Below are 110,787 nucleotides of genomic sequence, written 5' to 3' on the forward strand. Positions count from 1 at the left end.
CGTCCTACTGCGGTCGATCCGCACTCCCGACACAGCCCCGCAAACCACGCAAAGTGACCTCATTGAAGCCGCTTGACTTCCATAGGAGCATCCGGGTGGCCCCCGGCCCCACCGGCCTGCGGATCACCCGGGCGCTGGCCCGCCGCTTCGACGGCCGCTCGGAGACCTCGCTCGACCCGGACCTGCGGGTCTTCGTCTCCGACCTCGTCCGCCCGTACGGCCTGCCGCTGCGAGAGGACCTGCTGAGCGCGGGCGTCGGCCACTCCTACGAGGAACTGGCCGCGGGCCCGCTGCGCGAGGCGCTCGCCGAGGACGAGCCGGCGGACCTGCTGATCCTGGCCTTCGACACCCCGGACGTCCGGCCCGGAGCACCGTCCTCGCTGGCGCTCAGCCGGTCCGTGCCGGGCTGCCCGCTCGCCTTCGCGGTCTGCGACCAGGGCGGCGCGGCGGCCTTCACCGCGCTGCGGCTGGCCGCCGGCCACCAGCGCACCGGCACCTGCCGCCGGGCCGTGGTGGTGCTCGCCGAGCAGAGCGCGCTGCACTACGAACCGCCCGGGCCGGTGCCGTTGCCGGAGCGGCACGCGGTGGTGGTGCTGGTCTGCGAGGAGGCTCCGGGCGAGGGCCTGGTCGTCCGGCAGACCCGGGGTGCGGCCGCGCCGGCGGAGACGGTCCGGGCCGAGGCCGAGCGACTGGGCCCAGGGGCGGCGCTGCTGCTCGGCCCCGGCTTCGGTGGCCCGGACGGCCTTGAGGGCTTCGGCGGTTCCAGCGGTTCCGGCTTCGGCGGCTCCGGCAGCTCCGGTGGTTCCGGCGGCTTCGGCGCGGAGGGGCCCCCGTCGGCCCAGCCGTTCACCGGGCTGTGGGCGGAGCTCGCCGAGCAGCTGCCGCGGTGGCGGGCGCAGGGCCGGCCCGCCCTGCTGGCCGGGTACGACCGGCGGCTCGATGTGCTCAGCACGCTGGTCCTGCCGTGACGACGATCGACCTCTGGCTGATCGACACGCGTCAATCAGCAGCTTTGGCAGCGGAGTTGGGGGAGTTGCTCGACCCGGACGAACGGGCCCGGGCGGCGCGGATGGGCCCGGGACCGGGCGACCGCTTCACCGTGGCGCGCGGAGCCGTCCGGCAGCTGGTCGCCGCCCGACTCGGCGCGCGCCCGGCCGAACTGGTCTGGCGGTACGGGCCGCACGGCAAGCCCGAGCCCGCCGAGGCCGGTGGGCTGCGGGTCAGCTGGTCGGCCTCGGGGGCCGTCGCGGTGCTGGCCCTCGCCGAGGGTCGGGCGGTCGGCGTCGACGTCGAACGGCTCCACCATCCGCGTACGGCCGAGCGGATGGCCGCGCGCTGGTTCCCGTTCGAGGAGGCGCGGTTCGTCGCCGAGCCCGTCGAACCGGCCGAGCGGGCGGCGCGGTTCACCACGCTGTGGTGCCGCCGTGAGGCCTGCGTCAAGGCGTACGGCGGGCGGCTCGTGCAGTCCTTCGGCGTGCCCGTGGCCGGGCCTTCGCCGGTGCCGGTGGCCGACCCGGGCGGGCTCGGCACCGGGCCGTCCGTGCTCTGCGACGTTCCCGTCGCGGAGCCGTTCCGGGCTGCCGTCGCGGCTCTCGGGGAATCGCCTGTCCAGGTCAACTGTCGTGAGTGGAAGGGTAATTGACGTGACACCGTACGGCCGTCCAGGACGCGATCCGGCGTCACCCGGCGCGACACCGGGCGGCGCGACACCGGCCGCCAGGCGGGTCACCGTCCGGTACGCCGCCGAGAGCGGCGGATCCGGCCCGCTCACCCGCGGCCAGGACAACATGATCCGCTGCATCCGGGCCGGCTCCCCCGAGTCGATCAACAAGGACTCCGTCTGGCCCGTGCCCGACGGCACCTCGGTCCCCTCCGGGCTGGTCGCCCTGCGCCTGCTGGTCGAGCGGCACGAGTCGTTGCGGACCTCCTTTCCGGCGGGCCCGGGTCCGGACGGCTTCCCGGACCGCCAGGTTGTGCATCCGAGTGGCCGGTTCACCGTCTCCGTGGTCGAGGCCGGCGGCCGCTCCGAGGCCGAACTGGACGTGCTGGCCCTTGAGTCGGGACGGTCCGACGTCACCGTCCCGGTGGACCTCGAACGGGCGCCGAGGGCTCGGTTCACCCTGATCGCCGCGGGTGAGCGGCTGCTACGGCTGGTCGCCGTGGTCTGCCACGCCGGCGCCGACGGCGCCGCCGTCGTGGTGCTGACGCAGGACTGGTACGCCCTCGCCGCCGGGCAGGAGCTGCCGCCGGTCACCGCGTCGACCCCGCGGCAGATCGCCGTCGCGGAGCAGAGCGTCCAGGGCCGTCGCAGGTCCGCGGCCGCCCTGCGGCACTGGGCCCGGATCCTGACCGCGGGCCCGGTGGGCGTCTTCGCGGACCAGCGGATCAGTGGCCCGCCCCGCGACCACGGCGCCCTGCTGGTCCGCTCGCGCACCGCCGCCGACCACCTCGCCGCGGTCTGCCGGCGCACCAGCGCCAGCCCGTCGGTCGTCCTGCTCGCCGTCTTCGCCGCGCTGGTCGCGCACCGAGCCGGCCGCTCCGAGGTGGTGCTCTCGGCGCTGTCCGCCAACCGTCAACGCGCCGCCCTGATCGACCACGTGGGCACCCTCGCGCAGGACGCGCTGATCCTGCTCGACACCGGTGCGGCCGACCTCGACCAGCTGATCGGCCGCGCCAAGTCCGCCTCGCTGAGGGCCTACTGGCACAGCACCCTGAACGCCGAGGAGGTCTGGCGGCTGGTGGACGACGCGGCCCACCTGCGCGGAGCCCGGTTCGCCCGCCAGGTGGTCGTGAACGACCTGAGCCTCACCATCCCGCCCGCCGTCGCCGACACCCGGCCGCCCCCGCCCGCCGACCCCGAGCTCACCGTGCTGCCCGCCCCGCCGCTGCCGGTCCGGCTGATGTTCACCATCCTGCGGATCGCCGGCAGTCTGGACTTCGCCCTGGTCAGCTGCCGCCAGGTGCTCGATCCCGAGGAGGCCGAGGGCTTCGCGAGGGCGCTGCCGGCCCTGCTCGCGGCCGCCGCCGAGGGCCCGGTCCTGCTCGCCGACCTGCCCGCCGCCCTCGGCTCGCCGGGGGCCGACCGCGGCGGCGACTGGCGGCTGGTCGACGGCTCCTGGATCGATCTCGCGGCCGTCCGTGAGCTCCTGCACGCCGCGCTCGGGGAGCACCGACTGTCCTTCGGCGAAGGTCGGTTGGTGGCCGAGATGACCGCCGCCGACCCGTCGTTCGGCCCGGCCGAGGCCCACCGCGCCGTGGTCGCCGCCCTGGCCGGCCGGGACACCGCGATGGCGCCGCACCACTACGTCGTCCGGCACACCACCCCGGTGGGGGAGCGGACGCGGGCGGGGAGCGGGCGCGACCCGGCGGTGGCCGCCAGGCTCTCCGCGCTCACCTGAAGGGATGATCACGGCAGCCCGTGGGCTGCTCACCCCCACGGGGCGTCGTGATCATCCACCGCCCCCCACGGAAGGTCCTCCCAGGAGCACGCGGAGGTCGCCCCCGAGGTGAGACCCCACGGGTTCGGCACCTCCTCCTCGTCGCCGTCCTGCACCGGCAGCCGGTCGATCACCGCGACCAGCGCCGGCGGCAGCTGCGGCGCCAGCCCCCGGTGCACCCGGGAGAGGATGTCCCGCCGCACGTCGTCCGGCAGCAGCGGCCGGTTCATCCGCAACACCCGCGGCCCGGGCGGTCGTTCGGCCGTCGCCAGCTGGTCCGACCAGGCCCGCCAATAGTCGGCGTCGTCGGTCTCGCCGAGCATCAGGTGGTGCAGGTGCAGGCAGTACGCGGCCGTCCCGCTGCCCGAGCCGGCCGCGAAGCGCCACCAGAACTCGGCGCCCTCCTCCTTGCCGGTGGCGTACAGCAGCGCGCCGAACACCTCGGCCCCCTCCGGCTCGATCCGGCGCGCGTTCACCAGCAGGTCGAGGCCGCGCGAGGCGTCCGGCGCGCCCAGCACCAGGGCCACCACCAGGCCGAGTTCGAAGGCGGCCTGCTCGTGCTCCGACGGCAGGTGGGCGGGCGCGGCCGTGAGCCGGGCCCGGCGTACGGCGGCGATCCGCTCCGCATGGGCGCGTTCGGGCCGCGGGACGCGGAACACCGGGCGCACGCCGTCGGCCGGATCCGCGCCGGCCGGATCCGCGCCGGCCGGGGCCGCCTCCTCGGGTCCGGTCGTCACAGTTCGCCGCCACCGTCCGGGAGTTCGCCCACCCCGAGCCGGCGGGCCAGCCGCTCCCGGGCATGCCGGAGGTTGGAGTGCACGGTCGCCACCGGCCGCCCCAGGTACGCCGCGATCACCTTGACGTGCAGGCCGAGCAGGTACCGCAGGATCACCACGTCCCGCTGCCGGTCCGGCAGTTCGAGGATCGCCGCGTACAGCCGCACCTCGTCCGCCTCGCTGCTCAGCAGCCCCTTCGCGACCTGCTTGAAGGCGCCGATCACCGCGGCGAAGGTGACCGCCTCCACCTCGACCGGCTCCTCGACGGCCACCCAGTCCGAGACGTGCCGGTTGGCCAACCGCCAGGCGTACGCGGCCGGTTCCTCGAACCGCAGCACCTGCGGCCAGCAGCGGGCCAGGTCGGACTTCACCGCCGCGACCACCAGTGCCGCGTCGGCCCGGTTGCCTATGCGGGTCATGGCGAGGGCGCGCCAGGCCGGTTCGTGCGTCTCGCAGAAGGCCACGTACGGGAGGCCCAGGCGGAGTTCGGCCTCGGAGCGGGTTGCGGTGTCGGCGGTGGCCGTCGGTTCCGGCTCGGACCCGTGGAGGTACGACACGGCCGTTCCGCCGCCGTGCCCGTGCTCCGGGGCACTCCTGTCGATCGTCATCGAGCCTGCTTTCCGTGGCCGTCGGCTGTTCGCCGGGGCCACCCGAGGGTCGGGTTGTCTGCGCCCATCCTCATTCCATCAGGCTCGTCACTCCAGGCTGCAATCCGAATACAGATTGTCATCTCATGGGAGTCGGTGGTTGGTTGAAACGCTCGAAGACGTCCGAAACCGGACGGTCCGCGCCTATCGTGGGCGGCGGGGACCGGTCGGAAGCGGAAACGGAAGACAAGCCGGAGGGAGACCGCGATGGGCCTCTACGACGGGGTGGACCTGCGGCTCAACGTCCCGCACTCGGCCCGGATGTACGACTACTTCCTCGGCGGGTTCACCAACTTCGCCGCCGACCGCGAGGCCGCCGGCCACGCCCTCGCCGTCGCGCCCTGGCTACGCGCCGCCGCCCGCGTCAACCGGGCCTTCATGCAGCGCTCGACCCGAGCGCTCGCCGAGGCCGGCTTCGACCAGTTCCTCGACATCGGGACCGGCATCCCGACCTCGCCCAACCTGCACGAGGTCGCCCAGGGCGTCCGGCCCGACGCCCGGGTGGTCTACGCCGACAACGACCCGATCGTGCTCTCGCACGCCCAGGCCCTGCTCGCCGGCACCCCCGAGGGGCGCACCGCCTACGTCGAGGCCGATGCCACCGACCCGGCGCGGCTGCTCGCCGCCCCCGGCCTGCGGGAGACCCTCGACCTGTCCCGCCCGGTGGCGCTCTCCCTGAACGCCCTGCTCCACTTCGTCCCCGACGGCCACGGCGCGTACGGGCTGGTCGAGCACCTCAAGTCCGCCCTCGCCCCCGGCAGCGCCCTGGTGGTGACCCACGTCAGCCCGGAGTTCGCGCCCGCGGACATCGCCACGCTGACCAGGATCTACGAGGCCGCCGGCACCGCGGCCCAGGCCCGCGTCCGGTCGGAGATCGCCCGCTTCTTCGACGGCTGGACCCTCCTCGAGCCGGGGCTCGTGCCCGTCGCCGAGTGGCGGCCGGCGCCCGGCGAGGTTCCCGGTGCCGCCGAGGAGGTCTCGCTGTACGCGGGGGTCGCCGTCCGACCGTGAAATCCCCTGCGAATTCGTGTTGCTGACGAACCATCGACACCCGAACCGCGTCCCCCTCCCGAGAAGGCGGCTCACGCCGCGCCATTCGATCGGAGGAGGAGCATGCACCCGCAGCCTTCGCAGAACCGTCACAGCCGCCGCGCCGTCCTCGGCCTCGGCCTGGGAGCGGCCGTCGCCGTCGCCGCGAGCGGCGGACCGGCCCTCGCGGCCACGGGGACCGGCCCGGCCGCCGACCGCGCCGCCGATCCAGGACTCCACCGGGCCCTCGCCGCCCTCGAACAGGAGCACTCCGGCCGCCTCGGCGTCTACGGCCGCAACCTGGTCACCGGCCGGACCGTCCGCTTCCGCGCGGACGAGCTGTTCCCGATCTGCTCGGTCTTCAAGACCGTCGCCGTCGCCGCCGTGCTGCGGGACCTCGACCGCGACGGCGAGTTCCTCGCCAAGCGGATCCGGTACACCGCCGCCGACCTCGTGCGGTCCGACGGCGGGTTCATCACGAGCAAGGACGAGAACCTGGCGAACGGCATGACCGTCGCCGAGCTGTGCGCCGCCGCCATCGAGTACAGCGACAACACCGCGGCCAACCTGCTGCTGCGCGAACTCGGCGGACCGACCGCGGTCACCGACTTCGCCCGCTCGATCGGCGACCGGGTCACCCGTCTGGACCGCTGGGAGCCGGAACTCAACAGCGCCGAGCCCGACCGCCGCACCGACATCACCACCCCGCAGGCCATCGCCGCCACCTACGGCCGGCTCGCGCTCGGCGACGCCCTGCCGCCGGCCAAGCGGGAGCAGATCACCGCCTGGCTGCTGGGCAACACCACCAGCGTTCGCCGCTTCCGCGCGGGCCTCCCCGCGGACTGGGCCCTCGGCGACAAGACCGGCACCGGCAAGCACGGCACCACCAACGACGTCGGCATCGCCTGGACCCCGGCGGGCGCCCCCGTCCTGCTCGCGGTGCTCACCACCAAGCCCGCGGACCAGGAGGCGCCGATGGACGAGCCGCTGGTCGCCCGGGCGGCCACGCTGCTCGCGGGGGCGCTCGGCTGACCGGGCGTCCCCCGCGGCCCGCCCCGGCGGCTGGAACAGTCGCCCCCGTCACGCCTCCCATCCGGTTCACGCGGCGTACGGGGCTCATACCGCCGATGCCCGTCACCCCGTTCGTCCCACCCGTGCGGCCCCGTCCCGCCGGGCCCAGACTGGTGAGGGACGATGCTGGCCCGCGAGGCGGGGAGAGGCATGCTGCTAGGGCTCACCACCGCGCTGGTCGCGACCGTCTGCTTCGGCTTCGGGGCGGTCTTCCAGGCGCGCGGGGCGCGGTCCGCCCCGCGCGCCGACCGGGTGCGGGCGGGCCTGCTGTCCGCGCTGGTGCGGTCCTGGCAGTTCATCCTCGGCACACTGCTGGACATCGTCGGCTTCGTGCTGAGCATCGTCGCCCTGCGCACCCTGCCGCTCTTCCTCGTCCAGGCCGTCACCAACTCCGGTCTGGCCGTCACCGCCGTGGCCGCCGTCTGGCTGCTCGGCGCGCGGCTGCGCCGGAGTGACATCGCGGCCATCGTCGCCGTGGTCGTCGGCCTGACCCTGCTGGCGCTCGGCTCCGGCCGGGAGGGCCGCGACCACGCCGCGCCCGCCTTCCACTGGGCGCTGCTCGCCACAACCGCCGTCATGGTGCTCGCCACCCTGGTCCTGGTGCGCCGGCAGGGCAACGCGGCCGCGGCCGGCCTGGGGCTGCTCGCCGGGGTCGGCTTCGGGGTGACCAGCCTGGCGGTGCGGGTCCTGGACGTCTCCGGTCCGCTCGCCGTCCTCACCGACCCGGCCGCCTACGCCCTCGTCGTCGGCGGCCTCGGCGGCTACCTCGCCTACGCCCTGGCGCTGCAGCGCGGCACCGTGACGGCCGCGACCGCCGCCGGGACGGTCACCGAGACCTTCGGGCCGGCACTGGTCGGGGTGACGGCGCTCGGCGACGCCGCGCGCCCCGGGTTCGAATGGTGCGCGCTGACGGGCTTCGCGGTGGCGGTGGGCGGCACCATCGTGCTCTCCCGCTTCGGCGAGCTGGAGGGCGAGTCCGCCGAGCTGTCCGCCCGGCACCGGGGGCCGAGCCCGCCGTCCCGCCCCGGTAGCCCGGACGGCTCCGCCATGCGAAGGTGACTTGCCGGACAAAACGGACGGCGACACGGCCAGAGAGCGGCAGGTGCCCGATGGCGGAGGAGCCCCACTCCCGACCCCGGCGGTCGGTTCCGAAGGGTCACACGGACCCGACGGACCCGACCGGCCGCCCCGTCGCGCTGATCACCGGAGCCTCCTCCGGCATCGGCCGCGCCACCGCCACCCGCCTGGCCGACACCGGCTGGCACACCCTGCTCTCCGGCACCGACCGCCCCCGGCTCGACGAACTCGCCGAGCGCACCGGCGGCCGCGCCCTGCCCGAGGACCTGAGCAAACCGGACGGCCCGGCCCGCCTCGCCGAGGCCGCCCTGGCCGAGACCGGCCGGGTGGACGCCCTGATCGCGAGCGCCGGCCTGGGCTGGCGCGGCCCGTACGCCCAGACGCCCTCCGACACCCTGGACCGGATGATCGAGGTCAACCTCGCCGCCCCGCTGCGCCTGGTCCGCCTGCTGCTGCCCGGGATGCTGGAGCGCCGCCACGGCCGGATCGTGCTGATCGGCTCGATGGCCGGCCAGGTCGGCGTGCGCGACGAGTCGGGGTACGCCGCCACCAAGGGCGGGCTGACGATGTTCGCGGAGAGCCTCTGGTACGAGCTGCGCGGCACCGGGGTGGGGGTGCGCCTGGTCCTGCCCGGGGCGGTCGACACCCCGTTCTTCGACCGGCGCGGCACCCCCTACCAGCGCGAGCGGCCCCGCCCGGTCCCGGCGGAGCGGGTCGCGGACGTCGTGGTCGCGACCATCACCACCGAGCGGGACCGGCTCTACGTCCCGCACTGGCTCGGCTTCCCGGCCCGCGTCCACGGCGTGGCCCCGGGCGTGTTCCGCCGGATGGCCTCGCGCTTCGGGTGAGCGCCGCCGCCGGGCACCGCCCGGCCACCGTCGCCGCCACGGCCCTCGCCGCCGCCGCCGGGATCGAGTTCCTGCACCTGGCCCCGGCCGCCGTGCGCCTGCCGCCGCTGCGCCGCACCCTCGCCCGCCGCACCGCCGGCCACGGCACCGCGCCCGGCCACGTGGCCCTGACCTTCGACGACGGGCCCGACCCGCGCAGCACCCCGTACGTCCTCGACGCGCTGGACGCACTCGGCGCCCGCGCCACCTTCTTCCTGCTCGGCGCGATGCTGGAGCGCGCCCCCGCGCTCGGCCGCGAACTGGTGCTGCGCGGCCACGAGGTGGCCGTCCACGGCTGGTACCACCGGCAGCAGTGGTACCCGGCCCCCGCCCGTGACCTGCGCGAACTGCGCCGCGCCACCGAGGCCGTGACCGAACTCTGCGGCGCCCGTCCGCTCTGGTACCGCCCGCCGTACGGGGTCCTGACCGCCGGTCCGGCCCTCGCCGCACGCCGGCTCGGCCTGCGCAGCGTGCTGTGGACGGCCTGGGGTCGCGACTGGACGGCGCGGGCCACCGGCGAGTCCGTCCACGCGACCGCCCGCCCCGGCCTCACCACCGGCGCCACCCTCCTGCTGCACGACTCCGACTGCACCTCCGCCCCCGACTCCTGGCGCGCCACCCTCGCCGCCCTCCCCCTGATCGCCGCCCACTGCCGCACCCACCACCTCACCCTCGGCCCCCTCCGCGACCACCTCGTCCCGCCCCCGGGCGGGGGCCGCCGGCGGTGACGGGCGGGTCACCGGCTCGGGCGGCGGCGGCGCGCACCGGACCCGCGGCTACCCCAGCCCGACCCGCCGCAGCGCCGCCCCGAACCCCGCCTGCCAGGCCGCCGGGGTCGCGCCGGCGGACGGCGCGGGCTCGGGGCGGCGGAGGGCGGCGAGGGCGTTGCGGACCACCTCGGCGGGGTGGGCGGTGGCGACGTCGGCGTGGCCGAGTTCCAGCTCGTGCTGGAGGTTGTCGCGTCCGTGCCCCTGCACCACGTCGAGGAGCAGCAGCCGCCGGCCCAGTGCCCTGGCCTCGCTGCAGGTGTCGCCGGAACTGGTGACCACCAGGTCGGCGGCGGCCATCAGGGCGGGGACGCGGTCGGTGTAGCCGAAGGGGTGCAGCCGGGGCTCCCGGCGCGCGGCGGCCCGCAGCCGGCGCTCCAGTTCCGGGTTGCGCCCGGCCACCGCGAGCACGTGCGGCCCGGCGGCGGCCAGCGAGGCGGCGGTGCGGGCGAGCGGGCCGAGCCCCCAGGAACCGGACATCAGCAGCACGCACGCGGCGCCCGCCGGCACGCCCAACTCGGCACGCGCCGCGGCCCGTTCCGGCGGCCGGTAGAACGGCTGCCGCAGCGGCGCCGGGACGACCGCGATGTCGGCGTCCGGCCGGTACCGCCGCACCGCGCACGCGGCGACCTCCGAGGTGACCAGGAACAGGTCCGTCCCCTCCTGCACCCAGAGCCGGTGCGGCGTCACGTCGGTGCAGAACACGAAGTGCCGGAACTCCCGCTCCGGGGCCTGCCGCAGCAGCCGGTTGACGGCCGAGGTCGCGGTGGCGAACACCGAGACCACCAGCTGCGGCCGCTGCGCCGCGATCAGCTCCCGCAGCGCAGGGACCAGCCGGGTCCGGGCCGCCGCGTCGGCGAGCAGGGCGAGCCGGGCGCCGGGCCGCAACGCCGAGAAGTGGAAGGCGTCGTACACCCCGGGCAGGTCGAGCAGCCGGCGGAACACGGCCTCCCCGGCCGCGCCCGAGCGCTGCCCGAGCAGCGCCATGGCGTCGACGGTGCGGGTGGTCCAGCCGCGGTCCCGCAGGGTGTCCGCGCAGGCCTGCGCCATCACGTCGTGGCCCTGCCCGAGCGAGCCGGAGACCAGCAGGGCGTGCGGCATCGGGCGGCCCCGTCAGGCGCCGGCGGCCGAGCCGACGGCGGCCCGGTACCAGTCCGCGTACCGCCGCACCCCGTCGGTGAAGTTGGTGTGCGGCGACCAGCCCAGCAGCCGCTTGGCCTGCGCCGAGGAGATCCGCCGCCCCGCGTAGTCGGCCTTGCGCCCGTCGATGTGCTCGATGCTGACGGGCCCCAGCAGGCCGTCCACGGTGTCGGCGATGTCCCGCACCGAGACGGCCGTCGAGCCCTCCAGCGCGAAGGTCTGGTCCTCGGCGGCGGGGGACAGGGCCCGGACGTGGGCGTCGGCGAGGTCCTCGACGTAGACGAAGTTGCGGCTCTGCCGGCCGTCCCCGGCGATGGTGATCGGCCGCCCGGCCAGCGCGGCCTGGACGAACCGGGCGACGACCAGCTCGTCCCGCATCCGGGGGCCGTACGGGATGCCGTAGCGCAGGATGGTGAAGTGCTGCCCGTAGAGCTCCCGGTAGCTGTGCACCAGCATCTCGGCGGCCAGCTTGGTGGCCACGTACAGATGGCCGCTGTGCTCCAGCTCGATCGGCACGTGTTCGTCCAACTCCTGCTCCCCGCCGTCGAGTTGCCCGTCGGTGAGGGCGGCGCCGTAGACCCAGACGGTGCTCGCCAGCACGATCCGGCTCAGGCCGCCGCGCCGGGCGGCCTCCAGGACGGCCTCGGTGCCGTCGATGTTGGTCCGCACCGCGCGGACCGGGTCGGCGGACACCTGCTCGACGTCGGCCATGGCGGCCAGGTGGTAGACCACCTCGCTGCCGGCCAGGGCCGCGGTGAGGGCCTCGAGGTCGAGGACGTCGAGCCGGGCGTGCTCGGCGTCCGGGTTGAGGTACTTGTCGGTGGTGTCCACCGCGAGGACCTCGTGGCCAGCCGCGATCAGGTGGTCCACGACGTGTGAGCCGATGAACCCGCAGCCCCCGGTGACGGCTATCCGCACGATCTTGCTCCCTTCGCTCCGGCTATCCGGCCAGTCGCCGGTACACCGCGGAGACGGCGTCGACCACCTGCTCCGTCTCGTCCTCGGTCATGTCGGAGTGCACCGGCAGGCAGACCTGCCGGGCGCAGACGTCCTCGGCCACCGGCAGCGGCCCGCGCCGGTACGGGGCGAGCACCGGCTGGAGGTGCAGCGGCAGGTCGTAGACCTCGCCGGACAGCCGCACCCCGTGCTCCTCGGCCAGCGCCCGCTTGAACTCCGCGCGGTCCACCCCCGACGGCAGCAGCGCCACGTACTTGTAGTAGTTGCCGCGGCAGCCGGGCGGTTCGAGCACCGGGTCGAGGCCGTCCAGCCCGGCCAGCGCGGCGTCGTAGCGGCGGGCGACGGCCCGGCGGGTCTCGATGAACTCCTTCAGCCGGCGCAGGTGCACCGTACCGATCGCGGCGTGCGGCTCGCTCATCCGCCAGGAGTAGCCGAGCTCCACGTGGTGGTTGGTGGTGAAGGACCCCTTCCCCTGGTCCCGGTGGATCCGGGCCGAGTCCCGCAGCTCCGGCGACTCGGTGAGGATCATCCCGCCCTCGCCGCTGGTGGTGACCTTGGTCGGGTAGAAGGAGAAGGCCCCGGCCAGGCCGAAGGTGCCGGCGGCGCGGCCGTCGAAGCTGCTGCCGTGGGCGTGCGCGGCGTCCTCGACCAGCGGGATGCCGCGCCGGTCGCAGAGCGCGCGCACGGCGTGGACCTGCGGGCCGACCAGTCCGCCGATGTGCACCAGGACGACGGCGGCGCTCTCCGGGGTGAGCGCCGCCTCCAGGGTCTCGGGGGAGAGCGCGAGGGTGGCCGGGTCGACGTCGGCGAAGACCGGACGGCCGCCCGCGTGCACCACCGCGCCGGCGGTCGCGTAGAAAGTGACGGCGGGGACGACCACGTCGCGGCCCCGGACGTCGATGGCGCGCAGGATCACCTCCAGCGCCGCCGTGCCGCTGCTCACCGCGACGGCGTGCGAGGCGCCGTGCTCGGCGGCGAAGGCCTGTTCGAAGCGCTCGGTCCACGGCCCGAGGGTGAGCGCGCCGGTGGTGAGCATCTCGGTCACCGCTTCGGCGACCGCCGCGCGGTCGCTCTCGTCGAACACGATGCGGGCGGCTGGAACGCCCATGGGGCACCTCCGGCGGCGGGCTGCGAAAGCAGCACCGATCGGGTCGGATCCTCCCGAACCGCATGTCAGCGGACGGGTCAGGCACATCACGCTACTTCGCCCACCGGTCCGCGGCCCGCCGTCGCGGCCCGCACGGGTAACCGAATCTGCTTCCGCCGCAGGTCCGGACGCTGCTTCCGGTGCGGGGCGTGCGCTCCTCCGTGCGGGGGAGGGCACTACTGCGTCCGCAGTACGCAAACGGCCTGCGCAGGGACGACGACGGAGCAGGGGTCGGCGATCAAGGATTGGTCATGCTTCGGCGGACCGCGTCCACCAGGACATCCCGGCCGGCCGCGGCACGTCCCGTTCCCGAGAACCGCATCCGAAGGAGTCCGCTCTCCCGTGGCCACGTTCCTCTACCGTCTGGGCCGATGGACCTTCGTCCGGCGCCGCCTGGTGACCTTCCTGTGGGTCGCCGTGCTGGCCGCCGTCGGGGTCCTGGCGGCCAAGGCGCCCGCCGCACCCGACGACGGCTTCGCGATGCCCGGCACGGAAGCGCAGAAGGCCTTCGACCTGATGAACGAGCGCTTCCCCGGCGGGCACGCCGACGGGGCATCGGCGCGCCTGGTGTTCGTCGCCCCCTCCGGCCAGAAGATCACCGCCGCACCCAACCAGCAGGTGGTCGAGCGGACGGTCGACGAGGTCGCCCACTCCGAGCAGGTCACCGGTGCGGTGAACCCGTTCAGGATGCAGGGCGCCGTCTCCTCGGACGGCACCACCGCGTACGCCACGGTCACCTACTCCGCCAAGGCGGGTGAGGTGTCCAAGGGCGCCACCGATGCCCTGGAGCAGGCCGCCCAGCACGGCCGGGACGCCGGGCTCAAGGTCGAGATCGGCGGCAACGCGCTGATGGCCAAGCCCGAGGCGGGCGGCAGCAGCGAGGCGATCGGCATGGCGCTGTCCGCCGTCGTCCTGGTGATCACCTTCGGCTCACTGCTCGCGGCCGGCCTGCCGCTGCTCACCGCCGTCATCGGCGTCGGCCTCGGCATGGCGTTGATCACGGCGCTCGGCAGCACGCTGGGGCTCTCCACCACCACCGGCACGCTCGCCATGATGCTCGGCCTCGCGGTCGGCATCGACTACGCGGTGTTCATCGTCTCCCGCTACCGCGCCGAGCTCTCCGAGGGCCGCACGCCCCAGGAGGCGGCGGGCCGGGCCGTCGGCACCGCCGGGTCCGCGGTGGTCTTCGCCGGCCTCACCGTGGTGATCGCGCTCGCCGGCCTCTCCGTGGTCGGCATCCCGATCCTGGCCAAGATGGGCATGGCCGCGGCCGGCACGGTCGTCATAGCCGTGCTGGTCGCCCTCACCCTGGTCCCCGCGCTGCTCGGCTTCCTCGGCCGCAAGGTGCTGCCCCGCAAGGCCCGCAAGGTCCGCAAGGCCCGTATGGACCAGGGCGAGGCCTCGGGCGCGAAGGAGAACGGCGGTGCCCGCTGGGCCCGCTTCATCCTGCGCCGCCCGCTCGCGGTGCTGCTCGGCGGTGTGATCGGCCTCGGCGTGCTCGCCGCCCCCGCGCTCGACCTCAGGCTCGGCCTGCCGGGCGACGAGTCCAAGCCCACCTCCACCACCCAGCGCCGCGCCTACGACCTGCTCTCCGAGGGCTTCGGCCCCGGGTTCAACGGCCCGCTGACGGTCATGGTGGACGCCAAGGGCGTCGCCGACCCGAAGGCCGCCGCGGCCGAGGTCGCCAAGAAGGTCTCCGGTCTGCCCGGGGTCGTCGCGGTGACGCCGCCGATGTTCAACCCGGCCGGTGACACGGCCCTGCTCAACGCCGTCCCGGCGACCGGCCCGAGCGAGGCCGAGACCAAGGACATCGTGCACGCCATCCGTGACGACGCGGCCGGCCTCAAGTCGGCCACCGGGGCGACGGTCCTGGTCAGCGGCACCACGGCGATGAACATCGACGTCTCGCAGAAGATGTCCGACGCGCTGGTGCCCTACCTCGCCGTGGTCGTCGGCCTGGCCGTCATCCTGCTGATGGTGGTCTTCCGCTCCGTCCTCGTCCCGCTGAAGGCGGCCCTGGGCTTCCTGCTCTCCGTGGTCGCCGCGCTCGGCGCCGTGGTCGCGGTCTTCCAGTGGGGCTGGCTGGCCGACCTGATCGGCGTGGAGCAGACCGGCCCGGTGATGAGCATGATGCCGATCTTCATGATCGGTGTGGTCTTCGGCCTCGCCATGGACTACGAGGTGTTCCTGGTCACCCGGATCCGCGAGGGCTTCGTCCACGGTGAGGAGCCCGGCGAGGCCATCGTCACCGGCTTCCGGCACAACGCCCGGGTGGTCACCGCCGCCGCGTTCATCATGATCGCCGTCTTCGCCGGCTTCATCGGGATGAGCGAGCCGATGATCAAGATGATGGGCCTGGGCCTCGCCGCGGCCGTCGCCTTCGACGCCTTCATCGTCCGGATGACCGTCGTCCCGGCCGTCCTCGCCCTGCTCGGCCGCCGCGCCTGGTGGCTGCCGCGCTGGCTCGACCGGCTGATACCGGACGTGGACGTCGAGGGCAGCAAGCTGGAGACCGCCGCCCCCGAGCCGACCCAGGCCCGGGAGTCGGTCACCGTCTAGGCCGGTACCGTCCGGGCCTGGCCCGGCAGCACCGAGGCCAGGTCCGGGCACCACCCCGGGCCTGGCCTCGGTGGCGACCGTCCGGTCCGCCGCCGACCGGCTCGGACACCGGTTCGAACTCCAACCGTTACCGTTGCTGTCGGGGGCCACCGCCCGTGCGGAGGCCCCCTGCCCGGCCCGCCGCCCCCACCGCGGCCGGCGCGGCGCGAACTGGCGTGGCCCGGCGAGGGTGCGGCCAGGGCACCCCGACCCGGAGACCACGACCATGAGCGACACCTGGCAGCGCCTGCGCCGCGACCACCTCCGGCTGCTCGACTTCGCCGGCGGCCTGGCCCTGATCGCGGTCACCGCCCTCGGCGCCACCATCGACCAGACCGGCGGCCGCTTCACCGGGCTCGATCCGGTCATCGGCTCCGTCGCCCTGATCTCGGCCGCCGCCGTGTTCGTCCATCGCCGCCACCCGCGCGCGGTGGTTGCCGTCACGCTCCTCTGCACCGTGGTGCTCACCTTCACCAGCCCCCGGCTCAGCCCGGCCCTCGCCACCCCGCTGCTGGCCGCGCTCTACTTCCTCGCCGTCCGCACCGACCGAGCCACCGCCCTGCGCGCTTCGATCATCACCGCCGTGCTGCTCACCGGGATCTCCCTGCTGTTCGGCTCAGGTGGCCCGCTCGGCGAACGGATCAGCGTCCTGGCCTGGGCCCTGCTGCCCGGCGCCCTCGGCGACTCCATCCGCAACCGCCGCGCGCACCTCGCGGCCATCGAGGAGCGCGCCGAACGCGCCGAGCGGACCCGCGAGGAGGAGGCCCGGCGGCGGGTCGCCGACGAGCGCATCAGGATCGCCCGCGACCTGCACGACGTCGTCGCCCACCACATCGCCCTCGCCAACGCCCAGGCCGGCATCGCCGTCCACCTCATGGACAGCCACCCCGTCCAGGCCCGCGAGGTGCTCAGCCACATCACCGACGCCACCGGCTCGGCCCTCCAGGAACTGCGCGCCACCGTCGGCCTGCTGCGCCGCGCCGAGGAGCCCGCCCCGCTCGAGCCCACCCCCGGCCTCGACCGGCTGCCCGAGCTGATCACCACCTTCGAGCGGGCCGGACTGCCGGTGCGGCTCACCGTCGAGGGCGAGGCCCGCCCGCTGTCGCCCGGCGTCGACCTCACCGCCTTCCGGATCGTCCAGGAGTCGCTGACCAACGTGGCCAAGCACGCCCACGGCGCCGACGCCGAGATCACCCTCGCCTACAGCGGCAGCCGGGTCTCGGTCAGCGTCGCCAACGGACGCCCGACCGCCACCGGCCGCCCCCGCGCCGTGTCCCCGCCCCGGCAGGCCCCCAGTGGGAGCGGCTTCGGGCTGATCGGCATGCGCGAGCGGGCCGGCGCGGTCGGCGGGCGGCTCAGCGCCGACCGGCGGCCCGGCGGGGGCTTCCTGGTCACCGCCGAACTGCCGCTGCGCACCGGCGCCCGCGACGACGGCCCCGAGACCGCGGGCGCCTTCACCGCAGAGGACGTCGCCCGGGCCGCCCGGGCCGCACGCACCGTCCGTAGCGACCATCCGACGACCGAGCACCGGACGACCGAGCACCGGACGACCGAGCACCCGACACCAGCCGTAGGACAGGAGCGCGCCGCCCGAGCGGACGGCGCCGTTCGAGAGGACAGGGACCACGCATGACCATCCGGGTACTGCTCGCCGACGACCAGGCCCTGCTGCGCGGTGCCTTCCGCCTGCTGATCGACGCGGAGGAGGACATGGAGGTGGTCGGCGAGGCCGCCGACGGCCGGGAGGCCGTCGCGCTCGCCCGGGCCACCAAGCCCGACCTCGTGCTGATGGACATCCGGATGCCCGGCGTCGACGGCCTCGGCGCCACCGCCGAGATCTGCGGCGACGAGGAGCTGTCCGACACCCGGGTGCTCATCCTCACCACCTTCGAGATCGACGATTACGTGGCCCAGGCGCTGCGCGCGGGCGCCGGCGGCTTCCTCGGCAAGGGCGCCGACCCCAAGGAACTGCTCGCCGCGATCCGCACCGTGGCGGCGGGCGAGGCGCTGCTCTCGCCCGCCGCCACCCGGGCGGTGATCGACCAGTTCCTGGCCCAGCCGGAGCCGGCGTCCGGAACCCCGACCAGTGAGCGGCTCGCCGTCCTCACCGCCCGCGAGCGCGAGGTGATGTCGATGGCCGCCACCGGCCTCACCAACGAGGAGATCGCCGAGCGGATGTTCGTCAGCCCCTTCACCGTCCGCACCCATGTCCACCGGGCGATGAACAAGCTCGACGCCCGCGACCGCGCCCAGCTCGTCGCCATCGCCTACCAGACCGGCCTGGTCCCGCCCGGCCGCCCGGCCTGAGCCGCCTGAGCCGCCGGAGCCGGGCCTGAGCCGTTGGGGGACCGGGTCAGAGCGCGACCGGCTCAGCCCGCGATCGGGCCCGGTCGCGCCTCGGCCCGCTCCGCGCCCGGGCGCGGAGCCCGGACGCGGGGGAGACCGAAGGCGGACATCTCCTTCTCCTCGTAGGAGAGGAAGCCCAGCGAGCGGTAGAAGGCGTGGTTCCGCACGCCCTCCGGGGTGGACTCGTGGTCGGTCGAGAGCAGGAAGAACCGGCAGTGGGCGTAGCGGTCCATCAGGTGCTCCATCAGTGCGCGCCCCACGCCCTTCCGGTGGTGGCGCGGGTGCACCAGCACGTCCTGGACGTAGCAGACCGCCTCGTCGTCCGAGACGGTGCGGGCCAGCCCGAGCAGTTCCCCGGACTCGTCGCGCGCGGTCACGACCAGATGGGAGTTGGCCAGGCCGCGCATCAGCTTGTCGACGTCGCCGGTGTAGCCTTCCCACCCCACCGCGTCGTACAGCTCGAACATCTCGTCGCGGTCGAACTCCACCTCGCGGGCGATGATCACATTGCCTCCCCGATCATGCGGCCCTTCCGGAGCCGCCGTTCCTGACGTGCTCGAACCGCCATCCTTCATCGGGCGCCCCGCTCCGCTCAAGGTGGTCTGGACCGCTACGACCACAGCGCTTGCGGGTCACCCCGCCGTACCCGCCGTACCCGCCGTACCCGCCATACCCGCCGTACCCGCCGACACGGTCGGCGCCGGGCCCGTGGGCCCGTCGTGCGCCCCCGCCACTCCCGGCGGAGGATGGGGGGATCCGGGCCGTGGAAGAGCCGGAGGCGGGAGGTCGGGCCATGGTCATCGCAATGGCGGACATCCGGGAGTGGCGCGGCCACGCCGTGGTCGACGAGAAGAGCCGCCGCATCGGTTCGCTGGAGTCGGTCTACGTGGAGACGGCCAGCGACGAACCGTTCTTCGCGACCGTCGCGGTCGGGTTCGCCGGCCGTCGCCGCCTGGTGTTCGTCCCGCTGGAGGGGGCGGTGGCCGGACCGGACTACCTCCGGGTGGCGTACCCGCGCAACGTCGTCAAGCAGGCTCCGGCGATCGGCACCGACGACGTGCTGCCCGCCGAGGACGAGCCCGCCGTGTTCGCGCACTACGAGCTTCCGTACGCGACCGGCGCCGGCGGGGAGCGCCGCCTGGCCCGCCGCTGACCCGACCCGCCCCGCCCTCGCCCCGCCCCGCTCTCGCCCCGCCCGCCCTCGCCCCGCCCGCCCTCGCCCCGCCCGCCCCCGCCCCGCTCCACCACCGCTCCCCTCCCCTCTCCTCCCGGGAGCCCCCGGGGCGGGCACGGTTTCCGCCATCCGGGAATGAATACCCCGCCGGGTACACTTGTCCATCGACAGTCGATGTGAAAGGCGGCCCCGACATGCAGGTGGACGAGGAGGCGGTCGGCGCGGTCCTGAACCGGCTGCGCCGGGCGCAGGGCCAGTTGGCCGGAGTGATCGCGATGATCGAGGCGGGCCGGGACTGCAAGGACGTGGTCACCCAGCTCGCCGCCGTCTCGCGCGCGCTCGACCGGGCCGGGTTCAAGATCGTCGCAAGCGGCATGCGCCAGTGCATGGCCGCCGCCGACGAGGACGCCCCGCCGATGAGCGAGGCCGAGCTGGAGAAGCTCTTCCTCGCCCTGGCCTGACCGGCGGCGCACGCCCGGGGAGCACGGAACGGCGGGGGCTGTGGTGGACCGGTCCACCACAGCCCCCGCCGCATGCCCGCGCCGCATGCCCGCGCCGCATGCCCGCGGAGGCGCCCGCGGGCGCGCCCACCGAAGTTCCCGGTCCGCCCGACACTCCGTCACGCGTCGTTCACGCGCCGGTCGCCGGCCTTCGGGTGAATGAGGGCGCCCGCAGTTGTACAGCCAACTGCGGCGCTCCCCTCTCCCAGCCTCCGTGACCAGCCGTACCCGGCCCCGGCGCACCGTCCCCCGGCGGGCCCCGGCCCCGGGCGGCGGACAGGACAACCGTGGCCGCAGGCAGCGCCCTGACGCTCAGCTCCTCCAGCAACCCCACCGAAGGCGACCGGCTCACCTTCCACTGGACCACCGACGCCCCCGACGCCAAGAACTGGGTCGGCATCTACGACGGCGGCCGCCAGCCCGGCAACGGCGGCTCGCTGCTGTGGAAGTACACCCCGGGCACCGCGGGCGACGTCCAGCTCGACACCTCCGCGCTGACCGGCGGCCCGTACACCGCCTACCTGCTCGCCAAGGACGGCTACGGCATCCTCGCCCGGACCGAGCCGTTCGCCTTCCGCCCCAAGCCCGCCGTCGTGCGCCCGCACGCCGCCGTCGACTCCTTCACTGCCACGCCGGTCGCCCCGGGCGCGGCCGTGACGGTCCGGCTCGGCGGCCTCTGGTCCCGCCCGGCCGGAAACCCGGCCGGCTCCGCCACCTTCCGCAAGGTCGCCGGCCCGGCCTGGGCCTCCGTCAGCGCCGACGGCCTCCTCACCGGAACCGCCCCCGCCACCCCCGGCAAGGCCCCCGAGCCGGTGGTCGTGGGTGTCAAGGACAGCACGGGCTCCACCGACACCGTCACCGTCCTCGTCCCGGTGGTCGACCCGGCCGTCGCACCGCGCCTCAAGGCCGCGAGCTGGAACCTGCACGACGCGGGCGCCGCCCACACCGACGCGCTGGAGAAGCAGCTGCGCGTGGTCCTCGCCCAGGGCCTGGACGTGCTCGCCCTCCAGGAGACCGCGGGGGAGCGGGCCGGGACCCTGGCCGACGCCCTCGGCTGGCACGCCTACCAGAGCCCGGGCAGCATCGGCATCCTCAGCCGCCACCCGCTCGGCGACGTCACCCCGCCGACCGCCGAACTGCCCGCCGCCGCGGTCACCCTGCGGCTGCCCGGCGGCCGCGGCGTCCGCTTCTGGGCCGCCCACCTCGACGAGGCGGGCTACGGCCCGTACGCCGTCCAGGACGGCCGGACCGCCGCCGAGGTGCTGGCCGCCGAGAAGGGCTCGCTGCGGCTGAAGCAGGCCGAGGCGCTGGCCGCCGCCGTGCGCGCGGACATCGCCCGGCGCATCCCGGTGGTGCTGGCCGGCGCGCTCTCCTCGCCCTCGCACCGGGACTGGACGGCCGCCACCGCCGCCGCCCACCAGGGGATCGGCGCGCTCGCCTGGCCGGTCACGGTGGCCCTCCAGGGTGCGGGCCTGACCGACGCCTTCCGCGAGGAGTGCCCCGACCCGGTCAAGGCCCCGGGCAACACCTGGTCGCCCACCCGCAAGCGGCGCGGCGACCGCCCCGAGCCGCAGGACCGGACCGACTACGTCCAGTGCGCGGGCCCGCTGAAGCTGGTCGAGGCGCACACCCTGGTCGCCGACTGGCCGCAGCCCGAGCCCGGTGCCGCCGCCAACGAGTGGCCCTCCGACACCGCCGCCGCGGTCGCCACCTTCCAGCTCTGAGCTCCCAGGCTCCCCGACTCCCAGCTCCGAGAGGCCAGTTCGTCATGCCCGAGCTCTCCCGCCGCACCTTCGTCGGCGCCACCGCGGCCGCCGGCGCCACCGCCCTGACCGGCCTGACGGCCACCCAGGCCGCCGCCGCCCCGGCGCCCTCGCCCGCCACCGGTGCCAAGCCGGCCGTCCCGCTCACCGGCACCATCAAGGACGTCAGGCACGTCGTCGTCCTGATGCAGGAGAACCGTTCCTTCGACCACTACTTCGGCACCCTGGCCGGCGTGCGCGGCTTCGGCGACAAGCAGGCGCTGCAGTTCCCGGACGGCACCGACGTCTTCCGCCAGCCCGACAGCCGGCGCAGCGACGGCGGCGTGATGCTGCCGTACCGGATGGACACCGCCAAGTACAACGCTCAGAACGCCGGCGGCCTCCCGCACGACTGGGCCACCGGCCACCAGGCCGTCAACAACGGCGCCATGAACAAGTGGATCGCCGCCAAGGGCGAGCGCACCATGGGCTACTTCACCCGGGACGACATCCCCTACCAGTACGCCCTGGCCGACGCGTTCACCGTCTGCGACGCCTACTTCACCTCGCTGGCCGGCCCGACCGACCCCAACCGCCTCTACCTGTGGACCGGCACCGCCGGCCCCGGCCGCGACGGCACCACGGGGCCGTGGATCGACAACACCCCGGTCACCGACAACCCCGTCGCCGACTGGACCACCTACGCCGAGCGCCTGGAGGCGGCCGGCGTCAGCTGGCGCGTCTACCACAACCCCAGCAAGGACGACCGCACCGGCGACTACGACGACAACGCGCTCTCCTACTTCAAGCAGTTCCACAACTTCCCGCACGACGACCCGCGTTACGTCAACGCGATGACGAAGTTCGACCCCGCCGACTTCGACCGCCACTGCAAGGACGGCACCCTGCCGACCGTCTCCTGGCTGGTCGCGCCCTACCTGTTCTCCGAGCACCCGGAGGCCGGCCCGGCCTACGGCGCGCACTGGGTCGACCAGGCCCTGCAGTCGCTGACGTCCAACCCGGAGGTCTGGCGGCACACCGTCTTCCTGGTGATGTACGACGAGAACGACGGCTACTTCGACCACATGGTCCCGCCCACCCCCGAGCCCGGCACCCCCGAGGAGTTCACCCAGGGACGGGCCATCGGCCTCGGCAACCGGGTGCCGCTCTGGGTGGTCTCGCCCTGGTCGCGCGGCGGCTGGGTCAACTCCCAGGTCTTCGACCACACGTCCGTGCTGCGCTTCATGGAGCTGGTCACCGGGGTGGCCGAGCCCAACATCTCGGCCTGGCGCCGGGCCGTCTGCGGAGACCTCACCAGCTGCTTCGACTTCGCCGCCCCGGAGCACTCGATCCCGGCACTGCCCGACACCAAGGCGCTGATGGCCAGGGCCGACGCGGGCACCAAGCTGCCCGGCGTCGCGCTGCCGGCGGTCGGCGCCCAGGCGATGCCCGTCCAGGAACGCGGCGAACGCCCGCACCGCCCGCTGCCGTACCAGCCGTGGGCCGACGTCGAGGTGGACCGGAGGACCGGCAAGGCCACCTGCACGATGAGCAACGACGGCTCGGTGGCGTTCCCGTACACCGTCTACCCGAACATCCTGCTCCCCTTCGCCGGCACCCCGTACACCGTCGCCCCCGGCGCCACCGCCCGGTACGTCTGGGACGCCGCCGCCACGGGCGGCCGCTACGACTTCACCGTGCACGGCCCGGACGGCTTCGTCCGCCGCTTCGCCGGCACCGTGGTGCGCGACGGTCAGGACGGCCAGAACGACATCGGCGTGCCGATCGTCACCGCCGACCTGCGCGGCAACCGCAAGCTCACCCTGCAGGTGGCCAACGACGGAATGACCGACGTGGCCTTCACCGCCGCGCCCAACGACTTCGCGGGCACCGCGCAGACCGTCTGGGTCAAGCCCGGCAAGCAGGTCAACCTGGCCTGGCCGCTGGACAAGCAGGGCCGCTACGACGTCGTCGTGACCGCCCACACCGGTCAGCGCTTCGTCCAGCGCTACGCGGGCTGGGTGCACTGACGCGAGGCCGGCCGGGGGCGCCGATCCGGTGACCCCCGGCCGTGGCTCGGCCGCCGTACCGGACCCCGCCGTTACCGTCGGGCGCATGCAGAGAATCACCACCGTCCTCTGGTTCGACGACCGGGCCGAAGAGGCCGCCGCCTTCTACACCTCCCTGTTCCCGAACTCCCGGATCACCAGGACCACCCGCTACGGCGAGGCCGGCCCCCGCCCGGCCGGCTCGGTGATGACCGTCGAGTTCGAACTCGCCGGCCGCGAGTACACGGCCCTCAACGGGGGCCCCGAGTTCCACTTCACCGAGGCGATCTCGCTCCAGGTGGAGTGCGAGGACCAGCAGGAGGTCGACGCGCTCTGGGCGGCACTCACCGCCGACGGCGGTCAGCCGGGCCCGTGCGGCTGGCTCAAGGACCGCTACGGCCTCTCCTGGCAGATCACCCCCCGGGTGCTGCTCGACCTGGTCGCGGGCGAGGACCGGGCCAAGGCGGACCGAGTCTTCGCGGCCATGCTGCGGATGCAGAAGATCGAGATCCAGCCGCTGCTCGCCGCGGCCGAGGGGTGAGGCCGTGACCGCCCTCAGCCACCGCGGCATCACCTACCTGCGGGCCACCCCCGAGCGGGTCTGGCACGCGCTCACCAACGCCGACGAGTCCGGCCTCTACTGGGGCCACCGCAACGTCTCCACCTGGCTGCTCGGCGCGCCCTGGGAGCACCAGCGGACCGACGGCTCCGGCATCGCCGACGTCATCGGCACCGTCGAGGCGGTCGACCGCCCGCACCGGCTGGTCACCACCTGGGCCGGGCCGCAGGAGGACCGGGCCGGCTGGCCGTCCCGGGTCACCTTCGAGATCCAGGGCTGGCAGGACCTCACCCGGCTCACCGTCATCCACGAGGACCTCGCCGACGAGGCCGCGCGGGCCGACGCCGAACAGGGCTGGTCGGCGGTGCTCGCCAACCTCAAGACCTACCTGGAGACCGGCCACCCGCTGCCGCAGCAGCCCTGGCTGATGCCCTGACCGCGGCGCTCCGGGGACCGGCGCCGGGCGGGACACCCCGGGGAACGGTACCGGGCCCGCCGGCCCGGACCCGGCGCCGGGCGGACAGCCCGGCAACGGTGCCCGGCCTACGCCGCCGGGCGCTGCGCCTTGACGGAGGACCGCCCGCCGCGGGCCCGCTCGCCCCGCAGCAGGCGGCGCAGCGTGGCGTAGCGGGAGAACCGCTCCCGGTTCGCCACCGAGGCCCGGTCCAGTTCCTCCATCAGCCGCCGGCCGCGGTGCTCCAGGTCCATCTCGTCCAGGATGCGGTCCACCTCGGCCAGTATCGAACCGTGCAGCTGCCAGGCCTCCGGGTGCTCCCGGACCTTGCGCAGCAGCACCTGGGCGACGTTCTCCCGGCAGGTCCACGCGGCCGCCAGCTCGGAGGTCAGCCGCTCCTCCGCCTCCTCGGCGTTGCGGCTCACCTGAGTGGTCACCAGCACCGCGTAGCTCACCATCGCGCCGCCCACGTGCGCCAGCAGTTCCTCGAGCCCCACCGCGACGTCCGGCGGGAAGAGCCGTTCATCGGGGCCGCGCCGCTTGGCCAGGTCGGTCAGCGAGCGGGCCAGCACCCGGATCACGACGACGCAGATCTCCAGCGTGTCCAGCCCGGTGCGCAGCACCAGCCGGGACAGCAGCCCCTCGCTGATCCGCGGGTTGAACCGAAGGCTGTCCTCGGCCTGGCGCAACGCCGCGTCCACGTCGGCGATCGCCTGGTCCAGCCTGCGTGCCTCGTGCAGCCGCTCGGCGGCCCTGGCCACCGGGGTGGGGCGGCCCAGCTCCTCGGAGATGTCCAGCAGCAGCTGGCGGGCCCGACGGGCGAGGTCCTCGATCGACTCCCCGGCGCTGTCCACCCAGACCGGTGGCGCGAACAGCAGGTTGAACAGCAGGCCGACGGCGGCGCCGATGAGCGTCTCCAGCACCCGGTCCCAGGCCTGCGAGGCCAGCTTGGTCACGCCCAGGATCAGCATCGCGCTGATCGCGACCTCCTGGACGAACTCCTCGACCCGGACGAACCGGCCGACGACCAGCGAGGCCAGGATGATCAGCCCGAGGCTCCACCAGGAGAGCCCGACCACGGCGCTGAAGCCGATCGCGATCAGTACCCCGACCACCACCGAGTTGACCCGGCGGATGCTGGTCTTGAGCGTCGAGTAGACGGTGACCTGGACGACCAGCAGCGCGGTCAGCGGCGCCGTCAGCGGGGCGGGCTCGCTGCTCAGCCGCGTCGCCACCGCGTAGGAGATGGTGGCCGCGACGGTGGCCCGGATGCTCTGGACCACGAAGGGTTCTCGGGCGCTGCGGCGGACCAGGTCCTTGAGGGTCTCCGGGAGAAGGGCCATGTCGCCCTTCTTTCCCCGAAGCCGCCGTTCACACCGCGCCCGGGACCTTCCGGCACCCGTACGCCCGCATCGGGCCGGGCCCGTGCGCCGCCGCTGTCCGCTAGTCGTCGCGGTTGAAGCGCAGCTTCCAGGGCGCCAGCGCGGACTCGACCTGCACGCCCATGCTCATCTTCGAGGCGCCCTCGATCCGCTCCTCGAAGCGGATCGGCACCTCGCGGATGGTCATGCCCTGCTTGACGACCCGGTAGTTCATCTCGACCTGGAACGAGTAGCCGTTGCTCTGCACGGTCGGCAGGTCGATGGCGCGCAGGGTGTCGGCCCGCCAGGCCTTGAAGCCGGCCGTGGCGTCCCGGACGCCGAGGCTGAGGATCGCGTTGACGTAGAAGTTCGCCCAGGCGGAGAGCGCCTTGCGGTGCCAGGGCCACTCCTCGGCGGTGGAGCCGCCGGGGACGTAGCGCGAGCCCAGCACCACGGCGGTGCCGTCGGTGAGCAGCGTCTCGACCATCGCGGGTATCGCGGAGGCCGGGTGGGAGAGGTCGGCGTCCATCTGCACCACCACGTCGGCGCCGTCGTCCAGCGCCTTGGCCATGCCGGCCAGGTAGGCGCGGCCGAGGCCGTCCTTCTCGGTGCGGTGCAGCACGCTCACGGTGCCGCCGGAGTCCGCGGCGAGCTTGTCGGCGATCTCACCGGTGCCGTCGGGGGAGTTGTCGTCGACCACCAGCAGGTGCAGGTTGGGCACCGGGAGCTCCGCGAGCAGGCCCGCGAGGACCGGGAGGTTCTCCCGCTCGTTGTACGTGGGGACGACCACAACGACCTTGGGGGAGGCCTCGACCATGTTCTGTTTCCCTCGTGCCTGCTCCGGATGGGACCGTGCGAGTGTACCGGGGGTGTCGGGCGCCGCCGGCCCCGGCTCGGGGGCGGGCATCCGCACCGCCGCTCACGGCCGGCCGGGCCGGGTCCGCTACGCCGTGCCGTAGACGGTCGCGAGGTTGTCCTGGGCGGGGTGGGTCCGGCCGGCCGGTCCGGCCGCGAAGGCGCGCAGGACGTTCTCGGTGACCTGGCGGACCAGGTCCCCGGCGTGCGAGTCGATGCCGTGGTCGGCCTTGCCGCCGCCGGGGCCACGGGCCTCCAGCGCCTCGACCCAGCGCATCGTTCCGGTGGCGAACACCCCGGCGCCGCTCGGCACGGTGTGGTAGGCGGTGTCGGAGTGGGAGTGGCGGCCGTCGCAGACCACGGGGGAGTGGGCGATCACCTCGATCGGCCGCGGGGTGGGGAAGCCGGTGTCCACCCGGTCGTACTCCACCCCGACCAGGTGCGGGAACGACGCGCCCGCCGCGACGCCCGTCCCCTCGAAGGCCCAGTGCCCGGGCGAGGTGACCACGTACGGGGCGTCCACCGGGTAGCCGTCGTAGATGACGCCGAGCATCGAGCTCTCCGGGTCGGCGCCCGGGCCGACCCGGAAGTCGGTGGTCGCCGGGGCGCCCGACCGGTGGCCCGGATCCTGCGCCCAGGCGTCCTTGTAGCAGACCACCGTGCGGTCGGGGCCGAGCTCGGTCGGCTCGAAGCGGATCCGGCGGAAGCAGCAGTTGGCGCCGAGGATCGCCAGGTTGGTCCCGGCGTCCCGGGCCGCGACCACGTTGGCCCGCTGCTCGGGCGACCAGTACTCGTCGTGGCCCAGGGACAGGACGGCGCTCGCCCCGGTCAACAGGCCGGGCTCGCGGGCCACGTCGATGCCGGTGGTGTACGCGAGCGGCAGGCCGAGCCGCTCGGCGAGGGCGACCAGCGGCGCCTCGTAGACCAGGAACAGCCCGGCACCGTGGTCGTAGTCGTACGGCCGGTCGAAGACGACCTGCAGCGAGCGGCCGGCCAGGCCGCCGGTCGGGCCGTTGTAGAGGCTGTAGCCGCCCCACTCGTTGTAGGCCTGCCAGGTCGCCGGGGCGCTCATGATCACGGTCCGGCCGGCGGTGCTCGCCGAGCGGACGGTGAGCGGGACGTAGCGCCGGCCGGAGCCGTCCTCGGCGTCCAGGCGCAGCAGGTAGGCGCCCTCGGGCCAGCCGGCGGTGTCCACCGCGAGGGTGCGCTGCCAGCCGGTCAGCACGGTGCGGGTCGCCGGGTCCACGTGCGGCGCGGCCTGCTTGCCGCCGGGCACGTGCTCGCGGCGCCAGACCAGCCGGGCGCGGGCGCCGTCGTACCAGCCCATCCGGTACGCGGAGACGGTGAAGGCGGCGGCGGGGGTGGAGACGTGCAGGCCGAAGGACTCCCCGGGCAGGACGCTGACCCGGTCGGCGAAGCCCTCGATGGCGCCGTCCTGGCCGGGGTCGGTGATCTCCCAGTCGGGGTTGCCGGGCAGGGAGCGCTCGCTCGTCGGGCCGGTGTGCCCGTCGGCGACAGGGCCGCCGGTGGCGGTGGCGGTGGCGGGGGCGCCGGGGGTCGGGGCGCCGGACGCCGAGGCGGCTGCCGGCGTGGAGGGGCGCGGGTCGGTGGCGGGGTCCGGGCGGCGGGGGCCGCAGGAGGTGACGGCGGCCGCCATCAGGCCCAGGCCCAGAATCCTCCGCCGGCTCGGCTCCACCACCGCGACCTCCCTGTGTCCCTCGTCCGTGTTCCGTGCCCGTGCCCGTGGCTGCCTCGGCCGGGCGTGTCGGGCGCGCGGACATCCTCGCGCGTTTCACGAGGCCTGTGCAGGCCGCCGCGCCGGACCACGGGTGCCGCGAGGGGGCCGCCCCGTGGTGGGCGGGGCCCGGGGCGGCCCGCCACCGGGGGCCGTACGGGCGCACCCGGGTGTGTCGGCCCGCGCGCTTGCCCGGCCCCGGCGATCACGTCCCCTAGCCTGACCAGGCCCGCCGTCCGGCGGCCGCAGGGGGCCCGGAGCCGCGCGCCCGGCCGAGTCGTGGACAGGGGTGCACGTGGTGTCGTCGGGGTCGGCCGAGCACGGGGCGGTGCCTTCATCCCGGGGTGTGCGGTTCCGGGCCTGGCTGCTGGAAGGCCTGTCCGACATGGCCAAACAGCACCCCGGCCCGCACGCCGAGCCGCAGCAGGAGAAGGGCCAGCGCTGGTGGCGGGTCATGTGCCTGACCGGCCTGGACTACTTCTCCACCCTGGGCTACCAGCCGGGCATCGCCGCGCTCGCGGCCGGGCTGGTCTCGCCGCTGGCCACCATCGTGCTGGTGATCGTCACCCTGCTCGGCGCACTGCCGGTCTACCGGAGGGTCGCCCAGGAGAGCCCGCACGGCCAGGGGTCGATCGCGATGCTGGAGCGGCTGCTGTCGTTCTGGCAGGGCAAGCTCTTCGTGCTGACCCTGCTGGGCTTCGCGTCCACCGACTTCATGATCACCATCACCCTGTCCGCCGCCGACGCCAGCGCCCACCTGGTGGAGAACCCGCACCTGCAAAGCGCCCTGACCGGCAAGCAGGTATCGCTGACCATGATCATGATCGCCCTGCTCGGCGCGGTCTTCCTCAAGGGGTTCAGCGAGGCGATCGGCCTGGCCGTGGTGCTGGTCGCGGTGTACCTCTCGCTCAACGTCGTGGTGGTGGCGAACGGGCTGTGGCACGTGCTCAGCGCCCCGCACCTGTTCAGCGACTGGACGGACGCGCTGACCGCGGAACACGGCAACGCCATCGCGATGATCGGCGTCGCCCTGATCGTCTTCCCGAAACTGGCGCTCGGCCTGTCCGGATTCGAGACCGGCGTCGCCGTGATGCCGCACATCGAGGGAGACCCGGACGACACCGAGGAGAAGCCCACCGGCCGGATCCGCGGCGCCCGCAAGCTGCTGACCACCGCCGCCGCGATCATGAGCGTGTTCCTGATCACCACCAGCTTCATCACCACGCTGCTCATCCCCGAGGACCAGTTCAAGACCGGCGGCCAGGCCAACGGGCGGGCGCTCGCCTACCTCGCCCACGAGTACCTGGGCAGCACCTTCGGCAGCGTCTACGACCTCTCCACGATCGCCATCCTCTGGTTCGCCGGGGCCTCCGCGATGGCCGGGTTGCTCAACCTGATGCCGCGCTACCTGCCGCGCTACGGCATGGCCCCGCACTGGGCCCGCGCGGTGCGGCCGACCGTCATCGTGCTCACCCTGATCGCCTTCCTGGTCACCTGGATCTTCGACGCCAACGTGGACGCCCAGGGCGGCGCCTACGCCACCGGCGTGCTGGTGCTGATCAGCTCCGCGGCCATCGCCGTCACCATCGCCGCCCACAAGGCCGGGCAGCGCCGCTGGCGGGCCGGCTTCGGAGTGATCTCGGGGGTCTTCCTCTACACCACGGCGGTGAACATCGCCGAGCGGCCGGACGGCGTCAAGATCGGCGCCTGCTTCATCGCGGGCATCATGCTGGTCTCCTTCCTGTCCCGGCTGAAGCGCGCCTTCGAACTGCGCGTCACCGACGTGGTGCTGGACGAGGTCGCGGAGCGGTTCGTCCGGGACTACACCCACCGCCCGCTGCGGCTGATCGCCAACGAGCCGAACAGCCGGGACCTCGCCGAGTACCGTGACAAGATCCACCAGATCCGGCGGGACAACGACATCCCGGCCGAGGACGACCTGGTCTTCGTCGAGGTCACCGTGCTCGACCCGTCCGACTTCGAGGCCGAGCTGACCGTGCGCGGCGAGGTGCTGCACGACCGCTACCGGGTGCTGTCGCTGGAGAGCTCCAGCGTGCCCAACGCGCTGGCCGCCCTGCTGCTGCGGGTGCGCGACCTCACCGGGCAGCAGCCGCACATCTACTTCGAGTGGACCGAGGGCAACCCCTTCGCCCAGTTCCTGCGGTTCTTCCTCTTCGGACAGGGCGAGATCGCCCCCGTCACCCGCGAGGTGCTGCGCGAGGCCGAACCGGACCGGGCCCGCCGCCCGGCCGTGCACGTGGGCTGAGCGGGCCCGGGAACGCCTGCGGGCTGGGCCGTGCCGGCCGCGCACGTGCGCCGGCCGGGCCCTGCCGGGCATGTGGGCTGGTCGGCCCTGCCGGGCATGTGGGCCGGGCCGACCCGGTCGGTCAGCGGCTCGGGTGCGACTTGCTCCAGGCCGGGGCGACGACGGCGATCAGGGCGACGGCGAAGGCGAGTTGCAGGATGTGGCGGATCCAGTCGATGCCCGAGGTGTGGCGGACGCCGATCCAGCCGGAGACGGCGTTGCCGAGCCAGGCCCCGGCCGCGCCGAGCAGCATGGTCAGCCACCAGGGGATCGACTGCGGTCCCCGCAGAATGAGCTTGGCGATCACGCCCAGCACGAAGCCGATGAGCAGGATCCACAGGAGCTGGAACATCGCAGTCCACCTTCCGGGCGCTCCCCGGGCCGACAAAGCCGGGTGCGCCGAATCGCCGATGACGCGGTTCGTCCCATGATCACCCGGATCGGGCGAACGGGCACCTCGGCGGGACACCGCGCAGGTCAGCGGCATGTCGCGGGCCGCCACCGGCGGGGATGGGCGAGAACGAGCCGCAGGCGGGGCCGGAAAGTCGCTGTCCGTCGTCCCGGCCGTACGGATAGGAATGGGCGGGACGCGGACGGGCCGCGTCACCGAAAGGAGCCGACCCTCGTGACTCGCCTTCGCTCCGCCGTCCTGGCCCTGGGCTGTACCGCCGCCGCGCTGACGCTGACCGCGGGGACGGCCCAGGCCGCGCCCGGCGACACCAGCACCACCTGCTCCTCCTCGCTGACGCCGGGCGGCTTCGTGGACGTCCAGTGGTGGAACAGCGCCGGCTGCGGCTCCGGCTTCACCCCGAACACCAAGAAGATCATGCAGCTCACCGGCTACCCGGTCGGCACCGTGGTCAACGCCTGCGCCTCCACCTGGCCGCCGGCCGGCTGGACGATCGTGAGCACCTTCTACGGCTCCGGCTGCAACTACTCCGCGGTGCCGAGCCTGGAGAAGAACTCCTGGCAGCTCAAGCGCGTCTCCTGACGGAAACGCCCGACCTTTGCCGATCCGACGGCGGCCGGGGCCTCAGTGGTCCCGGACCGCCGCGACGGTCTCGCGGACGCCCGGATGCGGGTCGTCCGCCAGCCCGTCCAGCAGTTCGGCGACACCCGGGGTCGACCAGCGGCAGACGGCCCAGACCAGGTCCCCCCGCACCGCCGGGTCCGGGTGGGCGGCCAGCGGGGCCAGGCGCTCCAGCGGGCCGCGCCGGCGCAGCCCGAACCAGTGCAGCACCGAGCGCAGTTCGGCCGGATCTCCCGGAACGCCGGCCGCCGCGATCCGCGCGAGCAGTACGGAGACGGGCGGCGGCGGACCGTCCAGCGGGTGCGGATGGCGCTCGCGCAGCCGGCGGGCGCCGTACTCGCCGTAGACGCGGCAGCCGAAACAGGTGCACGGCCGGGTGCCGTGGGCGCCCGGGAGGTAGCGCCAGCCGGTGACCTGCGGTACGGCGCGGACCCGGTGCACCTCGCGGGCCCCCGCCGCGCGCGGCAGGAACACCTCCCAGCCGCGCGGGTCGGCCAGCGTGCCGATCCGCCGGACCGCCTCGGCGGCCCGCAGCTGTCGTTGAGTGCCCCGGTCGCGGTCTCGGTAGTGCCCGGCCAGGACCTCCTGGTCGTCGTCCAGCCTGAGGTGCACCGCGACGAGCGCGCCCTTGGGGTGGAACCGGGCCAGTTCGCGCAGCCACTGGTGGGTCAGCGTGTACGAGGGCAGCACGGGGAAGCAGTACACCCCGCGCGCGCCGCCCTGGCCGTGGCTGTCGGCGCGGATCCCGGCGCGGCGGATGCGCGGCGCGTTGGCCGCGGCGGTCAGGTGCACGAACATCGCCATGGGGCGCGATGGTAGCGAGTGAACGGGCGGCGCTCCGAACGGTTTTCGGGGAGGAGTGGGGCGGGAGCGGCCGGACAGCGGCGAGGACGGGGCGGGCGCGGGTTGGCTCGGCTCGGCGGGTCAGCCTGTGTTCGCGCGGGGCTCGGCTCGGGGCTCGGTCCGGCGCTCGATCAGGGCGGCCAGGCCGTCCAGGATGCGTTCCAGGCCGAACTCCAGTGCCTGGTCGCGGCCCTCCGGGTCGGCCATGGCGGCGGCGACGGCCGGGAAGCGGTCGGCGTTCTCCCGGACCACGGTGCCGAGGGCAGCGAGGAGTTCGGCCTCGGGGGTGCCGGCCGGGCCGGCGGCGCGGGACTGCGCGGTGATCCCGCGCACGTGCCCGGTGAGCAGGACGGCGGCGTCCATCCGTTCGGGGCCGGTCAGCCCGTGGCCGTCAAGCGCCGCCACCGCCCGCTCCAGCCAGGCGAGTTCCCTCGGGCCGAGCGCCCGGGCTCCGACGGTGGCGTCCAGCAGCCACGGGTGCCGGGCGAAGGCCTCGGCCAAGTGGTGGGCCCAGGCGGTGAGTTGTTCCCGCCAACCGGCTCCGGTCGGTGCGTCCGGAGGTGCGCCGACGGCTGACTCGACCATCAGGGCGATCAGTTCGGCCTTGCCGGGGACGTACCGGTAGAGCGACATCTTGGTGAAGTCGAGCAGCCCGGCCACCTTCTGCATGGAGACCGCGTCGAGCCCCTCCGCGTCGGCGACCTCGACCCCGGCCGCGGCGATCCGCTCCAGACTGAGGGCCGGCTTCGGCCCCCGGGTGGGCCTGGCCGGAGGGCCCCAGAGCAACCGCACGGTGTCGCTCACCGACTCGACCATCATCCGCTCCCGTCCTGGGCCCCTGCTGGACGTGCCCCCGGACTTCCGGTCGGGTGTCCGTCCATGCCACGACCTGGGGGGTTGTCCATCCGATGCAACTGTGTCTACCGTACACAGCAATGAACAGTGTCCGCCAGACACAGTTTCTCGTTCCTCGGACGGAGTGGTTTCCATGAGCACCAGGGTCCTGATCTCGGGCGCGAGCATCGCCGGTCCCGCGCTGGCCCACTGGCTGGGCCGGTACGGCTTCGAGGTGACCGTGGTCGAGCTGGCGCCCGCCCTGCGCGACGGCGGCCAGGACGTCGACTTTCGCGGCCCCACCCACCTCACCGTGCTCGAGCGGATGGGCGTCCTGGAGGAGCTGCGCGCGCTCGGCACCGGCGGCAGCCCGATGACCTTCGTGGGCCCCGACGGGCGCGGACTGCTGCACCTGCCCGCCGAGTTCGCCGGCGGCGACCTGGAGGTCCCGCGCGGCGAGCTGGCCCAGTTGCTCCACCGGCACAGCAGCGCCCGCGCCGAGTACCTCTTCGGCGACTCGATCACGGCGCTGGAGGAGACCCCGAGCGGGGTCCGGGTCGCCTTCCGGCACGCGGCGCCGCGCGAGTTCGACCTGGTGATCGGCGCCGACGGCCTGCACTCCAACGTCCGCCGGCTCGCCTTCGGCCCGGAGCGGCACTACGTCCGCCACCTCGGCTACTACGCGGCCACCTGGCAGCTGCCCAACGAGCACGGGCTGCCGGTCGGCGCGGTCGGCCTCAACGTCCCCGGCCGGCTGATGTCCGTCGGCGCGGCCCACCGCGACCCGGCCCGGGCCGGTGCGTTCTGCCTCTTCGCCTCGCCCGAACTGCGCTACGACCGCCATGACCCGGCGCGGCAGAAGGCGCTGGTCCGGGCCGCCTTCGCGGGCCTCGGCTGGCGGGTCCCGCAGCTGCTGGAGAGTCTGGACGCCGCCCCCGAGCTGTACTTCGACTCGATCAGCCGCGCCGACGTGCCCGCCTGGTCGACCGGCCGGATCGCCCTGATCGGCGACGCCGCCTGCGGTGCGACCATCGGCGGCATGGGTACCGGGACGGCGGTGGTCGCCGCGTACGTCCTGGCGGGCGAGCTGGCCCGGGCCGACGGCGACCACCGCGGCGCCTTCGCGCGGTACGAGCGGCTGCTGCGCGGCTACGCGCGGGGCTGCCAGAAGGGCGGGGACCGGACCGGGCCGTTCCTCGCGCCGCGGACGGCCACCGGGCTGCGGCTGCGCAACGCGCTGCTCAACCGGCGCTGGGCGCTGGAGCGGATGCTGGAGCTGGGCAAGCAGGTCAGCAGTGTCGAACTGCCGGACTACGAAGGGGAGTCGGCCCGGCGGCCGTTGGCCACGGACTGAACGGGGACGGGGTCCCGGGTGCGGACGGGGCCCCCGGGGCGGACGGGCCCCCTGGGGTGGACGGGCTGCGGACGGGCCTCAGGGGGTGGGCTGATGCGGGTGCCGTCGTCGAGCAGTGCCTCGACCTGGACGGCGGCCCGGGCGGGGCGTTCGACGGCCAGGGTGCGGTCCGGCGTGGAGCGGTCGGCGGACCAGTTCGGGCCCTTGACGGCGAGCCGGGTGACCCGGCGGCTCCCCGCCGCGAGCAGGAACTCCGATCCGCGCGGGGAACGCCACCAGGCCCAGGAGACGGTGTCCCGGTCGAAGCGGCTGCACGTCCGGCCCGATCCGCCGTCGCTGCGCTGCGGGCGGCCGGAGCCCGGCAGCACGACGGCGGTGGCCGCGCTGCCCGCGCCGTCCCAGCGGTCGGCGCGCAGGCAGACCCAGGAGGTCGAACCGGCGTTCTGCGGCAGTGGTTGTACGGCGAAGGACCAGAGGTCCAGTCGCCTGACACCCGGTGTGCCGTCGGGGGCGGCGCAGCCGGCCCGGGCCCAGGCCCGCAGCGCGTCCTGGGCGGTGGCCTCGCGCGGTTCGAGGTCGGCCTGGGTGTGGTCGGCCTGGGTGTGGTCGGCCTGGGTGTGGTCGGCCGGGGTGCGGTCCGGCGGCGGGGCGTAGGTGAGGTGGGTGGGGATCAGGCCGCCCAGGTCGGTCAGCAGGAAGGCGTGCCGGTCGGCGACCACGGGGGAGGAGTGCAGTTCGAGCAGGGTGGCGCCCCGGCAGTCGGCGGGGCCGCCGGCCGGGGTCGGGGCGGTGAGGCCGTCCGGGTGGTCCAGCGGGCGCGCGGGGGTGTCGGGTTGGTCGATCCGGCGGGTCTCGGCCGAGTCCACCCAGGGCGCCAGCAGGTAGCGGACGGTGGCGCCCTGGCGGTGCAGGACCACCGCGCCCGACGTGGTGAGATCCGCGTCGTCGGCCCGGGCGAGGTCCAACCCGGCGTCCTGACCGTCCCGGCCGTCGGTGCAGCGGGCGATCCGCCCGCCGTCGTGGAACACCGCCACGCCGGTGCCGTCCACCGTCCCGGCGAACAGCAGGTGCACGGGGGCGGTGGGCGGGGCCGGGTCCGTACCCGGTTCGGCGTGGGTCCGGGCACCGGGCCGGGACCAGGCGGCCAGGGCCCGGCCGAGCAGCGCGCCGTCCGTGCTCCGCTCGCCGCGGGCGGGCCAGACGGGTGAAGTCGACCCGGGTGGCGTGCTGCCAGGCGTCGGGGGCAACCCGGACCAGGTAGGAGGGGTCGGTGTCGGATCCCGGGAGCGGCACCGTCGCCGGGCGGCCGGGCACCGCGGGGAGGGAGCCACCCAGGACGCCCGCCGTGGTGGTGAGACCGAGCACACCGACCGCGAGCACGGCCGTCAGCGTACGGCGACGGCGCAGCAGGTCGGCGGGCTGCACCCGGACGGCGCACGGGTCGAAGGCCGGCGGCAGCGGGTCCGAGCCGGAGGGGACCTGCCCGGCCACGGCCACCGCCGGGTGCACCGCTCCGGCCTGCCGCAGCACCTCGGTGGTCCGTTCCGGGCTCAGCCCCTCGACCGTCCGCAGGGCGAAGGCCGCCCTGGCCGGGGCGGAGAGCGCGGCGAGCGCGTGGTCGAGTTCCGCGCGAGGAGGCGGGCAGCCGGGTGCGACCGGAGCGCGGTGTGCAGCACCCGCGGGCGCAGCGTGGCGTAGACGGCGTCGTCGTCCGGGGCGTCGGAGGGTTCGGGAGCTCCGGTGACGGGCGCTTCGTGTCGGGCGCTTCGGCGACGGGTGGCCGGGGAGACCGGGCCCAGCGGGTGGGCAGGGCGCGCTGGACGGCGGCGTGGGCGGCGAGCCCCCGGGTGTGCCGGTCGCGGTCGGCGGGCAGCGCCAGGTACGCGCGCCGGACCAGCCGCCGGTAGTGGCGCACCAGCGAGGCCTCCGCCAGGGCCACCGGGCGCGCCGAGACGCCCCGGCGCAGCATGGCCGCGCTCACCGTCCGTCCTGCCAGGGAACCCTCCCGGGGGCCGTGGTGCTGTCGTGGTGGACGGTCCAATGAGTCGATCATGTGATGGTTGCGCCGCCCGGGGAGATCGGCGGTCATATGACGGGTGTGCGGCTGGCCCCTGAGGCAGGGACGTCCGGCGCTTGCCGGCGGCCCTCCCGCCGACGAGCAGCGGTGGATGCTCCGCCGACCCAGTCGGCGTGGGTTCCCGGGCCGTCGACCCGCTCGTCGACCGGCTCGCGGCGGACCGCGACGTCTCGCTCGCGGAGGTCGCGGAGGTCGGGGAGGTCGGGGGGACCACCTCGCCCGGGCTGTACGGCCGGGGCTCCCGGGGATCCGGCACGATCACGCCCGTGCGACCTCCGGTGTCGGGACGGACCAGGGGAGGAGACGTGGTCCCTCCACGGCCCGAACGCCGTCGTCCCGTTCCCGGTCGGCCGCCGGCTCGGCCGGTGGCCGGCGGCACCGGGAAGCCGGGCGGCGGCCCCGGGGTGGCCGTTACCCAGGCCCCGGACGGGTCGCCCCCACGGCCGGCGGCGAGATCGCTGCGGCCTTCCTGCGAGCTCGTACGGTCGGGCCCGCCACCTCGGGCGCGGGACGAAGAGTGGACGGGCACCGACGGGGCAGAGTGGACGGGCACCGACGGGTACGGCCGGGCGCCGCGGAACACGTACGGCCGGAACGGCTGGTTCCGCGGCTCCGCTACGGCCTCCGGCCGGCGCCCTCTCCGCCTGCGGGGCGACCGTCCGCCTCTGCCCCCTGTCGGGAACGTGTTCGCGGGCCGAGGCCCAAGGTCCCACCCGTTCGGCCCCTTGGCCCCTGGCGATCGCGGCCGCCACGAGCGATGCTGCCGGTACCGGCCGGGACGATCCGCGCCCGGTCGGACCAGCATCGTTGACGAGGTGAACCGGCGTGCGGCATGCCACCGTCGAATTCGTGATGACCAGCCCCGTGGTCCTGGTCTCGCCCGAGACCGGATTCCGGGAGATCGTGGCGCTGCTGAGTGAGTACGACATCACCGGCGTACCGGTGGTGGACCCGGAGGGGCGGCCGCTCGGCGTGGTCTCGGAGGCCGACCTGCTGCGCACCCTTGCCGCGCAGGAGGACCCGGCCAGCCTGCTACCCGCGCCCGAGTCGGCCCAGGCGGGCCCGGACGGTGAGGTGACCGCGGCCGACCTGATGACGGCGCAGCCGGTCTGCACCACGCCTGACACCAGCGTGGTCGCGGCGGCCCGGATGATGAGCCGGCACGGCCTCAAGCGGCTGCCGGTGCTGGACGAGGAGGGCAGGGTCATCGGCATGGTCAGCCGCGGCGACCTGCTGCGGGTGTTCCTGCGCGAGGACGCGGTGATCCGGCGGGAGATCGTCGAGGAGGTGCTGGGCCGGATCGAGGGGGTCAGCCCGGCGGAGATCGGGGTGGAGGTCAACCAGGGGCGGGTGGTGCTCAGCGGGACCGTGCCCGAACCCCACCTGGTGCCGATCGTGCTCAACCTGTGCCGCTCGGTGGACGGGGTGGTCTCGGTGACCGACCGGCTCGGGGCCGGAGGTGCGGCGCCGGTCGGCTGACCGGCCGCGCCACCCCCGAATCGCACGTTCGTCCCGGGCCCGGACTATCCGCTTCGCATACTGCGGAGGGTATCGGGGAACTCACCCTGTGTGCCCGGCGTGCGGACTGCCGGGACGCCGGAGCTTCGGGGAGGCGGCCGTGACAGTCGTGTTCGACGCGGACTTCACTTCGACCAGCCAGTGGACCGCCGGGCGCAGTAGCGCCTATCCCCGGATGGGGCCGACCAACAGAAGCGACCACAAGCTCGACTACCTCAGCCGCGACTACTGCCCCGACGGGGTGTTCAAGGCGGTCAGGCGGCACAGTGGTGGGCTGTGGAGCTGCAGCCTGCTGACTACCGAGGGCAGCCCGGAGGGCTTCCAGCTCCGCGCTGGGGACGTGCTGTCGGCGAGCGTGACGCTGCCCGTCGAGCTGGGCGCCTGGCCGGCGATCTGGACCTGGCGGGACGGTGGCAACGAGGTGGACGTCTTCGAGTACCACCCCGACAACCCCGACCTGCTGGAGATCTCCAACCACGTGCGGGGCGGCTTCCGTTACTGGCACGGCGCGAGCGCCGGGATCGGGCCGGGGGCGACCTTCGACCTGCGGGTCGTGCTCGGCGCGAACTCGGTGGACTGGTACGTGGCGGACGAGCTCGTCTACGCGGACCTGCACGGGGTCGGGTCGACCTGGCACGCATACCTGATCGTCAACATGTCGGTGGCGGACGGGACTTACCACGACCGGCCGCCGTACGGCGGGCCGGACCGGCTGAGCTGGGTGTGCCACGGCCTCCAGGTCGAGCGCTGAGCGTGCGGCGGGGTGCGCGGCCCGGCGGGTGTGCAGGGCGTGGCGCGGGTGCCTACGGTTCGCGGGGTGCGAAGGAGGCGGTGATCGGGCCCCGGGGGGCGTACCCGCCGAGTGGGTCGAGCGGGGTGAGCAGGTTGTGCGGGTCGCGTGGGCCGCGCGGGCCGGAGCGCTGGAACCAGACCGCCCGGCGGTGCGGGCCGATGTGGGCGGGGTCGGTCACGTACAGGTCGTCGCGCGGGGCGCGCTCGTTGCCCGGGGCGAGCGCCGCGTCCACGGCGCGGTCGGCGATCGAGTTCAGCAGCGCGGTGGCGGTGGTCTCGGCGGCGGTCGGCGCGATGGCCAGGGCGGTGAGCTCGGCCCAGAGTTCGGTGGTGACGTAGCCGATCGGTGAGTGACCGAGCGCGGGGTGGGGACGCGGGTCCGGATGGTGCCGCAGCACCCCGGCGGCGACGAGCTGCTCGGGGGAGCGGTCGTCGTCGGGTGCGTGGCCGACCGTGAGCGGTCGTATGGCGGACATGGGCGGCGGGTGGTGGGTCACGAGCGGCACGCTACCCGGGGCGGTCGCCGGGCCGGGCACCGGACCGTCGTCCCGGACTTCCCTTACGCCGCTTTCACCGCCGACGGGCGCACGATGGTGGTAGGCGCTGCTCACCTCGGCGGGCCCCGGCGGGGCCGGAGGAGGAGGTCCTGATGAGGTACTGGCACGGACACGACCACGTCGGTGGCCTGGGCGTGGGGCTGATGGTGTTCGGGATGCTGCTGATCCTGGTGATCCTCGTGCTCCTCGCGGTGGCCCTGTTCCGTTACGTGTCGCACACGCGGCAGCCGATCCCGCCCGGACGAGCGGCTCCGGGTGCCGGTGAGCCGGGGGCGGGCGGAGCGCAGGGCTGGGGCCAGGTGGGGCAGGGGGGGCAGGGTGGCCAGGGGCCGGGTCCGGAACAGCTGCTCGCGGAGCGGTTCGCGCGGGGCGAGATCGACGCGGAGGAGTACCGGCACCGCCTGGATACGTTGCGCTCGGCAAACGGGCCGGGCGGGGAGTGATCCCGGGGGCGGATCGGGAGGCGGGCCTCGGTGGGTGCACCTGGGGGGTGGACCTGGGGCGGGCCTCGGGGATACGGGCCGGGCCCGCCACACTCGCGTGTGGCGGGCCTCGTCCGTCGGCGGGGCGCCTGGGGTGTCCGACCGGTTACTCGACGACCAGCTCGACCGGGACGTTGCCCCGGGTGGCGCGGGAGTAGGGGCAGACCTCGTGCGCCTGCTTGACCAGCAGCTCGCCGGTCTCGCCCGCGAGGGACTCGGGCAGTTCGACGCGCAGGACGACGGCGAGGGCGAAGCCGGCCTCGTCCTTGCCGATGGACACCTCGGCGGTCACCGAGACCTCGCTGGTGTCCACCCGGGCCTGCCGGCCGACCAGGCCGAGGGCGCTGGCGAAGCAGGCGGCGTAGCCGGCGGCGAAGAGCTGCTCCGGGTTGGTGCCCTGGCCGCTGCCACCGAGCGCGGGCGGCATGGCCAGCGTGAGGTCCAGCTGGCCGTCGGAGCTGACGGCACGACCCTCCCGGCCGTTGGCGGTGGCGGCTGCGGTGTAGAGCGCGTCCATGGTGGCTTCCCTTCAGGTCCTGGGTGTTCCTGCGGTCGGTCGTCCGGGCGGTTGCGGGCCCGGACCGCTTCGCGGCGGCCGTTCGGTCGTCGCTGCGTTGCAACAAGTAGAGCACGCAATTTAATTGCGCACAACTCAATTGCGCGATGGCGATCGGTACCATGGGTCCATGACCACCAATCCCGGCCTGGCGGACGAGGAGCTGCTCCGCCTCGACCAGCAGATCTGCTTCTCGCTCAACGCGGCCTCCCGCGCCTTCGGCGGCGTGTACCGGGTGCTGCTGCGGGACCTCGGACTCACCTATCCGCAGTACCTGGTCATGCTGGTGCTGTGGGAGGAGGGGGAACTGCCCGTCAAGCGGATCGGCGAGCGGCTGCGGCTGGACTCCGGGACGCTCTCGCCGCTGCTCAAGCGCCTGGAGGCGGCCGGGCTGGTGCGCCGCGAGCGGAGCCCCGAGGATGAGCGGTCGGTCACCGTCCGCCTGACCTCCGAGGGGTCGGTGCTGCGCGAGCGGGCCGGGCAGGTCCCGCGCCGACTGCTCGCGGCGACCGGGCTGCCGCTCGAGGACCTGGCGGCGCTGCGCGGGTTGCTGGACCGGGTGACCGCCGCGCTGGACGCCGCCGAGGTCGAGCCGGCGCCGTAGGGGCGTGTCGGCTGGAGCCGAGGGGTGTCGGGGTGGGGTGGCGCTGGGGTGGCCCTGGGGGGCTTGTCAAGCCATCCTTCCGCGACCCTGTGATCTGGGTCACGTTTCGGATGTGTCCGCTGGGTCCGTGAGGGTGAAGCGGCAGGTCAGCGGCGCTGTCCGAATGTGAACGGAATCTTTCGGCAATTGTCCGCCCGATCCGGTCAACACCGCGGAGCTCCCGGACGGTTACACCACGAGCCCCAAGGGGCCGTCGGCGTGCCACCAGGTGGGCCGGCCAGCTGACCGACGAAAGGGGGGCCGCACGTGAGCACTCCCGGGCCGGGCGAGGAGCGGGGCCTGCGAGCCGACCCGCTCGGCGACCTGCCGAACGACTTCGAGGCCTTCTTCACCCGAGAGAACTCCGGGTACCTCCGCTACGCCCAGCAGCGCCTGCGGCACCGTGAGGACGCCCAGGACGCCGTCCAGAACGCGGGCACCACGCTCTACAAGAACTGGCGCCGGGCCCTGGCCAGCCCCGATCCGCAGGCCTTCGCCTTCAAGATCGTCAAGGACGCCGTGGTGGACGTGCTGCGTGAACGCCGCCGCGCCGAACGCAAGCGGCTGCGGGTGATCGCCCAGCGCCGTCCCGACACCAGCCAGGACGAGCTGAACGAGCTCGCCGAGCTGGACGCGCTGGACTGGGCGATGGAGGAACTCGCGCGGGCCGCCCCGGTTCAGGCCGACGTCGTCCGGCTGCGTCAGGCGGGACTGTCGTACCCCGACATCGGGTGCTCCCTCGGCATCGCGCACACCACCGCCCGCACCTACTACAGCCTCGGGCGGCGCCACCTGGAGTACCTGCTGGAGCACCCGGACGACGGTGGGGCGCGGACATGAGGGTCGCGGACCTGCTGCACGCGCACGCCGTCGATCTGGAGCGGGAGTTCGACGACCACGATCCGGTGGCCTTCACCCGCCGGCTGGCCGAGCGGCTCGCCGCCGTCCGGCGACCCGTCCCGGCGGTGCGCGAACGCCCAGACCGGCCGCCCGCCGGCGCCCGGCCCCCGCACGCTCCGGCGGCGGGGCCCAGCCCGGGCGCGTCCGTGGCGGCGGGCTCCGGGACCGGCGCCGGGGCGGGGGTGGGGGTCAGCCCCGGGGTGCGGTCGGGCTCCGGGGCGCGCTCGGGCTCCGGCCCGGCGGCGGTTCCGGGACAGCTCAGGTGGGCCGGGGGACGGGCGGAGCTGCGGCGGGACCTGCGGCACCTGTGTGCGGGGGTGGCGGGCGCGGTGGAGCCGGGGGAACTGGCCCTGGACCTCGAACTCGCGGAGAAGACCGCCTTCCGGACCCTCGGTTGCCTGCTGTACGGCATGGGCCGCACGGCGGACGGCGTTTTCTGGTGGCGGATAGCCGCCCAGTACGGGGACCAGCTGGCCGTGCACTGCCTGGCCGTGCACTACACCGCCGAGGGCGAGCGGCGCGACGCGGCCCGCTGGGCCGCCCAGGCCCAGGACCTGAGCGCCCCGGGCCGGTTGCCGGAGCTGGCGCCCGACGTCCGGCCGGGCGGGGCGGCGGAGCTGGCACGGCTGCTGGCTGAGCGCTACGACGGCGAGATCCTGCTGACGGTGCGGGAGGCCGTGGCGGCGCGACCGAGGGCGTACCCCGGGCGGCTGGGGGTCCGGGCGGTGCGGGGGCGGGGGGTGGTCCGGATCAGGTGACGGGTGCGGGGCGGGGGTGAGGGTGGGGGTGGGTGTGGGGGCAGGGACGGGCGCGGCCGGTCGGGGTTCAGGCGAGCCCGGAGACGGCGGCGCCCAGGTACTCGGCGCCGAGCAGCAGCGGAACGGCGGTCATGATCGCCGCGTTGTGCGTGGCCGTCCAGGCCCGCCACTCGCCGAGGGTGTGCCGTGCGTGGTCGTCTCCCAGGAGGTGGACCACGAGCGGCAGCAGGGTCCCCAGCGAGCCGAGGAGCACCATCAGGGTGGCGGCCACCGCCTTCCCGCCGATACCGATGCCGATACCGGTACTGGCGCCGACCCCGACCCCGACCCCGGCGCCGGTCGGCGCGGCGGCGATGGAGGCGGCCCCGCCGACGGCCGGGATCAGGGTCTTGGGGTGGGCGACGATCAGGACCACCGCGAGACCGGCGGACCGGGCGGCGGTCAGCCGGTCGATCGAGAGCAGCCAGGCCGGTGGCGCGGTGACCCGGCCGGGGCGGGGCCGTTCGCGCCACTGCCGGACGGCCAGCAGGAGGAGCGCGGTGCCGAGGCCGAGCTTCAGCCAGGAGGACCAGGTCGGCGTAGTGCGGGCCGAATCCAGTGCGGTGCCCGCCGCGACGACGACGGCCACCACGGAGGCCAGGCCGAGCAGCCAGCCGGCCGTGAAGGCGATCCCGTTGGCCCGTCCGTGCGGTGAGGCGAGGATCAGGAGGACGGCGATCAGCGGCAGCGGGCTGAGCGCGACTGCCACCGCGGAGGCCAGCATCGGGCCGATCGCCTCACCCATCTCCCGACCCGCCTTCCCGTCACCGGGCACCGTCCGCCATTCAGCTACCGTCGGGCGGTCGGCGCACGGCCGGTGCCGCCGTTCGGGTGAGGCCGGGCGCGGAGAGCGGGCGGAGACGGGCGCGGAGTCACGGGTGGGGAGTCACGGGTGGGGCCGGGGCGGGCCGAGAGCGGCGGAGGGCCGCCGCACCGCTGGGGTGCGACGGCCCTCCGCGAGCGCGGAGCGCGTCAGTCGTTGCCGGACTCGATCGCCGCGTGGTCGAGCGCGGTGGGGTCCTCCTCGTCACCGGTGCCGGCCGCGATGGGAGCCGCACCACCCGGGGCGAGCTCGCCGATCAGGCCGCTCCACGGCGCCAGCTGGCCGTGCACCGCGTACTGCTCCAGCTTGCTGCGCGAGTCGGCGATGTCGAGGTTGCGCATGGTCAGCTGGCCGATGCGGTCGTCCGGGACGAACGCGGCGTCGACGCTGCGCTCCATCGACAGCTTCTCGGGGTGGTAGCTGAAGTTGGGGCCCTGGGTGTCGATGACCGAGTAGTCCTGGCCGCGCCGCAGCCGCAGGGTGACGCTGCCGGTGACCGGGTGGCCGATCCAGCGCTGGATGCTGTCCCGGAGCATCAGCGACTGCGGGTCGAACCAGCGGCCCTCGTACAGCAGCCGCCCGAGCCGCCGGCCCTGGGTGTGGTACGTGGCGATGGTGTCCTCGTTGTGGATGGCGTTGAGCAGCCGCTCGTAGGCGATGTGCAGCAGCGCCATGCCGGGGGCCTCGTAGATGCCGCGGCTCTTGGCCTCGATGATGCGGTTCTCGATCTGGTCCGACATGCCCAGACCGTGCCGGCCACCGATGGTGTTGGCCTCGTGGACCAGGTCGACGGCGCTGGCGAACTCCTGGCCGTTGATCCGGACCGGGCGGCCGAACTCGAACTCGATGGTGACGTCCTCGGTCTGGATCTCGACCGCCGGGTCCCAGAAGGCCACGCCCATGATCGGGCTGACGATCTCCAGGGAGGCGTCCAGGTACTCCAGCCGCTTGGCCTCGTGGGTGGCGCCCCAGATGTTGGCGTCGGTCGAGTAGGCCTTCTCGGCGGAGTCCCGGTACGGGAGGTCCCGCTCGGCGAGCCACTCGGACATCTCCTTGCGGCCGCCGAGCTGGTCGACGAACGCCTGGTCCAGCCACGGCTTGTAGATCCGCAGGTTGGGGTTGGCGAGCAGGCCGTAGCGGTAGAACCGCTCGATGTCGTTGCCCTTGTAGGTGGAGCCGTCGCCCCAGATGGAGACGCCGTCCTCCTGCATGGCGCGCACCAGCAGCGTGCCGGTCACGGCGCGGCCGAGCGGGGTGGTGTTGAAGTACGTCTGCCCGGCAGAACGGATGTGGAAGGCGCCGCAGGCGAGAGCGGCCAGGCCCTCCTCGACCAGCGCGGCCCGGCAGTCGACCAGCCGGGCCTGCTCGGCGCCGTACGCGCGGCCCCGGGCCGGGACGTCGGCGAGGTTCGGCTCGTCGTACTGGCCGATGTCGGCCGTGTAGGCGTAGGGGAGGGCACCGTGTTCGCGCATCCACGCGACGGCGACGGAGGTGTCCAACCCACCGGAGAATGCGATGCCGATCCGTTCACCGACCGGCAGCTTGCTCAAGACCTTCGACATGGATGCACCCTCTGACCCGCGAGGAGCGGGCCCCTGATCTAGCGATGTGTGACGGGATTCGGCGTAATCGATCCGATGCCCGAACTCTGGCATAGATTTGCAGAGTAATGCAAGGGCATACGGAGTCCCGGGTGGCGACGGTGGCTCGCCGGGCCGTCGTGTGTGGGCCTGGCGTCCGGCCAACTCCGTTGGGCAGTCCGGTGGTTGGGGCGGATCAGGGGGCCCGGGTGGGCCGCCGGGTGCGCAGCCAGGCGGTACGGGAGGCGAGTACGCCCAGCCCGAGGGCGACCAGGTGGCCGGCGTCGGCCAGCTGCTGGTCCAACGCCCAGGCGGTGGCCAGGGCCAGTGCGAGCGCCGGGAGGCCGTAGCGGCGCAGCGGGCGCGGGCCGAGGGCGAGCAGACAGGTGCCGGTGGCGACCAGGCCGTAGCTGATCCCCACGTCGCGGGCGTGGGAGAGCGCACCGGGGATGTGGGCGGTCACCATCACCCACATGGCGCCCTCGGTGAGCAGGGTGGCGCCGAGGTGTCCGAAGACGAAGACCGCTCCGGCCCGGGCCGGACCCCAGCGCCACTCGGCCAGGCCCAGGACGGCGGCGACCGCCGCGATGCCCGCCCAGGCCGGGACGCCGTCGACCACCAGGCCGCTGGTGAACAGGGTCCACCACTTGCCCAACTCCAGGTGATGGACATTGCTGCTGTTGTGCCGGACGAACCGGGCCCGCTCGGCATGGCCCTGGCTCGCCAGCCAGGCTGCCGTCACGGTGAGCAGCAGGACGTACGCCGCGGTGAGCCGCAGCCGGGCGGCGGATCCCAGGGCGGAGAACCTCGGGGAGGAGGCTCCCGGGACGGAGGCGCTTGGGGCGGCGGTTTTTGGGGCGGAGGCTTTCGGGGCCCGGCGCCGGGAAGCATCGGGGCCGGTCGGTGTCCTCGTCGAGAGGCGATCGCTCATCGTGCCTGGTGCCCTTGTTCGGCGGTTCCCGGTGCGGGCTCGCCCGGTGCGCGGCCGGGAAGCCCGTGGCCGGACGGTCCGAGCGCCAGCGTACGCGAGCGGCCGGAAGGCGGAGGGGGGCGGAGGCGGGCGGCGTGCGGCCCGGGGCCGGGAACCCTGTGCGGTCGCGCATGGGCCTCGGCCTCGGTGGCGGCGGTGGCGGGTGGCGGCGGAGCCGGGCGGGGGCGAGGGTGAGGGGAGCAGCGTCGAGGAGGCGTCGATGGCCGGTAGCACCGCCGGGGGCTCCGAAGCGCACCGGCGGCCCTGGTGGGCGCGGGCAGGCCGGGCGGTGTGGGCCTACGTCCGGCGCGCGCCGGGCACCTACATCTGGCTGGCGATCCTGCTCGTCACCACGCAGGTGATCCGGCACGTCGATCCGGCGACCGCGGACCGTATCCTGCATCGGCGCTCGACCAACCTCCACCACCTCCAGGCCTCGCCGGTGCGCGTCCTGGTGACCAGCGCCCTGTGGATCGCGGGCGGCGGCTGGCCGTTCTACTTCCTGCTGTACAACCTCTTCCACGTGCCGGCCGAACGGTGGCTCGGCACCCTGCGCTGGATCTCCGTGGCGGCCCTCGCTCACGTCGGCGCCACCTACCTCAGTGAGGGCGTGCTCGGCTGGGCGATCCGCCGCAGGCTGGCCCCGCCGAGGGCCGTCTACACCCTGGACTACGGCGTCAGCTACGCGCTGGCCGGAGTGGTCGCGGTACTCGCCTACCTGATCGTGCCGCCCTGGCGGTACCTGTACGCGGCAGGGGTGCTGGTCGTCTACGGACTGGGTGTGCAGCAGAGCCGGGACTACACCAGCATCGGCCACTTCAGCGCGGCGCTGATCGGATTCGCCTGCTATCCGCTGACCCGGGACCGCCCGGGATCCTTCGACCCGGTCGCCTCGACCCGGGCGCTCTGGCGGCGGGTGCGCGGGCGGGCGGTGACCGGCCGCTCGTGACAGCGGAGGCCGCCCGGCCCGCCGCCGCCCGGCCCGCCGCCTGGCCCGCTCCGCACGAGCGGGCCGGGCAGCGGCGTCGCACCCGACCGAGGGGCGCGGGGCGGCTACGGGCCGACTCGCTGGGATACGCAGAGGATGTTGCCCTCGCTGTCCTTGAACCAGGCCGCGCGCATGCCCTCGCCCTCGGCGACGCCGTTGACGGTCTGCAGGCCGGGGAAGTCGTACTCCTCGAAGGTGATGCCGCGGTCGCGGAGGCCGGTCATCTCGCCGTCGAGGTCGGCGACCTTGAAGCTGGCGAGGGTGTGGGCGGCCTGACCACCGCTGGGGGTGCGGTAGACGGTGAACCGGGTGCCGCCGCAGTCGCAGACGAACTCCTCCTCACCCTCCTCGGACAGCTTGAGGCCGAGGGTGTCGGTGTAGAAGGCCTTGGCGCGGGCGAGATCGCTGGCGGGGATGACTGCTTGTAGCGGAGCGTCTCCAAGCATGGTGTTTCGCCTCCTCCCTGTCACCAGGCTAGGGACGCGCGGGCCGTGCCGCCCGGTGAGCGCAGGACCGCGTCGGGCTGTGGGCGGGCGTTTGCCGGGAGTCATGCGGGGGCCAGCCTCCAGAGCGAGGTGACCTCGGCGGCACGGGCGGCGCGCAGGAGCGGGTCGGCCCGATCGGGGGCGGTGGCCCGGGGGTGGCGGGGGACGGTGTCGAGGCGCCCGGTGATGCGTAGCCCGGCCTCGGAGACGGCGCCGAGCAGGTCGGCACGGGAGCGCAGTCCGAGGTGTTCGGCGAGGTCGGAGAGGACGAGCCAGCCCTCGCCGCCGGGCAGTAGACGGGCGGCCAGGCCGTCGAGGAAGCCACGGAGCATGCGGCCGTCCCGGTCGAAGACGCCCTCGTCGAGGCTGGAGCTCGGGCGGCCGGGCAGCCACGGGGGATTGCACACGATCAGGGCGGCCCGGTCGTGGCCGGGAGGGTAGAGACCGGTGCCGGCGATCTTGATGCGGTCGGCGAGCCCGAGGCGGCGGGCGTTGTCGCGGGCGCAGGCGAGGGCGCGTGGATTGGCGTCGGTGACCACGACCTCGCGCAGTCCGCGCCGGGCCAGGAGCGCGGCGAGCACCCCCGTGCCGGTGCCGAGGTCCTGGGCGGCGACCGTGAGGTCGGTACGGGCGGCCGGTGGCAGCGGCGCCCGGGCGACGAGGTCGACGTACTCGCCGCGGACGGGGGAGAAGACCCCGTAGTGCGGGTGGATACGGGCGCCGAGGGCCGGAATCTCGACGCCCCTGGTGCGCCACTGGTGTGCGCCGATCACACCGAGGAGCTCGCGAAGGGACACGATTCTGTTGTCAAGGAACGGTCCGTACGCCGCCAGGCAGGCCTCGCGGACGTCGGGCGCCCGGTGGAGCCGGACGCGGTGGTCCGCGCCGAGCGGCACCAGCAGCGTGCCGAGGACACGCGCGAGGCGGGCGCGTTCCCGACGGTGCTGCCGAAAGGCCTCGGTCGGGGAGTCGGGGGCGGATCGGGGTCGGCGCCGCTCGGCGCGGCGGCGCATGGCATGCAGGAGGCGCAGTGCGCCGGGGTAGTCGCCCTGCCAGAGCAGGGCGGTGCCCTCGCACGCCAGGCTGTAGGCGGCCCCGGCGGACAGGGTGTCGTCGGCGGCGATCAGGCGGCGCGGCGGGGGCGTTCCGTTCGCGCTGTGCCAGGGTGCGGGCAGGGCGGAAGAGGTGGGCAGGGTGACGATGTCGGGCCGGTGGGTGTCGGACACCGGGGCTCCTCGTGGTCGATCGTGCAGGGGACACGAAGAGCACTTCGACGAGGAGGTGAGCAGCGGGCGCGTCGGGCGGCGGCGACGCCGGGCGCGGGGCGTCAGGCCGGGTGCGGCTCACGCGTCGAAGCGCGAGCCGGGGTGTCACCGAGCACGAGGCCCGGCACGACGGCGGGCCGTATACCACTGATCATCTGCGGGCCTCCTTTCCGAATGTCCGAACCAGCTGGTCCTGTGCGGATGTTCGTACGCTTTCACACAGAGTGGTTGGATCGCAACCGATTTATCACCGGCCCGACGGCCAGTCGTGCGGCACACGCTCCAGCACGCCCGCGCCGAACAGTTCGTACAGCGGCAGGGTCTCCAGATGGACGTAGCCGATGTGGCAGTCGCAGACCGGCAGGGGGCAGGCGCGCGGCCGCAGTCGGGCGCGGTAGCTGCCGTCGTAGAGGTTGCCGAGGACGTCCCGGACGAAGTGGCAGCGGCGCACGGTGCCGTCGCCGTCCACCGACAGCACGGACTCCCCGGTGCGGCACGGCAGCCCGGCGCTGGGGTGGGCGTGCCGGCTGTAGCCGAAGTGCGGGTCCACGGCGGCCCACTGCGCGGCCTCGGCGTCGGTGTAGGTGAGGCCCTCGGCGGCGTTGACCCACAGGTAGACGCCGTCGGGGAGCTCGGCGCGCAGCCGACGGGCCTCGGCGAGGTGCTCGGGTTGGCCGACCACGCCGACGCTGTAGCGCACGCCGAGTGCGTCCAGCTCGCGGCACTTGGCGAGGAAGCGCTCACGGGTGACCTGGCCGGGGTGGAAGGTGACCCAGAGGGCGAGGGTGTCGAGGTCCGCCTCGGCGAGCCAGCCCGTGCGGCAGCTGAGGTTGGTCTGGATCGCGACCCGACGGACGTGCGGCAGCCGGCTCAGCTCGACCAGCGCGCGGCGGTACCAGGACCGCACCAGCCCCTCGCCCCAGGGGGTGAACAGCAGCGAGAGGGTGTCGCCGGTGCCCGCGCGCCCGGCGGCCCAGCCGGTGAAACGCTCCAACGCGGCCCGGTCGGCCCGAAGTTGCTCGGGGCTGTCGCGCCGCTTGGCGAACGGGCAGTACGGGCAGTCGTAGTCGCAGGAGGCGAGCGGACCGCGGTAGAGCAGCGTGAGGCTCCGCGCGCCGTCCTCCGGCAACGAAGGGGCGGAGGGCATGCCGAGGAAGGTCATTTCGCCTCGTACCCCGCCATCCGGGCCCGGACCTCGGGCGAGAACAGCATCGGCCCGACGGCGTCCGAGTGTGCCAGCCCCTCCGGGCTGAGCCGCAGGTACGCCGGATCACCCTCGGCGAGCCAGCCGCGTTCGGCGAACCCGGCCAGCTCCGCCGGGAAGCCCTCGGCCGGTGAACCGCCGAACCGGGCGCGGTAGTCCGCCAACGCCATGCCCTCGGCCTGGAGCAGCGACTGCACCAGGTGCCGCCGGCGGGGCTCCTCGCCGCCCATCCAGTGGCCCACCTCGGCCCGGTGGAAGTCCTCGGTGGCGACGTAGTCGTCGATGATGCCGCGCACCGCGGTGGCGTTCACCGCGTAGTCGAAGGAGTAGTGCAGCCGCGAGGTGTAGGAGCGGGCGCCGCAGCCCAACCCGACCATGCCGTCGGTCTGGCAGGCGTACTCGCTCGCCCCGGCCTGCGGGGAGGCGGCGCGGCGGAACATCCGCATCGACACCTGCTGGTAGCCGTGGGCGAGCAGGTGGTCACGGCCGGCCCGGTAGAGCGCGAGCCGGCGCGCGTCCCAGGCGGCCTGGCTCTCCTGCTCGCTGCGCCGGGCCAGGCCGGTCAGCGGGCGGACGTACAGCGGGTAGAGGTACAGCTCCTCGGGCTGCCAGGCGAGCGCCGTGTCCAGCGAGCGGAGCCAGCTCGCCTCGGTCTGGCCGTCGATGCCGTAGATGAGGTCGATGTTGAGCACCGGGAAGCCGGCCGCGCGGATCCGGCCGAGGGCGGCTTCCACCTCGGCCCGCTTCTGCGGGCGGACCGCGGAGCGCGCCTCGGCGTCGTCGAAGGACTGCACGCCCAGGCTCAGCCGGGTGGTGCCCCGGGCGGCCAGCACCTCCAGCCGGTCGGCGGTCGCGGTGGCGGGCGAGGCCTCCACCGAGAGCGGTACCGCCCTCAGGTCGGCGCCCATCCGCTGCTCGGCTATGTCGCACAGCCGCTCCAGCTCACCGGCCGTCAGATAGGTGGGGGTACCGCCGCCGAACGCGGCCAGCGCGAACCGGGCCCCGTCGTCCAGCGCCGAGCGCACCGCCGTGGCCTGGCGCTCCAGGGCGTCCAGGTACGCAGTGGTCAGGCCCTCGGGGCTGCCGATCCGGGTGAACAGGTTGCAGAAGCCGCAACGGACCTCGCAGAACGGTATGTGGAGGTAGAGCGAGAGCGCGTGCTGCGCCTCGCCGGCCCACAGCTCGCGCAGCGGGGGGCGCCCGGGCAGCGGGCGGTAGGCCGTCTTGTGCGGGTACGCGTAGACGTACGACTGGTACGGCGAGTCCGGGCGCGGGGGTGCGGTGGTCATGCGCGCTCCTCGGCGGTCGCGGTGGGGTGCGCCGCCCGGGCGGGGAGGGTGAAGTGCGCGTACGGGACCGTCCAGACCACCTCGTGGCCGATCCGGTGCCCGGTGTAGCCGTCCTCGCCGTAGGCGGTGCCGTGGTCGGAGCAGACCATCGCGAAACAGGGGCGGCGGGCGCTCATCGCGGCGAACAGGCGGCCGATGTGCGCGTCCACGTACTCCAGGGCGGCGGCGTGGCTGGCCCGGGAGTCCCCGTGCTCGCGAGTGGCGCCGGGCAGGTGGAACCAGTTCGGCTGGTGCAGCGCCGAGACGTTCAGGAAGAGGAACAACGGCTGGTCGGCGGGCTGTTCGGCGGCGACCCGCTCGGCCCGGGCGACCTGCTCCTCGAAGGACGTCGGCGACGCCACGCCCAACTCAGGCGCCCAGTGGCTCTCCTGGAAGAGACCGGGCAGCACCGAGCCCAGCGGGCCCTGCTTGTTGAAGAACCCGACGCCGCCGATGCACACCGTGCGGTACCCGGAAGCGGCCAGGGCCGTCGGCAGATCAGGGGCGTCGAACACCCAGGTGCGCGGGGCGGTGCTCTCCGAGCCGGCGAAGCGGGCGGCGAACAGGCGCGGGTGCGGGCCGTCGGGGGAGGCCGGTGTCGGCAGGAAGCCGGCCAGGATCGCCTGGTGGGAGGCGTAGGTGAAGCTGCCCGGCGCGTGCCGGCGCTCCCAGCGGCCGCCGGGGAGGACGGCGGTGAGGTTCGGGATGCGGCCGGCGGCGGCCAGCTCCTCGGCGACGTCGAAGCGGAGCGTGTCGAGGGTGACGAGCAGCAGGTCGTGGGTGCCCACGACGGCGTTCATGTCGGGAGCGGGAGCGGGAGCGGGAGCGGGAGTCGGGACGGGGGCGGTGTTCTGGTGGTTCATCGAGCGGGTTCCGTGATCTGGTGGTCCGTCGCCGCGGGGGACGACGGGGAGGGGGGTGGTGAGTGCGGCCAGTTGGGCGCCGTAGGTGTCCAGGCCCTCGGCGGGGCCCCCGGGCAGGCCGGTGAGGTTGGGGAGCAGGTCGCCGAAGGCGTTCACCTCGCCGATCAGGGCGCGTCGCCAGCCGGCCGTCGGCAGGACGTCGACACCGACCATCGGTGAGCCGGGGAAGCAGGCCGCCGCGCGTTCGGCCGTCTCCAGCAGGGCCGGCCAGGCCGGCCCCGCCGTCTCCCGGACCTGCTCGATGCTGCCGCGGGCCCCGCCGAGGTGCAGGTTGGTCATCGGCCGGGTGCTGGTGCGCACCACGGCGTGGGTGGCCCGGCCGGCGACCACCACGACCCGCAGGTCCGCGGAGCGGCCGGACTGCGAGGCCTTCGGGATCCACTGCTCGACGTGCAGCCCGTCCGGTGCCAGGGCGTCGACGATCGCGGCGACCTCCCGCTCGTCGCGGTAGCGGCGCACCCGCAGCGAGTTGTGCAGCCGGCCGTCGGCCAGCTCCACCGAGGTGGTGGCCTGCAGCTGCCCGCGCGGCCCGAACTCCAGGGCCATCACCCCGGAGGCGGAGGAGCCGTGCGCGGGCTTGACGAAGACCCGGCGCAGGCCGGCCTCGGCGAGGCGCTCGCGCAGGTGCTCCCAGCCGGTGACCTCGCCGCCGAGCGCCCTGGGCACAGGTACACCGGCCGCGGCGAGCAGGGCGTGCGCCCGGCGCTTGTCGAACATCACGGCGATCTCCTCCGGATCGCCGAGCAGCCGTACGCCGGGCCGGGCGGCCAGCCCGCGCAGCGCGTCCATGACGCCCTCGTACCAGGCGGCCGTGCCCTCGACCCTGGTCGGCGCGTAGCCGGAGCCGAGCGCCGGGCCGCGCAGCAGCCGGTCGACCTCCGGCTCCTCGCCGGGCGACTCGACGCGCAGCAGACCGCCCTCGGGCAGCCGGTACCGGCCGCGCAGCACGTCCAGCCAGGGCAGGACGGCGGGCTCGGGCAGCCCGGCGGCCCGGGCTGCGGCCGCGAACAGCGTCACCCGTCGGTGCCCCGGGTTGCCGAGGACGGTCAGCCGCATGGTCATCGCCTCCGCACCCGCCTACTCGGCGACCGAGACGTAGCGGTCGTCCTCGTCGTCCATCTCGTCGCCCTCGGCCTCGCTGAGGTCGATCTCGACCCCGGGCAGGGCCTCACGCAGGCGCTCCTGCAGCGCGTCGCTCAGGTAGTGGTGGTGCAGGTCGAGGGCGCGCAGGTGGGTGAGCGGCTGGCCCTCCAGCAGAGCGGTGGCGCCCTCGTCGGAGAGCACGCCCATGGAGAGGTCGAGCGATTCCAGCCGGGCGACCACCGGGGCGTGCGCCACCGCGGCGGCGATCTCGTCCTGGAACTCGCTGTTGGCCAGCCCGAGGTGGCGCAGCTTCGGCAGCCGGGTGCCGTCCAGGAACGGCGCCAGGTCGTCCGGCGTCGTGTCGCCGCCGTACTCGTCCACACCGAGCCAGAGGTCCAGGCGCTCCAGCGCGGGCAGTTCGGAGCCGGCCACCGCGCGCACCACGGTGGCAGGAAGGCCACCGGACTCGAAGCGCAGGCTGGTCAGCCGGTCGTGCCGGACCGGCTCCAGGGCGAGGTCCATGCCGCCGCGCACGGCCAGCGACCTCAGCCCGGGGAAGGCGTTCAGCAGCGGGGTGACGTCGTCCATCTCGAGCCAGGAGATCTCGCACTCGTCGTACGTCACCTCGCCGAGGAACAGTGCCTCAAGCGCGGGCAGGCGCCGCGCGTCGGCGATGACGGCCTCGACCGCGGGGCCCACGGAGGTGTAGCCGTCCTGCCACCAGGCGCCGATCACCACGGCGCGCACACCGGCCGGGTCGACCTTCTCCAGGAAGGACCGCCAGAGGTGGGCGAAGTCCTGCTTGGAACCGTATTCGAGGGACAGCCGCCAGGCGACGGCGCCGGCGGCGGGCCTCGGCCGGGCGTCGTCGGGCGTGAACTCGTGGATCGGCAGCTCGTGGAAGCGTTCGATGTGGCGGGAGACGGCCATGTCGGATCCTGGTGGGTCGAGTGGTCGGACGGATGGTCGGGTGCGTGCGGGGGAGGTCGGCTGGTGCGTGCGGGAGGTGACGGCTACTCGGCCACGGCCACGTAACGCCACCGGTCGTCGGGCTTGCCGGCCTCGGAGAGGTCGAGCTCGACCCCGGGCAGGGCCTGGCGCAGACGCTCCTGCAGCGCGTCGCTCAGGTAGTGGTGGTGCAGGTCGAGGGCGCGCAGGTGGGTGAGCGGCTGGCCCTCCAGCAGGGCGGTGGCGCCCTGGTCCGTCAGCACGCCCATGGAGAGGTCGAGCGACTCCAGCCGGGCGACGACGGGCGCGTGCGCCACCGCGGCCGCGATGTCGTCCTGGAACTCGCTGTTCTGGAGGCCGAGGTGGCGCAGCGCCGGGAAGCGGGTGCCGTCCAGGAACGGCGCGAGGTCGTCCATCGTCGCGTCGCCGCCGTAGCTGTCCACGCCCAGCCAGAGTTCCAGCCGCTCCAGGGCCGGGAAGTCGCAGCCGGCCACCGCGCGCACGACCGAGCCCGGCAGGCCGCCGGCCTCGAAGCGCAGCGCCTTGAGCGCCTCGAGCCGCAGCGGCTCCAGGGCCAGCCCGCCCTTGCCGTCCCAGTCCTGCGAGGCGCCGCGCACCACCAGCTCGGCCAGCCGCGGGAAGGCCGTCAGCAGCGGTGTGATGTCGCACTGCTGGATCCAGGAGATCTCGCACTCCTCGGAGGTGATGTCGCCGACGAACAGCGCGCGCAGGGCGGGCAGCCGGCCGGCGGCGGCGACGATCGCCTCCATCGGCTCCCGGAAGCTGTCCGGCTCGTCCTGCGACCACTGGCCGATCACCACCGCGGTGACCCGCTCGGTGTCGACGGCGGCGAGGAACTGCTCCCAGCGCTCGACGAACGTCGCGTCGGACTCGTAGTCGAGCCTGATCCGCCAGGCGGCCGAGGCCGCGTCCGGCAGCCGGACGGCGCCGGAGCCGCCCTTCTCCTCGGCCTCCGCCAAGGCCTCCACGAAGTCGAAGACGGGGAGACCGTGGAACCGTTCGATGTGGTCGTTGACAGTCATGCACTGCTCCTCGGGGATCTGGGCCGAACAACTGTCTACCAGCCGGGACTGACAATCCGGCGGCCGGGTCACCGCCCGGCCGCGTTGTCAGACCCTTGCCCTATGTTCGGGTCCTGGCTCCGGAGAGTGACCGCGGCGGACGCGGCGGAGCCATGGGTTCCGGCGTCCGCCGGAGTCCGGCCGTACGGCGAGGGAGGACTGATGTACCGCCAGGGCGATGTGCTGATCGTGCCGGTCGAGGAGGGCGCGGTGCCGCCGCGGGTGGCCGAGCTGGCCGTGCGGGCCCGGGACGCCCGGGGCCGGATGGTGCTCGCGCTCGGCGAGGTCACCGGGCACGCCCACGCCGTGGTCGGCCCCGGCGCGCTGCGCCGCGAGAGCGGGCCGTTCGGCGCGAGCTGGCTGCACCTGCCCGAGGGCGGCCGGGTGGTGCACGAGGAGCACGCGGCGATACCGCTGCCCAGGGGCTGGTACCGGGTGGTCCGCCAGCGCGAGTACGTGCCGGGCGCCGTGCGGGTGGTCGCGGACTGACGACCGCTCCGCCCGCCGTACGGGGGTCGGCGGGCGGGTGAGCGGGCGGGGCGGAGCGCGCGGCCGGGGCCGCGGCACGGAACGGGAACGGACGGCCGGGCGGGGAGCCCGGCCGGGAACGGAGCAGGGATGGACACGGTGATCCACGACGAGGTCCACGGCGGCGCCGCGCAGGCGCTGTCCGGGCCGGCCGAGGTGACGGCCCGCTGGCGGGCGGCCGCGGCGGCCACCGGGGCGGGCGATCGGGCGGCGGCCGAGCGCGCCGTCCGGGCCGCCTACCGCGCGGCCGGGTTGCCCGAGCCCGCGGCGGTCCGCTGGTTCGGCTCGCCGCTCGCCGCGACGGAGGCGGCGCTGGAGCTGCGGGCCGCCGGCGCGCAGAGCGTGCGCGAGGCCGTGCGCACCCGGCCCTGGGAGGAGGCCCGGCGGCGCGCCGTCGAGCAGGTCGGCACCGCCGGGTGGGCGGGCCACTGGGCGCTCACCGGCGGCGAGCTCGGCCCGGTCACCACCCCGCTCGCCGACCGGCTGCGCAACGCCGTGCTCGACCGGCTCGCCCCCGAGGCCGACCGGGAGGCCGACGCAGCCGTGGCCGAGGAGGCCCGGGCCCGTCGCACCACCGTCCGGCTCGCCCTGCTGGACGCCGTGCGGGGCCAGCACGACGCGCCGTGGTTCGCCGCCTTCGAAGCCGCCGGGGCGGGCGCCGACGCCGTCGCCCCGCTCGCCGATCTGGCCCGGCGGGCCGGCTGGTGGTGGCCGTACCGGGACGTGGCACTGATCAGCGAGCGGCCCACCGCCCTGCACCGCGACGAGGCCGGCCGGCTCGACCGCGCGGACGGGCCGGCCCTGGAGTACGCCGACGGCTTCGCCCTGCACGCCTGGCGCGGCATGCCCGTCCCGCCGGAGTTCCTGGCCGGTCTGGCAGGGGTGACGGTCGAACGGATCCGCACCGAGGAGAACGCCGAGCTGCGCCGCGTCCTGCTGGAGCACTACGGCTACGAGCGCTACCTGGCCGACTCCGGCGCCGAGCCCGTCCACCGGGACGAGACCGGTGTGCTCTGGCGGATCGTCCTGCCCGACGACGAGCCGGTGGTGATGGTCGAGGTGGTCAACTCCACCCCCGAGCCGGACGGCACCCACCGCACCTACTGGCTGCGCGTCCCCCCGAGCACCCGCACCGCGCGCGCCGGGGTCGCCTGGACCTTCGGCATACCCGAGAGCGCCTACCACCCGCAGCGCGAGACCTGAGCGAGGGTGCCCCCCGGCATCCGGAGCAGGCCCCTGAGCTGCGCGTGTTGACCCTTACCCCACGTCAGGCCGCACGGTGGGGAGGCAGCAGAACGCACGGATGATCGGAGGGACGCATGAGCTGGTCGGTGGGCCAGGTCTCCGGCTTCGCCGGGGTCACGATCCGGACCCTGCACTACTACGACCGGTCCGGGCTGCTCTCGCCCAGTGAGCGCAGCCCGGCCGGCTACCGGCTCTACAGCGGCGCGGACCTCGCCAGGCTCCAGCAGATCCTCTTCTACCGGGAACTCGGCTTCCCGCTCGACGAGATCGCCGACATCCTGGCGGACCCGCAGGCCAACGCGCTCGACCACCTGCTGGCGAGACGCCAGGCCCTCACCGAGCAGATCGGCCGCCTGCAGAAGCTGGTCGACGTCGCCGAGCGGGCCATCGAGGTCCAGCGCACCGGGGTCGAACTGACGCCCCAGGAGCGCTTCGAGGTCTTCGGGGACGTGGTCTTCGACCTCAGCTACGCGGCCGACGCCCACCTCAAGTGGGGCGAGCGGGACAGCCACCAGGAGGCCCTGGCCCGCGCCGCCACCCACTCCAAGGAGGACTGGCAGCAGCTGATGGCGGAGGCCGCCGAATGGCGCGGCCGGCTCCTGGACGCCTTCGACGAGGGGCTGCCGGTCGACCACCGGACGGTGCTGGACCTCGCCGAGCAGCACCGGCAGCACATCACCCGGTGGTTCACGCCCTGCCCGCCTGAGATGCACTGCCGGATCGCCGACGACTACGAGGCGGACGCCCGCGCCTTCGCCCTCGTCGTCCCACCGGCCGAACAACGCCCCGGCCTGGCCGGTTACCTCCGGGCGGCGATCGGCGCCAACGCCGAACGGCGCGGCAGCGGCCACCAGGAGGCGGCCCGATGAGGATCCTCGTCATGGCCGCCGGATCGTACGGCGACGTCGCCCCCTACACCGGTCTCGGGGCGCACCTGCGCGGCGCGGGGCACGAGGTCGCGCTCGCGGCGCCCGAAACCTTCCGTGAGCTGGTGGCCGGCAGCGGCCTCGAATTCCGCCCGCTCCCGGTCGATCCGCGTGGGGCGGGCACCGAGTCGCGCGGCGGGCGCTCCGAACTCCTCGCGCGGGCCGCCGCGTTCATCGGGCAGCTGGGAGGAGCGCTCGCGGACGCCGCCGCGCCGGGCGCCGATCTGCTCCTGCTCGCCACCACCACCGCGCCACTGGGCTGGCACCTCGCGGAGGCGATGGGTGTCCCCAGTCTGGGGGTCTACCTCCAACCCACGCTGCCGACCAGGGAATTCCCGCCGGTCGTCGGGGGCGGCCGCTCGCTGGGCAGTTGGGGCAACCGGGCGGCGGGGGCGCTCGGCCAGCGGGTCGTCGACCGCCTGCACACCGAGGCCGCACGCGGTCTGCGGTCACGGCTGGGCCTCCCGGTCCTGTCCCAGACCGCGCGCCGACGAGCCGTCGAGCGGGCGAACTGGCCGGTGCTGCACGGCTTCAGCCCGACCGTCGTACCGCGCCCGGCCGACTGGCGGGACGGGTCGCGGGTGGTCGGCAACTGGTGGCCGCACGTGGCGGAGGACTACCACCTCCCGGCCGAGGTCGAGGACTTCCTGCGGGCCGGGCCGCCGCCGGTGTTCATCGGCTTCGGCAGCATGGCGGCGGGGCAGGGGGAGCGGCTGAGCACACTCGCGGTGGAGGCCCTGCGGCGTGCGGGAGCCCGGGGCGTGGTGCAGGCCGGCTGGGCCGGGATCTCCGGGCAGGGCGACGACGTGCTGACGGTCGGCGAACTGCCGCACGCCCTGCTGTTCCCGCACATGGCGGCCGTGGTGCACCACGCGGGTGCGGGTACGGCGGCCGCGACACTGCGCGCGGGTGTGCCGAGCGTCCCCGTCCCGGTGACGGCGGACCAGCCGTTCTGGGCCGGCCGGCTCACCCGGCTCGGGGCCGCCACCCCTCCGATCCGGTTCGCCGACCTGACCGCCGACCGGCTGGCGGAGGCCATCCGCCGGGCCGTCGAGGAGCAGCGGCTGCGGGAGCGAGCGCAGGAGGCGGCGCGCGCGATGGCGAAGGAAGACGGTGCGGGCCGGGTCGCGGAGGCGGTGGTGGCCTTGGGCCGGTAGCGGAGACGCGGGGCGGCGAAGCTCGGGCCGATCGGGCCCGCGGGCCGTGCCGGGCGGCGTACACGAGGAGGAACGCGAGCGGCGGCGCGGCGAATCACCGGCCGGCTGAGGTTCATGGCCGCCGGGGCGGCATCGACGGGGAGGAGGTACGCGAAGGTCAGTCGGGAGCGGGCTGCGAGCAGGCCGGCCGCGCCCCGGACGGCGGCGAGCAGGCCGGCCGCGCCCCGGACGGCGGTGAGCACCGGGACGCCACGACGGAACCATGGGGTGGGTCCGTCAGACCACGAAGGCGGCCTCCGGCCCTCTCGGCCGACTCCTCGCTCACGAAACTCCTTGAGCTTCGGACGGAACGCGGAGGAACAGGATCGCGTCCTTTTCTCCGTATCTACAGTTCCGCGAATCGGGATCAATCTGGCAGAGTGTCGCCCGCACGTCGAGAAACTGGTACGAGGAAAGTTGAAACGGCGCCTCGACGGTCACTTTGATGGAGCCGGTTGCGTCGGGTTTGAGCGGCCCGCTCGCGATGATCTCACACGGGTCGTCCTTGTATGTGCAAACGTGTCCGATGAGGCAAGTGTCGACCCGAACGGAATTCCTGCATCTTGCGGCAAGATCCATGGTGCGGGGAACTCCGCGAACCAGGATCCCCACTTGCTCTTCATCCCTGAGCTTGGAGGCGCCGAGTGTGATCGACACGAATGACAATGAGCCGGCCTGCTTGATGACGGCGGAGAACTGCGGATGTGTGGAGTCTACTTGGCTGCGCGCCTCCACTCGCCCTGCCGCGAATGCCGCAAGAGACAGCAGAACCACGGAGCACAGCAGGAGAATGGACGTGAGGGACACTTCCGGTTCGCCGAGGCCCTTGGTTTTCCAGAGCTTTCGCGCGACCAGGACCGAGGTTGTGACGATGACGATCAGGCCGCCTGCGGCAATTCCCGCCAACTCTTTGCTGGTTTCCGACGACACCCCGGGGATGCTGATCGTGGAAATCACTGCAGCGGCCAGGGCGACCAGGCACGCCAGGGTGACCGGGGCCCAGTAGGAGGGAATGCGCCTGGTGTTCGGAATGAAGATGCTGGCCGCTGCGGCGGCCAGGGCCCCGGCCAGAAGGGCCGCTACGACGGCTGCCTCGTGCGGCTCGTTGCGCAGCACTGACGAGAGTTCGGAGCTCTGCAAGCCCAGGACGTTCAGCAGGGCAGCGAAGGCGGCGAGAAGGAACCCCAGCCCGTTCTTTACCTTCGCAAGAGTCGAGTCCTCTTGGCCCGGCGGAGTGGGGTCGCCCCCAAGCGCTGCCACGTGTTCATTCCTCTGGTTCAAATTCCATCCGCGCGCGCGTGACGGCCGGCGGAAACTCGAATCCTTGAACAAGGCATCACATACCACCCAGGCGCTCGGGATCTGCCGGGAGAGGCCTGAACTCACCCGGTTGCCCTCTCCGGCCGCTGTCCTCGTGGCCTGGGCGGTCGGTCGCTTCGCTTCCTGTTCGGCACCGCTCCGGATCAAGGCGAGCACCTTCGGGTCCGCGCCCGTGGGACCCGATCGGTTCCCGCGAAGGAGGAGCGCATGGCCACCGGCACGGTGAAGTCAATGGGGGAACTCCTCCTCGATGATCGCAGGCCCGTTCGGGCGGATGATCCGGCCGGAGATCCCGGTGGGGCTGATGCGCATCCAGGTGTCACGGGTGCCGCCTGCCCAGGGGCCGGGGTCGGCGTGCTGCCGGAGCCGGAGTGCGACCTCTTCGTCGGAGAGGACCGAGGCGGTGCCGTTCACGAGGACGCTCCAGCCGGTGGCGAACACCTCGTCCAACCGGTCGACCTCGAAGGCGACTTCGCTGCCCGCGGCCCGGGCGAGGGTGCCGTGCGCCTCGGTGCGGTAGAGGATGGTGGTGTCCAGTACCTGGTAGTTGACGGGTAGCGCCACCAGGCCGCTCGGTGCCATCAGGATCACCCGGCCGACGCCGCGGGGGCTGAGCCTGCTCCAGCAGCCCGCCGGGTCCAGTTCCTCGGTCCGTACCCGGGTGTTGGCGGGGGCCCGGCCGGACGGCACGTCGCGCCCGCCGCCTAGCAGGTCGTTGACGGTGGTGTCGAGCGCGTCGGCGAGCCTGGTGAGGGTGGTGACGCCGACCGGGACGGAGTGCGTCTCCAGGTACGCGACGAATCCGGCGTCCAGGCCGCCGCGTTCGGCCACCGACTCGCGGGTGAGCCCGAGTTGGGTACGGCGGTGGGTGACCCGCCGGCCGAGGTCACCGGGGTCGACCGGGCGCGATCGCGCCTGGTCGTCGTTCGTGGTCTTCATGACGACCTCCTTGATCAGGCCGGGGTGACGTTCGGCACGATCACCAGCGGGACGGTGCAGCGGTGCACCAGGGCGCGGCCGGTGGAGCCGAACAGCAGGCTGCGGAAGCCGCCGAGACCCCGGCTGCCGATCACCAGACAGTGGGAGCGGGTCGCGACAGTGGCCAGCAGGGGCGCGGGGGAACCGGTGAGCACCTCGTGCCGCACCCGGATGTCCGGGAACTTCTCCCGCCATCCGGCCAGCGCTTCGGACAGGTCCACCAGGGACTCCTCGATCACATCGGGCCGCCCCGCCTCGGTCGGGCGTCGGACCTCCACCGCCAGCACGTCGGTGCCGGCCATCGCGGCTTCTTCGAAAGCCAGGCCGACCGCGGCATGGGAGGCCGGGGATCCGTCCACCCCGACCATGACCGGCCCGGGAGCGGAGACGCCCTCGGCGGGTTCGGGGACGAGCGTGAGAGGGCAGTTCAGGTGGCCGGCCTGCGAGGCTCCCTTGGAGCCGATCGGAAGCGCCGAGCGTGGCTCGCTCAACCGGCGGACGCCGAGCACGAGTTGCGCGGCCTCGTCGGCCGCGTCGCGCAGGACGCGCACGGGTTGGCCCTCGGCCAGCTCCGAGGTGAGCTCCAGCCCGGGGTGTCGTTCGCCGGCCAGCAGCCGGGCGGTGTCCAGCACCGCCTCCCCGGCGGCCCGCACGCCGATCGCCCAAGGGTGGCCCGCTTCATCGGCGGCCCCGCCGGTCGGCCACTTCTGCGCGTGCAGCAGCCGCAGCGGCAGGTGGCGCCCCGCCGCCTCGTCCGACGCCCAGCGCACGGCCCACCGGCTCGCCTCGGAGCGGTCGACGCCCACGATCACGGGGCGGCGCGTTTCGAAGCCGTTCATCGCAGACTCCTTCGTGGGCCCCGGCCGACGTCGTCACCGGCCCTGTGCGGAGCCCCGACCATCCTCATCATCGGCCGCCGCCGACCGGCGGGGAAGGGCCGGTCGGGCCAGAGCCGCAGGTCGGCGGCCCCCGACGGCCCCAAGCGGTGCGACCGGCTTCGCGGTGGGTAACCGCGCGGTCAGCGACCGCGGCCGTGGCCCTGCTGCGCCGCTGCCCAGCGCCGTCGTACCGCGTCCTCGTGCTCGGCCTGTTCCAGGGCCTGGTCCACGGCCGCCAGCTCGGAGCACAACCGGGGGATCCAGCGCTGCCGCAGGGCGCGGACCCGCCGGGCGGTGCGCCCGGCCTCCGCTGCCATGAGTCGCGTCGCGGTACGGGCCGAGGCGAGGGCGGCGGCCGCGCGGACGGCCTCCCGGTAGGCGGCTTCGGCGCGCACAAGCGCGGTGTTGGCCGGCACCGGCTCCCGGTCGCTCCGCACGGCGTCGGTGCAGGAGACGCCCGAAGGGTGCCGCACCCCCATGGACACGGTCCATTCGACCGTGACGTCGGCCCGGCCGGCCGGCGCCGCTGTGGCCAGGGCGCGCTCGCCGTTCAGCAGCACTCCGCGCAGCAGCCAGGTCTCGGCCTCGGCCAGCCGCTCCTGCCAGGCCCGTTCGGCGTCCTGCTCCTGTCCGTGCAGCAGTGCGTGCCGCTTCCGGAGGATCCGCAGTTTGCGGTCCAGCAGCTCGGCGCCGCGCAGGGCGACGTCCAGGCTGTGCCGCAGGCGCAGTCGGGCGGCCCGACCGGTGGGGGCGCGGCGCCGTGCGGTCATCGCGCACCGCGAGCGTCGAGCAGCTCGGTGGGCAACATGGCCAGTTGGCTGCGTGGCAGGGTGAGCAGGACCTCCCATGCCCGGTCCAGGGCGTCCTCCAACGGCAGGTTCCGGTCGGGGCGTTGGGCGAGGAAGCGGTGCGGGAAGGCGCCGTCGAGTTCCAGATAGCGCTGGTCGGTGGGGCTGAGGGCGGAGCGGCCGATCAGGTCGGCGAGTTCGCCGACCTGCCGGGCGCGGGCGAGTGCGGCCAGCAGTTGCGCGGCGACGTCGAGGTGGTCGGGCCGGGTGCGGCCCGGTCCGGCGCCCCTGCGCATCAGCCGGGAGAGCGAGGAGAGCACGTCCACCGGAGGGTAGACGCCGCGCGCGTGCACCTCGTGGCTGAGGACGATCTGGCCCTCGGTGATGTAGCCGGTGAGGTCCGGCACCGGATGGGTGATGTCCCCGGCGGGCATGGTCAGCACCGGCAGTACCGTGACCGAACCGGGCCGGCCCTGGATCCGGCCGCAGCGCTCGTACAGCGAGGCCAGGTCGCTGTACAGGTAGCCGGGGTAGGCCCGCCGGGCGGGGATCTCGCCGCGCGCGGCGGACACCTCGCGGAGGGCTTCGGCGTACGCGGTCATGTCGGTCATCACCACCAGGACGTGCCGCCCACCCTCGAAGGCGAGGTGCTCCGCGACCGTGAGCGCGATCCGAGGGGTGAGCAGCCGCTCGATCACCGGGTCGTCGGCGGTGTTGAGCAGCAGCACCAGTTCACCGGCCCCGGATCGTTCGGCGAGGGCGTTCCGGACGAAGGCGGCGTCGGCGTGGGTGAGGCCGATTCCGGCGAAGACCACGCTGAACGACTCGCCGCCGCTGGTGGACTGGGCGGCGATCTGGACGGCCAGTTCGAGGTGCGGCAGGCCGGCTGCCGAGAACACCGGCAGTTTCTGCCCGCGCACCAGGGTGGTGAGCACGTCGACGGCGCCGATCCCGGTCAGCACCGGCTCGGCCGGAGGCTCACGCCGCCGCGGGTTGATCGGTGCTCCGCCGACCGGGGCGGTGGTCGCCCCGAACACGGGCGGGCCGCCGTCGACGGGCTCACCGCGCCCGTTGCAGACCCGCCCCAGCCAGCCCGTGCCGACCGGGACACGCAGCGGGCTCCCCGTGAAGGCCGCCCGGGTGGTGGCCGGGTCCATGCCGGCGGTGTCCTCCAGCACCTGCACCACGGCGAGGTCCCGGTCGGCCTCCAGGACGAGGCCGTGGCGCTGCTCGCCCGTGCCGAGGGTGATCCGGACGAACTCGTCCCAGCCGACCCCGGCGACCCCGCCCACCACGAGCAGCGGACCGCGCAGCTCACGGACATCCGTGTACTCGACCTCCTCATGGGCCGACGGGTCCCATGGCGCGGTCATCGCAGCGCTCCGAGTGCGGCGAGCAGCGCGTCCCGGCGGGCCAGAACCCCTGCCGCGTCGGCCGGGCCGAGCTCCTCGCCGGCCCGCAGCAGCGCGGTGTAGTCGGCCTGTTCCACGGCGTCCACCGCCGTGCCGGTGTCGACCAGTTCCCGGCAGCGGGCGACCACGGAGAGCACGGCCTCCGCGAGGGCAGCGGTCTTCGGTGGTGCGCAGTACGCGTCGTGTGCCGACAGCGCGCTCTGCTGGAGCACCGCCTCCCGGACCAGACGCCCCGCGAGCACGCTGAGCCGCTCCTGATCGGGCAGCGCCGTGATGCCCACCAGCTCGACCAGGTCGGCCAGCCGGTCCGCCTCGGCCAGCAGCGCGGCGATCCGCGCACGGCGCTCGGCCCAGGACGGGTCTCCGGCGGCGGCGTGGGCGGCGGCGAGGAGGGTGGCGTCACGGGAGAAGGAGCCGGGCCAGGAGACGGCCGGGTAGTGCCGGGCGTAGGCGAGTTCGCGGTCGAGCGTCCACAGGCAGCGCACGAAGCGCTCGGTGTGCGCGGTCACGGGTTCGGTCAGGTCACCGCCGGGCGGTGAGACGGCACCGACGACGGTCACCGAGCCCAGCGCACCGCCGAGCGTGCGCACGGCTCCGGCCCGTTCGTAGAAGGCGGCCAGCTCGGAGGCGAGCCCCGCCGGATAGCCCTCCTCGGCGGGCAGCTCGCCCATCCGGGACGCGAACTCCCGCAACGCCTCGGCCCAACGGGAGGTGGAGTCGGCGATCACCACCACGTCCAGGCCGAGGTCCCGGAAGTACTCGGCGACCGTCACCCCGGTGTGCACGCTCGCCTCGCGGGCCATCATCGGCATGTTGGAGGTGTTGGCGATGACGACCGTGCGGTCGGCGAGCCGGCCGCCGGTCCGCGGGTCGTCGAGGCCGCTCAGGTCGGCGATCACCTCGGCCATCTCGTTGCCCCGTTCGCCGCAACCCACGTACACGATGACGTCGGCGTCACACCACTTGGCGATCTGCTGCAGCAGCACGGTCTTCCCGGTGCCGAAGCCGCCCGGGACGGCGACCGAGCTGCCCCGGGCGACCGGGAAGAGCAGGTCGACGGCGCGTTGGCCGGTGTGCAGCGGCCGGGCGGCGTCCACCCGCTCCCGGACCGGCCGGGGCCTGCGGATCGGCCACCGCTCGCCCATTCCGACCTCCGTGCCGCCGATCACCGCGAGCACCGCGTCGGCCCCGTACGGCCCCCCGGCCGCGACATGTGACAGCGGGCCGCAGACGCCGGGCGGTACGAGGACGGGAAGGGGAACCGCCGCTCCGGTGATCTCGCCGACCTCTGCCCCTTCGGGCAGCGAGTCGCCCACCGCCGCGGTTGGCTCGAAGTGCCAGGCCCGGCCGTCGTCGACAGCGGCACCGAGTCCGGGGACCAGCCAGTCGCCCGCGGCGGTCAGGGGCCTTAGCAGGCCGTCGTAGACGCCGCCGAGCAGCCAGGGCCCCAGCGCGACGCGCAGCGGGCCGCCTTGGGAGCGGGCCGGCTGCCCCGGTGTCAGACCGCCGGTGTACTCGTACGCCTGCACCGTCGCCGTACCGCCGGTGATGGCCACCACCTCCCCGGGCAGCTCCGCCGGGCCGAGCAGTGCCACGTCGTGCATGGCCAGGTCACCGCCGTACGTGATCTCGACCAGCGGCCCGGCCACCCGGAGGACCCGCGACGGGGCCGCCTCAGCCACCGGAGTCCCCGCCGTCGGCTTCCGGGCTCCACAGCTGCTCCACCTCGGGACCCAAGCGCTCCAGCGCCCGGCGCGTGAGAGTCGGCAGACCGAAGTCGACCAGCCGCCCGGGCACGTCGGCGAGCAGCCCGCCGTTCGGATGAGCGGTGATCCGGGCGCCCGGCCCGAGCAGGTCGCGGGCCCGCTCGGTGAGCCGGGTGGAGATCGCCGGGTCCGCCCCGTACCGCTCCCGGGCGCGCTCGGTGGCGAGCCGGAGCAGGTCGGCATACGCCTCGCCCCGGGCGGCCAGTTCGGCGGTCCGGGCCGCGCGGCGCGCCCGGGCGAGTTCGCCCGCGGCGACGCCGCGCCCGTCCTGGACGCCCTGACGCCGCGCCTCGGCCAGCACCGCCTCGGCCTCGGCCCGGGCGGCGGCCTCGGTCTCCTCCGCGTTGCGCCGCGCCTCGGCCAGCACCGCCTCGGCCTCGGCCCGGGCAGTGCGCAGCAGCTCGGCCCGGACCGGGGCCAGGGCATCCGCGTGCGGGGCCGGTGCGCCGCCGGTCACGGCAGCACCACCGTGAGCGGCCGGCCCGCGTCCAGCCGTTCGGGGCCGAGCGCCAGGGCCGCCGCCGGGGTGACGATCACCAGTGCCGTCCCCCGGGGCAGGTCCTCCCACGCCTTCCGGACCTCGACCGGCTGCTCGGCGGTCAGCACGACGACCCCGGCCAACGCGAAGCCGGCCACCCGGGCCCGCTCGCCGACGGCGGCGACGGTGCCCACGGTCAGGCCTTCCCGATCAGCAGGATCGCCACCACCAGCCCGTACACGGCGATCCCCTCGGCCAGTCCGACGATGACCATCGCCCGGCCGAACAACTCGGGCCGCTCGCTCATCGCGGCGATCGCCGCCGCGCCGGTGTAGCCGACGGCGATCGCCGCGCCGATCGAGGCACCGGCGACGGCGACTCCGGCCCCGATCAGCGCGGCCGATCCGGACCCTGAGTTCGCCGCCGCGACGGGCGCCGCCGCCTGGGCCGGGGCGTTCAGGGCCGTCACCAGCAGCGCGAGCGCCCCGCCGAGCACGGCGGCGTTGGCACCGAGCAGCCAACGCACGGCCGACCGTCCTCGCCGGCGGGTCAGCAGACGGACCACGCCGAAAGCGGCGGCCAGGACGGGAAGCGCGATCAGCCAAGCGATCACCGGGACTCCTCCGCTCGTCGGACGGGCAGGTGCCAGGGCCGGAACGGGCGGCCCAGGCCCTCGAACACCCGGGAGAACAACTCGTAGAACTCCAGCCGCAGCGCCTGCACACCGGCCACCAGCGCCTCCAGCGCGAAGGTCACGGCGTTGCCGACGGTGAACAGGACCACCGCGCCGAGCACCCCCCAGGGCCCGCGCTCGGCCAGCCCAGCGGTGCCGCGCCAGACCACCTGCCCGAGCGCCGCGTGGGTGAGGCCGAAGGCCGCGAGCCGGGCGAAGGACACGGTGTTCGCGAAGATCCGCAGCACCGCGTCGAAGAGTTGCACGGCGGTCTGCGCCGCTCCGCCCGCCCCGCCGGCGCTGCCCGTGAACAGCCCCACACCCGCGGCCCCGAGCCCGGCCACCGTGAGCACCGCCCCGACGCCCAGCAGCGCGGGCAGGCGCAGGTACCACCCGCCGCCGAGCGCGGCGAGGCCCAGGAAGAGCGCCAGCCCCGCCACCCCCGAGACCGCGTACAGGGCCCTGGCCGGACCGCCCTCGCGCCACCGGTTCACCGCGCCGCCCACGAAGGCGAGCGTGAGCAGCACCCCGCCCAGACCGACGGCCGCCACCAGCAGCCGTTCCGGCCGGTCCAGCGGATCCATCCAGAGCACGGGCAGCACACCGGTCGGACCGAAGAACTCCCCGTACGCCAGGCCCGCCAGCACACTGGCCAACCCGGCCCCGGCCACGAACGGCCACAGCGGGAGCAACCGCGCCGCCCGCCGGGGGCGTCCGGAGCCCAGCAGCGACGCGGCCAGGAGCAGCAGCACGCCGTGTCCGACGTCGCCGAACATCAGGCCGAACATCACCACGTACGCGATCCCGGCCGACCAGGTCGGGTCCAGGTCCCGGTACGGCACCGTCCCGTAGGTCGTCACCAGGGGAGTGAACGCCTGCCGCACCGGTCCGGTGGCCAGCAGCGTGGGCGGATCGACCCCGCGCGGTGCCCGTACCGGCACGAGAGCGCCGCCGACCGCGGCCAACCGCCCGGCCAGCGCCGGGACGGCCCTCGCCGGGCACCAGCCGGCCAGCGCGGCGACCTCGCCCCGGTGGACCGCCGCTGCCGCGTGTTGCTCGATCTGGGCCTCACCCGCGAGCAGCCCCAGCCGTCCTTCCCGCTCCAACGCGTCGAGGTCCGGCTCGGGCCCGGCCAGGAGCGTCGGAGTGCCAGGGGCGGCGGACAGCCGTTGGAGGCGCCGCCCCGCCGGGCCCGGCGGGGCCTCCTCGATCCGCTCGACCTCGACGCAGCCCGCGTCGGCCACCAGCAGCAGCGTCTCGCGCAGGGCCGCGCTCGGGGCGACGATCGCGACCCGTCGCATCCGAACCGGTGTGACGGCCTCAGCCCAGCGCATCGAACGCCTCCAACGGTCCGCCGCCGCGTTCGGCGAGTTCCAGGGCGGCCCGTACCCGCCAGGCGTCCGCGGACAGCACGGCCACGGCCCCCACCACCGGCGCCAGCCCGTAGCGGCTGTCGCGCAGCAGCTCGCGGCCGTCCTGTTCGAGCACCTCCCACCAGCGGGCCTCCGCCCGCCACAGCTCGTCCGAGCCGTCCAGACCCGCCACCGCCCAGGCCGCGGCCGGATCCATCCGTTGCCGGAACTCCTCGAACGAGGCCGCCTCCACCGCTCCCGGCCGCAGCAGCCGACCCGCCTCCCGGGCCGCCTCCGCCGGGAGGTGCCGACCGGCGACGAAGAGGCTGCGGGCGGTCAGCAGCGCGGCCCGGCCCTGTGCCCATCGTCTGGCGGGCGGCACCGTCTCCGCGGTACGGGCCGCTGCGACCATCCGCAGCACCACGGCCACGGTCGCCGGATCCTCCCCGCCCGGGTCGCCCCAGGCCGAGGCCGCCAGCGCCGCCCGCACCTCGCCGGGGGTGCGGGCCCGCTCCACCCGCCGCCAGGCGGTGGCCAACGCCCCCCAGCCGGTACGGCGGCGGCCCGTCCGGCGGCCGCAGTCGCTCCTCGATGTTGGCGATCTCGAACCCGGCCGCCAGGGCGCAATGCGATCCCCCCGGCGCGCGGGAGCCAGCCCGCGAGGACCCGCAGGTGCCACAGCAGGGTCGCGGAGACGGCCCGCTGCGCCTGCGCGAGGGTTGCGTCGGTCGGCAGGAACCTGCGGTAGGGCGTGACGGCCAGGTGACGCAGGGCTGTCGGGAGCCCGGCGCAGGCGGCGAGTTCCCGGGCCTCCGGCCGGCCCAGGCGGCGCGAGAGCAGGCTCCTCGCCCGGGTCACCCCGCCGACCCACGCGGCGCTCACCGGGACCTCCTCGGCTCCCGGGCGTCGGCCAGGGCGAGTTCCGCCACCCGGTCGGCCAGTTCGGGCATCCGCTCGCGCGCCCTGCGGCGCACCTGTGAGGCGGCCCGATCGGCGGCCGCGATCAGCTCGGCCGCCTGGGCCTCGGCCGCCCGCCGGGCCGGAGCCGCGCTCTCCGCGCGGACCTGCGCTGTCCGAGCCCTGGCCTCGTCGACGATCCGCGCCGCATGACGGGCCGCGTCCCGTCGGATGCGTTCGGCTTCGTCGGCGGCCGCCGTCCGGACGGCCGCCGCCTCCTCCTGGGCCTGTGTCAACTGCGCCAGCGATGGTGCCAGCTCCGCCTCCAGCTCGGCCGCGCGGTCGGCGGGGACACCGGTGGCAGCCGCCCCGGGCGCACCCAGCGGGCGGAACCGCGCCAGGAAGTCCCGAAGTCGCGCCATGCGAAGCCTCCTGCGGTCGGCCCCTACTCCAGTCTCCACGCTCGTCCCGGTGTGTCGCCCGTTGTTGGGCCGTCCGCCGCCGGCCTGGGGCCGACCGGCACAAGCCGGGACGGCGGCGCCGGACGGACACTGGCCGCAGTGAGGAACACCGTGACAGGGAGGACCGCCGTGAGCGAGCACGATGACTTTTCCGCTGGAGCGGAGGCCCGCCGTGCCACACCCGGCAAGGCGTGGAGCCCCGAGGAGCCGCACCGCCAGGAGACGCTGCTGCGCTATCTCGGCGCCGTCGCCTCCGCCACCGCTTCCCGGGGCGCCGAGCGGCCCCAGCCGGCCGAGGCGGCCGAGGGCGCACCGGTCCCGGCGGAGACGGCCGAGGGCGTACCGGTCGAGCCGGAGGTCCCGCAGGTCATGCGGGTGCGCGAGGTCATGGACGTACCCGCCCTGTCCGTCCGGGGCGACCTGCCCTTCCTGGAGCTGGCCCGCATGCTGGACCGGGAGGACATCGGCGCGGTGCCGGTCGTGGACGCCGAGGACCGGGTGATCGGGATGGTGTCCGAGTCCGATCTGCTGGCCAAGGCCGCCGTCGAAGCCGAGAGGCAGCGCCCCGGCCCGATCGGCCGCCTGCGCGAGCACCGCCTCCACGAGAAGGCACGGGGTGAGAACGCCGCCAGCCTGATGTCGGTGCCCGCCGTCTCGGTCCGCCCGGGTACGACAGTCGCCGACGCCGCCCGCGTCGCGGCTCGGTCGAAGCTCAAGCGGATGCCGGTGACGGACCAGCACGGCCGACTGGTGGGAGTCGTCCGCCGGACCGCGCTGTTGCGCGCCCTGGTCCGGGACGACGAGAAGATCCGCGACCACCTGATCGCGGCATGAGGAGACACGAGGACCGCTGCCCCGAACCGCCCGGACGGAAGGCCTCCCGCTCGGTGAGGGGGAGCCGGGTGCGGGCGGTTCGGGGCGGCGTGCCGTGTTCTCCTCCGGGAGGTCCGCCGATTCACGGGCGCGGGCCTCACCCGGTCGTGCCCTCGGGCCCGGGCGGCACGACGACCACGGGGAGGTGGGCGTGGTGGACGATCTCGGTGCTGGTCGAGCCGAGCGAGAGCCGGCCCCAGAGGCCGGCGCCGCGGGAGCCCACCACCAGCAGGTCGGCGTCCTGGCTCGCGTCCAGCAGGACCTGCGTGGGCCGGCCGCGCTCGCAGCGCACCTCGATCTCCACGTACGGCTCGCCGACTTGCCGTCGCAGTTCCTCGACCGAGTCCGTCACGTCGCGGGCGACGCTGTCCCGCAGGTGCGGAGCCGGTTCGCCGCCCCCGCCCCAGCCCGTCACGGCCCGGGCCGCCGGCTCGGCGTGCTTGCCGCCGAAGGCGCAGACGGCCCGCACGCCGACTCCGCGCAGCTGCGCCTCGCGAAGAGCGAAGAGCACGGCCCGGCGGGCGTGCTCCGAGCCGTCCGTACCGACGACGATCGGACCAGGGGGACCCGACGCGGGAGTGGTGTTCACGGCGACCTCCTCGATGTACGACCCGGCGACGGCCTGAGCTGCGGCCCGTCCGGCCCGCTGGCTCCGGGGAGGCCCGGTGGGGGACGGTCCGTAGACCTTCATGATCCTCCGGGAACCGTCCGGCGGCACGTCCGTCCGCGGCCCGACCGGGAGGCGGGTGCCCGCCACGGGGACGGGCCGAGCCGGGAGGGAGTTCTCCGCGGAGGTCCGGCCGGCACTCGCGGCCGCCGGTCCGGTCGTGCCGGACCCGGAGTGCGGCGTCTCCCGAGGACGGCGGTCGCCGCGAGAAGGGGGCTGCGGCGCCTCCGGGGCCGAGGTGCGGATCCCGCCGGCCCGGCGGATGCTGCCAGGGGATGGTGCGGGAACCGGCCGGGCCCTGGCCGAGAGCATCGAGAAGGCGGTCGGCGCCGAGCCCCCCGGCGGAGGTGACCGCCCGGGTGGAGGAGGGCACACCCGCGCAGGTGCTGGTTGAAGGCGGCCGCCGCCGAGGACGTGGTGCTGCTGGTGGTGGGAGGCCGAGGGGCGGGGGGCTTCACCCGCGCCGTGGCGAACACCACATCGCGCCCGGTCGGTTCGCGGCGCGGGCCCGTGCCCGGCCCGCCCGCCGGGAGGAGCCTCGGCGGGGCGGGGCGGGCGGCGAACGAATGTCAGGACTGCGCGACGAGGTCCAGGTAGGCGTCGTGCCAGAGGTCCTCGTCGCCGTCCGGCAGGAGGAGCACGCGGTCCGGCCGGAGGGCCTCGATGGCGCCCGGGTCGTGGGTGACCATCACGATCGCGCCCGGGTAGGTGCCGACCGCCGCCAGGACCTCCGTGCGGGAGGCCGGGTCGAGGTTGTTGGTCGGTTCGTCCAGCAGCAGGACGTTGGCGCCGGAGTGCACCAGGGCGGCGAGGGCGAGCCGGGTCTTCTCCCCGCCGGACAGCACCCCGGCCGGCTTGTCGGCGTCGTCGCCCCGGAAGAGGAACGCGCCGAGCACGTGCCGCAGTTCGCCGTCGGTCAGGCCGGGCGCGGCCTCGGCGAGGTTGTCGCGCACGCTGAGTGCCGGGTCGAGGGTCTCGTGCTCCTGGGCGAAGTAGCCGAGCCGCAGTCCGGTGCCGGGGACGACGCGGCCGGAGTCCGGGGTCTCCCGGCCGGCCAGGATGCGCAGCAGGGTGGTCTTGCCGGCCCCGTTCAGGCCGAGCACGACCAGCCGGCTGCCACGGTCCACGGCGAGGTCCAGGCCGGTCAGCACCGGCCGGCCGCCGTAGGACTTGGCGAGGCTGATCGCGCCGAGCGGCATCCGGCCGCACGGGGCGGGCTCGGGCAGTCGGATCCGGGCGGTGCGCTCGGCCTGTCGGACGGGTTCGAGTCCGGCGAGCATCCGGTCGGCCCGCCGGGCCATGCTGCGGGCGGTGGTCGCGGTGGCGACGTTGGCCCGCATCCGGTCGGCCTGCGCGTGCAGGGAGGCGGCCTTGCGCTCGGCGTTGGCCCGTTCCCGGGTGCGGCGGCGCTCGTCGGCGGCACGCTGCGTCAGGTAGGTCTGCCAGCCGGTGTTGTGGACGTCGACCGTGGCGCGCTGCGGGTCGAGGTGGAACACCCGGTTGACGGTCTCCGCGAGCAGCCCGAGGTCGTGGCTGATCAGTACCAGCCCGCCCTGGTGGCCGGCGAGGAAGCCGCGCAGCCAGGCGATGGCGTCGGCGTCCAGGTGGTTGGTCGGTTCGTCCAGCAACAGGGTGCCGTGGTCGGCGAACAGGATGCGGGCCAGCTCGACCCGGCGGCGCTGGCCGCCGGAGAGCGTGCCGACGGGGGAGTCCATCACCCGGGTGGGCAGGCCGAGGCCGGCCGCGACCCGGGCCGCTTCGGCCTCGGCGGCGTAGCCGCCCCGGGACTGGAACCCGGCTTCGGCCCGGACGTACGAGTCCATCGCCCGGCGCTCCTCGGCCGCCGACCCGGCCCGGGCCATCGCCGCCTCGGCGGCGCGCAGGGCGTGGACGGCGCCGTCCAGGCCGCGGGCGGACAGGATGCGGTCGGTGACGGTGACCGACGGGTCGGCGGCGCGGGAGTCCTGCGGGAGGTAGCCGACGGCCCCGGTCCGGGTGACGGTGCCGGCGGCGGGCGCCAGCTGACCGGCGAGGGTGGCGAGCAGGGTGGTCTTGCCGGCGCCGTTGCGGCCGACCAGGCCGATCCGGTCGCCGGGGGCGATGTGCAGGGTGACATCGGACAGCAGCAGGCGGGCGCCGACGCGCACGTCGACACCACGGGTGGTGATCATGGGATAACGCTCCGAAACGACTAGCGGACAGACGGGTGGCGTGGAAGCGGTCCGTCGGCTAGGAGATTCGGGGCGTAGACATGTGGGGCACGGTAGTTGTTGGGGCGGAGCGAGCGCATCCGAATTAACGGGTGACCCATCCGGAGCGGGTCGTCGGTGTGCGCTGTCCACATCCGGAGCGGGTCGTCGGTGGACGCTGCCCCGCCTACAGCGGTGAGGTTTCGGCCATGCGGCTCGGCGGATGGCGCACAGGGCGCTCTTGTCGTGATCACGCTGCAATCGCTTGCATGTCCGCATGGCCCGACGCGACCTCGTACTCCTGACCGACCACAGTTCGACCGAAGGCAGCCGGAAGGTGCTCGCCGCCGCCGCGCGGACGCTGACCGGCCGGGAGCCCGTACACCTGGACGCCCGGCACTTCATGACCGGCGGCAGCGGCCTGGTCGAGGCCGACGACGAGGGCGGGTTCCGGCTGGAGGCGGGCGGTCGGAGGGTGTCCGCCGACACGGTGATCGTGTACGAGATCCCGCCGGACCGGCGGCGCGCGTTCGAGGACTGCCAGCGGCGGCTGCGCGGATTCGGCGCCCGGTCGCTCGGAGTCGACGCCGAGGCGTGGCGGGCGGCCACCGAGAAGGACCTCACCGTCGCCCGCTTCGTCCGGGACGGCGTGCCGCACATGCCCAGCATCGCGCTCTCCAAGCCGAGCCCGGAGGCCGCCGCCGAGGCCTTCGCGGAACTCGGCGGCGACGTCTGGGCCCGGCCCTGCGTCGGGATGGGCGGGGGCGACGTCTTCCACGTCACCACCCGTGCCCAGCTCGACGCTGCCGCGCGGCACTACGCGCGGGTGGGGGCGGACTGGCTGATCGCCCGCGACGCCCGGAACGTCCTCCCGGACGGGAGCCGCCACCAGTACCGGGTGGTGGTGCTGCACGGGCGGGTGGTCCGGGTGGTCGAGCACGTCCAGGCGGACCCGGACGCGCCCTGCAACGAGAGCCGGGGCGCCGTCTCCACCCTGCTGGACTACGGCGACCTGCCCGACGGGCTGGCGGAGGCGGCCGTCGCGGCGGCCGCCTCCCTGGGCCTGGACCTCGCCGGGGTGGACCTCGCCGCCGAGAGCGGCGGCGTGGTCTTCGAGGTCAACGTCCACCCCGCCTTCGGCCGGCGCGGCCTGGAACAGGTGGCGCTGCCCTACGTCGCGGCGCACCTCGGCGAGTAGCACCCGGGCGCCCCCGGCGCCGGGCCTGAGGGCCTCGGGCCCATGGTCTGCGGTCCGCGGCCCCCTCAGGTCAAGTCCGGCTCGGGCCGACGCCGGCTCGGGCCGATGCCGGCTCGGGCCGATGCCGATTCGCCTGCTCAGGCCCGCAGGATCGCCGTGAGCACCGGCGGCCGGAACAGCAGTGACGGCGGCGCCACCAGCGACATCACCTCGTGGAACGCCGCAGTGACGGCCGGGTCCCGGGTGCTGGCGGCCAGCACCTTGTCGAAGAACCGGTGCTGGAGCCCGACCAGGCTGCCGGAGGGCGCGCCGGTGGTGGCGCGGAAGCGGGCGTCCTCGGCGCAGGAGATCATCCACGGGATCTTGGACGCGGCGGCGACGGCGTGCCGTGCGGCCCGTGCGGTGGCGTGCCCGATGCCGCCGTGCCGCTTCGCGGTGCGGCGCAGCTCCCGGGCGCAGAACAGGGCGACGGTGACGCCCTGCCCGTACACCGGGTTGAAGGTGCTCGCGGCGTCGCCGACCACCACCAGTCCGTCCGGGGAACTGCGCTCGTAGTGTCGGCGCATGCCCGGGCCGGGGTGGAAGCCGCGTATCCCGCCCGCCGGTTCGGCGTCCCGCAGCAGCTCGCGCAGGAGCGGGTCACGCAGCAGGCCCAGGTGCTCGGTGAACCCCTCCTCGCCGGGCCCCGGTTCGGCGCCGCGCATCCCGGCGAGGCTGACGATCCAGCGGTCGCCCTCGACCGGCAGCAGCACGCCCAAGCGCGGCGCGTCCGGTGCCTTGGTCTGCAGGTAGGCCGCCCGGCCCGGCCCGAGCTCGGACCCGGCGGGGCGGTGGAAGATCCGGGAGGCGTACGCGACGCCCGCGTCCACCCGCTCCTCGGGCACCGGCGGGCAGCCCAGCTCGGCGAGCCACTTCGGCACCGAGGTCGAACGGCCTGCCGCGTCCACCACCAACTCGGCCGGGATCTCCCGCACTTCACCGCGCTCGGAGCCGCGCGCCGAGTCGTGCGCCGAGTCGTGCACCGAGTCGTGCGCGGAGCCGTGCTCCGCGTCGCGCTCCGAACCGTTCTCGGAACGCTCGGAGCCGTGCGCCGACCCGCGCGAGCGGACCTTCACCCCGGTCACCACTCCCGCCGAGCCGAGCAGCCCGACCACGTCCGTCCCCTCCAGGATCTCGATCGCGGGGTGGGCGCGGACCCGGTCCAGCACCAGCTTGTCCAGCAGTGGCCGGGTACAGGAGAGGAAGCCCACCTGTGCCGGGTACTCGGCCAGCCACCCCGCGGCGCACAGCCACTTGACGTCCGAGGCGGCCACCTGCTGCGCGCCCGCGGCCGTCAGCTCCTGCCGGATGCCGGGCATCATCTCCTCCAGCAGCCGGTGCCCGGCCTCCAGCACCAGGTGGGCGTGCCGGCCCTGCGGCACCCCGGCCCGGAACTCCGTCCCCGCCGGGTACCGGTCCCGCTCCACCACGACGATCCGCTCGGCGAACCCGCGCAGTGCCCACGCGGCCGCCAGTCCCGCGAGCCCGCCGCCCATCACCACTGCCGTTCCCCGCCCCGGGGCCCTCTCCGAAGAAGTCATGGCACGTAGCGTAGTGGCGCCGTCTCCTCCCCGTGATCGCTTCGCTCCGGACGAACGCGCCTGCGCGGCGGGGCCGTTGACGCAGCGTGAGGAACGCACCGGGCGGTCCCTGGCGTGCGGGCGCGAGCGGTGGGTGCGGTGGGCGCGGTCCGCGGCAGGGCCCGGGTCGGAGTCCGCGGCGTGCGGGTACTAGACTCGGCGGGGTTGTGCTGGCACCCCTCCCGGTGCGCAGGCGCGCGGAGGCCAGGAGGTGAGAGTCGTGGAGTGCAATAGTACGGGCCGAAGTCGGCCCCGCCCCCGGTTGTCCCGCACCACTCGCGGCCCCCGGCACACCTCCTCCCGTACGGCTCCCGCGCGGCTCTGACCTCGTCCTCCCGACGGGGCGCCTCCGGTCCGCCGTGCGCGTGGCGGCCGGCCGGGCGCCTCCGGTCCGCCGTGCTTCCCGTACGGCGGCCGGGCATCCACCGTGGAGGTCCCCGCCATGTCCGACTGGCGTGTGCGCGCCGTGCGCGCGAGCAAGCGTCCGTTCTCCCGTTCCGTCGTCCGGTCCACGGACACCCAGCCGGCGCCCGAGCACTCGATGGACCCGCGCCCCGACCAGCCCGTCGAACCGGTGACGCTGGAACGTTCCGTCGTGGACGCGGCGGTCTACCGGGACGGCCGCCGGACGGAGGCTCCCGCCGACCTCGCCGACATCTACCGCGAGCTGCCCGGCCGGCCCGGCACCATGGCCTGGATCGGCCTGTTCCGCCCCGCCGAGGCGCAGCTGCTGGAGGCCGCCGACCGGTTCAACCTGCACGAGCTGGCCGTCGAGGACGCGATCGTCGCCCACCAGCGGCCGAAGCTGGAACGCTACGGCGACACCCTGTTCGTGGTGCTGCGCGCGGCCCGCTACCTGGACGAGGCGGAGGAGGTCGACTTCGGTGAGATCCACCTCTTCGTCGGCCCCGACTTCGTGCTCACCGTCCGCCACTCCCAGGCCCCGGACCTCTCGGCGGTGCGCCGACGCCTGGAGGAAGACCCGGAGCTGCTGGCACTCGGCCCGGAGGCGGTGCTGTACGCGGTGCTGGACGCCGTGGTGGACGGCTACGCGCCGGTGATCGCCGGCCTCCAGCACGACATCGACGAGATCGAGACCGAGGTGTTCGGCGGCGACCCGCAGGTCTCGCGCCGCATCTACGAGCTGTCCCGCGAGGTGATCGAGTTCCAGCGGGCCACCCGTCCGCTGCTGGAGATCATGAAGAGCCTGGAGGCGGGCTTCGGCAAGTACGGCACCGACGACGAGCTCCAGCGCTACCTGCGCGACGTCGCCGACCACGCCACCTACGCCGCCGAGCGGGTGGACGGCTTCCGGCAGATGCTCCAGAACATCCTGACCGTCAACGCGACGCTGGTCTCGCAGCGGCAGAACGAGGAGATGAAGCAGCTCGCCGAGGCGGGGCACGCGCAGAACGACGAGATCAAGAAGATCTCCTCCTGGGCGGCCATCCTCTTCGCGCCGACCTTGATCGGAACGGTCTACGGGATGAACTTCGAGACGATGCCGGAGCTCAAGTGGGTCTTCGGCTACCCGTTCGCGATCGGGCTGATGGCGCTGGTGTGCACCGGGCTGTACCTGGTGTTCAAGAAGCGGGACTGGCTGTAGGTCCGAGGGGGCGAGACCGGACGACCCTTCCGCCGGCTCCTCGGCGCGCCCTGACCACCGAGCGCCCTAGCCGGGCAGCAGCCGCTCGTACTCGGCCGCCGGGTCCGTCTGGCGCCGGTACTCGAGGTGCAGCCGGACGGCGCCGTCCGCTCCGGCCAGGCGTTCGAGCGGGCCCAGGCCGGCCGGGAGCGGACGGGGCCGCGGCCACTGCTGGGCGAGGACGGCGAGCGCGCTGCTGTCCGCGCCGCGCACCACCCAGGTGGCGCGGCCGCCGCCGATCAGCGGGAGCCGGGGCCTGGGGAGTCCGAGGGCGGCGAGCGCCGCCGGGGTGTCCAGGCCGTCGGGGAGCGTGACGGCCTCGGCGTGCGGGGCGTCGGTGTCGTCGCCGGCCGAGACGCTGTCCCGGGTGAGGAGGATGCGCATGACGGGAGGATAGGCGGGACCGGCGGGGGTGACCCGCAGGGGTGGCGGCCGAGACCTCACCCGTGTGCCGGATTGACAATCGGCCTTGCCGTGCTGGCAAATGGCAGGCATGGCCGACGAAGAGCTCGAGAACGTCCTCACCACGGTGGGCCCGCGGCTGCGGGCGCTGCGCCGGGAGCGCGGCACCACCCTCGCCAAACTGGCGGCCACCACCGGCATCTCGCTCAGCACGCTGTCCCGGCTGGAGTCCGGGCAGCGCAAGCCGACGCTGGAGCTGCTGCTGCCGCTGGCCCGGGAGTACCGGGTGCCGCTGGACGAACTGGTCGGCGCCCCGGCCACCGGGGACCCGAGGATCCACCCGCGCCCGGTGACCAGGAACGGCCAGACCATCGTCCCGCTCACCCGCCACCTGGGCGGGCTGCACGCCTACAAGCACATCGTGCCACCGGGCAGGAACGCCGGGCCCGAGCTGGAGCTGAAGGTCCACGAGGGGTACGAGTGGCTGTACGTGCTGTCGGGGCGGCTGCGGCTGGTGCTCGGCACCCACGACCTGGTGCTGACGGCCGGTGAGGCCGCCGAGTTCGACACGCGCACCCCGCACGCCTTCGGCAACGCGGGCCCGCAGCCGGTGGAGTTCCTCAGCCTGTTCGGTCCGCAGGGCGAGCGCATCCACGTCAGGGCGCGCCCGGGAACCTCTGTTCGGTAGGTTCGTTCCTGACAGGGGGTCTTCCTACCGGCTCCCGCCAGGCCGCGGGAGGGGCCGAGGAGATGAGTGTGCAGCGGAGCGCGGAGTCCGGTGAGAGCGGCGGAGCAGGGGAACGCGAGGGCGCCCGGGACGGCCGGGCGCAGGCGGGTACGGGCACCACGGTGACGGAGGGCGCGGACACGGGCGCCGGCGGCGCGGGGAAGGCGCCCGGGGCGCCCGACGGGGAGGCCGAGGAGAAGGCCGAACGCCCCCGGAAGAAGCGGCCGTTCTGGCAGGAGCTGCCGATCCTGCTGGTGATCGCGCTGCTGCTCTCGCTCGGCATCAAGACCTTCTTCGTCCAGGCCTTCTCCATCCCCTCCGGGTCGATGGAACAGACCCTCGCGATCGGCGACCGGGTCCTGGTCGACAAGTTCACCCCGTGGTTCGGCGCCAAGCCCGAGCGCGGCGAGGTGGTGGTGTTCCGCGATCCGGGCGGCTGGCTGGAGGGCACGCCGGCCACCTCCGGCGGCTCCGTGACGGGCACCGTCCAGAAGGTGCTGAGCACCGTCGGCCTGATGCCCTCGGCGGACGAGAAGGACCTGATCAAGCGGGTGATCGCGGTCGGCGGGGACACCGTCGACTGCGAGGCCGGCGCGCCGCTGAGGGTCAACGGCGTCGCGCTGGAGGAGCCGTACCTGTTCCCCGGCTCGACGCCCTGCGACGACGACCCGGTCGGCACCGTCACCGTGCCCAAGGGCAAGCTGTGGGTGATGGGCGACCACCGCAACAACTCGCGCGACTCCCGCTGGCACCACAACCAGACCGGCGACGGCTTCGTGCCGGTGGACAACGTGGTCGGCCGGGCCTTCGTGGTGGCCTGGCCGCTGTCCGACTGGTCGACCCTGCCGGTCCCGGACACCTTCGACAAGGTGCCGGCCGCGGCGGCGGGCGCGGCCGGTGCGCCGGCCGAGGAGCTGCCGGCACCGGAGGCCGCCGCGCTGGCCGGGATCGTGCCGCTCGCCCTGTGGCGGCGGCGGTCCTCGCGCAAGGAGCGCTGAGGCCGGCCCAACCCGGCCCCCACGGCCCGGGCCCACACGGCCCGGCCCCCACGGCCCGGGCCCACCACACCCCGGCGCTCGGCCGACGGGCCACGGGTCGATCGTCTTCGACGGAACTCCTCCCGCCGATCTCTACACGCCTGTAGAGTTCTGGAGGTGAGCTGCACCTCCGGCCGCCGGCCGCCCCGAGCGGGCGTCCGGAGGCCGGGGCCGGGTCGGGAGACGGAGCCGTGATGGAGAGTCAGTGCAGTCCCGAGGGTGCCGAGGGTGCCGGGGGCCCGGCGGAAGCGGAGTGCGAGGACCGGGACGTCCAGTGGGTCTACCAGCCGGTCGAGGTGGACCTCGGGGACGGCGCCTGGGCACTCGGCCGGATCAGCGCATGGTGGCAGGACGCGGCCGGGCAGCGCTGGTGCCGGCTGCGGATCGGCCGCAGCGGGCAGCCCGTGCTCTGGCAGCGGTTCGACCCGGCGCGGGTGCTGCTGCTGCCCGTCTCCGGGCTCTGAGCAGGCGGGACGCGAGTCCCGGCGGAACCGTTCGGCGAGCCCCTGTCGTCCCTGGGAGCGACCGCTGGCAGGCCACTTAGCGACCGGGGACGACGTGACTTCGGAGATCTACTTCAGCAACAACTACCGCGACCTGTGCGAGCAGCACGGCACCGGCGCGGGCTTCCAGTTCGAGTTCTACTGCTACCGCTGCTCGGACACCTGGCGCTCGACGTTCGAGCCGTTCAGGACCGGTCAGGTGGCCGGCTGGATAGGCAAGGGCGTCAGCGCGGCCTGGAACCTCATCGGCGGCAACGCCAACACCATCAGCAACGCCGCCGACGGGCTGGCCGGCCAGACCTGGGGCACCTCGCGGGACGCCGCCTTCCAGCGGTCCATCGCCAACGCCCAGTCCCACTTCAACCGTTGCGCCCGGTGCACCCACTACGTCTGCGGGCGCTGCTTCAACCCGGCCCAGGGCCTGTGCCACAACTGCGCCCCGGACACTGCGGCCGAGGCGATGGCGGCGCAGCACCGCGGCCTCAACGACACGGTCAGCGAGCGGGCGTACAAGTCCGGGCAGCAGTCCGGGGCCGAGTTCGACGTGAACGCGCCGCGCCAGCTGGTCTGCCCGCAGTGCCACACCGAGACCCACGGCACGCCGTTCTGCCCGGGCTGCGGCTTCCGGCTGGCACAGCCCGTCCAGTGCCCGAGCTGCAACCGGGACGTCCCGGACGGCGCGGCGTTCTGCCCGTCCTGCGGGACGAGGCGCTGACACCCCCTCGGACGAGCCGCGGCCCCTCGGACGAGCAACGGCCGGGCGCCCCACCGAGGCTCGGCCGAGGGGCCGTGGCAGGGCTCGGCCGGGCTCAACCGGGCTCAGCCGGGCTCAGCCGTACGAGAGGTTGGCGCAGGGGTCGTCGTCGGCCGAGCGGGCGGCGCCGCTGACGCTGGTGGGCAGCGGGGCCGGGGCGGTGGCCGTGCCGCCGGGGGCCGGCGCGGTGGCGCTCGCCGGGTTGGCGGCGGCGAAGTCGTGGCCGAGGACGACGCTGACGCCCCGGCCGCCGGGCTGCACGGTGGCGCCGGGGAAGAGCTTGGCGACCGCCTCGGCCGCGGTGCGCTCGCCGGTGCCGTACTCGACGACGGTGGTGCTGCGCGGCTTGCCGACCGCGTTGCCGACGCCGGTGACGGTGTAGCCGGCGCCCTTGACGGTCTCCGCGGCCCGGCCGCCGAGCCCGGTCTCGCCGGTGCTGTTGAGCACGGAGACCTTCACCTCGGCCGCCTTGGCGTCGGGGGCGGGTGTCGGGGCGGAAGCCGGGGCCGGCGCGGCGGCGGGAGCGGGGGCGGGGGCGGCGGAGCCCGGGTCGGCCGGGGCGCTCGCGTCCTGCCCGTCGATGGTGCGGTCGGCCTTGAGCGCGGCCCACAGCTGGTCCACGTCGGGGTGTACGAGGGCGACCCGCGGGCCCTCGTAACGCCAGGGTACGGTCAGGAACTTGATGTCGTGCAGGTCGACGTCCTTGAGCTCCATGGTGAAGGAGAGCAGCTTCGCGGCCGAGCCGAGGCCGGGGTCGACGGTCAGCGACTTGGTCGCCGCGTCGGCGAGCGGCAGCAGTGTGGTCGGGTCCATGCCGCGGGACTTGACCTCCTTGATGAGGGAGGAGAGGAAGGCCTGCTGGCGCTTGGTGCGGCCGATGTCGGAGCCGTCGCCGATGCCGTGCCGCACCCGGACGTAGTCCAGCGCGGCCTGGCCCTCGACCTTCTGCTTGCCCTTGGGGAAGACCAGCTTGCCCTTGTGGCCGAGGTTGGGGTTGAGGTCCCCCTCGTGGATGTCGGTCGGCAGGCAGACCTCGACGCCGCCGACCGCCTTGGTCATCGACGCGAAGCCGTTGAAGTCCACCACGACGGTGTGGTCGACGCGCAGGTTGGTCAGCTTCTCGACGGCGTTCTGGGTGCAGGCCGGATTGCCCTGGTCGCTGTCGCCGACCGAGAAGGCGCTGTTGAACATCACATTGGTCTGTTCCTTGGTCCACTTGCCGTTGGGAAGCTTGCACGGCGGGATGGTGACCAGGGAGTCGCGGGGGATGGATATGCCGACGGCGTGCTTGTGGTCGGCGTAGACGTGCAGCAGGATCGCGGTGTCCGAGCGGGCGCCGCCGTCCCCGCCGCCGCCCAGGTCGCTGTTGCCGTTGCCGCGGCTGTCCGAGCCGATCAGCAGCACGTTGACCGGGGTGCGGCCCTGGGCGTCCGGGGCCGCGGCCTCCGGGCGGTCCTTGCTGAGGGCGTCGCCGTCGAAGGTGTTGATGTTGCTGTTCAGCCGGTAGTAGAGGGCGCCGCCGCCGAGGACGGCGAGGGCGGTGCAGCCGGCGGTCGCCCAGAGCACCTTCTCCTTGGTGCTGCGCTTGGGTTTCTTGCGGGCGCGGCCCGTCGCCCGGCCGTCGGGTATGTTCGGGCCGTCCGGGTTCCGATCGCCCGCCAGGTCGTCACTCCGGTCGTTCCGCCGGTCGTTCCGCCGGTCGTTCCGCCGGTCGTTCCGCCGGTCGTTCCGCCGGTCGTTCCGCCGGCCGTCGCTCCGGTCGGCCGCCCGGCGCCCGGCCGCCCGGTGCGGCGAATTCTCGGCTTCGGGGGAACCCTTGCGGCCAGACACGTCGTCATCCTCCACAGTTGCCACGCAAGCCCCCGTCGAAGCGGTGGGTTCGCGTGGCCCGGGGCCGGAGCCGATCCGGGCACCGCCCGTCGCTAAACTTTTACACCGCTGTAGAACTTCAGTGGAGCATACTAGGCGCGGATGGGAAAACCAGCTGGTCAGACCATGAGAAATTGGTCAGACCGGCTGATCCGCGCTGCTCCGGACCCGCAAGAGGAGCACGATGACTGATCGGATCGTACGTTCGATAGCCGGCGCCCTGGTGGCCCTGCTGGCCGCCGTCGGCCTCACCGCCGCGGCATCGGGTGCGGCGGCCGTGGCCGCGCCCCGCACCGTCGCGGCCGCCGCCGCGAACCCGGGGGCCACCGTGGGGGCCGCTGCCGCTGCCACCGGTTCGGAGGTCCGTACCGAGGCGCGCGCCGCCTCCGCCGATGCCGCGCACCTGGCCAAGGACGAGAAGAAGAAAAAGGGCTTCTTCGCCAAGCTGGGCAAGTTCCTGCTGGTCGTGGTCATCCTGATCATCCTGTTCGTGGTGCTGCTCATCGTCGGGATCGTCTACGCCGTCAAGCGGATCTTCAGCCGCCGCAAGTAGCCGCCGAGGGCCGTCCGCAGCCGGGGACGGCCGCAGCCGTGACCCGGGCGTCGCCGCCGCCTCCGGGCGGTGGAGCCGGAACGACCGCCCGGGGCGGGCCACTTGGCGGTGATTGGCCCTGGCCCGGGTGCCGGGACCGCCTGAGGATGACCGTCATGAGCGACTTCCACTCCCACCCGGCCCCCGGCTCCCACGAGGTCTCCGACGCCTCCGAGGCATATGAGGCACCCGGCCCGTACGAAGCACCCGGCCCGTACGACGCACCCCGCCCGTACGAAGCACCCCGCGCGCACGAGGCCCCCGACGAGCTGCGCCCCGAGAGCCGGGTCGTCCACCCGCCGCTCGCCGAGGCCACCGGCAGCCGTCCGCTCGGCGTCCCGCTGTACCAGGGCCACCTGTTCGCCTTCGACACCGGCGAGGCGCTCGCCGAGGCCCACGCAGGACCGGACGGCGCCTTCTTCTACAACCGCTTCGGTAACCCCACCGTCCGCTCGTTGGAGCAGGCCGTCGCCGGACTGGAGGGCGGCACCGGCGCCCTCGCCACCGCCTCCGGCATGGGCGCGATCACCACCGTGCTGCTCAGCCTGCTGCGCGCCGGGGACCACGTGGTCGCCCAGCGCAACCTGTACGGCGGCACCATCGGCGCGCTGACCGACCTCACCGAGCGCTGGGGCGTCGAGGTCGCCTACGTGAGCGGCGACGACCCCGCCGGGGTGGCGGCCGCGCTGCGGCCCCGCACCCGGGTGCTGCTCCTGGAGACCGTCTCCAACCCCACCACCAGGGTCACCGACCTGCCCGGGCTGATCGCCGTCGCCGAGCGGGCCGGGGTGGTGAGCGTGGTGGACAACACCTTCGCGACGCCGCTGCTGTGCCGACCGGTCGAGCACGGCGCGGACATCGTGATCCACTCCGTGACCAAGTACCTCGGCGGGCACTCCGACGTCCTCGGCGGGATCGCCGTCTTCGCCGACCCGGAGCTGCACCAGCGGGTCTGGCGGCGCTCGCTCGAACTCGGCGCCAGCGCCGACCCGTTCGCCGCCTGGCTGACCCTGCGCGGCATGCAGACCCTCGCCCTGCGGGTCCGCCGCCACTGCGAGACCGCGCTCGACCTGGCCGGCCGGCTCGCCGCCCACCCCGCCGTCACCGCCGTCCACTACCCGGGCCTGCCCACCCACCCCGACCACGAACTCGCCCGCCGCCTGCTGCCCGACGGCCACGGCGGCGTCCTGGCCTTCGACCTGGCCGGCGGCCGCGAAGCCGCCGCGACGTTCACCGAGTCCGTCCGGCTCGCCTCGCTGGCCCCCTCCCTCGGCGACGTGCACACCCTGGTGCTGCATCCGGCCAGCACCTCCCACCGGCAGCTGTCGGACGGGGAGTTGGCGGCGGCGGGCATCGGCCCGGGAACGGTGCGGGTGTCGGTGGGCATCGAGCACCCGGAGGACATCTGGGCGGACGTGCGGCGGGCGCTGGCGAGGGTGTGAGCCCGGGGGAGCCGGTGGCGTGGGGGCCGCTTCGGTACAAGCGCGGTCGGTACAAGGGCGGTCGGTGCGACGCCGGTTGGTGCAGGGACGGTCGGTGCGAGGACGGCGAGCGGCCCCGGGCCCGGAACCCGGCGGGCCGTCAGCGCTGTCGGGGGCGGGCCACCAGGAGGGCGATGTCGTCCTCGGCGGTCGGGGCCGGCGGCGGGGCGAGGGCGTGGAGGACGGCGTCGAGCAGCTCGTCGAGGTCTCCGGCGGCGGGCAGGCACAGGGCCGCGAGGCGCTCCAGGGAGACGTCGATGTCCTCGCCCCGGCGCTCGACCAGGCCGTCGGTGTACAGGAGCAGGGTCTGGTCCGGCAGGAGCGGGTGGGTGGTCTGCTCGTAGCCGCCGAGGCCGGTGCCCAGCGGCGGGCCGGTGGGGATGCGCAGCAGCTCGGTCGGATGGCCGGGGGCGATCAGGGCGGGTGGCAGGTGGCCCGCGCTGGAGAGGGTCCAGCGGCCGCGGCCCGGGTCGGCGAGGGCCAGCAGGCAGGTCGCCGGGCGGGCGGAGTCGTCGGCGGAGATGATGTTGTCGAGCTGACGCAGGATCCGGTGCGGGGGCAGGTCCATGCCGGCGAGGTCGCGCAGCGCGGAGCGGTAGTGGCTCATGTCGACGGCGGCCTCGACGCCGTGACCCATGACGTCGCCCATGGCCAGCAGGGTGCGCCCGAACGGCAGCCGGACCGTCTCGTACCAGTCGCCGCCGACCACCGAGGCGCTCCCGGAGGGCAGGTAGCGGGAGGCCAGGGTGAGGTTCTGGTGCGGACTGCCGGGCTCGCTGAGCAGGGCCCGTTGGAGTTCCAGGGCGATGCCCTGGGAGCGGGCGAAGCGGCGGGCGTTGTCGAGGGCGACGGCGGCCCGGGCGGCGAGGTCGCCGAGCAGGGCGGCCTCGTCCGGGGTGAAGGCCGGGCCGGCGGTGGTGCGGCCGAGGGTGAGCAACCCGATCAGCCGGCCCCGGGCGGCCAGCGGCAGGACCAGCAGTGAGGCCGTTCCGGCCGGGCAGGCGTCCTCGGGCCCGGGCTCGGTCAGCACGGCGACGCCGCCGGCCAGGCTGCGGGCGGCGGCCGAACCGTCCCGGTGGCGGATCGATTCGCCCGGCCGGGGCAGCTCGGCGAGGTCGGCGGCCAGCGCGGGTACGGCCCGGGCACCGGCCCGGTGCAGCCGCTGGGACGCGCCGTGGCCGCCCCGGGCGGGTTCGGCCGCGGGCGGCAGCACGTCCACGATGGCGAGTTCGGCGAGCCTGGGAACGGCGAAGACGGCGAGTTCGGTGCCGGTGGTCCCGACGTCGAGGGTGGTGCCGATCCGTTCGGTGGCGGCGTCCAGGAGGGCGAGTCGGGCCCGGGCCTGTTCCAGCTCGCGCAGCTGGTCGCGGGCCGGGTCGGGGTCGTCCAGCACGACGACGATCACACCGGTGGTCTGCCCGGACTTCCGCAGGGCCCGGTAGCGCACCCGTAGACCGGGCGGCACGGGGGCGCCGACACCGTCCGGGCCCCCGGTGGCGTGTTCGCGGGCGAGCCCGTCGTCGAGGACCCGGTGCAGGATGCCGAGGGCTCCGGCGAAGGCGGTGCTCCCGGCGGCACGGCCGAGCAGGTCCGCCCTGCGCAGCCCGGTGGCGGTGGTGAAGGCCGCGTTCAGGTACTGCCAGCGCAGCCGCTCGTCGAGCAGCGCGACCCCGACCGGGGCGGCCGCGAGGACCTCGCGGAGCCGCTCCGGATCGTCGCCGCCGTCACCGCCGGTGATCGCGCCGAGCCGCGCGGCGAGGGCCGCCGCGGCTGCGGCCAGGGGCCGGGAGTCCGGCGTCGCGGGCTGCGGACCCTGTGCTCGGTTGCCGTGCCGGAAGTGCATACGCCCATGATCACGCGCCCGGGCGCGGCACGCCCACAAGTGGGTGAAACGTTGACCGGCCGCGGACCGTGTTGTAACGGAGTGCGTCGGCGGGGCCGCGGGTGTCCACGAGGCCGCGGGTGTGTCCACCGGGCCGCCGGCGGGGCCGCGGGTGTGTCCACCGGGCGGCCGGTACGTCCACCGGGCCGCGGGCGGGGCCGTACGGATACGGCGGGCGAACACGGGATGATCACCGGTCATACTGGGCGGCGGCGCCCGACCCCGGACGCCCCGGGCCGGGCCCACCCGGCCGTACCGACCCGACCCGCGCCCGAAGACCCACACCGGAGGAACCCGATGAGCCCCCACCAGCCGACCAGTCGCCCGGCGGCCGGGGCCCCAGGGGTGCCGTGGAACCGGCAGCGGCTGCGCAGCAACAACGAGTGGCTGCTGCTGGAGCTGCTGCGCACCGGCGGCGGCTCCTCGCGCGCCCAGCTGGCCCGGGACACCGGTCTGTCCAAGCCGACGGTGTCGGCCGCGCTGGCCGAACTGGAACGGGCCGGCCTGGTCCGCGAGGCCGGTCGGCTGGCCCCCGAACGCGGCCGCACGGCCGTGCTGTACGAGGTCGACCCGACGGCCGGGTACGTGCTCGGCGTGGACATCGGCCGGGCCCGGCTGCGGGTGGCGGTGGCGGACCTGGCCGGGACGGTGGTCGCCCGCCGGGACGTGGCCAACCGGGGCCGCTCGGCGAACGCCGTCGCGGACGCGGTGGTCGAGGCCGCGCACGAGGCGATCGCCGAGGCCGGCCTGACCGCCCCGGACATCGTGCACGCGGTGATCGGCACCCCGGGGGTGTGGGACGAGCAACTGCGCGGGGTGCGCTACGCCAACAGCCTGCCCGGCTGGGGCAGGCCGGGACTGTTCGACCGGATAGGCGAGGGCCTGGGGACGGGCGTCTCGGTGGCCAACGACGCCAATCTGGCGGCGCTCGGCGAGTACACCCTCGGGGCCGGGCGGGGCAGCCGGATGTTCGCCTACCTGCTGGTCGGCACCGGGCTCGGTCTGGGCGTGGTGAAGGACGGCGAGCTGCTGCTCGGTGCGCACGGCGCGCTGGGCGAGATCGGCCTGGTCCCGCTGCCCGGGCGGGCCGACGAGCCGACCGCGACCATCGAGCAGGAGGCCGCCGCGGACGCGGTGGTGCGCACGGCCAGGGACTTCGGGCTGGACGGGGACTCCGCGGCGCGGCAGCTGACGGCGAAGCAGGTGTTCGAGCGGGCCCGGTCCGGGGAGGAGGCGGCGGTCCGGGCGGTGGAGCGGGAGGCCGAGCGGCTCGCCTACGCGGTGGCCGTGCTGTCGGCGCTCCTCGACCCGGACCTGGTCGTGCTGGGCGGCGGGATCGGCAGCAGCGCGGACCTGCTCCTGGAGCCGCTGGAGCAGGCCCTGCACCGGCTCGCCCCGATGCGTCCGACGCTCGCGCCGAGCCTCCTGGGGGAGGAGGCGGTGCTCCTCGGCGCGGTCTCCACGGCGCTGGAGACCGCCCGCCCCGTGGTGTTCGAGCGCCGGACCGCAGGGCTGCGCTGACGGCCGGTCGGCGCTGGGAGCCGGCCTGGGTGCTGACGGCCGGTCGGTGCTGACGGCCGGGGCCTGAGGCGGGTCGGCCGGGGCTCGGGCGGGTCGGCGACGCTCGGTGACCGGAAGGTCTCGATCTGCCAACGAGTGGGGATTCGGTGGACGGTGCGTGTGCGGTTCCTGCTTGAATCGCACGACTCATCCAAACGGAACGGAGCGTTCTCCACCCATGCCTTCACGGATACCCGGTCGCCGCCGGGCCGGCCTGGCCGGATTCGCCGGACTCGTCCTCACCGTCGGCCTGGCGCTGACCGGTTGCGACCCGTCGGCGGCCGACAGCGCCGCCACGGCCTCGGCCACGCCGACCGCGGCCGCCACCACGGCCGCGGTGACCACCCCGCCGGCGGCGCCCGCGGCGCCGGCCCCGGTCAGCACCCCACCGGCCGAGCCGGCGCCCGCCGCCCCGGTGGCCACGCCCCCGCCCGCGGCGCCTTCGGCCCAGCCCGGTGCCCCCTCGCAGGCGCCCGCCACCAAGGCGCCGCAGCCGAAGGTGACCACCGCCCAGCCGCCGACCGACCCCGAGCCCCCCGCGGCGGCCGGGGCCGGTGCCGGGTGCGAGATCCGCTCGAACGCGGGCAACTGCTACGAGGCCGGGCAGTTCTGCCGCAACGCGGACCTGGGCAAGAGCACCCACGAGGCCGGCGGCCGGGTGATCTACTGCCGGATGGTCAGCGGGAAGCCGCACTGGCAGGCCTGAGGCCCCTCGGTCCCGGGGCGGTCCGTGCTCAGGCGTCGATGACGCCCAGGGTGTCCCGGAACAGGTGCTCGTAGCCCTGGAGCAGCAGCCCGTACTCGCGCGCGGTGTCCAGGGTCGGCTCGTCCAGCCGGCCCGGCCCCAGTGCGTCGGCGGCCTGCTGCTCCAGCCCGGGTGCGGGCCGGGCGAAGAGAGTACCGGGACGGAGGCCGGTACTCGGTCGCCGTGTCCACCCGTGCCGAGGACGCCCGTTCCCGGTGACCGAGCGCGCCCCCGGCGAAGCACGAACTGCTGCCCTACCTCGACGGCACGTTCGTCGCCATCACCCCGGATTCCCCGGGTCTCTCCAGGGCGCACGCGTTCGTCGGCGATGACGGCACACGTTGGCGAAGGAAGCCGGAACGCTCGGAGGGTTGGCGCAACCGGGCCTTGTCAGGCCTTTCAACCGGAAGGGCTTTTCCCCTCCGCGTCAGCACATGCAGTTGCACCATCGCCGCGAACCGGTCTGCCGGGTCGTCGAGATCGATTCCGCCGACCTCCGCGACCCGGCGCAACCGGTACCGGAATGTGCTCGGATGCACGTACGCGGCGGTCGACGCGACGCCGATGTCGCCGAAGGAATCGAGCCAGCACCGCAGCGTGTGCACGAGCTGCGATTGGTGTTTCGTGTCGTAGGCCAGCAGCCGCGCGATCGGCCCGGTCGCGACATCCCCGCGTGCCGCGGAGAGGTCCGCCAGTTCGAGCAGCAGCGCTTCGATGTGCGCGTCTTCGGCGGTGATCATTCGCTTTGTGCCGCCGTTGGTGAGCAACACGCGCAACGCGCGGTCGGCCCCGTCGCGGGACGCGCGCAGGCCCGAGCCGTCGAGCGCGAGCGGCCCGACGCCGATCGCGGCGGCGGCCCCGCGGCCGGTGCGTCCCGGTCCTTCGGGTTCTCCTCGTCGAGGAACTCAAGGATGCACGGCGCACCCGGGTCCTCGGCGCGGACCTGCAGCAGCCGGGCCTCGTCGGCGATCCGCTCGCCGGTCTCCAGCATCAGCACGCGCGTCGGGTCGAGACCCTTCATCCTGAGCCGCTCGGGCGAAAGGAACGCCGCGCCGATGCCGGTGCTGCCCGCACCGTAGGGATAGGCCTCGACCGTCACCCGCGAGCCGGCCGAACGGGCCGACTCCAGCGCGGCGAGCACCCGGTCGACGTGCCGTCCGGACGTGCTGTTGACGTGACAGTGATGCATTGCGGCACCGGTCTCGGCCGCGACGATCGCGATCTCCTGCGTCCCGTCGACCGGCGTGGCCGGGTCGGTCTCGACCAGCTCGCGGACGTGCGTGTACGTGGGCGCTTCGGCCTGCTTGGCCAGCTTTGCCACCGCCAGGAACTCGGCCGGATCACTGGCCGGGGCGTACCCGAGCAGTACGCCGACGCCGAGCGCGCCCGCCGCCAGCTCACCCTCCACGAGGGAGAGCCAGGCGGTCAGTTCGGCCCGCGACGAGGACCGCTGCCAGGCCGGATCGCCGAGCACGGCAAGCCCGCTGTTGATGTTCGCGTCCGGCTCGATACCGGCGAGCACCTTGGCCCGCGCTGAGCCCCAGGAAGCCGAGAAGCCGTAGTGGAGCGGGCGTCCCGCCGCGGCCGCCTCGGCATAGGCCCGTTCGACGGGCATCAGCCCGGCTTCCAGATCGAGCGCCGTCGTGACACCGTCCATCGCCTGCAGCCGCTGGCCCGCGATGGAGTGCACGTGGCTGTGCAGATCGATGAACCCGGGCCCGACGATGTACCCGCCGACATCGATCTCGACCTGGTCGTCGGATGCCGGCAGCCCTGGTCCGACGGCAATGACCTTGCCATCGGAGACCAGCACGTCAGCCGTGCCGTCAAAGCCCGTAGCCGGGTCAATGACGCGACCGCCCCGCAACAGTGTCCGCATAGTTCGCCTCCTGGCCTCGCTGCTGGCGACCCTATGAGGTTTGCCGTACGGTCCGTTCGTCCGGCGCGACGAATCCGGCGCGCCGGATCCGCTCGACTGCACGAACTCTGCTCTGCCGAGGCCCCCGATCTGCCGGAGCCGTCATCGGCTCGCAAGAGCCGCGATGCGCCCCCGTGACAGTCCTGCCAGTCCGACCGGCGACAGCGTGAACCCCACGTCACTGACGTCGGCTTGTCAGGGTGGTGTCGGGGTGTCGAGGGTCAGACCGGTGCCGGCTGTGAAGCGGCCCAGTGACGGAGCCGGTCGCGGTCGACCCAGTGCACGCCGTGCTTGTCGCCCCAGGCCTTGGCGTCGCGGGGGAAGGCGCCGTCGGTGACCACGACCGCGATGTCCGCGCCGTGGGCGGGGCCGGCGGTGCCCTTCACCTGGTACATCACCTGGGAGCCGACTTCGGCGCCGACTCCGGTGCCGTTCCTGCCGTCCGGCAGTGCCCGTGCGGCGGAGACAGGCCGGGCCCGGGGCAGGGGATGCGCTCCCGGCCGGGGCGGTGCGCCCGGGCCGGGAGCCGGTCGAGTGGGTGGCGGCGGGTGGGGCGGTGGGTGCTCCGGCCCGTCAGGAGTCGGCGCAGGCCTTGCCGATGTCCCCGGCGGCGTCGGTGATCGGCTTGAAGTCGGGCTGCCGGCCCTTGGAGAGCCGGTCGATGGCGTCGTTGACGGCCTTGGAGAGCCGGTCGGCGGCCGCGTCGGCCTTTCCCCCGTTGTCCTGGCGGATCTTCTTCGCGTCGGCGGCGACCTTCTTCAGGGCCTCGACGGTGTGGGTGCGGCGGCTGTCGTCGGTGATCTGCCCGACGTTGACCGCCGAGTCCGCGAGGTCCTGGACGTCGCCGGTGAGGCTGATCGCCCGCTTTCCGCAGTCCAGCGCCTGGTCGGCGTCGCAGGCGGTGAACAGCGGGGCCGCGAGGAGCAGCGCGAGCGCGGTGGCGGCCAGGCGGTACGGCTTCCTTGTCATGTCTCTATCCCTCCCACCGGGTCAACGCCGGTATGCCGTGCGGCGGTTCCGGATGGCTGTGTGAACTGTTGGGAAAGTCCTTGCTCTCGGGGGAGGTGGTGCCCCGTCGGTGCGGGCGGGGCAGGACGGGCTGGGCTGGGTGCCGGGCGTTCACCCCGGGGAGACGTCCATGGGGTGAACACCCGGGCCGGTGCCACCGGCCGGCGGATCAGGACAGCTCGCGCACCAGGCCGGCGATGGTCGGGGCGGCCACCGCGTGCGCGTCGGCCGCCCGCAGCACGGCGCCGCCGATGGCGTCCAGCTCGGTCGGCCGGCCGGCCTCCACGTCGCGCTGCATCGAGGACTTCATCGCCCCGGGGAGGCGGTCGAAGGAGGCGAGCAGGGTCTGCGCGTCCGCCGGCGCGCCGACCGCCCGGGTGACGGCGGCGATCTCGTCCAGCACGGCGAGGAGTTCGGCCCGGTGCTCGGTGCGTACGGTGCCGATCCCGCTCGCGTGGCGGGTGGTGAGCAGGGCGAACGGGGCGAGGAAGGAGAGCTTGCTCCACAGCATCGCCGTCTCGTCCTCGCGCAACGCGACGTCCAGCCCGCTGTGCCGCAGCTGCTCGGCGAACTCGGCCACGGGGGAGCCGGGTTCGGTGCTCGCGCCGAGCTCGACGGTGGCGAACGGGCTGGTGTGCTCGATCCGCCCGGGCGCCGTCCGGGTGGCCTCGACCCGGATGGTGCCGGCCACCACCCGTCCGGCCGGGTAGCGCTCGCGCAGCAGCGCCATGTGGTCCAGGCCGTTGAGCAGCGGCACGATGATCCCGGTGCCGAGCACCTGTGCGGGCATCCGGTCGAGCGCGGCGGCCAGCGCCGTCTCCTTGACCGTCACGAAGGCCGCGTCGACCGGCTCGCGCAGCTCGGTCGCGGCCGCGACCCGGGCGGTGAACTCGCCGAACCGGGCGCTGCGGACGTGCAGTCCGTCCCGCTCGATGGCGGCCGCGGTCTCCTCGCCGGCCAGGCAGACGACCCGGTGGCCGTCGCGGGCGAGCAGCCCGCCGATCAGTCCGCCGACGCCGCCCGGTCCGAGGACGGCGACGGTCAGGGGGGTGGTGGTCATGGTGACTCCCGTGGATGGATGGGTGGGTGGGGTGGGTGGACGGGGGTGGGAGTGGCGGAGGACGGGCGCGGCTACGGGGCCTCCCAGAAGAACCGGCCCTCCAGACCGTCCGGGCTGAGGAAGCCGAAGCCGTCGCCGTAACCGAAGTTGAGAAAATACGGGTCGCCCTCGTCGGGGGCGTCCGAGAGGGAGAAGAGGTACCGCCAGGGCGCCGCGACCCGGGCCCGGCCGGCTGGGTAGGACGGGTCCCCGCCGAGGTGGTCGTGCACGTGGTCGCCGTCCGGGAAGGGGACCTCGGGGCCCTCGTCGCGCAGGTACCGCTGGAAGTCGGCCCGTCGGTCCATCGCCCGGTCGACGCCGTCCGGCAGCGGTACCACGTCCAGGTGGTACTCGACCGGGGTCCGCTCGCCGTCGGGTTCGCAGCGCCAGAGCGTACGGCCCCGGGTGCCGGGTGGGCCGATCACCGCGAACGGCGGGATGCGCCCGCCGGGTTGGACCAGCAGCAGGCCGTCTCCCCGCTCCGGGTCGAGGCCGCCCATGAACTCGTCCTCCTCCTCCAGGAAGAGGTACGCCAGCCGGCCCGGCTCGCCCGGGACGGGGAACTGCCCGATGAACACCAGGGGTTCACCGGTGGTGGGGGAAAGCGGCCAGGCGGGCTCGGCCAACCAGCAGGGCTCGCCGCCGAGTTTGGGGACGGGTGCGGTGATCGGCCGCTCGGCCGGGCGCGGGGACAGCTGCCTGCGGGGGAGGAAGGCGGCGTCGTGCGGACCGGTGGCGGTGCCGGTCGGGCGGGGGATCATTCGGCGGCCTCGGTGGGTGTGACCTGCCCGGCGGGTCCGTCGTGTCCGGCGGGGGCGTCCTGCACGACGGGTGCGGACAGGGAGGCGTAGTCGAAGGCGAACGGCTTCTCGCGGCGCGGCTTGCGGCCCGGGGCGGGCGGTAGGCGCCGGGGACCGGGCGCCCGGTGGAGGAAGAGCGCTCCATGGCGGAGGTTGCCGCCGCCGGGGTCGGGCACCGGCAGGCCCTCGGCGCGCAGCGCCTCGACCAGCTCGTGCGCCGGCCGGCCCAGCAGGTCGATCCCGCGGTAGCCGACCGGGCAGGCGGGGCGGTCGTCGCTCGGGTTCCGGCCGACCGTGACGGTGTGGAGGCGGTCGTGGTCGTCGGCGCCTAGGGTGACGCTCACCCCGGGAAGCTCGAAGGCCAGCGCCCAGGAACAGCCGCAGACGAAGGTGCTCCGCACCCCGTCGGGCAGCAGGCCGGCGTGCGGGGCCAGCAGTGCGCGCACCTCCGCCTCGGTGAGGCCGAAGCGGAGCTCGGGCAGCGGGGCGGGCAGGCCGACGCCGCGACCGGGCAGCAGGTCGATGGTCACCGGATCATGATCGCCCGTCGGGTGGACGGTCGAGGAACCGGGGTGGCAGAGGCGGGCACGGGAGAGCCGAGCCCTCCGGGGGCGGCGTGACCCGGGCGCGGAAGATGACGGCTGTGCGGCGAGGGGGAGCGCGCGGATGACGGCGGACGAACGACTGGCGGCGGGCGAACGACTGGCGGTGGACGCGTGCCTCGTGGCGGCGGTCCGGGCGCGGGACGTCGACGTGGTGTGGGAAGCGCTCTGCGCCGGTGCGGACCCGGACGCCCGCACCGCGGACGGGCTGCGCCTGCTGTGGGCGGAGGTCGACGGCTTCGACCACGAGGTCGCCGCCGTCCTGTCGCCGCCGTCCTGGTCACGCACGGCGCCGACCTGGACCGTCCGCTGCCCGACGGGACGACCCCGTTGCTGCGCGCCGTGGACCTCGGCTCCCCGGCGCTGGTCGGGGCGGTCCTCGGCAAGGACCCGGCGCGGCGGCTGCCCGCCGAGGCCCGTGCACGGCTGCTCGCGCCGGCCAGGGCCTGGTACGAGACCGGTGCGGTGGGGGAACTGCGGCGACGGACCGGGGCCGACGGGCCGGCGGATCGGGTGCCGGTGAGGGAGGACTACGCGGACGTCGAACAGGTCTCGCTCGGCGGGCTGACCGTCCGTGCCGGACACGGGGCCGTGCTGACCGAACCGGAGTGGACGTTCCGCGTCCTCACCCCCGTCGACGAACCGGTGGTCCGGGCCGTCCGGCACCGGGACGAGCTCCACGTCGGGCGGTCCGCCTGCCTGTTCGCGCTCGGGGACGCCGCAGCCGGCTTCCTGCTCGACGCCCCGTTCCTGCGGCAGGGCGGATCGGTCGAGTACGAGGAGAAGGAGACGGAGCTGCTCGCCGCCTGGACGTCGACCGAACAGGACGACGAGGTGCTCGCCACGCTCCTCGAAGCCCTGGACGGCTGGGAACACCCCGGTGAGGAGGCCATCGGACCGCGCCACGCCGAGCACCCCGATCCCCGGGTGCGCCGCGCGGTGCCGAACCTCCTCGCGCCCCGCTGACCGGGGCGGGGCACGACTGCGTCCTCCGGTTGACGCGGGACCCGGACGCATCGGTCCGGTCCGCCGCCGGGGCGCTCGGCGACGCACGGCGCACCCCGGAGACCAGGGCCACGCTGCTCGCCCTGACCGGGGACGAGTCGCCGGACGTCCAGGGCGCCGCCGTCTCCGTCCTCGCCCGGTCCGCGGACCGGACGCCCGAGCTCGCCGACGCCCTGGCCGCACTGCTGGAGCCGCTGACCGGGCCCGGGTTCGAGCACGACCACCGGGTGAGCACGCTCCGGGCCGGGCCCGGCGGCGCCACGATGCCTCCCGCGTTGTCTCCCGCGATGTCTCGTGCGATGTCTCCGAGGGGGTGTAGCACCACCTGCGAGGTTCGGTTTCCCGAACCCCGGATTCGGGTGCCAGCACAATCGATCTCCCGGTCCCGGACGCCCACGATGGAGGGCATGAACGGGATGACGACAGCCGCCGCCACGGTGGCGCACGACGGGGTGACGGGCTCCGCCCTGAGCGCGACCGGGCTGCACCGGGAGTACGGGCGCGGCGCGGCGGCGGTACGGGCGTTGCGCGGGGTCTCGGTGGCCTTCGCACCGGGGACGTTCACGGCGGTGATGGGGCCGTCGGGCTCCGGCAAGACCACCCTGCTGCACTGCCTGGCCGGCATGGACCGCCCCACCAGGGGCACCGTGCGGTGGGGCGGCACCGAGGTGTCCGGGCTGCCCGAGCGGCGGCTGGCGGAGCTGCGCCGCACCCGGGTGGGGTTCGTGTTCCAGGCCTTCAATCTGATGCCCGCGATGACGGTCGAGCAGAACGTCGAACTGCCGGGGCGGCTGGCCGGGCGGCCGCCGGAGCGGGCCCGGGTGCGGGAGGCGCTGGCCCGGGTCGGGCTGGCCGGGCGCGAGCGGCACCGGCCGGGGCAGCTGTCGGGCGGTCAGCAGCAGCGGGTGGCGATAGCCAGGGCGTTGGTCTCCCGGCCGGAGGTGCTGTTCGCCGACGAGCCGACCGGCGCGCTGGACCGCGCCACCGGGCAGGAGGTCCTGGCCCTGCTGCGTGCGGGCGTCGACGCCGACGGGCAGACGTGTGTGATGGTCACCCACGACCCGGTCGCCGCCGGGTACGCGGACCGGGTGCTGCTGCTGGCCGACGGCCTGCTGGTGGACGAGCTGGCCAGGCCGACGGCCGCACAGGTCGGCGAGCGGCTGAGCCGGTTGGGAGGGTGAGCGCGATGAACAGTCCCGTACTGAGCCTCTCGGCGGGGCAGATCCGTCGCCGCCCGGCCTCCTTCGCCGGGCTGGGGACGGCGCTGTTCCTGGCGGTGGCGGCGGTGACGCTGTTCGGTTCGCTGGTCGCCGCACAGGTCACGGCGCCGGACACGGCGAAGCGGTCGGCGGTTTCGGGGCCGGGGCTGGTGCTGATCGCCGGGGCGTTCGGCGAGATCGCCGTCCTGGTCGCGCTGTTCGTCGTCGTCAACGCGCTCGGCTTCACCCTGCGCCAGCAGCACCGCGACCTCGCGCTGCTGCGCACCGTCGCGGCGACACCCCGTCAGGTGCGCAGGGTGGTCCGCGCGCAGGTGGCGGTGACGGTCCTGCTGGTGGCCGCGCCCGGCGGCCTGGTGGGCCTCCTCGCCGCCCGGGCGTTCCTCGCCGCACTCCAGGAGCGCGGCATGGCAGCACCCGGGCTGCGGATACCCGGGGCGCCGGTGCCGGCGCTGGTCGGGCTCGGGGTGGCGCTGCTGGTCGGCCTGGCGGCTACCGCCGTGGCGGCCCGCCGGATCACCGGGCCCGCCCCGGCCGTCGCGCTGGCCGAGGGCGGGGGCGGGCCACGGCGGACGGGAGTGCCGCGGCTGCTCGCCGGGGTGGCGGTGCTCGCGGGCGGTGGGCTGCTGCTGCGACTGGCGGCGAGCCGACCAGCCGGAGAGCTGGACAAGGCGGGGCAGGCCTCACTGCTCGGCTCGCTGGTGCTGCTGGTCGCGGTCGGACTGCTGGCACCGGTGGCGGCGCGGATCCTGGCGGCCGTGCTCGGCGCCCCGGTGCGGGTGCTGGCGCCCCGGGCCGGCTGGCTGGCGGACGCCAACCTGCGCGGCTACGCGGCCCGGCTCTCCTCGGCGGTGGTGCCGGTCGCGCTGCTGGTCGGGCTCTCCGGCACCATGCTGGTGCTCACCAGCACGGCCGAGCACGTCGCCCGGGAGACGGGCGCCGAGACCAGCGTCACCAAGGCGAGTGACATCTGGCTGCGTGAGATGGAACTCGGGCTGCTGGTCTGCTTCGCGGCCGTCTCCACGGTCAACACCCTGGTGGCGCTCACCGCCGACCGGCGCCGGGAGTTCGCGCTGCTGCGCCTGGTCGGGGCGACGAGGCGGCAACTGCTGCGGATGCTCTCCGTGGAGGCGGTCCTGACCACGGCGATCGGTGTGCTGCTGGGGGCGGCGGTGGCGGCCGCGGCCTCGGGGGCGTTCAGCCTTGCGGTGACGGGCTCGGCGGTGCCGGTCGTGCCGGGAGCGGCGTGCGCCTGGGTGATGCTGGGGGCGGTGGTGCTCACGGTTCCGGGGATCGTCGGTACGGGGCTGTGGGCTGTGGGCTGTGGGCGGATCGGAGGCTCGGCGGTGGAGGCGACGGGTGGGGAACGGGGGTGAGGCGGGGGAGGTAGCAGGTGGCGTCGACGGTGGGCCGGGCACGGCGGGCCGGGGCAGCGGACCGGGCACGGCGTCGGCGGACTGGACCGGCTGTCCGGCGGGTCGTGAGGGCGGAAGGGCAGGTGAGTGCGGTGGTTCCCGTGGTTCCTGGTGGATGCTGGGGGCCGGTCGGCGGGTGAGTGGTGAGGTGGATGGTGGCTGAGCGTCAGCGGTACCGGTCGGTGCGCGGCGGTGAACTGGCCTTCGCAGTGCTCGGGTTGCCGCTCGGGGTGCTCGGCGGGGTGTATGCGGTCGCCGTCCTCTACGCCGGTGCGCTGCTCTCGCTCACCGTGCTGGGCCTGCCCTTCGTGGTCGCCGCGCTGCTCGGGGCGACGCGGCTCGGCGGGCTGCACCGGTGGCTGGTCGGGCGGCTGCTCCGGGAGGAGGTGCCCGCACCGCCGCCGCTGCCGCGTCCGTCCGGGGTCTTCGCCCGGGGCCGGGCGGTGCTGACCGATCCGGCGGCCTGGCGGACACTGCTCTACCTGCTCCTGCGGCTGCCGCTGGGCGTGCTCGGCTTCCTCGCCGTGGTCGTACTGCCGCTCGGCAGCGTCTGGCTGGTGGGCTTCCCGCTCTGGGCGCGGATGATGGAGCCGGGCCCGAGGTCGATCGGCCTGCTGGACCTCACCGCGATCCCGGCCGGCCTCGCGGTGCTGGCCGTCGTCCCCGCCGCGGTGCGGGCGCTCGGCGCGGCCGACTGTACGCTGGCCCGCACCCTGCTCGGGCCGGTGCGCTCGCAGCAGCGGGTGCGTGAGCTGGAGGAGGCCCGGGCCACCCTGCTGGCCGACGGCACCGATCGGCTGCGCCGCCTGGAACGCGATCTGCACGACGGCACCCAGGCGCAACTGGTCGCGCTCGCCATCACACTGTCCCTGGCCGACGACGCGCTGGGCGAGGTCGCGCTGGGGGAGGGCCCGGTGGGCGAAGGGGCGCTGGGCCAGGCCGCGGTGGGCCGGGCCGGCCCCGTGAGGAGCGGTCCGCTCGGTGCGACCGGGCCCGACCTCGGGCGGCTGCGCACGCTGGTCGACCGGGCTCGCGGGCAGACCGACGACACCATCACCGGCCTGCGCCGGCTGACCCGGGGCATCCACCCGGTGGCGCTGGACGGCGGGCTGGCCGAGGCGCTGCCGGGGCTGACCGCCACCTCGCCGGTGCCGGTCGACGTCCGGCTGGACCTGCGGGAGCGTCCCGAGGAGGTGATCGAGCGGGCCGTCTACTTCTGCGCGGCCGAGTTGCTGACCAACGTGGCCAGGCACAGCGGGGCGCGGTCGGCGGAGCTGAGCGTGACGGCGGCCGACGGGAGGGTCCGGCTGACCGTGCGCGACGACGGGCACGGCGGCGCCGCGATCGGGACGGGCACCGGGCTGGCCGGCCTGGCCGAGCGGCTCGCGGCGGTGGACGGAACACTGCGGGTGGACAGTCCGGCGGGCGGGCCGACGGTGGTCGGCGCCGAGCTGCCCGGGCGGCTCTGACGGGCGGTCACGGGCCCGAGCCCTCGGGGTCGCGTCCGATTCAGGCGCCGCTCTCCGCGAGGTAGGCGAGCACGGCCTTGACCCGCCGGTTGTCCGCGTCGGTCGCGGGCAGCTCGAACTTGCCGAAGACGGCGGCCACGTGCTTCTCCACCGCCCGCTCCGAGACCACCAGCAGCGTGGCGATCGAGCGGTTGGAGTGCCCCTGCGCCATCAGCTCCAGCACCTCCCGCTCGCGCGGGGTGAGCGCGTCCACCCGGCTGCGCCGCCCGCCGTGCATCAGGCCGTCGACGATCTCCGGGTCGAGGGCCGTGCCGCCCGCGGCGACCCGGTGCAGGGCATCCACGAACTCGGAGGTGCGGGCCACCCGTTCCTTGAGCAGGTAGCCGATGCCGGCGGCGCCGTCGGCCAGCAGTCGGGCCGCCCAGGCGGTCTCGACGTGCTGGGAGAAGACCAGGATGCCGACCTCGGGCAGGGCGGCCCGGATCTCCACCGCGGCCCGGATGCCCTCGTCGGTGTGGGTGGGCGGCATCCGGATGTCCACCACGGCCACGTCGGGCCGGTGCCCGGTGACGGCGGCGATCAGCTCGGGCGCCGTCCCGGCGGTGGCGACCACGGCGCACCCCCGGGCGGTGAGGAGTTCGACCATGCCGTCCCGGAGGATCACCGAGTCCTCGGCGAGGACGACGCGGAGCTGCTTGTCGATCATGCCGCCATTATCCGGTCCGGGGTTCCGGAGCTCCGGGCGGTCCGGGGCTCTGTCGGTCCGGGGCTCCGGTCGGTCCAGGGCTCCGGAAAATCCTTCAGTCCAGACTGGACAGTCTGGACTGATGAAATTACCGTGGAACCGTGACCGAGAAGCGAACCGCCCACGCCACCACCGCGGCTACGAACGCCCCGCCCGGGCCCGCTGAGTTCACGGGATCTGCCGAGCCCGCGGGATCCGCCGAGCCCGCCGAGCCCTCCGGGGCAGCCCGGGCCGAAGATTCCGTGGTTCCCGACACCGCGGCGTCGGCCGCCCGTGAGCTGCGCGCCGTGTTCAGCCGGTTGCGCCGCACCCTCCGGGAGACCGGCGGCTCCAGTGACCTGACCCCCTCCCAGACCGCCGTGCTCAGTCGGCTGATCGGTGACGGTCCGGCCTCCGCCAGTGCGCTGGCCGCCGCCGAGCGGGTCCGTCCGCAGTCGATGGCCGCCACCCTCGCCGCGCTCGAACAGCACGGACTGGTCGGACGGCGCCCCGACCCCGAGGACGGGCGCCGTCAGCTGGTCAGCCTCACCGAGGCCGGGCTGGCGTACGTCGCGGACAGCCGTCAGGCCCGCCAGGAGTGGCTGGCCCTGGCCATGGCGGAGCACTACACCGAGGCCGAGCGTGCCACCATGCTGGAGGCGCTGGCCCTGATGGACCGGTTGAACCGGCGATGACCGGCCCGGCCGCCCTGCTGGCCCGGCTCCTGCCCCGCCGTCAGCAGCCCGCTCCGGACGGCGGGTTCGACCGCCGACTGATCGCGCCGATGGTGCTCGGCTCGGTGCTCAACCCGATCAACTCGTCGATGATCGCGGTGGCCCTGGTGCCCGTGGGGGCCGCCTTCGGTGCGCCGCCCGCCGAGACCGTCTGGCTGGTCACCGCCCTCTACCTGGCCACCGCCGTCGGTCAGCCGGTCATCGGGCGGCTGGTGGACACCCACGGCCCGCGCCGGCTCTACCTCGCCGGGACGGCGCTGGTCGGTCTCGCCGGGCTGCTCGGCGCGCTCGCACCGTCGCTCGGGCTGCTGATCGCCGCCCGGGTACTGCTCGGGCTGGGCACCTCCGCGGCCTACCCCGCCGCGATGCACCTGACCCGCAGCGAGGCCGAGCGGACCGGGCGGTCCAGCCCCACCGGGGTGCTGGCGGTCCTGGCCGTCGCCAACCAGACCGTCGCCGTGATCGGCCCCACACTCGGCGGGCTGCTGATCGGCGCGGGCGGCTGGCGGACGGTCTTCGCCGTCAACGTCCCGCTGTCGCTGGCCTGTCTGGCGCTCGGCGCGGCCCGGCTGCCCGTCACCGAGCGCCACCCCGACGGCGGCGACGGCTCCCGTCCCGACCGCCCCGACGGCTCCCACTGCGGCGACGGCTCCCGCCCCGACCGCCCCGACCGCCCCGATGACTCCAACCGCCCGGAGCGCCTCGACCACGCCGGGATCGCGCTGTTCGCCGTCCTCCTGCTCGCCCTGATGCTGTTCCTGATGAAGCCCGACCCGGCGCGCTGGTACCTGCCGACGCTCGCCGTCCTGGCGGCCGTCGTCTTCACCGTCCGTGAGCGGCGGGCCCGTACCCCCTTCATCGACCTGCGGGCGCTCGCCGGCAACCGCCCGCTGATCGCCACCTACCTGCGCCAGGTGCTCGGCTACACCGCCGTCTACGCCTTCCTCTACGGCTACACCCAGTGGCTGGAGGAGGGGCGCGGCCTGTCGGCCGCCACCGCCGGACTGGTGCTGCTGCCGCTCTCGCTGACCGCGCTCACGGCCGCCGGTCTCAGCGGCCGCAGCCCGGGCGTGCGCGGCAAGCTGCTGGTCGGTTCCGTCTGCCAGATCGCCTCCTGCGCCGCCCTGTTGCTGGTGCACGCGAGCAGCCCCGGTGTCCTGCTGATCGCGGTCGGGGTCCTGGCGGGAGTCTCCCAGGGGCTGATCGGGCTCGGCACCCAGACCGCTCTCTACCACCAGGCCGACCCGGCCGCCATCGCCTCGGCGGCCGGACTGCTGCGCACCTTCATGTACCTCGGGGCCATGGCGGCCTCGGCCGCGAACGCCGCCTTCTTCCCGCACGGCGCCACCACGGGCGGGCTGCACCACCTCGCGCTGTTCATGCTCGGTGGAGCGGTTCTGCTCCTTCTCCTCACGGTGCCGGACCGTTCGCTCGGCCGATCGGGAAACCCGCCGACGGAACGGTGACCGTGGAACGGCTCTCCTCGGGCGGGCCCGGGTTCCCGCGCCGGGCGTGGATGCCAGGGGATGCCAGGGGAGAGTTCGACCGCCTCGGCCGGGTAGGCGCTCCGGACAGCCCGGCGCGGGGTAGGACGCGGCCGGCGGTGGCGGTGATCCCGCGGTCCGGCCGGTCGTGCACCGGGGACGCCGTCGGCACGTGGACGGCCCGCCGGACCGGGAGGGTCGGGCGGGCCGTTCGGTCGGTGCGGCGGTGGTGGCCGGGTCGGTGGTGGCCTGGTCAGTGGTGGTCCGGGTGGCCCGTGAGCACGGTGGTGAAGATCGGTTCGCCGTGCTGGTGGCCGGTCACCGTGATGGTGACGGCGTTCGGGGTCTCACCGGGGGTGTGTTGGGCGGTGATCGTGGTGGGGGCGTCGTGTTCGGCGTACCGGTGGAAGGTGGTGGCCGCGGCGGCCGGGGTGATGGTGGCCGGGCTGCTGAGCGCGTTGGCCGCCTGCCGGGCCGCCTCCAGCAGCACCATGCCGGGCATGTGGTCGTTGGCGTGGTCGAAGAGGGTCGGGTTCCGGAAGTCGGGGGTGAGGTGCCAGCTCCCGGGGGCGTCCGCCGGGGTCAGTACGACGTCGCACGGGCGGAGCCGGCCGACGCTGGCCGGCGGGAGCGGTTCGGCGGTCACGAGCGGCGTCGACGGGTGCTCGGCGTCGTGGCGTCCCTGGCGCAGCCGCTGGTAGGTGGAGTCCGGGACGGTGGTGAAGCGGGTGTGCCCGGTGGCGGCGAGCTGCGGGCCCCGTCGGATGACGGTTTCCAGCGTGAAGTCGACCGCGGTGCCGGAGCGGCGCGGCCGGGCGAGGAGTTCGACCTCCAGGGTGAGGTCGGTCGGTGCGGCACCGATCAGCAGCTGGTGCGGGTGGGTGCTGTAGCCGAGGTTCCACATCATGAACTTGTGGTCGAGCGGTACGCCGAATCGGGTGTGGGCAAGGTAGAGCCCGGCTTGGCGAATCGTTTCAGCAGCTTGGAGCGGGTCGTGCCGGGTGCCGTCCGGGGTGCTGAAGAAGGTGTGGGCGCGCGGCCACCGCGCGGTGACGGTGAAGGCGGAGTCCGTCAGCTGCTCGCTGCCGGTGAGGAAGACCTCGGCGCCGCAGACCCGGTGGACGTACTCCTTGGCGACGGTGCCGGTCGGACAGGGCGGCGGGGTTGTTGTTGCGGCCGGGTCGAGGAGGGTCGCGGAGTCCGTTTCGATGGCGAGGGCGGGTGTGGGCGTGCGGGAGGCAAGCAGAGTCATGGGGAGCACTCCGGGGGACCGTGACGGGCGGGGTGGGCTGCTCAGGGCTCGTAAGATACGTACCTACCGGTTTGGTTTTCAAGGAGACCGAACAATCGTTCGTCGACCCAATGTGATCGGGTGGGCACGGTGAGTGGGCGGCCGGGGTCTGAGCTGGGCTGTCCCGGCGGATCCCGGGAGTCCTGGACGAGATCGCGGTGCGGGATCACCTGTCGGGCGGGCCCGACGGGTCGAGGCTCCCCCTGACGACGGTGTGGGGGATCGGCGGGCGGTCCCAGAGGGCGAGGAGGTCGTTGACCACGGTCACGACGGCCACCGGGTGCTCGTTTCCGCGCGCCTCGATGTCGGCGGCGGAGAGTCCGCGGGGGACCGCCCCGTTGTCGAGGAGGACGCGCCACTCGTCGGGCCCGAGGGAGAGGAACTCCAGCCCGGGCAGGCCGGTGATCTCCAGCGGGTCGGCGAGCGTGCCGGGGTGTGCGGTGAGCGTGCGGATCCGGGGCAGCCCGACGATGGGGGCGAGACTGAGAGGTGCGCCGCCGCGATCGAAGATCTGCACCACTTCCAGGTCGGGGTGTGCGGCGGACTCGAGGTCGACCAGGTCGTGGTGGTCGCCGACCCGGGCGACGGCCGGGGACCGCCGTTCCTGGCGGCGGGCCGGGACACTGCTCTCGAAGCCGTTGAGGACCAGCTCCGTCAGGGATTCGCCGTACAGTTCGGCGCCGACGCTCTGCTCGTGGTCGATGAGGATGACCTGGCCGAGGTGGCCGCGCGGGCCGGGCGTCAGGTCGACGGCGAACATGTCACCGCCGTTGCTGCCGAAGACGATCCAGCCGGGCGAGCCGACCAGGCCCTGGACGGCGGAGTCGGGCGGCGTGACGACCGCCTTCGTCGCCGCGAACTGCCACGGGCAGGGCCGCCGGTCCGTGTCCAGGGCGAACAGGTCCTCCAGGGAGGAGAGTTCGCAGCCGACGGCGGCTTCCGCGATCTGCTGTTCCGCGAAGTCGGCCTCCCAGTCGCCGGATCCGTCCGGACCCGCCGGGCGCACCCTGGTCGCCCGGTAGAGCGCCTTGAGCTCCTCTGGCAGTGCGACGCCGAGCCGCGCCTCGGCGGCGGCGATCTCCTCCTCGGTCGCACCGACGGCGTCGGGAAGCCTCTCGCGCAGCGTCCGCTCCAGCAGGGCCGGGTCCGCGGACGGCGCCGGAACCGCCCCGGGCATCGGGTCGGGCAGGTGGCGCCAGGGTTCGGGGACGGTGCCCTCGACCAGGACGAGCGTGCCCGGGCTCGGGTTCCGGAGGCCGTATTCCACGGCTGGGTTGGTGCCGAACACGTGCAGGACCGCCTGCCCGCCCGGCGAGACGTCCGCCACGAACAGCGCCTCGTGGTCGGCGGCCTCCGCGAGTGCGCGCCGCACCGGCGCCACGGCCTCGTCGACGGGCTGCTGCCGGCTCTGGGGCAGGCTCCACCCCGTCCGGCTGACGCTTCCCACCACAGGGCGGGTGCGGTCGGGTTGCGCGGCGCGGAGGAGTGTCAGCAGCGGCTCCCAGGTGGCGAAGTCGTGGAGCGCGGGCACAGGTGTCCTCCGAACGGTACGGCGGGTCTCGGGTGGCGGGTGGTGGCCCGAAGGACCCTACCGGCCGTCACCGACACCCGTGGGTCCGGATCGCCTCGGGCCGGAACGGGGCGAGGAGGGCGTCCGGTCCTCGGCGCGCCGGGCACGTTCGACGGTGGCCACGACCCGCTCGGCGGCGAGGACGGAGGTCAACCCCGCCGGGGCGTCTCGGGGCGCAGCCTCAGGTAGTCGTCGAGGCGGGCCGAGGCGGTGAGCATCGACAGGCCCCGGGTGGTGAGGCGCTGCTGCCAGCCGTCGAGGGCGGCGGCCGGCTCGCCGCTGCCGCCCGCCGTGCGGATCTGCCGCAGTACGGCGGCGATGCGGTCGAGCAGGTAGCCGCCCCGGCGGAGCAGGTGGGCGAGTTCGGCGTCGCGGACGTCGGAAGGGAGGTAGCGGCGGTGGCCGGTGGCGCGGTCCCGGGCGGGGGCGAGGATGCCGGCGGCCTCCCAGGCCCGCAGGGTCGCGGGGGTGACACCGAGCCGGTGCGCGATCTCGCCGACGGAGCGCGGGCCGGGCAGTGCGGGAAGTCCGGTTCCGGCGGTGGCGCCGCCGGCCGGGCGGGTGCCGCCGGTCAGGCGGCCGACGGCCTCGCGGACGGTGGCGAGGGTCTCCCGGTCACGCAGCAACTGGGCGTGCCCCCGGTCGAGTTCGGTGAGGGCGTCGCCGATCCGGTCGGCATGGACGGCGGTCATCACCGTGGCGGCGGTCGCGCGCCCGTACGCCGGGACGAGGGCGAGGTAGGCGCGCAGGGCGGCCGCGTGCTGCTCGGTGTAGATCCGGTACCCGGTGGGCGTGCGTTCGGCGGGCGGGAGGCAGCCGTCGCGCTCGTAGTTGCGGATCGCCTGGGTCGAGATGCCGTGCTCGCGCGCGAGGTCGGCGGGTCGCATGGTCGTCTCCCGTTCCGGGCCGGTTGGGCGTTCGGAGCCGATCGATCGTTCGGGGTCGATTGAGGCTTTCTGCCGCCGCTGAGCGCCAGTGGCGGGAAAAGTCTCAACCGTTCCTTCAAGGATACGCTTGAGGTCCATGAACCAGGACATGCATGACTTCGTCACCCCGGCGTGCGAGCTTCTGGGCCTCGGCGAACCGACCCACCAGGAGCCGGCGTTCGGGCTGGTCCGCAACGAGCTGTTCGCCCGACTGGTCGACCGGGGCTTCCGGTCGATCGCCCTGGAGACCGACCGGGTCGCCGCCTTCGCCGTGGACGCCTACGTCCGGGAGGGCGTCGGCACCCTCGACTCGGCGATGCGGGACGGCTTCACCCACGGCTTCGGGGAACTCGAGCCCAACCGCCGACTGGTCGCCTGGATGCGGGAGTTCAACCGGGAACGGCCGGCCGGCGAGCGACTGGCCCTGCACGGCTTCGACATCCCGACCGAGACCACCAGCGCACCCAGCCCGCGCCGCTACCTCGAACCCGCCCGCGACTACCTCGGGCTCGACCTCGAACTCGCCCGTCTGGTGGGTGAGGACGAGCGCTGGAGCCGCACGGAGGCGGTGATGGACCCGGAACAGTCGCCCGGCGGCACCGCCGAGGCGGCGCGGCTGCGCTGCCTCGCCGACGACCTCCTCCTCCGACTCGACATGCGGGCACCGGAACTGATCGCCGCGACCTCGTCCGCGGAGTGGTTCGCCGTCCGTACCCGGCTGACCGCCGGGATCGGACTGCTGCGCTACCACGCGCAGTCGGCGGTCCTGGGCCTCACCCCGAGCGACCGGGTCAGCGCCCTGTCCGGGGTGCGGGACGCTCTGATGGCGCGGAACCTGCTCGACATCCGCGCGGTCGAGGCCCGCCGCGGGCCGACCCTGGTCTTCTCCCACAACCTGCACCTGCAACGGAACCCGAGCGCCTGGGCGTTCGGCGAGCTGGACTGCCGCTGGTCGGGGGCGGGCCGCATCCTGGCCGCGCTGCTGGGTGAGCGGTACGCCTTCGTCGCCGGGAGCCTGGGGCGCAGCGAGGCGATCGGGCTGGCCGAGCCGGCACCGGGGACGTACGAGTCCCACCTGCAAGGACGCGGCGCGGTCTGGGAGTTGACGGACGCCGCACTGCCGGTCGAAGCCCTTGCGCGCACCGACACCGTTCCGCGGCAGGGCTACTTCCCGCTCGACCGGCAGGTGCTCGACGGCGCGGACGCGCTGCTGCACGTCGCCGACGGCGCGGCGGTGCTGCCCGTCACCGGCGGATCGGCGGTGCCGGCCGGAGGCTGAGCGGCGGCGGGCCCGGGGTAGGCCTGCCGCAGGTGGGCCACCAGGGCGGCGGTCGGCGGCGAGGCGGGCTGCCCGGTCGACCAGGCCAGCGCGATCCGGACCCGGGGGACGGGGTCGGTCAGCGGGCGCACCCGCAGCCCCGGCACCGGGCCCGGGTCCGGGAGGACGGCCACCCCCAGGCCGTGCGCGGCGAGCTCGGCCAACTGTGGTGGCGCGGCCGCCTCGATGCCGACCGCCGGTTCGACACCGGCCTCGGCCAGGGCGCTCTCCAGCGCGGTGCGCAGGCCGGTGCCGCGCGGGGTGCTCAGCAGGGCGTGCCCGGCGAGCGCGGCGACCGGCAGCGCCCGCCAGCCGGGCGCGGGGGCGGCGGGGCCGTCGGCGGGGCCGGGGCCCGATGCCGTGCCCGAGGCGTTGACAGGACCAGGAGCAGGGTCAGGAGCAGGACCAGGGACAGCGGCAGGACCAGGGCCAGGGGCAGGGACAGGGTCAGAAGCAGGACCAGGGCTCCGGCCCCCTACGAGCGGGTGCCCCACCGCACAGGCCGCGACCAGCGGGATCTCCAGCACCGTGTGCAGAGCGAGCCCGGTCAGCGCCGACCAGCCGTCGTCGCCCTCCCGCCCGCTCGCGGGGGTGGGCAGGCCGACGACGGCGAGGTCCAGCCGGCCCTCGCGCAGGGCGGTGAGCATCCGCGCGGTGGTGTCCTCGGCGAGCGAGAAGTCGATGCCGGGGTGTTCCTGGCGGAACGCCGCGAGCGTGGTGGCGAGCCCGGGGAAGGTCCCCAGCTCGGACGGTGGGGTCAGGGCCGCCCCGGCGACCATGCCCAGTCGAACGTGCCCGCGCCGCAGCCCGCCGAACTCCTGGGCCGCGCGGTGGGCAGCCGCCGCGGAGGCGAGCGCCGCCCGGGCGTGCGGCAGCACCGCCTCGCCGACCGGGGTGAGCCGCACGGTGCGGCCCGAGCGGTCGAGCAGCCGGTGGCCCAGCTCCCGCTCCAGCTGCCGGATCTGGGAGCTCACCCCGGGCTGGGTCAGGTGCAGCAGCTGCGCGGCCCGGGTGAAGCTGCCGTGCTGGGCGACGGTGACGAAGTACTGGAGCTGCCGCAGTTCCATGACTCCCGATCATAAGTGCCAGAACTTCCCGTTCTTGGACGGGCCTACGGTTCCGGCCGCAGGCTGGACGCATGGAAACCGTGCCGCGCAACGAGGACACCGGGCAGCTCCACTGGATCCGCGAGCAGATCGCGGCCGAGCGCCGCGAACTCGCCCGGGTGTTCGCCGCCTTCACCCCCGATCAGTGGAACTCGCCCTCGCTGTGCGCGGGTTGGCGGGTCCGCGAGGTGGCGGCGCACATGAGTACCGGCTTCCGGTACTCGACGGCGCGCACGGCCGTCGAACTCGCCCGCTCCGGCGGCAACCTGCACCGCATGGCCGACCGGATCGCCCGCCGCGACGCGGCCGCCATGAGCGAGCGCGAACTCGCCGCCGCCCTGGCCGACCACGCCGACCACCCCTGGCGTCCGCCCGTCGGCGGCCGGATCGCGGCCCTCGCCCACGACGCCGTCCACGGGCTCGACATCACCGTGGCGCTCGGCCTGCCCGCCCGCCTCCCGCTGCCCAGGGCGGCTGCCCTGCTGTCCGCCCTCACCCCACGCGGCCTGCGGTTCTTCGGGGCCCGGCTGGACGGCGTCCGACTGGTGGCGACGGACACCGGCTGGTCGCACGGTGAGGGCCCGCTGGCCGTGGAGGGGAGGGCGGAGCACCTGCTGCTGGTGGCCTACGGACGGCGGGTCCCGGAGGGCCTGCTGGCGGGGCCCGGCGCGGGCCGGTTCGTCGCCGGAGGGTGAGCGCTCGCCCTCACCTGTGCCGGGTCCGCGGCCACTCGGTGCGGGTGGCGTGCGACAGCTCGGCCTGGGCGCGGTCCAGGATCACCGTCGC

105 protein-coding genes and 3 pseudogenes (1 of these 108 only partly in view) are annotated in these 110,787 nt (G+C 74.6%); 51 read left to right on the forward strand and 57 right to left on the reverse strand.

What is annotated here, in order from left to right:
* The first annotated feature begins 62 nt into the window (after positions 1-62).
* Genes ACIQ87_RS25825 through ACIQ87_RS25835 form a run of 3 tightly spaced genes read left to right on the forward strand, consistent with a single transcriptional unit; the run spans position 63 to position 3,398 of the window.
* A complete protein-coding gene (locus ACIQ87_RS25825; RefSeq protein WP_402410523.1) occupies positions 63-968 on the forward strand; it encodes a hypothetical protein in 906 nt (301 codons plus the stop codon).
* Positions 965-1,642, forward strand: coding sequence for a 4'-phosphopantetheinyl transferase family protein (locus ACIQ87_RS25830; RefSeq protein ID WP_402410524.1), 678 nt, complete (start codon positions 965-967; stop codon positions 1,640-1,642). Before ACIQ87_RS25825 ends, ACIQ87_RS25830 begins: the two co-directional genes overlap by 4 nt.
* A gap of 1 nt (position 1,643) precedes the next feature.
* Entirely contained in the window at positions 1,644-3,398 is a 1,755-nt protein-coding gene (locus tag ACIQ87_RS25835) for a condensation domain-containing protein (protein WP_402410526.1), read from the forward strand.
* Positions 3,399-3,427: 29 nt separating this feature from the next.
* Here the strand turns inward: ACIQ87_RS25835 and ACIQ87_RS25840 are convergent, their stop codons facing one another.
* Positions 3,428-4,174, reverse strand: a complete 747-nt coding sequence (locus ACIQ87_RS25840; RefSeq protein ID WP_402410528.1) for a hypothetical protein — start codon at positions 4,172-4,174, stop codon at positions 3,428-3,430.
* The gene (locus ACIQ87_RS25845; RefSeq protein WP_402410530.1) at positions 4,171-4,821 is read right to left on the reverse strand and encodes an RNA polymerase sigma factor; all 651 of its coding nucleotides are present in this window, start codon (positions 4,819-4,821) and stop codon (positions 4,171-4,173) included. The genes ACIQ87_RS25840 and ACIQ87_RS25845 overlap by 4 nt, the downstream gene beginning before the upstream one ends.
* A 246-nt stretch (positions 4,822-5,067) precedes the next feature.
* Here ACIQ87_RS25845 and ACIQ87_RS25850 point away from each other — a divergent pair, with 246 nt between their 5' ends.
* From ACIQ87_RS25850 to ACIQ87_RS25870, 5 genes are all read left to right on the forward strand, one after another.
* The gene (locus ACIQ87_RS25850; protein ID WP_402410531.1) at positions 5,068-5,871 is read left to right on the forward strand and encodes an SAM-dependent methyltransferase; all 804 of its coding nucleotides are present in this window, start codon (positions 5,068-5,070) and stop codon (positions 5,869-5,871) included.
* 102 nt (positions 5,872-5,973) lie between these two features.
* Entirely contained in the window at positions 5,974-6,921 is a 948-nt protein-coding gene (bla, locus tag ACIQ87_RS25855; RefSeq protein ID WP_402410533.1) for a class A beta-lactamase, read from the forward strand.
* 189 nt (positions 6,922-7,110) lie between these two features.
* Entirely contained in the window at positions 7,111-8,019 is a 909-nt protein-coding gene (locus ACIQ87_RS25860; RefSeq protein ID WP_402410535.1) for a hypothetical protein, read from the forward strand.
* Positions 8,020-8,069: 50 nt separating this feature from the next.
* Positions 8,070-8,885: an SDR family NAD(P)-dependent oxidoreductase gene (locus ACIQ87_RS25865; RefSeq protein ID WP_402410537.1), complete on the forward strand. Its 816-nt coding sequence runs from the start codon at positions 8,070-8,072 to the stop codon at positions 8,883-8,885.
* The gene (locus ACIQ87_RS25870; RefSeq protein WP_402410538.1) at positions 8,882-9,652 is read left to right on the forward strand and encodes a polysaccharide deacetylase family protein; all 771 of its coding nucleotides are present in this window, start codon (positions 8,882-8,884) and stop codon (positions 9,650-9,652) included. Before ACIQ87_RS25865 ends, ACIQ87_RS25870 begins: the two co-directional genes overlap by 4 nt.
* Before the next feature lie 48 nt (positions 9,653-9,700).
* On the opposite strand, the gene ACIQ87_RS25875 is transcribed toward ACIQ87_RS25870, so the two are convergent.
* The 3 genes from ACIQ87_RS25875 to ACIQ87_RS25885 are packed head-to-tail and all read right to left on the reverse strand — an operon-like array spanning position 9,701 to position 12,896.
* The gene (locus tag ACIQ87_RS25875) at positions 9,701-10,792 is read right to left on the reverse strand and encodes a hypothetical protein (protein WP_402410540.1); all 1,092 of its coding nucleotides are present in this window, start codon (positions 10,790-10,792) and stop codon (positions 9,701-9,703) included.
* Positions 10,793-10,804: 12 nt separating this feature from the next.
* Positions 10,805-11,749, reverse strand: coding sequence for an NAD-dependent epimerase/dehydratase family protein (locus ACIQ87_RS25880; RefSeq protein WP_402410541.1), 945 nt, complete (start codon positions 11,747-11,749; stop codon positions 10,805-10,807).
* Between the two features lie 22 nt (positions 11,750-11,771).
* Complete coding sequence (locus ACIQ87_RS25885; protein ID WP_402410543.1) at positions 11,772-12,896, reverse strand: DegT/DnrJ/EryC1/StrS family aminotransferase; 1,125 nt, start codon at positions 12,894-12,896, stop codon at positions 11,772-11,774.
* A gap of 381 nt (positions 12,897-13,277) precedes the next feature.
* Between ACIQ87_RS25885 and ACIQ87_RS25890 the strand changes: the two genes are divergently transcribed.
* The 3 genes from ACIQ87_RS25890 to ACIQ87_RS25900 all read left to right on the forward strand — a co-directional run bounded on the left by ACIQ87_RS25890 (position 13,278) and on the right by ACIQ87_RS25900 (position 17,840).
* Positions 13,278-15,494: an MMPL family transporter gene (locus ACIQ87_RS25890; RefSeq protein ID WP_402410545.1), complete on the forward strand. Its 2,217-nt coding sequence runs from the start codon at positions 13,278-13,280 to the stop codon at positions 15,492-15,494.
* A gap of 265 nt (positions 15,495-15,759) precedes the next feature.
* Entirely contained in the window at positions 15,760-17,166 is a 1,407-nt protein-coding gene (locus ACIQ87_RS25895) for a sensor histidine kinase (protein ID WP_402410548.1), read from the forward strand.
* A complete protein-coding gene (locus ACIQ87_RS25900) occupies positions 17,163-17,840 on the forward strand; it encodes a response regulator (RefSeq protein WP_402410551.1) in 678 nt (225 codons plus the stop codon). Before ACIQ87_RS25895 ends, ACIQ87_RS25900 begins: the two co-directional genes overlap by 4 nt.
* A gap of 62 nt (positions 17,841-17,902) precedes the next feature.
* Here ACIQ87_RS25900 and ACIQ87_RS25905 read toward each other — a convergent pair whose 3' ends face one another.
* Positions 17,903-18,385 carry a GNAT family N-acetyltransferase gene (locus ACIQ87_RS25905; protein ID WP_402410554.1) on the reverse strand — a complete coding sequence of 161 codons (483 nt, stop codon included), beginning with the start codon at positions 18,383-18,385 and terminating at the stop codon, positions 17,903-17,905.
* A 287-nt stretch (positions 18,386-18,672) separates the two neighbouring features.
* Here ACIQ87_RS25905 and ACIQ87_RS25910 point away from each other — a divergent pair, with 287 nt between their 5' ends.
* The 6 genes from ACIQ87_RS25910 to ACIQ87_RS25935 all read left to right on the forward strand — a co-directional run bounded on the left by ACIQ87_RS25910 (position 18,673) and on the right by ACIQ87_RS25935 (position 24,338).
* The gene (locus ACIQ87_RS25910; protein ID WP_402410556.1) at positions 18,673-19,032 is read left to right on the forward strand and encodes a PRC-barrel domain-containing protein; all 360 of its coding nucleotides are present in this window, start codon (positions 18,673-18,675) and stop codon (positions 19,030-19,032) included.
* Between the two features lie 215 nt (positions 19,033-19,247).
* Complete coding sequence (locus tag ACIQ87_RS25915) at positions 19,248-19,514, forward strand: metal-sensitive transcriptional regulator (RefSeq protein ID WP_392877763.1); 267 nt, start codon at positions 19,248-19,250, stop codon at positions 19,512-19,514.
* A gap of 326 nt (positions 19,515-19,840) precedes the next feature.
* Positions 19,841-21,277, forward strand: coding sequence for an endonuclease/exonuclease/phosphatase family protein (locus ACIQ87_RS25920; protein ID WP_402410559.1), 1,437 nt, complete (start codon positions 19,841-19,843; stop codon positions 21,275-21,277).
* 44 nt (positions 21,278-21,321) lie between these two features.
* Complete coding sequence (locus ACIQ87_RS25925) at positions 21,322-23,325, forward strand: phosphocholine-specific phospholipase C (protein WP_402410561.1); 2,004 nt, start codon at positions 21,322-21,324, stop codon at positions 23,323-23,325.
* Between the two features lie 85 nt (positions 23,326-23,410).
* Positions 23,411-23,884: a VOC family protein gene (locus ACIQ87_RS25930; protein ID WP_402410564.1), complete on the forward strand. Its 474-nt coding sequence runs from the start codon at positions 23,411-23,413 to the stop codon at positions 23,882-23,884.
* A gap of 4 nt (positions 23,885-23,888) precedes the next feature.
* Positions 23,889-24,338: an SRPBCC domain-containing protein gene (locus tag ACIQ87_RS25935; protein WP_402410567.1), complete on the forward strand. Its 450-nt coding sequence runs from the start codon at positions 23,889-23,891 to the stop codon at positions 24,336-24,338.
* A 107-nt stretch (positions 24,339-24,445) separates the two neighbouring features.
* Here ACIQ87_RS25935 and ACIQ87_RS25940 read toward each other — a convergent pair whose 3' ends face one another.
* The 3 genes from ACIQ87_RS25940 to ACIQ87_RS25950 form a co-directional block, all read right to left on the reverse strand.
* Positions 24,446-25,699 (reverse strand): aromatic acid exporter family protein, encoded by a 1,254-nt coding sequence (locus ACIQ87_RS25940; protein ID WP_402410568.1) that lies wholly within the window; start codon positions 25,697-25,699, stop codon positions 24,446-24,448.
* A gap of 100 nt (positions 25,700-25,799) precedes the next feature.
* Positions 25,800-26,534, reverse strand: coding sequence for a polyprenol monophosphomannose synthase (locus ACIQ87_RS25945; protein WP_402410570.1), 735 nt, complete (start codon positions 26,532-26,534; stop codon positions 25,800-25,802).
* 126 nt (positions 26,535-26,660) lie between these two features.
* Entirely contained in the window at positions 26,661-28,229 is a 1,569-nt protein-coding gene (locus tag ACIQ87_RS25950; RefSeq protein WP_402410800.1) for a N,N-dimethylformamidase beta subunit family domain-containing protein, read from the reverse strand.
* A 463-nt stretch (positions 28,230-28,692) separates the two neighbouring features.
* Between ACIQ87_RS25950 and ACIQ87_RS25955 the strand changes: the two genes are divergently transcribed.
* Positions 28,693-30,573 carry an amino acid transporter gene (locus ACIQ87_RS25955; RefSeq protein ID WP_402410803.1) on the forward strand — a complete coding sequence of 627 codons (1,881 nt, stop codon included), beginning with the start codon at positions 28,693-28,695 and terminating at the stop codon, positions 30,571-30,573.
* Between the two features lie 121 nt (positions 30,574-30,694).
* On the opposite strand, the gene ACIQ87_RS25960 is transcribed toward ACIQ87_RS25955, so the two are convergent.
* The gene (locus tag ACIQ87_RS25960) at positions 30,695-30,964 is read right to left on the reverse strand and encodes a GlsB/YeaQ/YmgE family stress response membrane protein (protein ID WP_402410573.1); all 270 of its coding nucleotides are present in this window, start codon (positions 30,962-30,964) and stop codon (positions 30,695-30,697) included.
* Between the two features lie 273 nt (positions 30,965-31,237).
* On the opposite strand from ACIQ87_RS25960, the gene ACIQ87_RS25965 reads away from it, so the two are divergent.
* Entirely contained in the window at positions 31,238-31,603 is a 366-nt protein-coding gene (locus ACIQ87_RS25965; RefSeq protein ID WP_402410574.1) for a hypothetical protein, read from the forward strand.
* A gap of 42 nt (positions 31,604-31,645) precedes the next feature.
* Here ACIQ87_RS25965 and ACIQ87_RS25970 read toward each other — a convergent pair whose 3' ends face one another.
* The gene (locus tag ACIQ87_RS25970; protein WP_402410577.1) at positions 31,646-32,446 is read right to left on the reverse strand and encodes a HEAT repeat domain-containing protein; all 801 of its coding nucleotides are present in this window, start codon (positions 32,444-32,446) and stop codon (positions 31,646-31,648) included.
* A 120-nt stretch (positions 32,447-32,566) separates the two neighbouring features.
* Positions 32,567-33,289, reverse strand: a complete 723-nt coding sequence (locus ACIQ87_RS25975; protein WP_402410579.1) for a TetR/AcrR family transcriptional regulator — start codon at positions 33,287-33,289, stop codon at positions 32,567-32,569.
* Positions 33,290-33,473: 184 nt separating this feature from the next.
* Here ACIQ87_RS25975 and ACIQ87_RS25980 point away from each other — a divergent pair, with 184 nt between their 5' ends.
* A complete protein-coding gene (locus ACIQ87_RS25980) occupies positions 33,474-34,673 on the forward strand; it encodes an FAD-dependent monooxygenase (protein WP_402410582.1) in 1,200 nt (399 codons plus the stop codon).
* Here ACIQ87_RS25980 and ACIQ87_RS25985 read toward each other — a convergent pair.
* Entirely contained in the window at positions 34,631-35,920 is a 1,290-nt protein-coding gene (locus tag ACIQ87_RS25985) for a hypothetical protein (protein ID WP_402410584.1), read from the reverse strand. The genes ACIQ87_RS25980 and ACIQ87_RS25985 overlap by 43 nt on opposite strands.
* Before the next feature lie 1,655 nt (positions 35,921-37,575).
* Here ACIQ87_RS25985 and ACIQ87_RS25990 point away from each other — a divergent pair.
* Both ACIQ87_RS25990 and ACIQ87_RS25995 read left to right on the forward strand, forming a co-directional pair.
* Entirely contained in the window at positions 37,576-38,229 is a 654-nt protein-coding gene (locus ACIQ87_RS25990; protein ID WP_402410586.1) for a CBS domain-containing protein, read from the forward strand.
* A 139-nt stretch (positions 38,230-38,368) separates the two neighbouring features.
* The gene (locus ACIQ87_RS25995) at positions 38,369-39,019 is read left to right on the forward strand and encodes a beta-glucanase (RefSeq protein WP_402410589.1); all 651 of its coding nucleotides are present in this window, start codon (positions 38,369-38,371) and stop codon (positions 39,017-39,019) included.
* Between the two features lie 52 nt (positions 39,020-39,071).
* On the opposite strand, the gene ACIQ87_RS26000 is transcribed toward ACIQ87_RS25995, so the two are convergent.
* On the reverse strand, positions 39,072-39,536 hold the full coding sequence (locus ACIQ87_RS26000) for a hypothetical protein (RefSeq protein WP_402410592.1): 465 nt from the start codon (positions 39,534-39,536) through the stop codon (positions 39,072-39,074).
* 173 nt (positions 39,537-39,709) lie between these two features.
* On the opposite strand from ACIQ87_RS26000, the gene ACIQ87_RS26005 reads away from it, so the two are divergent.
* Positions 39,710-40,060 carry an SHOCT domain-containing protein gene (locus tag ACIQ87_RS26005; protein ID WP_402410594.1) on the forward strand — a complete coding sequence of 117 codons (351 nt, stop codon included), beginning with the start codon at positions 39,710-39,712 and terminating at the stop codon, positions 40,058-40,060.
* 145 nt (positions 40,061-40,205) lie between these two features.
* On the opposite strand, the gene ACIQ87_RS26010 is transcribed toward ACIQ87_RS26005, so the two are convergent.
* Entirely contained in the window at positions 40,206-40,616 is a 411-nt protein-coding gene (locus ACIQ87_RS26010) for an organic hydroperoxide resistance protein (protein ID WP_224282204.1), read from the reverse strand.
* A gap of 169 nt (positions 40,617-40,785) precedes the next feature.
* Between ACIQ87_RS26010 and ACIQ87_RS26015 the strand changes: the two genes are divergently transcribed.
* The 3 genes from ACIQ87_RS26015 to ACIQ87_RS26025 all read left to right on the forward strand — a co-directional run bounded on the left by ACIQ87_RS26015 (position 40,786) and on the right by ACIQ87_RS26025 (position 42,956).
* Positions 40,786-41,259 (forward strand): MarR family winged helix-turn-helix transcriptional regulator, encoded by a 474-nt coding sequence (locus ACIQ87_RS26015; protein WP_402410598.1) that lies wholly within the window; start codon positions 40,786-40,788, stop codon positions 41,257-41,259.
* Positions 41,260-41,565: 306 nt separating this feature from the next.
* Positions 41,566-42,138 carry an RNA polymerase sigma factor gene (locus ACIQ87_RS26020; RefSeq protein ID WP_402410601.1) on the forward strand — a complete coding sequence of 191 codons (573 nt, stop codon included), beginning with the start codon at positions 41,566-41,568 and terminating at the stop codon, positions 42,136-42,138.
* Entirely contained in the window at positions 42,135-42,956 is an 822-nt protein-coding gene (locus ACIQ87_RS26025; RefSeq protein ID WP_402410604.1) for a hypothetical protein, read from the forward strand. The genes ACIQ87_RS26020 and ACIQ87_RS26025 overlap by 4 nt, the downstream gene beginning before the upstream one ends.
* Positions 42,957-43,023: 67 nt before the next feature.
* On the opposite strand, the gene ACIQ87_RS26030 is transcribed toward ACIQ87_RS26025, so the two are convergent.
* The 3 genes from ACIQ87_RS26030 to ACIQ87_RS26040 form a co-directional block, all read right to left on the reverse strand.
* Entirely contained in the window at positions 43,024-43,740 is a 717-nt protein-coding gene (locus tag ACIQ87_RS26030) for a GAP family protein (RefSeq protein WP_402410606.1), read from the reverse strand.
* Positions 43,741-43,967: 227 nt separating this feature from the next.
* Positions 43,968-45,380: an argininosuccinate synthase gene (argG, locus tag ACIQ87_RS26035; RefSeq protein ID WP_402410609.1), complete on the reverse strand. Its 1,413-nt coding sequence runs from the start codon at positions 45,378-45,380 to the stop codon at positions 43,968-43,970.
* 214 nt (positions 45,381-45,594) lie between these two features.
* A complete protein-coding gene (locus tag ACIQ87_RS26040) occupies positions 45,595-46,329 on the reverse strand; it encodes a rhomboid-like protein (RefSeq protein ID WP_402410611.1) in 735 nt (244 codons plus the stop codon).
* Between the two features lie 259 nt (positions 46,330-46,588).
* Here ACIQ87_RS26040 and ACIQ87_RS26045 point away from each other — a divergent pair, with 259 nt between their 5' ends.
* On the forward strand, positions 46,589-47,317 hold the full coding sequence (locus ACIQ87_RS26045; protein ID WP_402410613.1) for a rhomboid-like protein: 729 nt from the start codon (positions 46,589-46,591) through the stop codon (positions 47,315-47,317).
* Between the two features lie 104 nt (positions 47,318-47,421).
* Here ACIQ87_RS26045 and ACIQ87_RS26050 read toward each other — a convergent pair whose 3' ends face one another.
* From ACIQ87_RS26050 to ACIQ87_RS26085, 8 genes and pseudogenes are all read right to left on the reverse strand, one after another.
* Positions 47,422-47,802: a VOC family protein gene (locus ACIQ87_RS26050; RefSeq protein WP_402410615.1), complete on the reverse strand. Its 381-nt coding sequence runs from the start codon at positions 47,800-47,802 to the stop codon at positions 47,422-47,424.
* Positions 47,803-47,903: 101 nt separating this feature from the next.
* The gene (locus ACIQ87_RS26055; RefSeq protein WP_402410616.1) at positions 47,904-49,067 is read right to left on the reverse strand and encodes a methyltransferase; all 1,164 of its coding nucleotides are present in this window, start codon (positions 49,065-49,067) and stop codon (positions 47,904-47,906) included.
* Positions 49,068-49,353: 286 nt separating this feature from the next.
* Entirely contained in the window at positions 49,354-50,253 is a 900-nt protein-coding gene (locus ACIQ87_RS26060) for an STM4011 family radical SAM protein (protein WP_402410619.1), read from the reverse strand.
* Between the two features lie 11 nt (positions 50,254-50,264).
* Positions 50,265-51,599, reverse strand: a complete 1,335-nt coding sequence (locus ACIQ87_RS26065) for an STM4012 family radical SAM protein (RefSeq protein WP_402410622.1) — start codon at positions 51,597-51,599, stop codon at positions 50,265-50,267.
* Positions 51,596-52,438 (reverse strand): STM4013/SEN3800 family hydrolase, encoded by an 843-nt coding sequence (locus ACIQ87_RS26070; RefSeq protein ID WP_402410806.1) that lies wholly within the window; start codon positions 52,436-52,438, stop codon positions 51,596-51,598. Before ACIQ87_RS26070 ends, ACIQ87_RS26065 begins: the two co-directional genes overlap by 4 nt.
* Before the next feature lie 123 nt (positions 52,439-52,561).
* Positions 52,562-53,623 (reverse strand): annotated as a pseudogene (locus ACIQ87_RS26075) (STM4014 family protein); the annotation flags it as partial.
* 15 nt (positions 53,624-53,638) lie between these two features.
* Positions 53,639-54,574 (reverse strand): STM4015 family protein, encoded by a 936-nt coding sequence (locus ACIQ87_RS26080; protein WP_402410624.1) that lies wholly within the window; start codon positions 54,572-54,574, stop codon positions 53,639-53,641.
* Between the two features lie 83 nt (positions 54,575-54,657).
* A complete protein-coding gene (locus ACIQ87_RS26085) occupies positions 54,658-55,635 on the reverse strand; it encodes an STM4015 family protein (protein ID WP_402410626.1) in 978 nt (325 codons plus the stop codon).
* 201 nt (positions 55,636-55,836) lie between these two features.
* On the opposite strand from ACIQ87_RS26085, the gene ACIQ87_RS26090 reads away from it, so the two are divergent.
* The 4 genes from ACIQ87_RS26090 (at position 55,837) to ACIQ87_RS26105 (ending at position 59,530) form a co-directional block, all read left to right on the forward strand.
* Positions 55,837-56,163 (forward strand): hypothetical protein, encoded by a 327-nt coding sequence (locus ACIQ87_RS26090; protein ID WP_402410629.1) that lies wholly within the window; start codon positions 55,837-55,839, stop codon positions 56,161-56,163.
* 129 nt (positions 56,164-56,292) lie between these two features.
* The gene (locus ACIQ87_RS26095; RefSeq protein ID WP_402410632.1) at positions 56,293-57,405 is read left to right on the forward strand and encodes a DUF6745 domain-containing protein; all 1,113 of its coding nucleotides are present in this window, start codon (positions 56,293-56,295) and stop codon (positions 57,403-57,405) included.
* A 116-nt stretch (positions 57,406-57,521) separates the two neighbouring features.
* Positions 57,522-58,316 carry a MerR family transcriptional regulator gene (locus tag ACIQ87_RS26100; RefSeq protein WP_402410634.1) on the forward strand — a complete coding sequence of 265 codons (795 nt, stop codon included), beginning with the start codon at positions 57,522-57,524 and terminating at the stop codon, positions 58,314-58,316.
* Complete coding sequence (locus tag ACIQ87_RS26105; protein WP_402410637.1) at positions 58,313-59,530, forward strand: glycosyltransferase; 1,218 nt, start codon at positions 58,313-58,315, stop codon at positions 59,528-59,530. The genes ACIQ87_RS26100 and ACIQ87_RS26105 overlap by 4 nt, the downstream gene beginning before the upstream one ends.
* Before the next feature lie 321 nt (positions 59,531-59,851).
* Here the strand turns inward: ACIQ87_RS26105 and ACIQ87_RS26110 are convergent, their stop codons facing one another.
* The 12 genes from ACIQ87_RS26110 to ACIQ87_RS26165 all read right to left on the reverse strand — a co-directional run bounded on the left by ACIQ87_RS26110 (position 59,852) and on the right by ACIQ87_RS26165 (position 70,533).
* Positions 59,852-61,045: a hypothetical protein gene (locus tag ACIQ87_RS26110; RefSeq protein WP_402410640.1), complete on the reverse strand. Its 1,194-nt coding sequence runs from the start codon at positions 61,043-61,045 to the stop codon at positions 59,852-59,854.
* Positions 61,046-61,117: 72 nt separating this feature from the next.
* Complete coding sequence (locus ACIQ87_RS26115; RefSeq protein ID WP_402410642.1) at positions 61,118-61,828, reverse strand: helix-turn-helix domain-containing protein; 711 nt, start codon at positions 61,826-61,828, stop codon at positions 61,118-61,120.
* A 14-nt stretch (positions 61,829-61,842) separates the two neighbouring features.
* Positions 61,843-62,706 carry a universal stress protein gene (locus tag ACIQ87_RS26120; RefSeq protein ID WP_402410645.1) on the reverse strand — a complete coding sequence of 288 codons (864 nt, stop codon included), beginning with the start codon at positions 62,704-62,706 and terminating at the stop codon, positions 61,843-61,845.
* A gap of 179 nt (positions 62,707-62,885) precedes the next feature.
* Positions 62,886-63,515: a V-type ATP synthase subunit D gene (locus ACIQ87_RS26125; RefSeq protein ID WP_402410648.1), complete on the reverse strand. Its 630-nt coding sequence runs from the start codon at positions 63,513-63,515 to the stop codon at positions 62,886-62,888.
* Positions 63,512-64,906, reverse strand: a complete 1,395-nt coding sequence (locus ACIQ87_RS26130; protein ID WP_402410651.1) for a V-type ATP synthase subunit B — start codon at positions 64,904-64,906, stop codon at positions 63,512-63,514. Before ACIQ87_RS26130 ends, ACIQ87_RS26125 begins: the two co-directional genes overlap by 4 nt.
* Positions 64,903-66,627, reverse strand: a complete 1,725-nt coding sequence (locus ACIQ87_RS26135) for a V-type ATP synthase subunit A (RefSeq protein WP_402410653.1) — start codon at positions 66,625-66,627, stop codon at positions 64,903-64,905. Before ACIQ87_RS26135 ends, ACIQ87_RS26130 begins: the two co-directional genes overlap by 4 nt.
* The gene (locus ACIQ87_RS26140; RefSeq protein ID WP_402410656.1) at positions 66,620-67,168 is read right to left on the reverse strand and encodes a hypothetical protein; all 549 of its coding nucleotides are present in this window, start codon (positions 67,166-67,168) and stop codon (positions 66,620-66,622) included. The genes ACIQ87_RS26135 and ACIQ87_RS26140 overlap by 8 nt, the downstream gene beginning before the upstream one ends.
* Entirely contained in the window at positions 67,165-67,383 is a 219-nt protein-coding gene (locus ACIQ87_RS26145; RefSeq protein ID WP_402410659.1) for a hypothetical protein, read from the reverse strand. Before ACIQ87_RS26145 ends, ACIQ87_RS26140 begins: the two co-directional genes overlap by 4 nt.
* A gap of 2 nt (positions 67,384-67,385) precedes the next feature.
* Complete coding sequence (locus ACIQ87_RS26150; RefSeq protein WP_402410662.1) at positions 67,386-67,802, reverse strand: ATP synthase subunit C; 417 nt, start codon at positions 67,800-67,802, stop codon at positions 67,386-67,388.
* Positions 67,799-69,163 carry a V-type ATPase 116kDa subunit family protein gene (locus tag ACIQ87_RS26155; RefSeq protein ID WP_402410664.1) on the reverse strand — a complete coding sequence of 455 codons (1,365 nt, stop codon included), beginning with the start codon at positions 69,161-69,163 and terminating at the stop codon, positions 67,799-67,801. The genes ACIQ87_RS26150 and ACIQ87_RS26155 overlap by 4 nt, the downstream gene beginning before the upstream one ends.
* 19 nt (positions 69,164-69,182) lie before the next feature.
* The gene (locus tag ACIQ87_RS26160) at positions 69,183-69,752 is read right to left on the reverse strand and encodes a hypothetical protein (RefSeq protein ID WP_402410667.1); all 570 of its coding nucleotides are present in this window, start codon (positions 69,750-69,752) and stop codon (positions 69,183-69,185) included.
* Between the two features lie 340 nt (positions 69,753-70,092).
* The gene (locus ACIQ87_RS26165) at positions 70,093-70,533 is read right to left on the reverse strand and encodes a hypothetical protein (RefSeq protein ID WP_402410670.1); all 441 of its coding nucleotides are present in this window, start codon (positions 70,531-70,533) and stop codon (positions 70,093-70,095) included.
* Positions 70,534-70,701: 168 nt separating this feature from the next.
* Between ACIQ87_RS26165 and ACIQ87_RS26170 the strand changes: the two genes are divergently transcribed.
* Positions 70,702-71,406, forward strand: a complete 705-nt coding sequence (locus tag ACIQ87_RS26170) for an HPP family protein (protein WP_402410673.1) — start codon at positions 70,702-70,704, stop codon at positions 71,404-71,406.
* Between the two features lie 136 nt (positions 71,407-71,542).
* Here the strand turns inward: ACIQ87_RS26170 and ACIQ87_RS26175 are convergent, their stop codons facing one another.
* Together ACIQ87_RS26175 and ACIQ87_RS26180 are read right to left on the reverse strand one after the other, a co-directional pair.
* Entirely contained in the window at positions 71,543-72,034 is a 492-nt protein-coding gene (locus ACIQ87_RS26175; protein WP_402410675.1) for a universal stress protein, read from the reverse strand.
* A 647-nt stretch (positions 72,035-72,681) separates the two neighbouring features.
* Positions 72,682-74,283 carry an ABC-F family ATP-binding cassette domain-containing protein gene (locus ACIQ87_RS26180; protein ID WP_402410677.1) on the reverse strand — a complete coding sequence of 534 codons (1,602 nt, stop codon included), beginning with the start codon at positions 74,281-74,283 and terminating at the stop codon, positions 72,682-72,684.
* A gap of 295 nt (positions 74,284-74,578) precedes the next feature.
* Here ACIQ87_RS26180 and ACIQ87_RS26185 point away from each other — a divergent pair, with 295 nt between their 5' ends.
* Positions 74,579-75,499 carry a RimK family alpha-L-glutamate ligase gene (locus ACIQ87_RS26185; RefSeq protein WP_402410680.1) on the forward strand — a complete coding sequence of 307 codons (921 nt, stop codon included), beginning with the start codon at positions 74,579-74,581 and terminating at the stop codon, positions 75,497-75,499.
* A 137-nt stretch (positions 75,500-75,636) separates the two neighbouring features.
* On the opposite strand, the gene ACIQ87_RS26190 is transcribed toward ACIQ87_RS26185, so the two are convergent.
* A complete protein-coding gene (locus tag ACIQ87_RS26190; protein ID WP_402410683.1) occupies positions 75,637-77,079 on the reverse strand; it encodes an NAD(P)/FAD-dependent oxidoreductase in 1,443 nt (480 codons plus the stop codon).
* 481 nt (positions 77,080-77,560) lie between these two features.
* On the opposite strand from ACIQ87_RS26190, the gene ACIQ87_RS26195 reads away from it, so the two are divergent.
* Complete coding sequence (locus tag ACIQ87_RS26195) at positions 77,561-78,724, forward strand: magnesium and cobalt transport protein CorA (protein ID WP_402410686.1); 1,164 nt, start codon at positions 77,561-77,563, stop codon at positions 78,722-78,724.
* 66 nt (positions 78,725-78,790) lie between these two features.
* On the opposite strand, the gene ACIQ87_RS26200 is transcribed toward ACIQ87_RS26195, so the two are convergent.
* Positions 78,791-79,147 (reverse strand): hypothetical protein, encoded by a 357-nt coding sequence (locus ACIQ87_RS26200; RefSeq protein ID WP_402410689.1) that lies wholly within the window; start codon positions 79,145-79,147, stop codon positions 78,791-78,793.
* 109 nt (positions 79,148-79,256) lie between these two features.
* On the opposite strand from ACIQ87_RS26200, the gene ACIQ87_RS26205 reads away from it, so the two are divergent.
* The 4 genes from ACIQ87_RS26205 to ACIQ87_RS26220 all read left to right on the forward strand — a co-directional run bounded on the left by ACIQ87_RS26205 (position 79,257) and on the right by ACIQ87_RS26220 (position 82,147).
* The gene (locus tag ACIQ87_RS26205) at positions 79,257-79,853 is read left to right on the forward strand and encodes a helix-turn-helix domain-containing protein (protein WP_392877667.1); all 597 of its coding nucleotides are present in this window, start codon (positions 79,257-79,259) and stop codon (positions 79,851-79,853) included.
* 62 nt (positions 79,854-79,915) lie between these two features.
* Entirely contained in the window at positions 79,916-80,890 is a 975-nt protein-coding gene (gene lepB, locus ACIQ87_RS26210; RefSeq protein ID WP_402410692.1) for a signal peptidase I, read from the forward strand.
* 233 nt (positions 80,891-81,123) lie between these two features.
* Positions 81,124-81,393, forward strand: coding sequence for a hypothetical protein (locus ACIQ87_RS26215; protein ID WP_402410695.1), 270 nt, complete (start codon positions 81,124-81,126; stop codon positions 81,391-81,393).
* A 94-nt stretch (positions 81,394-81,487) separates the two neighbouring features.
* On the forward strand, positions 81,488-82,147 hold the full coding sequence (locus ACIQ87_RS26220) for a zinc ribbon domain-containing protein (RefSeq protein WP_402410697.1): 660 nt from the start codon (positions 81,488-81,490) through the stop codon (positions 82,145-82,147).
* Between the two features lie 114 nt (positions 82,148-82,261).
* Here the strand turns inward: ACIQ87_RS26220 and ACIQ87_RS26225 are convergent, their stop codons facing one another.
* Entirely contained in the window at positions 82,262-84,016 is a 1,755-nt protein-coding gene (locus ACIQ87_RS26225; protein WP_402410700.1) for an LCP family protein, read from the reverse strand.
* A gap of 223 nt (positions 84,017-84,239) precedes the next feature.
* On the opposite strand from ACIQ87_RS26225, the gene ACIQ87_RS26230 reads away from it, so the two are divergent.
* On the forward strand, positions 84,240-84,608 hold the full coding sequence (locus ACIQ87_RS26230) for a hypothetical protein (RefSeq protein ID WP_402410703.1): 369 nt from the start codon (positions 84,240-84,242) through the stop codon (positions 84,606-84,608).
* Positions 84,609-84,763: 155 nt separating this feature from the next.
* A complete protein-coding gene (locus ACIQ87_RS26235) occupies positions 84,764-86,089 on the forward strand; it encodes a trans-sulfuration enzyme family protein (RefSeq protein WP_402410705.1) in 1,326 nt (441 codons plus the stop codon).
* A gap of 139 nt (positions 86,090-86,228) precedes the next feature.
* Here the strand turns inward: ACIQ87_RS26235 and ACIQ87_RS26240 are convergent, their stop codons facing one another.
* Complete coding sequence (locus tag ACIQ87_RS26240; RefSeq protein WP_402410708.1) at positions 86,229-87,971, reverse strand: SpoIIE family protein phosphatase; 1,743 nt, start codon at positions 87,969-87,971, stop codon at positions 86,229-86,231.
* A 336-nt stretch (positions 87,972-88,307) separates the two neighbouring features.
* Here ACIQ87_RS26240 and ACIQ87_RS26245 point away from each other — a divergent pair, with 336 nt between their 5' ends.
* On the forward strand, positions 88,308-89,531 hold the full coding sequence (locus ACIQ87_RS26245) for an ROK family protein (RefSeq protein ID WP_402410711.1): 1,224 nt from the start codon (positions 88,308-88,310) through the stop codon (positions 89,529-89,531).
* A gap of 217 nt (positions 89,532-89,748) precedes the next feature.
* A complete protein-coding gene (locus tag ACIQ87_RS26250; protein WP_402410714.1) occupies positions 89,749-90,276 on the forward strand; it encodes a hypothetical protein in 528 nt (175 codons plus the stop codon).
* 293 nt (positions 90,277-90,569) lie between these two features.
* Here the strand turns inward: ACIQ87_RS26250 and ACIQ87_RS26255 are convergent, their stop codons facing one another.
* From ACIQ87_RS26255 to ACIQ87_RS26285, 7 genes and pseudogenes are all read right to left on the reverse strand, one after another.
* The gene (locus ACIQ87_RS26255) at positions 90,570-91,055 is read right to left on the reverse strand and encodes a helix-turn-helix domain-containing protein (protein WP_402410716.1); all 486 of its coding nucleotides are present in this window, start codon (positions 91,053-91,055) and stop codon (positions 90,570-90,572) included.
* Complete coding sequence (locus ACIQ87_RS26260) at positions 91,052-92,194, reverse strand: amidohydrolase family protein (RefSeq protein WP_402410719.1); 1,143 nt, start codon at positions 92,192-92,194, stop codon at positions 91,052-91,054. Before ACIQ87_RS26260 ends, ACIQ87_RS26255 begins: the two co-directional genes overlap by 4 nt.
* A 260-nt stretch (positions 92,195-92,454) precedes the next feature.
* Positions 92,455-92,661: pseudogene (locus ACIQ87_RS26265) on the reverse strand (restriction endonuclease); the annotation flags it as partial.
* A 145-nt stretch (positions 92,662-92,806) separates the two neighbouring features.
* Positions 92,807-93,202, reverse strand: coding sequence for a hypothetical protein (locus ACIQ87_RS26270; protein ID WP_402410722.1), 396 nt, complete (start codon positions 93,200-93,202; stop codon positions 92,807-92,809).
* A gap of 208 nt (positions 93,203-93,410) precedes the next feature.
* Positions 93,411-94,301, reverse strand: coding sequence for a ketopantoate reductase family protein (locus ACIQ87_RS26275; RefSeq protein WP_402410724.1), 891 nt, complete (start codon positions 94,299-94,301; stop codon positions 93,411-93,413).
* Positions 94,302-94,372: 71 nt separating this feature from the next.
* The gene (locus ACIQ87_RS26280; RefSeq protein ID WP_402410727.1) at positions 94,373-95,101 is read right to left on the reverse strand and encodes a hypothetical protein; all 729 of its coding nucleotides are present in this window, start codon (positions 95,099-95,101) and stop codon (positions 94,373-94,375) included.
* Positions 95,098-95,670 carry a hypothetical protein gene (locus ACIQ87_RS26285; protein ID WP_402410730.1) on the reverse strand — a complete coding sequence of 191 codons (573 nt, stop codon included), beginning with the start codon at positions 95,668-95,670 and terminating at the stop codon, positions 95,098-95,100. Before ACIQ87_RS26285 ends, ACIQ87_RS26280 begins: the two co-directional genes overlap by 4 nt.
* Before the next feature lie 402 nt (positions 95,671-96,072).
* On the opposite strand from ACIQ87_RS26285, the gene ACIQ87_RS26290 reads away from it, so the two are divergent.
* From ACIQ87_RS26290 to ACIQ87_RS26310, 5 genes and pseudogenes are all read left to right on the forward strand, one after another.
* On the forward strand, positions 96,073-96,708 hold the full coding sequence (locus ACIQ87_RS26290) for a hypothetical protein (RefSeq protein ID WP_402410732.1): 636 nt from the start codon (positions 96,073-96,075) through the stop codon (positions 96,706-96,708).
* A 29-nt stretch (positions 96,709-96,737) separates the two neighbouring features.
* Positions 96,738-96,923 (forward strand): annotated as a pseudogene (locus ACIQ87_RS26295) (HEAT repeat domain-containing protein); the annotation flags it as partial.
* A gap of 240 nt (positions 96,924-97,163) precedes the next feature.
* Complete coding sequence (locus ACIQ87_RS26300) at positions 97,164-97,928, forward strand: ABC transporter ATP-binding protein (protein WP_402410809.1); 765 nt, start codon at positions 97,164-97,166, stop codon at positions 97,926-97,928.
* Between the two features lie 5 nt (positions 97,929-97,933).
* Complete coding sequence (locus ACIQ87_RS26305) at positions 97,934-99,340, forward strand: FtsX-like permease family protein (protein ID WP_402410735.1); 1,407 nt, start codon at positions 97,934-97,936, stop codon at positions 99,338-99,340.
* A 191-nt stretch (positions 99,341-99,531) separates the two neighbouring features.
* Positions 99,532-100,848, forward strand: coding sequence for a sensor domain-containing protein (locus ACIQ87_RS26310; protein ID WP_402410738.1), 1,317 nt, complete (start codon positions 99,532-99,534; stop codon positions 100,846-100,848).
* 40 nt (positions 100,849-100,888) lie between these two features.
* Here the strand turns inward: ACIQ87_RS26310 and ACIQ87_RS26315 are convergent, their stop codons facing one another.
* Positions 100,889-101,554: a response regulator gene (locus ACIQ87_RS26315; RefSeq protein ID WP_402410741.1), complete on the reverse strand. Its 666-nt coding sequence runs from the start codon at positions 101,552-101,554 to the stop codon at positions 100,889-100,891.
* Positions 101,555-101,694: 140 nt separating this feature from the next.
* Between ACIQ87_RS26315 and ACIQ87_RS26320 the strand changes: the two genes are divergently transcribed.
* Positions 101,695-102,267 carry a MarR family winged helix-turn-helix transcriptional regulator gene (locus tag ACIQ87_RS26320; protein WP_402410744.1) on the forward strand — a complete coding sequence of 191 codons (573 nt, stop codon included), beginning with the start codon at positions 101,695-101,697 and terminating at the stop codon, positions 102,265-102,267.
* Complete coding sequence (locus ACIQ87_RS26325; protein ID WP_402410747.1) at positions 102,264-103,772, forward strand: MFS transporter; 1,509 nt, start codon at positions 102,264-102,266, stop codon at positions 103,770-103,772. The genes ACIQ87_RS26320 and ACIQ87_RS26325 overlap by 4 nt, the downstream gene beginning before the upstream one ends.
* A 271-nt stretch (positions 103,773-104,043) precedes the next feature.
* On the opposite strand, the gene ACIQ87_RS26330 is transcribed toward ACIQ87_RS26325, so the two are convergent.
* The 3 genes from ACIQ87_RS26330 to ACIQ87_RS26340 all read right to left on the reverse strand — a co-directional run bounded on the left by ACIQ87_RS26330 (position 104,044) and on the right by ACIQ87_RS26340 (position 107,538).
* Positions 104,044-105,042: a ScbA/BarX family gamma-butyrolactone biosynthesis protein gene (locus tag ACIQ87_RS26330; protein ID WP_402410750.1), complete on the reverse strand. Its 999-nt coding sequence runs from the start codon at positions 105,040-105,042 to the stop codon at positions 104,044-104,046.
* 205 nt (positions 105,043-105,247) lie between these two features.
* Positions 105,248-106,612 carry an SMI1/KNR4 family protein gene (locus tag ACIQ87_RS26335; protein ID WP_402410752.1) on the reverse strand — a complete coding sequence of 455 codons (1,365 nt, stop codon included), beginning with the start codon at positions 106,610-106,612 and terminating at the stop codon, positions 105,248-105,250.
* A gap of 188 nt (positions 106,613-106,800) precedes the next feature.
* Positions 106,801-107,538, reverse strand: a complete 738-nt coding sequence (locus ACIQ87_RS26340; RefSeq protein ID WP_402410754.1) for a TioE family transcriptional regulator — start codon at positions 107,536-107,538, stop codon at positions 106,801-106,803.
* Positions 107,539-107,674: 136 nt separating this feature from the next.
* Between ACIQ87_RS26340 and ACIQ87_RS26345 the strand changes: the two genes are divergently transcribed.
* The gene (locus tag ACIQ87_RS26345; RefSeq protein ID WP_402410757.1) at positions 107,675-108,856 is read left to right on the forward strand and encodes an erythromycin esterase family protein; all 1,182 of its coding nucleotides are present in this window, start codon (positions 107,675-107,677) and stop codon (positions 108,854-108,856) included.
* Here ACIQ87_RS26345 and ACIQ87_RS26350 read toward each other — a convergent pair.
* Positions 108,742-109,962: a LysR family transcriptional regulator gene (locus tag ACIQ87_RS26350; protein WP_402410759.1), complete on the reverse strand. Its 1,221-nt coding sequence runs from the start codon at positions 109,960-109,962 to the stop codon at positions 108,742-108,744. The genes ACIQ87_RS26345 and ACIQ87_RS26350 overlap by 115 nt on opposite strands.
* 71 nt (positions 109,963-110,033) lie before the next feature.
* On the opposite strand from ACIQ87_RS26350, the gene ACIQ87_RS26355 reads away from it, so the two are divergent.
* Positions 110,034-110,696 (forward strand): maleylpyruvate isomerase family mycothiol-dependent enzyme, encoded by a 663-nt coding sequence (locus ACIQ87_RS26355; RefSeq protein ID WP_402410761.1) that lies wholly within the window; start codon positions 110,034-110,036, stop codon positions 110,694-110,696.
* A 10-nt stretch (positions 110,697-110,706) separates the two neighbouring features.
* On the opposite strand, the gene ACIQ87_RS26360 is transcribed toward ACIQ87_RS26355, so the two are convergent.
* Positions 110,707-110,787: the 3' portion of a hypothetical protein gene (locus ACIQ87_RS26360; protein ID WP_402410764.1), read on the reverse strand. The gene runs 66 nt beyond the window's last position; the window shows 81 of its 147 coding nt (coding positions 67-147); its start codon lies beyond the right edge, outside the window; the stop codon is at positions 110,707-110,709.

The organism is Kitasatospora sp. NPDC096204 (genome assembly GCF_044763205.1).
Classification (GTDB): Bacteria; Actinomycetota; Actinomycetes; order Streptomycetales; family Streptomycetaceae; genus Kitasatospora.

Excerpts from the sequence above, each read along its gene's own strand:
- ACIQ87_RS26280 (WP_402410727.1), bottom strand. The coding sequence starts at position 95,101 with ATGATCCCCCGCCCGACCGGCACCGCCACCGGTCCGCACGACGCCGCC.
- ACIQ87_RS26120 (WP_402410645.1), bottom strand. The coding sequence starts at position 62,706 with ATGAACGGCTTCGAAACGCGCCGCCCCGTGATCGTGGGCGTCGACCGC.
- ACIQ87_RS26315 (WP_402410741.1), bottom strand. The coding sequence starts at position 101,554 with ATGATCGACAAGCAGCTCCGCGTCGTCCTCGCCGAGGACTCGGTGATC.
- ACIQ87_RS25910 (WP_402410556.1), top strand. The coding sequence starts at position 18,673 with ATGGTCATCGCAATGGCGGACATCCGGGAGTGGCGCGGCCACGCCGTG.
- lepB (WP_402410692.1), top strand. The coding sequence starts at position 79,916 with ATGAGTGTGCAGCGGAGCGCGGAGTCCGGTGAGAGCGGCGGAGCAGGG.
- ACIQ87_RS26325 (WP_402410747.1), top strand. The coding sequence starts at position 102,264 with ATGACCGGCCCGGCCGCCCTGCTGGCCCGGCTCCTGCCCCGCCGTCAG.
- ACIQ87_RS26115 (WP_402410642.1), bottom strand. The coding sequence starts at position 61,828 with ATGAAGACCACGAACGACGACCAGGCGCGATCGCGCCCGGTCGACCCC.
- ACIQ87_RS25945 (WP_402410570.1), bottom strand. The coding sequence starts at position 26,534 with ATGGTCGAGGCCTCCCCCAAGGTCGTTGTGGTCGTCCCCACGTACAAC.
- ACIQ87_RS25955 (WP_402410803.1), top strand. The coding sequence starts at position 28,693 with ATGGCCAAACAGCACCCCGGCCCGCACGCCGAGCCGCAGCAGGAGAAG.
- ACIQ87_RS26305 (WP_402410735.1), top strand. The coding sequence starts at position 97,934 with ATGAACAGTCCCGTACTGAGCCTCTCGGCGGGGCAGATCCGTCGCCGC.
- ACIQ87_RS26340 (WP_402410754.1), bottom strand. The coding sequence starts at position 107,538 with ATGCGACCCGCCGACCTCGCGCGCGAGCACGGCATCTCGACCCAGGCG.
- ACIQ87_RS26100 (WP_402410634.1), top strand. The coding sequence starts at position 57,522 with ATGAGCTGGTCGGTGGGCCAGGTCTCCGGCTTCGCCGGGGTCACGATC.
- ACIQ87_RS25960 (WP_402410573.1), bottom strand. The coding sequence starts at position 30,964 with ATGTTCCAGCTCCTGTGGATCCTGCTCATCGGCTTCGTGCTGGGCGTG.
- ACIQ87_RS26065 (WP_402410622.1), bottom strand. The coding sequence starts at position 51,599 with ATGACCACCGCACCCCCGCGCCCGGACTCGCCGTACCAGTCGTACGTC.
- ACIQ87_RS25930 (WP_402410564.1), top strand. The coding sequence starts at position 23,411 with ATGCAGAGAATCACCACCGTCCTCTGGTTCGACGACCGGGCCGAAGAG.
- ACIQ87_RS25865 (WP_402410537.1), top strand. The coding sequence starts at position 8,070 with ATGGCGGAGGAGCCCCACTCCCGACCCCGGCGGTCGGTTCCGAAGGGT.
- ACIQ87_RS26185 (WP_402410680.1), top strand. The coding sequence starts at position 74,579 with ATGGCCCGACGCGACCTCGTACTCCTGACCGACCACAGTTCGACCGAA.
- ACIQ87_RS25980 (WP_402410582.1), top strand. The coding sequence starts at position 33,474 with ATGAGCACCAGGGTCCTGATCTCGGGCGCGAGCATCGCCGGTCCCGCG.
- ACIQ87_RS26080 (WP_402410624.1), bottom strand. The coding sequence starts at position 54,574 with ATGGCCGTCTCCCGCCACATCGAACGCTTCCACGAGCTGCCGATCCAC.
- ACIQ87_RS26060 (WP_402410619.1), bottom strand. The coding sequence starts at position 50,253 with ATGCCCTCCGCCCCTTCGTTGCCGGAGGACGGCGCGCGGAGCCTCACG.
- ACIQ87_RS26070 (WP_402410806.1), bottom strand. The coding sequence starts at position 52,438 with ATGAACGCCGTCGTGGGCACCCACGACCTGCTGCTCGTCACCCTCGAC.
- ACIQ87_RS25895 (WP_402410548.1), top strand. The coding sequence starts at position 15,760 with ATGAGCGACACCTGGCAGCGCCTGCGCCGCGACCACCTCCGGCTGCTC.
- ACIQ87_RS26195 (WP_402410686.1), top strand. The coding sequence starts at position 77,561 with ATGTCCGACTGGCGTGTGCGCGCCGTGCGCGCGAGCAAGCGTCCGTTC.
- ACIQ87_RS26260 (WP_402410719.1), bottom strand. The coding sequence starts at position 92,194 with ATGCGGACACTGTTGCGGGGCGGTCGCGTCATTGACCCGGCTACGGGC.
- ACIQ87_RS25900 (WP_402410551.1), top strand. The coding sequence starts at position 17,163 with ATGACCATCCGGGTACTGCTCGCCGACGACCAGGCCCTGCTGCGCGGT.
- ACIQ87_RS25915 (WP_392877763.1), top strand. The coding sequence starts at position 19,248 with ATGCAGGTGGACGAGGAGGCGGTCGGCGCGGTCCTGAACCGGCTGCGC.
- ACIQ87_RS26090 (WP_402410629.1), top strand. The coding sequence starts at position 55,837 with ATGTACCGCCAGGGCGATGTGCTGATCGTGCCGGTCGAGGAGGGCGCG.
- ACIQ87_RS26010 (WP_224282204.1), bottom strand. The coding sequence starts at position 40,616 with ATGGACGCGCTCTACACCGCAGCCGCCACCGCCAACGGCCGGGAGGGT.
- ACIQ87_RS26005 (WP_402410594.1), top strand. The coding sequence starts at position 39,710 with ATGAGGTACTGGCACGGACACGACCACGTCGGTGGCCTGGGCGTGGGG.
- ACIQ87_RS26125 (WP_402410648.1), bottom strand. The coding sequence starts at position 63,515 with ATGACCGCACGGCGCCGCGCCCCCACCGGTCGGGCCGCCCGACTGCGC.
- ACIQ87_RS26085 (WP_402410626.1), bottom strand. The coding sequence starts at position 55,635 with ATGACTGTCAACGACCACATCGAACGGTTCCACGGTCTCCCCGTCTTC.
- ACIQ87_RS26240 (WP_402410708.1), bottom strand. The coding sequence starts at position 87,971 with ATGCACTTCCGGCACGGCAACCGAGCACAGGGTCCGCAGCCCGCGACG.
- ACIQ87_RS25860 (WP_402410535.1), top strand. The coding sequence starts at position 7,111 with ATGCTGCTAGGGCTCACCACCGCGCTGGTCGCGACCGTCTGCTTCGGC.
- ACIQ87_RS26165 (WP_402410670.1), bottom strand. The coding sequence starts at position 70,533 with ATGGCGCGACTTCGGGACTTCCTGGCGCGGTTCCGCCCGCTGGGTGCG.
- ACIQ87_RS26015 (WP_402410598.1), top strand. The coding sequence starts at position 40,786 with ATGACCACCAATCCCGGCCTGGCGGACGAGGAGCTGCTCCGCCTCGAC.
- ACIQ87_RS25875 (WP_402410540.1), bottom strand. The coding sequence starts at position 10,792 with ATGCCGCACGCCCTGCTGGTCTCCGGCTCGCTCGGGCAGGGCCACGAC.
- ACIQ87_RS26245 (WP_402410711.1), top strand. The coding sequence starts at position 88,308 with ATGAGCCCCCACCAGCCGACCAGTCGCCCGGCGGCCGGGGCCCCAGGG.
- ACIQ87_RS25925 (WP_402410561.1), top strand. The coding sequence starts at position 21,322 with ATGCCCGAGCTCTCCCGCCGCACCTTCGTCGGCGCCACCGCGGCCGCC.
- ACIQ87_RS26310 (WP_402410738.1), top strand. The coding sequence starts at position 99,532 with ATGGTGGCTGAGCGTCAGCGGTACCGGTCGGTGCGCGGCGGTGAACTG.
- ACIQ87_RS26025 (WP_402410604.1), top strand. The coding sequence starts at position 42,135 with ATGAGGGTCGCGGACCTGCTGCACGCGCACGCCGTCGATCTGGAGCGG.
- ACIQ87_RS26105 (WP_402410637.1), top strand. The coding sequence starts at position 58,313 with ATGAGGATCCTCGTCATGGCCGCCGGATCGTACGGCGACGTCGCCCCC.
- ACIQ87_RS25845 (WP_402410530.1), bottom strand. The coding sequence starts at position 4,821 with ATGACGATCGACAGGAGTGCCCCGGAGCACGGGCACGGCGGCGGAACG.
- ACIQ87_RS26215 (WP_402410695.1), top strand. The coding sequence starts at position 81,124 with ATGGAGAGTCAGTGCAGTCCCGAGGGTGCCGAGGGTGCCGGGGGCCCG.
- ACIQ87_RS25940 (WP_402410568.1), bottom strand. The coding sequence starts at position 25,699 with ATGGCCCTTCTCCCGGAGACCCTCAAGGACCTGGTCCGCCGCAGCGCC.
- ACIQ87_RS26355 (WP_402410761.1), top strand. The coding sequence starts at position 110,034 with ATGGAAACCGTGCCGCGCAACGAGGACACCGGGCAGCTCCACTGGATC.
- bla (WP_402410533.1), top strand. The coding sequence starts at position 5,974 with ATGCACCCGCAGCCTTCGCAGAACCGTCACAGCCGCCGCGCCGTCCTC.
- ACIQ87_RS26205 (WP_392877667.1), top strand. The coding sequence starts at position 79,257 with ATGGCCGACGAAGAGCTCGAGAACGTCCTCACCACGGTGGGCCCGCGG.
- ACIQ87_RS25970 (WP_402410577.1), bottom strand. The coding sequence starts at position 32,446 with ATGGCGATGTTCGTGCACCTGACCGCCGCGGCCAACGCGCCGCGCATC.
- ACIQ87_RS26300 (WP_402410809.1), top strand. The coding sequence starts at position 97,164 with ATGACGACAGCCGCCGCCACGGTGGCGCACGACGGGGTGACGGGCTCC.
- ACIQ87_RS26200 (WP_402410689.1), bottom strand. The coding sequence starts at position 79,147 with ATGCGCATCCTCCTCACCCGGGACAGCGTCTCGGCCGGCGACGACACC.
- ACIQ87_RS26270 (WP_402410722.1), bottom strand. The coding sequence starts at position 93,202 with ATGACAAGGAAGCCGTACCGCCTGGCCGCCACCGCGCTCGCGCTGCTC.
- ACIQ87_RS26330 (WP_402410750.1), bottom strand. The coding sequence starts at position 105,042 with ATGACTCTGCTTGCCTCCCGCACGCCCACACCCGCCCTCGCCATCGAA.
- ACIQ87_RS26345 (WP_402410757.1), top strand. The coding sequence starts at position 107,675 with ATGAACCAGGACATGCATGACTTCGTCACCCCGGCGTGCGAGCTTCTG.
- ACIQ87_RS26040 (WP_402410611.1), bottom strand. The coding sequence starts at position 46,329 with ATGAGCGATCGCCTCTCGACGAGGACACCGACCGGCCCCGATGCTTCC.
- ACIQ87_RS26255 (WP_402410716.1), bottom strand. The coding sequence starts at position 91,055 with ATGATCACCGCCGAAGACGCGCACATCGAAGCGCTGCTGCTCGAACTG.
- ACIQ87_RS25850 (WP_402410531.1), top strand. The coding sequence starts at position 5,068 with ATGGGCCTCTACGACGGGGTGGACCTGCGGCTCAACGTCCCGCACTCG.
- ACIQ87_RS26235 (WP_402410705.1), top strand. The coding sequence starts at position 84,764 with ATGAGCGACTTCCACTCCCACCCGGCCCCCGGCTCCCACGAGGTCTCC.
- ACIQ87_RS26180 (WP_402410677.1), bottom strand. The coding sequence starts at position 74,283 with ATGATCACCACCCGTGGTGTCGACGTGCGCGTCGGCGCCCGCCTGCTG.
- ACIQ87_RS26275 (WP_402410724.1), bottom strand. The coding sequence starts at position 94,301 with ATGACCACCACCCCCCTGACCGTCGCCGTCCTCGGACCGGGCGGCGTC.
- ACIQ87_RS26130 (WP_402410651.1), bottom strand. The coding sequence starts at position 64,906 with ATGACCGCGCCATGGGACCCGTCGGCCCATGAGGAGGTCGAGTACACG.
- ACIQ87_RS26045 (WP_402410613.1), top strand. The coding sequence starts at position 46,589 with ATGGCCGGTAGCACCGCCGGGGGCTCCGAAGCGCACCGGCGGCCCTGG.
- ACIQ87_RS26230 (WP_402410703.1), top strand. The coding sequence starts at position 84,240 with ATGACTGATCGGATCGTACGTTCGATAGCCGGCGCCCTGGTGGCCCTG.
- ACIQ87_RS26190 (WP_402410683.1), bottom strand. The coding sequence starts at position 77,079 with ATGACTTCTTCGGAGAGGGCCCCGGGGCGGGGAACGGCAGTGGTGATG.
- ACIQ87_RS26350 (WP_402410759.1), bottom strand. The coding sequence starts at position 109,962 with ATGGAACTGCGGCAGCTCCAGTACTTCGTCACCGTCGCCCAGCACGGC.
- ACIQ87_RS26050 (WP_402410615.1), bottom strand. The coding sequence starts at position 47,802 with ATGCTTGGAGACGCTCCGCTACAAGCAGTCATCCCCGCCAGCGATCTC.
- ACIQ87_RS26155 (WP_402410664.1), bottom strand. The coding sequence starts at position 69,163 with ATGCGACGGGTCGCGATCGTCGCCCCGAGCGCGGCCCTGCGCGAGACG.
- ACIQ87_RS25885 (WP_402410543.1), bottom strand. The coding sequence starts at position 12,896 with ATGGGCGTTCCAGCCGCCCGCATCGTGTTCGACGAGAGCGACCGCGCG.
- ACIQ87_RS26030 (WP_402410606.1), bottom strand. The coding sequence starts at position 43,740 with ATGGGTGAGGCGATCGGCCCGATGCTGGCCTCCGCGGTGGCAGTCGCG.
- ACIQ87_RS26095 (WP_402410632.1), top strand. The coding sequence starts at position 56,293 with ATGGACACGGTGATCCACGACGAGGTCCACGGCGGCGCCGCGCAGGCG.
- ACIQ87_RS26000 (WP_402410592.1), bottom strand. The coding sequence starts at position 39,536 with ATGTCCGCCATACGACCGCTCACGGTCGGCCACGCACCCGACGACGAC.
- ACIQ87_RS26250 (WP_402410714.1), top strand. The coding sequence starts at position 89,749 with ATGCCTTCACGGATACCCGGTCGCCGCCGGGCCGGCCTGGCCGGATTC.
- ACIQ87_RS25950 (WP_402410800.1), bottom strand. The coding sequence starts at position 28,229 with ATGGCGGCCGCCGTCACCTCCTGCGGCCCCCGCCGCCCGGACCCCGCC.
- argG (WP_402410609.1), bottom strand. The coding sequence starts at position 45,380 with ATGTCGAAGGTCTTGAGCAAGCTGCCGGTCGGTGAACGGATCGGCATC.